Annotated in this window: 83 protein-coding genes, 1 pseudogene and 1 other annotated feature; of the genes and pseudogenes, 15 read left to right on the forward strand and 69 right to left on the reverse strand. The window is 36.9% G+C overall.

Features of this window, described 5'->3' with window-relative positions:
* Nucleotides 1-332: 332 nt before the first annotated feature.
* From ileS to ACIQYS_RS16585, 34 genes and pseudogenes are all read right to left on the reverse strand, one after another.
* Nucleotides 333-3,083 carry an isoleucine--tRNA ligase gene (gene ileS / locus ACIQYS_RS16420; RefSeq protein ID WP_402982229.1) on the reverse strand — a complete coding sequence of 917 codons (2,751 nt, stop codon included), beginning with the start codon at nt 3,081-3,083 and terminating at the stop codon, nt 333-335.
* A gap of 76 nt (nt 3,084-3,159) precedes the next feature.
* Nucleotides 3,160-3,383, reverse strand: a binding site (T-box leader).
* 52 nt (nt 3,384-3,435) lie between these two features.
* Nucleotides 3,436-3,945 carry a DivIVA domain-containing protein gene (locus ACIQYS_RS16425; RefSeq protein WP_402982231.1) on the reverse strand — a complete coding sequence of 170 codons (510 nt, stop codon included), beginning with the start codon at nt 3,943-3,945 and terminating at the stop codon, nt 3,436-3,438.
* Nucleotides 3,946-4,041: 96 nt separating this feature from the next.
* Entirely contained in the window at nt 4,042-4,830 is a 789-nt protein-coding gene (locus ACIQYS_RS16430; protein ID WP_402982234.1) for a YlmH family RNA-binding protein, read from the reverse strand.
* Nucleotides 4,831-4,877: 47 nt separating this feature from the next.
* Nucleotides 4,878-5,141, reverse strand: a complete 264-nt coding sequence (locus ACIQYS_RS16435) for a YggT family protein (protein ID WP_402982236.1) — start codon at nt 5,139-5,141, stop codon at nt 4,878-4,880.
* Nucleotides 5,142-5,160: 19 nt separating this feature from the next.
* On the reverse strand, nt 5,161-5,637 hold the full coding sequence (locus tag ACIQYS_RS16440; RefSeq protein WP_402982238.1) for a cell division protein SepF: 477 nt from the start codon (nt 5,635-5,637) through the stop codon (nt 5,161-5,163).
* Nucleotides 5,634-6,326 carry a YggS family pyridoxal phosphate-dependent enzyme gene (locus ACIQYS_RS16445; RefSeq protein WP_402982241.1) on the reverse strand — a complete coding sequence of 231 codons (693 nt, stop codon included), beginning with the start codon at nt 6,324-6,326 and terminating at the stop codon, nt 5,634-5,636. The genes ACIQYS_RS16440 and ACIQYS_RS16445 overlap by 4 nt, the downstream gene beginning before the upstream one ends.
* Nucleotides 6,327-6,402: 76 nt before the next feature.
* The gene (locus ACIQYS_RS16450; RefSeq protein WP_402982243.1) at nt 6,403-6,642 is read right to left on the reverse strand and encodes a PRC-barrel domain-containing protein; all 240 of its coding nucleotides are present in this window, start codon (nt 6,640-6,642) and stop codon (nt 6,403-6,405) included.
* A 108-nt stretch (nt 6,643-6,750) separates the two neighbouring features.
* Nucleotides 6,751-7,533, reverse strand: coding sequence for an RNA polymerase sporulation sigma factor SigG (sigG, locus tag ACIQYS_RS16455; RefSeq protein WP_402982245.1), 783 nt, complete (start codon nt 7,531-7,533; stop codon nt 6,751-6,753).
* A 91-nt stretch (nt 7,534-7,624) separates the two neighbouring features.
* The gene (gene sigE, locus ACIQYS_RS16460; protein ID WP_402982248.1) at nt 7,625-8,332 is read right to left on the reverse strand and encodes an RNA polymerase sporulation sigma factor SigE; all 708 of its coding nucleotides are present in this window, start codon (nt 8,330-8,332) and stop codon (nt 7,625-7,627) included.
* Complete coding sequence (locus ACIQYS_RS16465; RefSeq protein ID WP_402982250.1) at nt 8,332-9,174, reverse strand: sigma-E processing peptidase SpoIIGA; 843 nt, start codon at nt 9,172-9,174, stop codon at nt 8,332-8,334. Before ACIQYS_RS16465 ends, sigE begins: the two co-directional genes overlap by 1 nt.
* Nucleotides 9,175-9,718: 544 nt before the next feature.
* Nucleotides 9,719-9,979 carry a hypothetical protein gene (locus ACIQYS_RS16470; protein WP_402982252.1) on the reverse strand — a complete coding sequence of 87 codons (261 nt, stop codon included), beginning with the start codon at nt 9,977-9,979 and terminating at the stop codon, nt 9,719-9,721.
* A gap of 323 nt (nt 9,980-10,302) precedes the next feature.
* Complete coding sequence (ftsZ, locus tag ACIQYS_RS16475; RefSeq protein ID WP_402982255.1) at nt 10,303-11,460, reverse strand: cell division protein FtsZ; 1,158 nt, start codon at nt 11,458-11,460, stop codon at nt 10,303-10,305.
* 42 nt (nt 11,461-11,502) lie between these two features.
* Complete coding sequence (gene ftsA, locus ACIQYS_RS16480) at nt 11,503-12,795, reverse strand: cell division protein FtsA (RefSeq protein WP_402982257.1); 1,293 nt, start codon at nt 12,793-12,795, stop codon at nt 11,503-11,505.
* Between the two features lie 111 nt (nt 12,796-12,906).
* The gene (locus tag ACIQYS_RS16485) at nt 12,907-13,257 is read right to left on the reverse strand and encodes a small basic family protein (RefSeq protein WP_402982260.1); all 351 of its coding nucleotides are present in this window, start codon (nt 13,255-13,257) and stop codon (nt 12,907-12,909) included.
* 3 nt (nt 13,258-13,260) lie between these two features.
* The gene (locus tag ACIQYS_RS16490; RefSeq protein ID WP_402982262.1) at nt 13,261-13,980 is read right to left on the reverse strand and encodes a DUF881 domain-containing protein; all 720 of its coding nucleotides are present in this window, start codon (nt 13,978-13,980) and stop codon (nt 13,261-13,263) included.
* A 128-nt stretch (nt 13,981-14,108) separates the two neighbouring features.
* Nucleotides 14,109-14,834, reverse strand: coding sequence for a DUF881 domain-containing protein (locus ACIQYS_RS16495; RefSeq protein ID WP_402982265.1), 726 nt, complete (start codon nt 14,832-14,834; stop codon nt 14,109-14,111).
* Nucleotides 14,809-15,609: a cell division protein FtsQ/DivIB gene (locus tag ACIQYS_RS16500; protein ID WP_402982267.1), complete on the reverse strand. Its 801-nt coding sequence runs from the start codon at nt 15,607-15,609 to the stop codon at nt 14,809-14,811. Before ACIQYS_RS16500 ends, ACIQYS_RS16495 begins: the two co-directional genes overlap by 26 nt.
* Before the next feature lies 1 nt (nt 15,610).
* Nucleotides 15,611-16,672 (reverse strand): annotated as a pseudogene (gene ftsW / locus ACIQYS_RS16505) (putative lipid II flippase FtsW); the annotation flags it as partial.
* A 49-nt stretch (nt 16,673-16,721) separates the two neighbouring features.
* Complete coding sequence (murD, locus tag ACIQYS_RS16510; RefSeq protein ID WP_402982269.1) at nt 16,722-18,077, reverse strand: UDP-N-acetylmuramoyl-L-alanine--D-glutamate ligase; 1,356 nt, start codon at nt 18,075-18,077, stop codon at nt 16,722-16,724.
* 1 nt (nt 18,078) lies between these two features.
* A complete protein-coding gene (gene mraY, locus ACIQYS_RS16515; protein ID WP_402982271.1) occupies nt 18,079-19,050 on the reverse strand; it encodes a phospho-N-acetylmuramoyl-pentapeptide-transferase in 972 nt (323 codons plus the stop codon).
* 68 nt (nt 19,051-19,118) lie between these two features.
* Complete coding sequence (locus tag ACIQYS_RS16520; RefSeq protein ID WP_402982273.1) at nt 19,119-20,984, reverse strand: penicillin-binding transpeptidase domain-containing protein; 1,866 nt, start codon at nt 20,982-20,984, stop codon at nt 19,119-19,121.
* Between the two features lie 112 nt (nt 20,985-21,096).
* Nucleotides 21,097-23,262: a penicillin-binding transpeptidase domain-containing protein gene (locus tag ACIQYS_RS16525; RefSeq protein ID WP_402982276.1), complete on the reverse strand. Its 2,166-nt coding sequence runs from the start codon at nt 23,260-23,262 to the stop codon at nt 21,097-21,099.
* A gap of 35 nt (nt 23,263-23,297) precedes the next feature.
* Nucleotides 23,298-23,666, reverse strand: a complete 369-nt coding sequence (gene ftsL, locus ACIQYS_RS16530; protein ID WP_402982278.1) for a cell division protein FtsL — start codon at nt 23,664-23,666, stop codon at nt 23,298-23,300.
* Nucleotides 23,667-24,617: a 16S rRNA (cytosine(1402)-N(4))-methyltransferase RsmH gene (gene rsmH / locus ACIQYS_RS16535; RefSeq protein ID WP_402982281.1), complete on the reverse strand. Its 951-nt coding sequence runs from the start codon at nt 24,615-24,617 to the stop codon at nt 23,667-23,669.
* A 27-nt stretch (nt 24,618-24,644) separates the two neighbouring features.
* Complete coding sequence (gene mraZ, locus ACIQYS_RS16540) at nt 24,645-25,076, reverse strand: division/cell wall cluster transcriptional repressor MraZ (protein WP_142608601.1); 432 nt, start codon at nt 25,074-25,076, stop codon at nt 24,645-24,647.
* A 315-nt stretch (nt 25,077-25,391) separates the two neighbouring features.
* Nucleotides 25,392-27,008, reverse strand: coding sequence for a bacillithiol biosynthesis cysteine-adding enzyme BshC (gene bshC / locus ACIQYS_RS16545; protein ID WP_402982284.1), 1,617 nt, complete (start codon nt 27,006-27,008; stop codon nt 25,392-25,394).
* 173 nt (nt 27,009-27,181) lie between these two features.
* Nucleotides 27,182-27,571: a DUF3397 domain-containing protein gene (locus ACIQYS_RS16550; RefSeq protein WP_402982286.1), complete on the reverse strand. Its 390-nt coding sequence runs from the start codon at nt 27,569-27,571 to the stop codon at nt 27,182-27,184.
* Nucleotides 27,555-28,445: a ketopantoate reductase family protein gene (locus ACIQYS_RS16555; RefSeq protein WP_402982288.1), complete on the reverse strand. Its 891-nt coding sequence runs from the start codon at nt 28,443-28,445 to the stop codon at nt 27,555-27,557. The genes ACIQYS_RS16550 and ACIQYS_RS16555 overlap by 17 nt, the downstream gene beginning before the upstream one ends.
* A 57-nt stretch (nt 28,446-28,502) precedes the next feature.
* The gene (locus ACIQYS_RS16560) at nt 28,503-30,044 is read right to left on the reverse strand and encodes an acyl-CoA carboxylase subunit beta (RefSeq protein WP_402982291.1); all 1,542 of its coding nucleotides are present in this window, start codon (nt 30,042-30,044) and stop codon (nt 28,503-28,505) included.
* Between the two features lie 34 nt (nt 30,045-30,078).
* Nucleotides 30,079-30,291: an acetyl-CoA carboxylase biotin carboxyl carrier protein subunit gene (locus ACIQYS_RS16565; protein WP_402982293.1), complete on the reverse strand. Its 213-nt coding sequence runs from the start codon at nt 30,289-30,291 to the stop codon at nt 30,079-30,081.
* A gap of 204 nt (nt 30,292-30,495) precedes the next feature.
* Nucleotides 30,496-30,894, reverse strand: a complete 399-nt coding sequence (locus ACIQYS_RS16570; protein WP_402982296.1) for a hypothetical protein — start codon at nt 30,892-30,894, stop codon at nt 30,496-30,498.
* 64 nt (nt 30,895-30,958) lie between these two features.
* A complete protein-coding gene (locus ACIQYS_RS16575; RefSeq protein ID WP_402982298.1) occupies nt 30,959-31,714 on the reverse strand; it encodes an enoyl-CoA hydratase/isomerase family protein in 756 nt (251 codons plus the stop codon).
* A gap of 807 nt (nt 31,715-32,521) precedes the next feature.
* Entirely contained in the window at nt 32,522-32,695 is a 174-nt protein-coding gene (rpmF, locus tag ACIQYS_RS16580) for a 50S ribosomal protein L32 (RefSeq protein WP_093263953.1), read from the reverse strand.
* 24 nt (nt 32,696-32,719) lie between these two features.
* On the reverse strand, nt 32,720-33,259 hold the full coding sequence (locus ACIQYS_RS16585; protein ID WP_402982301.1) for a YceD family protein: 540 nt from the start codon (nt 33,257-33,259) through the stop codon (nt 32,720-32,722).
* 208 nt (nt 33,260-33,467) lie between these two features.
* Between ACIQYS_RS16585 and ACIQYS_RS16590 the strand changes: the two genes are divergently transcribed.
* Nucleotides 33,468-34,682, forward strand: a complete 1,215-nt coding sequence (locus ACIQYS_RS16590; RefSeq protein ID WP_402982303.1) for a nucleotidyltransferase — start codon at nt 33,468-33,470, stop codon at nt 34,680-34,682.
* Nucleotides 34,683-34,686: 4 nt separating this feature from the next.
* Here ACIQYS_RS16590 and ACIQYS_RS16595 read toward each other — a convergent pair whose 3' ends face one another.
* Nucleotides 34,687-35,733 carry a SepM family pheromone-processing serine protease gene (locus ACIQYS_RS16595; RefSeq protein ID WP_402982306.1) on the reverse strand — a complete coding sequence of 349 codons (1,047 nt, stop codon included), beginning with the start codon at nt 35,731-35,733 and terminating at the stop codon, nt 34,687-34,689.
* Between the two features lie 94 nt (nt 35,734-35,827).
* Here ACIQYS_RS16595 and ACIQYS_RS16600 point away from each other — a divergent pair, with 94 nt between their 5' ends.
* Nucleotides 35,828-36,703, forward strand: a complete 876-nt coding sequence (locus ACIQYS_RS16600) for a hypothetical protein (protein ID WP_402982308.1) — start codon at nt 35,828-35,830, stop codon at nt 36,701-36,703.
* 82 nt (nt 36,704-36,785) lie between these two features.
* Here the strand turns inward: ACIQYS_RS16600 and coaD are convergent, their stop codons facing one another.
* Genes coaD through ACIQYS_RS16615 form a run of 3 tightly spaced genes read right to left on the reverse strand, consistent with a single transcriptional unit; the run spans nt 36,786 to nt 39,316 of the window.
* A complete protein-coding gene (coaD, locus tag ACIQYS_RS16605; RefSeq protein ID WP_402982311.1) occupies nt 36,786-37,271 on the reverse strand; it encodes a pantetheine-phosphate adenylyltransferase in 486 nt (161 codons plus the stop codon).
* A 1-nt stretch (nt 37,272) separates the two neighbouring features.
* The gene (gene rsmD, locus ACIQYS_RS16610; protein ID WP_402982313.1) at nt 37,273-37,842 is read right to left on the reverse strand and encodes a 16S rRNA (guanine(966)-N(2))-methyltransferase RsmD; all 570 of its coding nucleotides are present in this window, start codon (nt 37,840-37,842) and stop codon (nt 37,273-37,275) included.
* 55 nt (nt 37,843-37,897) lie between these two features.
* Nucleotides 37,898-39,316 carry a hypothetical protein gene (locus ACIQYS_RS16615; protein WP_402982316.1) on the reverse strand — a complete coding sequence of 473 codons (1,419 nt, stop codon included), beginning with the start codon at nt 39,314-39,316 and terminating at the stop codon, nt 37,898-37,900.
* Between the two features lie 43 nt (nt 39,317-39,359).
* On the opposite strand from ACIQYS_RS16615, the gene ACIQYS_RS16620 reads away from it, so the two are divergent.
* Nucleotides 39,360-39,755, forward strand: coding sequence for a DUF7147 family protein (locus ACIQYS_RS16620; RefSeq protein WP_402982318.1), 396 nt, complete (start codon nt 39,360-39,362; stop codon nt 39,753-39,755).
* Between the two features lie 12 nt (nt 39,756-39,767).
* On the opposite strand, the gene ACIQYS_RS16625 is transcribed toward ACIQYS_RS16620, so the two are convergent.
* Nucleotides 39,768-40,040 carry a YlbG family protein gene (locus ACIQYS_RS16625; RefSeq protein WP_093263995.1) on the reverse strand — a complete coding sequence of 91 codons (273 nt, stop codon included), beginning with the start codon at nt 40,038-40,040 and terminating at the stop codon, nt 39,768-39,770.
* A gap of 439 nt (nt 40,041-40,479) precedes the next feature.
* Here ACIQYS_RS16625 and ACIQYS_RS16630 point away from each other — a divergent pair, with 439 nt between their 5' ends.
* A complete protein-coding gene (locus ACIQYS_RS16630; RefSeq protein WP_402982321.1) occupies nt 40,480-41,382 on the forward strand; it encodes a glycerophosphodiester phosphodiesterase family protein in 903 nt (300 codons plus the stop codon).
* Nucleotides 41,383-41,423: 41 nt separating this feature from the next.
* On the opposite strand, the gene ACIQYS_RS16635 is transcribed toward ACIQYS_RS16630, so the two are convergent.
* A complete protein-coding gene (locus ACIQYS_RS16635; protein WP_402982324.1) occupies nt 41,424-41,873 on the reverse strand; it encodes a YlbF/YmcA family competence regulator in 450 nt (149 codons plus the stop codon).
* 84 nt (nt 41,874-41,957) lie between these two features.
* Here ACIQYS_RS16635 and ACIQYS_RS16640 point away from each other — a divergent pair, with 84 nt between their 5' ends.
* Nucleotides 41,958-42,455 (forward strand): PaaI family thioesterase, encoded by a 498-nt coding sequence (locus ACIQYS_RS16640; RefSeq protein WP_402982326.1) that lies wholly within the window; start codon nt 41,958-41,960, stop codon nt 42,453-42,455.
* On the opposite strand, the gene ACIQYS_RS16645 is transcribed toward ACIQYS_RS16640, so the two are convergent.
* Nucleotides 42,404-43,798, reverse strand: coding sequence for a UDP-N-acetylmuramoyl-L-alanyl-D-glutamate--2,6-diaminopimelate ligase (locus tag ACIQYS_RS16645; RefSeq protein ID WP_402982329.1), 1,395 nt, complete (start codon nt 43,796-43,798; stop codon nt 42,404-42,406). The genes ACIQYS_RS16640 and ACIQYS_RS16645 overlap by 52 nt on opposite strands.
* 174 nt (nt 43,799-43,972) lie before the next feature.
* Between ACIQYS_RS16645 and ACIQYS_RS16650 the strand changes: the two genes are divergently transcribed.
* Nucleotides 43,973-44,704 (forward strand): amino acid kinase family protein, encoded by a 732-nt coding sequence (locus ACIQYS_RS16650; RefSeq protein ID WP_402982331.1) that lies wholly within the window; start codon nt 43,973-43,975, stop codon nt 44,702-44,704.
* Between the two features lie 6 nt (nt 44,705-44,710).
* On the opposite strand, the gene ACIQYS_RS16655 is transcribed toward ACIQYS_RS16650, so the two are convergent.
* Nucleotides 44,711-45,781, reverse strand: a complete 1,071-nt coding sequence (locus ACIQYS_RS16655) for a CAP domain-containing protein (RefSeq protein WP_402982333.1) — start codon at nt 45,779-45,781, stop codon at nt 44,711-44,713.
* Nucleotides 45,782-45,933: 152 nt separating this feature from the next.
* Here ACIQYS_RS16655 and ACIQYS_RS16660 point away from each other — a divergent pair, with 152 nt between their 5' ends.
* Both ACIQYS_RS16660 and ytvI read left to right on the forward strand, forming a co-directional pair.
* On the forward strand, nt 45,934-46,299 hold the full coding sequence (locus tag ACIQYS_RS16660) for a YugN family protein (protein WP_402982335.1): 366 nt from the start codon (nt 45,934-45,936) through the stop codon (nt 46,297-46,299).
* 114 nt (nt 46,300-46,413) lie between these two features.
* Entirely contained in the window at nt 46,414-47,475 is a 1,062-nt protein-coding gene (ytvI, locus tag ACIQYS_RS16665) for a sporulation integral membrane protein YtvI (RefSeq protein ID WP_402982337.1), read from the forward strand.
* A gap of 40 nt (nt 47,476-47,515) precedes the next feature.
* Here ytvI and ACIQYS_RS16670 read toward each other — a convergent pair whose 3' ends face one another.
* The 7 genes from ACIQYS_RS16670 to cyoE all read right to left on the reverse strand — a co-directional run bounded on the left by ACIQYS_RS16670 (nt 47,516) and on the right by cyoE (nt 54,834).
* The gene (locus ACIQYS_RS16670) at nt 47,516-47,977 is read right to left on the reverse strand and encodes a DUF420 domain-containing protein (RefSeq protein WP_402982338.1); all 462 of its coding nucleotides are present in this window, start codon (nt 47,975-47,977) and stop codon (nt 47,516-47,518) included.
* 21 nt (nt 47,978-47,998) lie between these two features.
* A complete protein-coding gene (gene ctaG / locus ACIQYS_RS16675; protein ID WP_402982339.1) occupies nt 47,999-48,922 on the reverse strand; it encodes a cytochrome c oxidase assembly factor CtaG in 924 nt (307 codons plus the stop codon).
* A gap of 941 nt (nt 48,923-49,863) precedes the next feature.
* Entirely contained in the window at nt 49,864-50,199 is a 336-nt protein-coding gene (locus ACIQYS_RS16680) for a cytochrome C oxidase subunit IV family protein (protein WP_402982341.1), read from the reverse strand.
* A 1-nt stretch (nt 50,200) separates the two neighbouring features.
* Complete coding sequence (locus ACIQYS_RS16685) at nt 50,201-50,827, reverse strand: cytochrome (ubi)quinol oxidase subunit III (RefSeq protein WP_402982343.1); 627 nt, start codon at nt 50,825-50,827, stop codon at nt 50,201-50,203.
* Nucleotides 50,828-50,829: 2 nt separating this feature from the next.
* Nucleotides 50,830-52,692 carry a cytochrome c oxidase subunit I gene (locus tag ACIQYS_RS16690; protein ID WP_402982345.1) on the reverse strand — a complete coding sequence of 621 codons (1,863 nt, stop codon included), beginning with the start codon at nt 52,690-52,692 and terminating at the stop codon, nt 50,830-50,832.
* Between the two features lie 33 nt (nt 52,693-52,725).
* Nucleotides 52,726-53,808: a cytochrome c oxidase subunit II gene (coxB, locus tag ACIQYS_RS16695; RefSeq protein ID WP_402982404.1), complete on the reverse strand. Its 1,083-nt coding sequence runs from the start codon at nt 53,806-53,808 to the stop codon at nt 52,726-52,728.
* Between the two features lie 102 nt (nt 53,809-53,910).
* Nucleotides 53,911-54,834, reverse strand: coding sequence for a heme o synthase (cyoE, locus tag ACIQYS_RS16700; RefSeq protein ID WP_402982347.1), 924 nt, complete (start codon nt 54,832-54,834; stop codon nt 53,911-53,913).
* A 326-nt stretch (nt 54,835-55,160) separates the two neighbouring features.
* Here cyoE and ACIQYS_RS16705 point away from each other — a divergent pair, with 326 nt between their 5' ends.
* On the forward strand, nt 55,161-56,072 hold the full coding sequence (locus ACIQYS_RS16705) for a COX15/CtaA family protein (protein ID WP_402982349.1): 912 nt from the start codon (nt 55,161-55,163) through the stop codon (nt 56,070-56,072).
* A gap of 283 nt (nt 56,073-56,355) precedes the next feature.
* Here ACIQYS_RS16705 and pyc read toward each other — a convergent pair whose 3' ends face one another.
* The 3 genes from pyc to ACIQYS_RS16720 all read right to left on the reverse strand — a co-directional run bounded on the left by pyc (nt 56,356) and on the right by ACIQYS_RS16720 (nt 61,325).
* Complete coding sequence (gene pyc, locus ACIQYS_RS16710) at nt 56,356-59,796, reverse strand: pyruvate carboxylase (RefSeq protein ID WP_402982351.1); 3,441 nt, start codon at nt 59,794-59,796, stop codon at nt 56,356-56,358.
* 13 nt (nt 59,797-59,809) lie between these two features.
* Nucleotides 59,810-60,976, reverse strand: coding sequence for an FtsW/RodA/SpoVE family cell cycle protein (locus ACIQYS_RS16715; protein WP_402982353.1), 1,167 nt, complete (start codon nt 60,974-60,976; stop codon nt 59,810-59,812).
* Between the two features lie 67 nt (nt 60,977-61,043).
* Nucleotides 61,044-61,325, reverse strand: coding sequence for an Fpa/YlaN family protein (locus tag ACIQYS_RS16720; RefSeq protein ID WP_402982355.1), 282 nt, complete (start codon nt 61,323-61,325; stop codon nt 61,044-61,046).
* A gap of 177 nt (nt 61,326-61,502) precedes the next feature.
* Between ACIQYS_RS16720 and ACIQYS_RS16725 the strand changes: the two genes are divergently transcribed.
* Together ACIQYS_RS16725 and ACIQYS_RS16730 are read left to right on the forward strand one after the other, a co-directional pair.
* Nucleotides 61,503-62,000 carry a peptidyl-prolyl cis-trans isomerase gene (locus ACIQYS_RS16725; RefSeq protein WP_402982357.1) on the forward strand — a complete coding sequence of 166 codons (498 nt, stop codon included), beginning with the start codon at nt 61,503-61,505 and terminating at the stop codon, nt 61,998-62,000.
* Between the two features lie 11 nt (nt 62,001-62,011).
* A complete protein-coding gene (locus ACIQYS_RS16730) occupies nt 62,012-62,215 on the forward strand; it encodes a YlaI family protein (protein ID WP_402982359.1) in 204 nt (67 codons plus the stop codon).
* Between the two features lie 616 nt (nt 62,216-62,831).
* On the opposite strand, the gene ACIQYS_RS16735 is transcribed toward ACIQYS_RS16730, so the two are convergent.
* Together ACIQYS_RS16735 and typA are read right to left on the reverse strand one after the other, a co-directional pair.
* The gene (locus tag ACIQYS_RS16735) at nt 62,832-63,158 is read right to left on the reverse strand and encodes a YlaH-like family protein (protein WP_402982361.1); all 327 of its coding nucleotides are present in this window, start codon (nt 63,156-63,158) and stop codon (nt 62,832-62,834) included.
* Nucleotides 63,159-63,180: 22 nt separating this feature from the next.
* Nucleotides 63,181-65,028: a translational GTPase TypA gene (typA, locus tag ACIQYS_RS16740; RefSeq protein ID WP_402982363.1), complete on the reverse strand. Its 1,848-nt coding sequence runs from the start codon at nt 65,026-65,028 to the stop codon at nt 63,181-63,183.
* Between the two features lie 104 nt (nt 65,029-65,132).
* Between typA and ACIQYS_RS16745 the strand changes: the two genes are divergently transcribed.
* Nucleotides 65,133-65,318 carry a YlaF family protein gene (locus ACIQYS_RS16745; RefSeq protein ID WP_402982365.1) on the forward strand — a complete coding sequence of 62 codons (186 nt, stop codon included), beginning with the start codon at nt 65,133-65,135 and terminating at the stop codon, nt 65,316-65,318.
* Nucleotides 65,319-65,351: 33 nt separating this feature from the next.
* Here the strand turns inward: ACIQYS_RS16745 and ACIQYS_RS16750 are convergent, their stop codons facing one another.
* The gene (locus ACIQYS_RS16750; RefSeq protein WP_402982367.1) at nt 65,352-66,143 is read right to left on the reverse strand and encodes an inositol monophosphatase family protein; all 792 of its coding nucleotides are present in this window, start codon (nt 66,141-66,143) and stop codon (nt 65,352-65,354) included.
* Nucleotides 66,144-66,258: 115 nt separating this feature from the next.
* Nucleotides 66,259-66,459: a hypothetical protein gene (locus ACIQYS_RS16755; protein WP_402982369.1), complete on the reverse strand. Its 201-nt coding sequence runs from the start codon at nt 66,457-66,459 to the stop codon at nt 66,259-66,261.
* Nucleotides 66,460-66,615: 156 nt separating this feature from the next.
* On the opposite strand from ACIQYS_RS16755, the gene ACIQYS_RS16760 reads away from it, so the two are divergent.
* On the forward strand, nt 66,616-67,245 hold the full coding sequence (locus tag ACIQYS_RS16760; protein WP_402982371.1) for a YktB family protein: 630 nt from the start codon (nt 66,616-66,618) through the stop codon (nt 67,243-67,245).
* A gap of 40 nt (nt 67,246-67,285) precedes the next feature.
* Here ACIQYS_RS16760 and ACIQYS_RS16765 read toward each other — a convergent pair whose 3' ends face one another.
* Both ACIQYS_RS16765 and ACIQYS_RS16770 read right to left on the reverse strand, forming a co-directional pair.
* Complete coding sequence (locus ACIQYS_RS16765; RefSeq protein ID WP_402982373.1) at nt 67,286-67,555, reverse strand: UPF0223 family protein; 270 nt, start codon at nt 67,553-67,555, stop codon at nt 67,286-67,288.
* A 13-nt stretch (nt 67,556-67,568) separates the two neighbouring features.
* Nucleotides 67,569-68,525 (reverse strand): NAD(P)H-dependent flavin oxidoreductase, encoded by a 957-nt coding sequence (locus ACIQYS_RS16770; protein WP_402982375.1) that lies wholly within the window; start codon nt 68,523-68,525, stop codon nt 67,569-67,571.
* A gap of 320 nt (nt 68,526-68,845) precedes the next feature.
* Here ACIQYS_RS16770 and ACIQYS_RS16775 point away from each other — a divergent pair, with 320 nt between their 5' ends.
* Nucleotides 68,846-70,315 carry an aminotransferase class I/II-fold pyridoxal phosphate-dependent enzyme gene (locus ACIQYS_RS16775; RefSeq protein WP_402982377.1) on the forward strand — a complete coding sequence of 490 codons (1,470 nt, stop codon included), beginning with the start codon at nt 68,846-68,848 and terminating at the stop codon, nt 70,313-70,315.
* 565 nt (nt 70,316-70,880) lie between these two features.
* On the opposite strand, the gene ACIQYS_RS16780 is transcribed toward ACIQYS_RS16775, so the two are convergent.
* The 7 genes from ACIQYS_RS16780 to ACIQYS_RS16810 form a co-directional block, all read right to left on the reverse strand.
* Nucleotides 70,881-71,558, reverse strand: a complete 678-nt coding sequence (locus tag ACIQYS_RS16780; protein WP_402982379.1) for an LrgB family protein — start codon at nt 71,556-71,558, stop codon at nt 70,881-70,883.
* A complete protein-coding gene (locus ACIQYS_RS16785) occupies nt 71,555-71,932 on the reverse strand; it encodes a CidA/LrgA family protein (RefSeq protein WP_402982381.1) in 378 nt (125 codons plus the stop codon). Before ACIQYS_RS16785 ends, ACIQYS_RS16780 begins: the two co-directional genes overlap by 4 nt.
* A 5-nt stretch (nt 71,933-71,937) precedes the next feature.
* On the reverse strand, nt 71,938-72,753 hold the full coding sequence (locus ACIQYS_RS16790) for a polysaccharide deacetylase family protein (RefSeq protein ID WP_402982383.1): 816 nt from the start codon (nt 72,751-72,753) through the stop codon (nt 71,938-71,940).
* Nucleotides 72,754-72,940: 187 nt separating this feature from the next.
* On the reverse strand, nt 72,941-73,726 hold the full coding sequence (locus ACIQYS_RS16795) for an SDR family NAD(P)-dependent oxidoreductase (protein WP_402982385.1): 786 nt from the start codon (nt 73,724-73,726) through the stop codon (nt 72,941-72,943).
* A gap of 216 nt (nt 73,727-73,942) precedes the next feature.
* Entirely contained in the window at nt 73,943-74,815 is an 873-nt protein-coding gene (locus ACIQYS_RS16800; RefSeq protein WP_402982388.1) for a hydroxymethylglutaryl-CoA lyase, read from the reverse strand.
* Nucleotides 74,816-74,831: 16 nt separating this feature from the next.
* Entirely contained in the window at nt 74,832-76,010 is a 1,179-nt protein-coding gene (locus ACIQYS_RS16805; protein WP_402982390.1) for an acyl-CoA dehydrogenase family protein, read from the reverse strand.
* Between the two features lie 70 nt (nt 76,011-76,080).
* Entirely contained in the window at nt 76,081-76,863 is a 783-nt protein-coding gene (locus tag ACIQYS_RS16810) for an enoyl-CoA hydratase/isomerase family protein (protein WP_402982392.1), read from the reverse strand.
* 161 nt (nt 76,864-77,024) lie between these two features.
* Between ACIQYS_RS16810 and ACIQYS_RS16815 the strand changes: the two genes are divergently transcribed.
* On the forward strand, nt 77,025-77,921 hold the full coding sequence (locus ACIQYS_RS16815) for a LysR family transcriptional regulator (RefSeq protein WP_402982394.1): 897 nt from the start codon (nt 77,025-77,027) through the stop codon (nt 77,919-77,921).
* 564 nt (nt 77,922-78,485) lie between these two features.
* Here the strand turns inward: ACIQYS_RS16815 and lpdA are convergent.
* The 4 genes from lpdA to pdhA are packed head-to-tail and all read right to left on the reverse strand — an operon-like array spanning nt 78,486 to nt 83,353.
* On the reverse strand, nt 78,486-79,898 hold the full coding sequence (gene lpdA / locus ACIQYS_RS16820) for a dihydrolipoyl dehydrogenase (protein WP_402982396.1): 1,413 nt from the start codon (nt 79,896-79,898) through the stop codon (nt 78,486-78,488).
* A gap of 3 nt (nt 79,899-79,901) precedes the next feature.
* Nucleotides 79,902-81,233, reverse strand: coding sequence for a dihydrolipoamide acetyltransferase family protein (locus tag ACIQYS_RS16825; protein WP_402982398.1), 1,332 nt, complete (start codon nt 81,231-81,233; stop codon nt 79,902-79,904).
* 26 nt (nt 81,234-81,259) lie between these two features.
* Nucleotides 81,260-82,237, reverse strand: a complete 978-nt coding sequence (locus tag ACIQYS_RS16830) for an alpha-ketoacid dehydrogenase subunit beta (RefSeq protein ID WP_402982400.1) — start codon at nt 82,235-82,237, stop codon at nt 81,260-81,262.
* A 3-nt stretch (nt 82,238-82,240) separates the two neighbouring features.
* On the reverse strand, nt 82,241-83,353 hold the full coding sequence (pdhA, locus tag ACIQYS_RS16835) for a pyruvate dehydrogenase (acetyl-transferring) E1 component subunit alpha (protein WP_402982402.1): 1,113 nt from the start codon (nt 83,351-83,353) through the stop codon (nt 82,241-82,243).
* Between the last annotated feature and the right edge of the window lie 578 nt (nt 83,354-83,931).

Consider the following 83,931-nt stretch of genomic DNA (forward strand, 5'->3'; position numbering starts at 1 on the left):
TACAAACATTCCATAAACTGTATAAAACCCTGTTTTTATCGAGTTGATATGGAGTAAGCAAGCAATTTCCATTGATTTTCGCTGCAGGCGGCGACCCCTGCCGGATAAGTGAGCAAAATGAGACTTCACAACGTACGCGTAGCGGCGGTGAAGGCTCATCGCTTACCCGGCGGAAAGCGTCCGTCTGTTGCGAAAATCATAGCGGTCACCTTACGACGTAGTTCCCCTATACTACGCCTAATTGTTTATAGGAAATTATACAAACAATATAAATTTCATTACTTCCTAAAGCATAAAAAATGTGGTCCTACATAAAGGACCACATTTACTAATTACATGTAATTTTCTTCTACAACATCCGCACATCGCGTACATAATGTTGCGTGTTTTTCATTCGTTCCAACCGTTTCTGAAATAGTCCAGCAGCGTTCGCATTTTTCTCCATCTGCCTTTTCTACTAACACAGATGCATGCTCCAGTACAAGACTATTTTCAGCAGCAGCTTCTACTAACTCAAACTGAGATACGATAAACAATTGTGCAAAATCAAGTGCATTTGTTTCAAACAATGATTTATATTCATCTTTCACATATAAAGTTACTTTTGCTTCTAATGATTTACCGATTGTTTTTGCATTACGTGCTTCTTCTAATGCTTTTAACACATCATCACGTAATTCCATAATTTTCGTCCATTTAGTAGCTAAGTCTGTGAAATCTGGATATTGTACCGCATCAGGCATATCCGTCAATTGAATACTAGCTTCTGTTTCATGCTCCAAATAAGCCCAAAGCTCATCTGTCGTATGCGGTAAAATTGGTGTCATTACTTTTAATAATGTAAGTAATGTATCATACATCACTGTTTGCATTGCACGACGATCTGCATGATTCTCTCCGTAAATGTATACAACATCCTTTGCAACATCTAAATAGAATGAGCTTAACTCACCTGCAACGAAATTATTTACAGCGTGGTAAACTGCTGCGAAATCGTAGCGATCATATGCCGCGCGAGCTGTTTTTAATACATCCTGCAAACGCATGAACACGTATTTATCCATTTCGCGTAAGTCTTCATATGCGACACGATCTGTTGAAGGGTTGAAGTCTGCAACGTTTCCATGTAAGAAACGGAACGTGTTACGAATTTTACGGTATACTTCTGATACTTGTTTCAACATATCCATCGAAATACGAACGTCGCCCGTATAATCGACAGATGCAACCCATAGACGTAAAATATCTGCACCATATTGGTTCATTACTTTAGATGGAAGAATTACATTACCAACTGATTTACTCATCTTGCGACCTTCTCCGTCCAACACGAAACCGTGAGACAGCAACCCTTTATATGGTGCGTATCCATTAATCGCAACACTTGTAATAAGAGAAGAGTTAAACCAGCCACGATATTGGTCAGATCCTTCTAAGTAAAGGTCGGCTGGATATTTCATTCCACGCTCTACAAGTACACCTTGGTGAGAAGAACCTGAGTCAAACCAAACGTCCATAATATCGTTTTCTTTCGTAAATTGACCATTTGGGCTACCCGGATGTGTAAAGCCTTCCGGTAATAGCTCTTTCGCTTCTTTTTGGAACCAAATATTAGACCCATGCTCACGGAACAATGTAGAGACATTCGCAATTGTTTCTGGTGTGATAATTGGCTCTCCGTTTTCCGCGTAGAAAATTGGAATCGGCACGCCCCATGCACGTTGGCGAGAAATAACCCAGTCCCCGCGATCACGAATCATATTATAAAGACGAGTTTCACCCCATGCAGGCGTAAATGCTGTTTCACGAACCGCTTGTAATAATTCATCGCGGAATGCATCAATAGAAGCAAACCATTGTGGTGTAGCACGATAAATAACTGGTTTTTTCGTACGCCAGTCATGTGGATAAGAATGCGTAAAGAATGTTAGTTTTTCAAGTCTACCTAGTTCTTTTAATTTTTCTGTTACTACTTTGTTTGCATCATCATAAAATAGTCCTTCAAAACCAGGTGCTTCATCTGTATAACAGCCACGGTTATCTACAGGGCTTAAAATATCCAAATCATATTGTTTTCCAATTAGATAGTCATCTTCCCCATGACCTGGTGCTGTATGAACGCAACCTGTACCAGCATCCGCCGTTACATGCTCCCCGACCATCACAAGGGAATCGCGATCATAAATTGGATGCTTCGCCACAATATATTCTAAATCTGCACCTTTTACTTCTTGTAGTAGTTCGTATGTTTCCCACTCTAAAGTTTCAGCTAATGATGCTAGTAAATCTTTCGCTACAATGTATTTATTGTCCGCTACTTGTACTACAGCATAAGTGAATTCAGGATGAACGGAAATACCTAAGTTAGCTGGAATAGTCCAAGGAGTTGTCGTCCAAATGATGAATTTTGCATCCGCTGGCACAACATCTTTTGCATCTTTTACTTCGAAGCTTACATAGATGGATGGTGATTTTTTATCTTGGTATTCAATCTCTGCTTCTGCTAATGCAGATTCGGAAGATGGTGACCAGTAAACTGGTTTTAAACCTTTATAAATATATCCTTTTTCAGCCATTTTACCGAACACTTCAATTTGACGGGCTTCAAACTCAGGTTTTAATGTAATATAAGGATTTTCCCAATCCCCACGAACGCCTAAACGACGGAATTGAGCACGTTGGTTGTCGATTTGCTCATAGGCATATTTTTCACAAAGTTCACGGAACTCCGCAACTGTCATTTCTTTTCTTTTTACCCCTTTATTAGTTAACGCTTGCTCGATTGGTAGTCCGTGCGTATCCCAACCTGGAACGTAAGGTACATGATAACCCGTCATGGAGCGATGACGAGTTATCATATCTTTTAGTACTTTATTTAATGCATGCCCGATATGAATATCTCCGTTTGCATATGGAGGTCCATCATGTAGGATGAATTCTGGACGATCCTTTGTACGCTCTAACTGTAATTTGTTAATGTCCATTTCATTCCATTTATCTTGCATTTTCGGTTCATTTGCTGGTAAATTTCCGCGCATTGGGAAATCCGTTTTCGGCATTAATAATGTGTCTTTGTATTCCATTTAAATTCCTCCTTATATTTGAAAAGCGGAAGCGCGATTGAAGTTGGGCTAGACAACAAAAAAACTCCTCATCCCCAAAAGGGACGAGAAGTTTAGACTCGCGGTACCACCCTACTTGCGATTTTGTAAAAAATCGCCGCTTAGTATGCCATAACGGGGCATAAACCGAAGACACTTACTTTCTTTTTGGGTGTCCTTGCTCCAAAGTGATAATCTAAAATAATTTCATTGCTTGAGCTCTCACCATCCTCAAGTCGCTTATTCGAAAACAATTTTAGACGTCTTTTTCAACGCATAATTATATGATATGAAATCATTATAGAAAATGTAAGTCCATCAGTCAAGAATTGTATTATTCTTCTGTCGCCGAAATTCGGTCAAGGCTCTCTGTATCCACATCATACTCCATTAAATGATTCCAGTCATCTGTATTGATCAAATCGAGTTGTGCTTCTACTAGCATTTTAAAACGATTACGGAAAACCTTTGACTGTTTTTTCAAGTCCTCAATTTCAATTGCAACTCTTCTTGCTTTGGATAGTGCTTCATTAACAATACGATCCGCGTTTTTTTCTGCTTCTTTTACGATTAACTTCGCTTCTTTTTGAGAGTTTCTTCGTACTTCTTCAGCAGCTTCCTGTGCGACAACGATAGACTTATGTAAAGTCTCTTCAATCGATGTGAAATGCCCAACTTTTTCGCTTGAAGATTTTAATTTGGTTTCCAGATCTTTTTTTTCTTTTATTAAGATTTCAAGATCTTTCATTATTTGATCAAGGAATTCATTTACTTCATCTTCATTATATCCTCGAAATCCTTTACTAAACTCCTTGTTATGAATATCAAGTGGTGTTAGTGGCATTTGTTCCATCTCCTTTGACTAGACTATCATTCTTCTCTCTATTATACATTTACGTTAGGGGGAATACATCTAAAATTCGAAGATTGTTGCATATTTTTATTTTTTTTGCTCTAAACGACCGATTTGAAGTCGTATTTTATCTTTTTTTGTTCTTCCTTCGATCATTAATAACTTCACTCGTCCCAATCCACGAATGGAAAGTAAGTCTAATTCCTGCAATTCCAAAGAAGTCTGGTCTTTCTCTGCCCAGTTTACTTTCACTTTGCCTCCGGAAATAAGCGAAGCAGACTTTTGTCGAGATATATTAAAAACAGCAGAAAGTACTGTATCTAAACGTAAAGAACTTACCGTCAATGTTTCCATTAACCACTCTTCCGACTGCTCAAAATAATTTAGCTTGTCCTCTACTAATTCCATTTGAACCTTCACTTTTCCTATAGAAGTAAAGTTCGCTCGGACATAGTCCAATACTTCTGAAGCAACAACAAATTGAATGGCACCTTCCACAACGCGAATATCCCCAAATTTACTCCGGTCCATGCCTAGTGACATCATCGACCCAAGTACATCTTTATGCTTCAACGTAACAAACTTCGTCGGATATTTCACTTCCACAACAGATATCGAGAAATCCTCAGTCGTAGGAACAAAATAAGAAGGATACAATAAAACTCTCTTTCGTTCCGCTTGATCTAGCGCACCATTTTCTTCCGAGTGGATTCCTTCATATTGCCTACGAATTGAATCGACGATAAATTGTTGTCTTGGGTCTAAGAAATCCGTTAGTTTCGGTGCATATCTGTTTTCTACTTCATGCATCATACTCACGACTTGCTCTATAAATGGCTGCTCTTCTTTCCTAAAATGTTGTAACACATGTTCCATATAAAGTTATCTCCTTATGTATAATAAAAACCCCACAAATGTGAGGTTCAAATAAATGCTAGTAAAAGATATGCTACTCCATTCATTGCAAGCTGTAAAGTGAAAATGGCAACAATCGGTGAGATGTCAATCATACCTAGTGGTGGGATGATTTTTCGGAATATTGATAAATACGGTTCGCAAATTCTTCCTAAAAACACTCCGATAGTTGATTGCTGAATACTTGGTACCCATGACATTAAAATATAGACGATCAATGCATACGTATATATTGTCACTGCTTGACTTAACAAGCTTAAAAATAAAATCATATTTGAAATTGCTCCTCTATTAATCTAAGTCGTTATAATAATAATCCGAAATGGCTCCTGCTACTTCTACGGAATCTGGTGCACAAAGGAAAATATCTGTACCAACTCGTTGAATGTCTCCACCTAAAGCGTATACGGTTCCGCTTAAAAAGTCGATGATTCTGATTCCTTGATCTTTATCAATACGTTGTAAATTTACAATCACTGCTTTTTTACTTTTCAAGTGTTCTGAAATATCTTGAGCTTCCGCATAAACACGTGGTTCTATTAACATTACTTTAGAAGACTTTTGCACATTTTGAATGCTTACTAAATTTGGTACAGCCGTTTCTTTAGGTGTCGTATTAAATTTACGCTCTTTCATAGGAGTCTTAACCGGTTGTTGTCGCATTTGACTTTCTACTGGTTGTTGCTGAGGTCTTGGCTGCTGTGCCGCTGAATTTTCTTCCTCTTCGTCTAAGTAGAAGAAATTTTTCATCCAGTTTTTCATGCTCATTTAATTTCCTCCCTCTCTTTACCTACTAATGCTGTTCCAATTCTAATAAATGTAGCACCTTCCTCAATTGCAATTTCATAGTCTCCGGACATTCCCATGGATAGCTCAGTACATGGAGCATGGATTAACTTTTTAGCTGCAATTTTTTCTTGTAGTTCTTTTAACTGACGAAAGACATTACGGATAACGGAATAATCGTCTGTATTAGGAGCCATTGTCATCAAGCCAACGACACGTATACGGGAGTAATTTTCTAACTCACTTATAAAAGTCTCTACTTCTCCGATTGAAAGACCATGTTTTGACTCTTCTTCCGATACATTTACTTGTACAAAACAATCTTTTGTGGAAGTTGCTCTTTTCTCAATTTCATCTGCTAAACTAATACGGTCGAGTGAATGCAAATAATCCACAACATTAATGACTGCCTTTACTTTTCTCGTTTGTAGCGATCCTATGTAATGCCATTTGACATTGTCTGAAATGGCATCTAATTTGTTCTTAAGTCCATCTGGTCTATTTTCTCCTAGATGTATCATGCCAGTGTCGATTACTTCTTTCGTACGATCCACGGAAACTTCTTTTGTCACCGCAATAATCGTAACATCCTCCATTTCTCTTTCGGACCGGCTACAAGCTTCTTGAATATGTTCTTTTATTTGTTGTAAATTTTGCTGTACGTTTGTCATATGAAAACCAACTTTTCATCATTTGTTTTTGTTTATTGTATCAATGAAAGACTGATTTATCAATGATGAAACTTGCCTATTCTATGTTTTTCGAAACAATTATTACATCTTTTCCAATTATAGCTATATTTTGAACAGCTATTTTTTGGGTTTCCCTTTTTTTGTTAAAGAAAGTCGGATAAGCTCCATTTGTTTCAACGATAAAAGAAATAATATGCCCGCTTTCTTTATCAACTTCCGCATCAACTATAAATCCTAATAATTGGCCACTACTCGCTTCAATTACTTCCTTTTGCTGTGCATCAGAAAATTTCATAGTTTACCTCCTTCTTAACACATTGTATGAGCGAAATCGTAAAAAAACGCTTCTTCTATGCAGAAAAAGCGTTTCGTTTATTTTTCGTCTTAATATTTGAACAAATAATTATTTAGGATTCAAATGACTTTGAATCGTTGATAGGGCACTTTTTTCTAAGCGGGAAATTTGTGCCTGTGATAATCCTAAATCCTTTGCGATTTCTGTTTGTGTTGCCCCATAATAAATTCTTTTAGTTAATATTTTCTTTTGTCTAGCATCGAGATTTTGGAAACTTTCTTTTACTGTAAAATATGTTACCCATTGCTCTTCGGATACATCATTATCACATAACTGATCCATCATATAAATGGCGTCTCCTCCATCACTAAAAATAGGTTCTTGGAGTGAAACCGGATCTTGAATAGCATCTAAGGAAAGTAATATATCTTCCACTGAGATATCGAGTATTTTCGATAAATCATCTAGTGTTGGTTCTTGTAAATGCTCATTTATATATTGTTCTTTTGCTTTCATCGCTTTATAGGCAATATCTCTTAACGACCTAGAAACACGTACAGAGTGATGATCGCGTAAATGTCTTTTAATTTCTCCAATAATCATCGGGACAGCATACGTGGAAAAACGAACGTTATGCTTTAAGTCAAAGTTCTCTATGGACTTAATCAGTCCAATACATCCAACCTGGAACAGGTCATCTGCTTGTTCCCCGCGGTATGCAAATCGTTGAACAAGACTTAAAACTAGCCTTAAATTACACATAACTAGTTCTTCTTTAACTGACTCTTCACCTGCTTGTAACCTGATAAACAATTCTTTCATTTCTTCATGCTTAAGTAAAGGAAGCTTAGATGTATCAATGCCGCATAATTCTACTTTTGTTCTCGTCATAGATCTTCCTCCGGACTTTTTAATTGGTTCTTAATCAGTTTGTCCGGTGGAGTAAAGATTATTCCGAGGGAGAGTCATCCAATTTCACCCATCATGCAATTGGTTCATTTAACAGCTCTTTTAAGTCTAAAATTATTTTCTTTTCTAAACGAGATATATATGACTGCGAGATGCCTAAATGATCCGCGACTTCTTTTTGCGTCATTTCTTCTTTTCCATTCAAACCAAAGCGACATTGCATTATATATTTTTCGCGATTTCCAAGTAAATTAATCGCTTCAAACACGTGTTGTCGCTCTAGTTTTTTTTCTACATCTTCAATGATTAGATCTTCACTCGTTCCTAATATATCAGATAAAAGCAATTCATTTCCGTCTGAGTCAGAATTTAATGGTTCATCAAAAGAAACTTCTGATTTCATGCGATTCGTTTTTCTTAGATGCATTAATATTTCGTTTTCAATACATCTTGATGCATATGTAGCAAGCTTAATCCCTTTATCGAGATTAAATGTTTCTACCGCTTTAATAAGTCCAATTGAACCGATACTGATGAGATCTTCAATATTCGTATTTGTTTGATCAAACCTTCTTGCAATATACACAACAAGTCTTAAATTCCGTTCGATTAATATATCTCTTGCACGCTCGTTTCCATCCATAAAAGCTAAAAGCATTTCACGTTCTTCTTCTCTTGTTAGCGGTTTTGGTAATGATTCATTACCACCGATGTAATGTACTCCGCTTCTTTTAAAAGATAATATCCAATAATATATTCGGCGCAAAAATCTCAACAGCATTATCTAACACTCCTTTTCTTTAAATGGAAATAAGAAGAACTATGCAAAATTCCATCTGCTCCATGTGGAAATTTATCTTTCACTCTTGTCATGACAATATATCCTTTAGGTAATGGCAAATCATTTACTATCCATTCTTCATACTTTATCCCAATTACCCAAGTCTTCTCTTTTTGTATCGTAGATATTGGTATTAATCGTAATTTTGTAGCATATTCTTTGGAGAGTTTGTCCAGTCCTTTATCTTTATCAAACTCCCAGTCACTAATCGCATGAAACAATTTTTTTGGTAACACATCCTGTAACACTTCAGCCGCAACGAAATGTACTGGATCATTGGAAAGTGGTTCTTTACATACATTCCCTGAATCAATAAAAAGAGTTAACTCCTTTGTTTCCCCAAACAAGGTTATATGAGAGGCATATAATAACTCTCTTTCTGCATTCGAAATGTTTAGATGTAGCACATGTTTAGTTAAGAAGTATAGTCCGCCGATTGCGATTAGTGCAAAATTTACTATCATAAATCCATTATTACTATTGCTATACATCGGTGCTATTGCGGTTAGTAATCCGCCAGCAAAAATGCTTGCAAGTAATGTCAATGTAATCGCTTTAACGATTTGTGTACGTTTGTTCCAAAAAGCAATGCCAATCATCACAAAAAAAGATAAAAATACCGTACTTATATGATGAGAGAAAATGACTGTAATCACTCCAGCAGTAAAAGCTGAAAGGAACAAATATCTTTTTTGGTTTTCTATCCAACCAATTTTATTTGCAAATGCTAACACGGTATAGTTGAAAAAAGTATTAGTTGCAATCATGACTTCCGCGTACATGATTCTCCCTCCTTTTTTACTAAATGGTACCATGTCACTTTTAAAAACTTTGTCAAAAGAACGGTGGAAAAGCACCTTTTTTAACGACAAAAAAACATAATAAAAAAACTGCATGTCTATAAGATAGTTCACAGTATAGGAATAATGGGTCAAGGAATTAACCGCTAGGATTTCCGCTACAGGGCTTGCTAACTGAGTAGTGCCGTTGCTCTAAATCTAATCTCATATCCAATAACTGGTTAAGAACAACAACCAGACACCGGGAGCAATCATTTCTTAAAAGAACGAGTTAATTTGGAAAGAGATGACGATAAATATGCGACATCATCCAAATAAATGGCTGGATGAAATGTACTTGGAGGGAGGATTGTCCAATTATTTTAGGGGATTGTCCAACTTTGGGGAGAGATTGTCCAACTTTAGGGAGGGATCGTCCAACTTCTAAACGATTGTCCAACTTTCATGCTTGATTGTCCAACTATTTGAGGGGATTGTCCAGGTTTAGTAAGAGTTCGTCCAAGTTTAGGGAGGGATCGTCCAAGTTCTAAACGATTGTCCAACTTCGGGGAGAGATTGTCCAAGTTCTAAACGATTGTCCAACTTTCATGCTAGATTGTCCATCTATTTGAGGGGATTGTCCAGGTTTAGTAAGAGTTCGTCCAACTTTAGGGAGGGATCGTCCAAGTTCTAACTCTTGGCCAACTTTCATGCTAGATTGTCCATCTATTTGAGCTGATTGTCCAGGTTTAGTAAGAGTTCGTCCAACTTTGGGGAGGGATCGTCCAAGTTCTAAACGATTGTCCAACTTTCATGCTAGATTGTCCATCTATTTGAGGGGATTGTCCAGGTTTAGTAAGAGATTGTCCAACTTTGGGGAGGGTTCGTCCAAGTTCTAAACGATTGTCCAACTTTCATGCTAGATTGTCCATCTATTTGAGCTGATTGTCCAGGTTTAGTAAGAGATTGTCCAACTTTGGGTAGAGTTCGTCCATGTTATTATTCTAGTGCAGCGGAAATCATAACGGACACTTAATATACGAAGCCCCATATTAATAATTTCCCATACAAAAAACTATCTCCAAATCGATTTTGATCGAATTTGAAGATAGCTTTATCAGTCATTTTATATTATCGACGTTGACGATTTCTTAAGAACGTTGGGATGTCTAGTGCATCTTCTTGTGGATGGTTAGACACTTGACGTTCCCGTTCATGTTGTACTGGTTGTTGTATTTCTTCTTTACGTTGTTCACGGATTGGAGTAGATGGAGCAGCTTGTTGTGTTCTACTTCCTCCAAAACCAGTAGATCTTGGCTGTTTTTGCATTAGAAGTTCTTCATTGAAGCCCGTTGCAATTACCGTCACAACAATTTCATCTTTCAAATTATCATTAATAACCGAACCGAAGATCATGTTCACTTCTTCATCCGAAGCCGAAGCAACGATATCAGCAGCTTCTTGTACTTCGAACAAACTTAAGTTAGAACCACCAGTAATATTCATCAGCACTCCAGTTGCACCATCAATAGATGTTTCAAGTAATGGGCTGGAAATTGCTTTTTTCGCTGCTTCTGCTGCACGATTTTCACCTGAGGATATACCAATCCCCATAAGTGCTGCCCCTTTATCGGACATAATCGTTTTGACATCAGCAAAGTCCAAGTTGATAAGTCCTGGTACCGCGATTAAATCAGAAATACCTTGAACCCCTTGACGTAATACATTATCTGCTTCTCTAAAAGCTTCTAGCATCGGTGTATTTTTGTCTACGATTTCCAATAAGCGATCATTTGGGATGACAATTAGCGTATCAACCGATTCTTTCATCATACCGATACCGCCTACAGCTTGCGTAGAGCGTTTACGACCTTCAAACGTAAATGGTCGTGTTACAACACCAACCGTTAGTGCGCCTAGATCACGTGCAATTTGAGCGATTACAGGGGCAGCACCAGTACCAGTACCTCCACCCATTCCAGCTGTAACGAACACCATGTCTGCGCCTTTTAATGCTTCTTCAATAAGTTCTTTACTTTCTTCTGCTGCCTTTTTACCGACTTCTGGATTTGCACCTGCTCCTAATCCACGAGTTAATTTACCACCAATTTGTAGTTTTACTTCGGCTTCTGACATTTTTAAAGCTTGGGCATCTGTATTAACAGCGATAAAGTCTACTCCTTGAACTCCATGTTCAATCATTCGATTAACCGCATTATTACCGCCGCCACCTACTCCAATAACTTTAATAACGGCTAATTGATCTTCGTTTGTTTCAAATTCTAACATGCTATTGCCTCCTATATTCTCTCAGCTATGATAAAGGTTTTGTTATTCAAAAAATTTGTCGAAAAACTTCTTCGCTTTTGACATTGCGCTTTCTTTGTTTTCATTTGTCGAATTTTGAACAGTTTGTTTTTGTTTTTTAGGACTTGAAACTGCTTCACTACTAGCCATTTGTGCTAATGCTTGGCTATTACCAATTTTACCATAGAAAAGATCTTCTTTATAGGCATATCTTATAAGACCAACAGCAGTCGTATATTGAGGTTCGCGCACCCCAATATAATCTGGTGTGTACAATCTCACTCTTGTTTGTAGAATATGTCTCGCTAATTGACCTATTCCTTCCAATTTAGAAACGCCCCCGGTAATGACTACACCACCAGGCAGATCTTGGAGACCCATTTTATAAAACTCTTCTAATACCAATTCAAATAATTCTTCTAGACGAACGCCAATGATTTCTGCAATATACCGCTGAGAATATTGTTCTTTCATATCTGCCCCAATTACTGGAACTTCAAAAAGTTCATCATCTGAAGCATCATCGTAAAAGGCATGTCCATATTTCAACTTAATCATTTCTGCTTGTTCCGTCGGCGTTTTTAATACAATCGATAAATCTTTTGTAAGATGATCTCCACCAACCGGAATAACAGTTGTATTGATTAAATGCCCTTCATTGAAAATAGCTATGGTAGTAGAACCACCACCAATATCAATATAGGCAGTACCATGGTTTTTTTCATCTTCTGATAAAGCAAAATGACCACCTGCTAATGGTTGCAAATATATCTCTCTAATTTGCAGACCAGCTCTTTCTACACACCGCAACACATTATGTAAAATTGTTTTCGATGTAGTCATCATAATTCCATCCAGCTCGAGACGAGTGCCAATCATTCCGCGTGGATCTTTTATTTCTTCAAGATGATCCACAATGAATTGCTTTGGTGCAATATTGATCAATTCTCTCTCTGGTGGGATAGACATTACTTGAGCAGATTCAATGACACGTTCCAGATCACCATCAGTAATTTCTCTATCTTCTCTATTTACAGCTACTACGCCTTTAACACTTTGGATATTTGCCAAATTTGCTGGAATTCCTAGAACGATTTCATGGATAGACATCCCGATCATTCTTTCCGCTTCGCTTATTGCTTTTTTAATAGACTGAACAGTTGCGTCTATATCAACAATGGTGCCCTTTCGAATACCATTTGATTTTACATTACCTACACCTATTACGTGCAGCGAGTCGTCATTCATTTCTCCGATTAATACTTTAATAGAAGACGACCCGATATCTAGTGATACATACAATTCTGATTGATTCAACCCGTGGCACCTCCTATTTACTCTTTAACTATTATTCTAGTGGAAAAACCTTATAAAGTCTAAAACTTTATAATACAGCAGTTAAATATTCTAATTTTTCATACATATTATTCATGCATTTTTTCTTTCTGACCATTTTGTCAATAATATACGGCGTATCACTGCTATATTTTGGAACAACCGAACGCCGAATGCAAAAATAGCAGCCAAATATAAATCTACCCCAAGATGAACCCCTAAAAAAGCAAGCGCTGCTGCTAGCCCAATATTGAAGAAAAATCCAGTTACAAAAACCTTGTCATCATACACACGTTGTAATTGTGCTCTAATTCCCCCAAAAAGCGTATCGAGAGCCGCTAGTACAGCAATAGACAAATAGCTTTCATATATTTCCGGAATTTGGATATCTGTTAAAAGACCAAGGGAAATCCCGAGTATTAAACCTAATAATGGCAACCACATACGTTACTCTCCTCCTGGGATCTCTTGTAAGAATTGTTTGTTTACTGATTGGTCATAACCGGAAATAGTAAGATTGTTTACAGGGTCACCGATTTCTAACATTAGATTATCGATGTAAAAATCGTCACCGATGGCGGACGCCTCTAATTGATTATACATTTTTTTGGCATCTTCAAACGATGATGTACCTATCTTTATCGTAAAAGGAGCATTTCGTATTGCAAAATTATTGACCGTTGTTTTCCCATTAACATCTCTTATTGCCGACGAATAAATAATACGTTTTCCGTCTATGTCTACAACTTTTGCTTTAAACCGATTAATTTCGTTGACCAATCGAATAAGTAAGTCGGGTGAAATTCCTTCGATAGTTTGTCCTACAGCGATACTTTCTAATGATGGTTTTACAGTAATAGTGAGCCCGGGACCATTAAACACTTCAATTCCGATATCTTTTTTCAATTGGTTCACTGTATCATTTAATGCGATTGCTGGACTTTCGTTCTTCATATTTTCGTATTTACCAATCGTTTGCTCTAGCATACGTACTTCCGATAATAACTCTGAATGTAATTCCGTTTCTCTAGCAAGTTCCTGGCGAATGGCCCAAATGTCTCTCGTGTCTCTCGTTTCTGGATTTTTAACGGTATTATATTGAACAGCTAACATAAAACCAACTATTAACAAAATGATCGTAAACCGAATATAGACGGCTTTTTTCATTATTCGGCCTCCTTTATTGCTCAGGAAATTATAAAATTTACGGCATATGGACAACATTCTACAAGTAATTCTTCGTCCAGGCTCCTGCGCAAGCCCGTTGCAGTTACGCTTGCGCTTTTGTTAGTTCGTTAGCCTTTTTCATCCCGTAGTGCGGGCATCGTTATATTCCCTTTTTCTTCAACCATCACGACAATATTATCGCTTGTTAGCTGGTCTATAACGCCACCTCCTAGTTGGACTGAAGCTAACAGGACAGCGGGATCTCCTACTGCTTCGATTGTAAACGGTGCCGGGAATGTCTTTCCATCTATCGTTATTACAGGGCCTGTACAACGGATAAACGAATTCGCTCGAAGCCTCTGTCCATTAATAGAAATCGCTTCTGCTCCCGAAATTTTTAACTCGTTCACCACTTTAAAAACATGGCTCTCATGTACAATATAATCATTCGGGTTTTCTTTGGATGGGTTATATGCGCCATCTTCCAATGAAACGACTATTCCCTTTCCTTGTGACGGAATATCACCCATTAATAATCTTAACTTTTCGGCTTCTTTGACTAATTCTTCTACACTTTCTTCACTATTTGCAAATGATTGTTCCAAGTTACGAATCGCTTGCTGTTTTCTATTTATTTCTTCTGTTAGTTCCTTATTTCTTTCTTTTTGATCGATTAAATCTTCTCTATATTTGGTCTGTTCCAAAAAACTTTCGCTAGTTATATTTCTTTCAGATTCATTTTCTACAGCTATACTGTAAGAATAGGCAAGTATAAAGCCTAAAACTAAACTTACTAAGGATATTAATATTCGACCTCGAGAAGGAATTTTAAGGAGTTTGTTGCTCTTTTTCAAGCTCCATCACCTCCTCTTTTATTTCTTCGTTCGATGAATCTACATATGGTTGGAAGAATGAGCCAACCTCTAAGTCGATAATGCCTTTTACGTTTGGATCTAGCTGCGATACAATGGATGGATAATAATTCATCTTTTGGGCAAACGACGGGATAATGGCTTTTATTTCATTACCATCATTCATAAATACTTGAATCGAATAGGCATCATTTTCTGTTGGCGTATAGATGATTTGCGAAATCGTTAACAGTACTTCTGGCTGTAAGTTTGCTAATTCTTTTATTAATCTTAGACGAACTTTTTGTTCTTTAAATCCTGAAAAAATTGGACCTTCCAGTGGTAAGACTTGTCCGTCTGTCTCAATCACTTTGCCATTTTCTAATATAATTTGGAGTATTCCATCTTTTTCCTCATAGCCAATTTGTTTGTATTCCTCCACCTGAATATGTACTCCCGTTAACCAGTCGCGATTTACGTGAGCAGATTTTACCCACTCATTTTGTTCTAACGTTTTTTCAATGTTCTTTTCTTTAAAGCCCCACATTGAATCGCCCAAGTTTAATGTACTTTGCTCCATGTACTTCTCTTTTGGAACGAGTGACGCACCTTTCAGCTCAATTGTCTGTACTTGACTATAGGACGATTGGAAATAAAGAACGATTAAAAGAGTGGTGACAAAGAGAAAAAGTAGAATGGAAAACTTTTTGTTTGTTCTACGTCTTCTACGTTCTTTTAAAGTAGGTATGCGATCTTCAATATCAATGATTTTTTCCATTCTACCGCCTCCCTTCGTTTATAGATGTATTTGCTAAGTTGAATATAATCCCAATAATAATCCAAGTCATGACAAGTGAGGACCCGCCGTAACTTATAAATGGTAAAGTGACACCCGTTACAGGAAGTAACCCTGTCACAACCCCCATATTTAAAAAAGTTTGGACAGTTAACAACGAAGTAAATGCTATAATCATTAACTGTGCTTCTCTCGTTTTGGCTTTGGCTGCCATCCTAAAACTTGTCGTAAAAAAAGTCAGAAAAGCGATGATGACGATTAACCCACCTATAAAACCTGTCTCTTCTAACAAAATAGAAAAGATAAAATCGTTTTGAGGTTCGGGTAAGTATAAAAACTTTTGCCTACTATTACCATATCCAAAGCCAAACAAACCGGCTGGCCCAATAGCTAGTAACGATTGTATCGCCTGGAAACCCGAACCTAACGGATCCTTCCATGGGTCTAGAAAAGCTTGAATTCGAACAAGTCTATATGGCGCTGAAACGATCAATGCTATAAAGCCAATAATTCCAATTGCCCCAATTCCTAAAAAAAACTTGATAGACAATCCTGCAGCGAACAATAAAAAGAACACCGCTACTACTAACACAAATGCAGACCCAAAATCCGGTTGAAGCATGATTAAACTAATTGGCAATAAAAGCAAAATAGCACTTTGAAAATAAACTGTTTTTTTCGACTTCTTTTCATTAGCCAAAGCACTTGCTAATACTCCTAAAACAGATATTTTAGCAAGTTCTGCCGGTTGGAAGTTCATAAAACCTAGAGGAATCCAACTTTGTGAACCATTACGTACTACACCTATCCCAGGGATTAATACCCCTATTAATAATACGATAGAAATTAAATATAAGATTTGCCAAAATGTAGGAAGGCGGATAATGCTTTTATTTCGGATAAAAAAAGCTACCGCAATACCTACAATTAGATAAGTTGCTTGCTTAACAGCGAATGGCATTTGCCCTTTATAATGTACTTCACTCCAGTAAGAACCAGCGGAATGTACAAACAAAATGCCAATAATCGATAAAAATAGGACGGAGGAAACGAATAGTACTTTACTTTTGTCTTCCGATTATTTCATCCTTTCGTTACTCTTTTAGAGCGATAACTTTTTTGATAAACTCATCACCACGCAACTCGAAGCTCGCATATTGATCCCAACTTGCACAAGCAGGTGACAATAGTACAACATCTCCTGCATCAGATACTTTTACCCCTTCTTCAATAGCTTCTACTAAATTATTTACTCGAATAACTGTTGGTATAGATTGTTCCTCGCCAAACTTTTGCAAACGTTCTGCGGTTTCCCCGTAATGAACTAACGCTTTTACATGATGTAAATAAGGGATCAATTCATCAAAGGAATGGCCACGATCAACCCCACCAGCGAGCAAAATGACTGGTTCTGAAAAACCTTCTAATGCACTTTTAGTTGCAAGGGCATTTGTCGCTTTTGAATCATTATAAAACTTTCTATTTTTCCACTCTCGAATAAATTGTGTTCGATGTTTTACACCGTGAAAGGTAGAAAGAACAGTCGTAATATCCTCTATTGAACAATTCATTAAAAGTGCTGCGGCAGTTGCTGCTAACACATTTTCTAAGTTATGTTTCCCCCGGAGTGCGATGGAAGATCGTTCAAATACCTTCTCGCCATTCCAATAGACAAACTGATCGTCCGCACTTATACCATCATTCGTCTTTTTGTTCACATAAAACGGTACTTTAATCGCCTTACTTTTTTCTGCATAATCCATTACAAGCTGTTGTTCTCCGTTATATATAAACCAATCGGAGCTATCTTGGTTTTTCGTTATATTAAATTTAGCATCCGTATACTCTTGGAAATCGGCGTGATAATCTAAATGTGCTTCGTACAAATTCATCAAGATGGCGATTTTCGGTTTCAATTGTTCAGTCCCCATGAGTTGGAACGATGAGAGCTCCGTGACAATCGTATTGTCGACCGTAGCTTCTTTCGCCACACTACTAGCTACCGTTCCAATATTCCCAGCGATCAATGGGTGTTTATGTCCTTGTTTAAGTATTTCAAAAATGAGAGTAGTCGTTGTTGTTTTTCCATTCGACCCTGTAATACCAATCATTGGTGCATCGCTTATGCGATAAGCGAGCTCCACTTCAGTCCAAACTGGGATGCCTCTTTTTTTCGCCTCTGCGATAACAGGATTCGTGTAGGGAATACCAGGGTTCTTTACAATAAGACTGAATCCCTCATCTAAAAGATCCTCTGGATGGCTTCCGCATATGACCGTTAGCCCTTTAGAAAGCAAGTACTGGGCATTCTCATTTTGATCGAAAGGTTTTGCATCATTGACAGTGACGAAAGCACCTAAATCATGCAATATTTCAGCCGCAGCCGTACCACTTTTCGCCAGGCCTAATACGAGTATTTTTTTATGATGAACAATTGGTAACTGTTTCACTTTACAAAACCTCCATCAATACAACAAACATAGCGGCAACAAAACCAACTGCCCAAAATACAGTAACAATTTTACGTTCACTCCAACCGGAAAGTTCAAAATGATGGTGTATCGGACTCATTTTAAAAATACGTTTTCCAGTCGTTTTAAAACTAATGACTTGTAAAATAACGGACAATGTCTCTACTACAAAAATAATCCCAACGATGACAAGCATTAATTCTTGCTTCACTAAAATAGATACCATTGCAAGCGATCCACCTAATGCAAGCGATCCCGTATCACCCATAAATACTTTTGCTGGATTTTTATTGAATAAAAGAAATCCTAACAGTGCTCCAGCTACACTAAAAGCGAAAATAGCTATATCTGTTTGTTCAAATGTAAGTGCAAGCACTGCAAATGTTACAAAAGCGACTGACGCTGTTCCAGATACTAAACCGTCTAACCCGTCGGATAAATTTACTGCATTAGAAAATCCGACTAACCAGAAAATGAGGAATGCCACATAAAATTGACCGAAAGAGATATCGACATTCGTAAATGGAATAGCAAGTGTTGTATCAAAAGGACCTAGCTTCAATAAGAAGTAGGCAATAATGGATATAATAATTTGACCGATCAATTTCTGAATCGATGTCAATCCAAGATTTCGTTTTAGTACGACTTTAATAAAGTCATCTAAAAATCCAATAGCCCCGAATCCAACTAATATGATGAGCAAAACGATCGATTGTGTCGTTAACTTATCGAAGTAAAACGAAAGACCTATCGTGGAGACGATGATGGAAGTGATAAAAATAAGTCCTCCCATCGTCGGTGTTCCTGCTTTTTTTTGATGTGATTCAGGTCCTTCTTCTCTAATACTTTGACCAAACTTCATCTTCCTTAAATAAGGAATAACGATTGGTGCGAGAATGACCGATAAAAGAAAACTTACAAAAAGTGTTATAATCGTTGCAGATAATGTCATGAAAAAAATCTCCTTAATTGCCATCAACTATAGCTGAATGTTCCATAGTTTTTTATTTTTTAATATGGTTATTTCGTATATACATGTATGGTTCCATCAATAGGTATTAGACTGTCTTCTTTTGGTAACTGGGTAAGTATTTCATCTCCATCACCATGCCAAACTATTGAAAATGGATACATATAGGATGTTACTTCCTTTTTCTTTACTCCTACTAAATTTGGAACACGCACTTGTTCCGCGTCTCCCCATCTGTACTCTTTTTCTAATTGTTTACCGCCACCGGTAATTTCCAATGAGTCTTCGATGATTTGCCCAACAATCGGTGCTGCAATAGTAGACCCAAATACCGTAGAATTTTTGGGATTATCAATTGCAACATATACAATAATTTCCGGATTATCCGCTGGGGCAAAACCGATAAAAGATACAATATATTCACCTTCCATATATCTACCGTCTTTTACCTTTTGGGCAGTTCCTGTTTTTCCACCAATTCGCAAACCATCTCTATATGCATACCTTCCCGAGCCTAACGCTACAACATGTTCTAGCGCATCACGGACTTTTGCAGAAGTTTCCTCACTGATTACTTGGTTTTTCATCTCTGGTTGAGCACTCGATAAAATATCATTTGTTTCCCCGTCTAACACATTTTTAACTATATAAGGTTTATATAAATAACCACCGTTTACTGCTGCAGCAACCGCCTGTACTTGTTGAATTGGTGTTACTGAAATACCTTGACCGAATGACGTGGTTGCATGTTCAACAGGACCATATCGATCTTTACTAAATAGAATACCCGTTGATTCTCCAGCCATGCCTGATCCTGTCGATTGTCCAAATCCAAATTTCCGAATATACTCTTGAAGTTTATCTGGTCCTACTCTTCTTCCTAGCTCGACAAACCCTGGGTTACAGGAATCTTGGACGACTTCTAGAAAAGTTTCATCTCCATGCCCTTGTCTTTTCCAGCAACGGAGTCTAGCACCTTCTACCATTACATAACCAGGATCATAAAAATGATCATTTTCTAAATCCACTACATTCTCTTCTAGTGCAGCGCTCAGTGTAATTATTTTAAATGTGGAGCCAGGTTCAAATGTCATCCAAACTGGTAAATTACGATTATAGATAGTAGAATCCACATCTTGATAATTAGCAGGGTCAAAGTTTGGCGCGGAGGCGAGGGCAAGTATTTCTCCTGTATTAGGATTCATTGCTATACCAATCGCTTGCGTCGCATCATACTGCTTCATCGCTTGAGAAAGTTCTCTTTCTACAACTTGTTGAACTTTCATATCAATGGTCAGTTGCACATGATTTCCTTTCGCTCCACTTTTCCAACCATCATCTACATGCGGTAAAGGAATCCCTTTTGCATCCGTATACATTCGAATGGCTGAATCATTTCCTTTTAATACAGTATCATATTGATATTCAATACCTGCGAGTCCTTGTTTATCATAACCAGTAAATCCTAGCAATCTAGAAAGCATCTCCCCATGCGGATAGTCTCGTATGTAGTCAACGCCTGAATATAAACCTTTAATATTCTTATCTTGTATTTCCATCGCTAGTTCAGTAGAAATGTTTTTGCCAGCTGGGGCAATTTTTATGATATTCTCTCTTTTATTTATTTGTTCAAATAGCTTTTCTTTATCCATCTCAATGAGTGGGGCGATCTGATCTGCTACTTGTTCCGGATTATCATTTTGAGACGGCATGTAATATAATGTTGGGGCAAGCTTATTTCCAACAATTACTTCTCCATTTCTGTCCAGAATATTGCCACGGAGATATGAATAAGGGAGTTCCCGATCCCAGCTTTGTTTCGCTTTAGTCGTCAATTCATCAAACTGAAAAAACTGGAGCTGTATTAGTTTAGATCCAACTAACACAAATAGAATAATCGTAATCAGCCAAATCATTCGTAGACGGATCATTTGATTTATTTTAGAAATGCCATTTTCTCCTTTTACTCGTTTTAGATAACCTATGAGAAAATGGCAATAACTATTCTATACCTCTTCTATAACTCTATTAATCCTGTGGTAGTTCTTCCACTAATTCCTCTTCTTTAGGATCAACATTGGATGTTTCTTCGGGGGTCGCTAATTTGACAACAATAGGTGTTTCACTAGTTACAACTGAACCTGCTGTCAAACTTTGCTCTGTGACAAATCCCTCCCCAATAATTTCGATTGGAAGATTCGCTAATGATTTATATAACATTAAATTGCGTTTGGACCAACCTGAAAAATTTGGTAATTGGATTTCACCTTGTCCTTTTATGAACACCATGCCACTAGAAATAATAGAAGTACCAACAGTTGGGTACTGCTCCATTACATTTTCTGACTGCCCAATTATAACAGTTTTCAAGCCTTGTGACTCTAGCATACTTTGGCTCTCAATAATATTTTTACCTATTACGTTTGGCATTTCAATTGGAGTAGCAAGTTCTAGATTTTCAGGTTGAACATTTAAGTATTTCAAACTTTTTTCAGTTACTGCATTAAATATTTCCGCAACTGGTTGTGAACCAGCTTCCGTTAACTTTAAATGCGGTTTATGAACAGTTACATATACGATGAGTTGGGGGTCTTCTACAGGTGCCATTCCTAAGAAGGAATACAAGAATACTTCCCGCCCCCAGTAATATCCTCCCCCTGGTTTTGCAATCTGTGCTGTTCCAGTCTTCCCAGCTGTAGTATATTCATCTAACTTAAAACGCTTGGCGGTACCATGCTCAGATGTAACCGTACTAGCTAAAATTTCCTTCACTTGATCGGCTGTTTTTGCTGAAATAGGTGATTTCTTTTCGGTTGGCTTATGATTGCTTATTACTTCACCGGTATTAGGATCAACAATTTTATCAATGACATATGGTTGCATCATCTTGCCGTTATTTGTTATTGCAGTCATCCCTTGGACCATTTGAATAGGTGTTACAGTTGTACCTTGCCCGTATGTGGTCGTTACTCTATTCATAGGATAAGTGTCAAGAATTGTACCCGTAGCTTCATTCGGAAGATCGATGCCTGTTTTTTCTCCAAAACCGAAACGATGAATATAGTCGATGAATGTTTCATCTCCCATTCTATTAAGTAAATATGCCATGGATACGTTAGACGATCGTTGAAAACCTTCTAAATACGTAATCGTGCCCCACCCATATACATTATGATCTCGAATGGTATCACCAAATAATGTGTAAGATCCAGATTTATAATAGTCATTTGGATCCCATACGCCTTCTTCGATTGCTGCAGCTAATGTAAAGATTTTCATCGTGGAGCCAGGTTCTATCGTTTGCTCTGTTGCCTCATTTAACCAATTCGTAGACAATCCTTCTCGGGTATTTGGTTCGAACGTTGGCCTTTGGGACATCGCAAGAATTTCTCCTGTTTTAGCATTCGCTACTATGGCAGTCATTTTCTCTGGATTATATTTTTCTTCCGCTTGGTTAAGTGCATCTTCTAAGAAGTTTTGAATCGTTTTATCTATGGTCAAATATATATCTTGACCATTCTGTGGTTCCGTTACCATTTTTTCAGCATTTGGAAGTAAAAATCCTTTTGTATCACTCTTAAATTCTACTTTCCCTGGGGTTCCAGTTAACTCTTTGTCATATATATATTCTAGCCCCATTTTCCCTGCCGTTTTTACTTCACCATCTTCGTTTTCTTCTTTTAATGCAAATCCTATTAAATGCGATGCAAATTGCCCGTTAGGATAGAGTCTTTTCAAATCTTGTACGAAAATAATTCCAGGTAGATTATGTGCTTTTATTTCATTCATTTCTTTATGACTAATATCTCTACCTGCTTTTCCAAACTCGACTTGATATCTTTCTTTTTCTATATTTTTGTTCAATAAATCGACTATTTCCTCTTCCGTCATATCAATATATTCCGATAATACTTGCGCCGTTTCTTTCGTATCTATGACATGTCGAGGTACTTTACTATTCTCCGTGGCTTTCGGACTAATAACGGCAATCATCTTATAACTTAATGTGTCTTGAACAAGAATTTCCCCGTTCCGATCGATAATCTTCCCTCTACTCGCCTGTAAAACTTGCTCTCTATTATACTTGGAATCTGCTTTTGCTGTTAACACTTGACCTTCTACAACCCCGGTAACTTGAATGAAAACAAATCTACCTAACAATACAAAAAAGAGCCCTCCATAAAGTAAAAACATTAGAAAGGCTCCCCATTGAAAACGAAATTTCTTATTCATTGTCCTGGTACTACCTTCACGTTTTGCTCATTCAGTTTCAAACCGAGCTCTTCCGCCTTTTTCCAAATGCGATCATAGGTAGATAATTCACTTACTTGTATGGACAAATCTGTATTTTCTTTTGAAGTAGTATCGATTTGTTTTTCGATTAGAGAAATGTCCGTAGTTGTAGAACGAACTGCGGTTTGCGTTTGGATAATCATAACAGAGAGTACCGTTACTACAGAAAGCAGACAAATGAGTAATATTTTCTCGCCCTTTGATAAAAACTTTTTATGTTTTTTAACCGGATTCTGTATTTGTGGTTGTACTGGGAAAGAAGGACGACTTATGTATGTTTCTGATTGATGTTTACGTAAGGCCATTTAAACACTCCCTTTTTCAATTAGTTTTTCCACAATTCGTAGCTTAGCGGATCGAGATCGGTTATTCACTTCAAGTTCTTCAGCTGATGGCAATATCGGTTTTCTTGTTACTAGTTTTAACATAGGCTCCATCCCGGCTGGAATTACTGGCAAGTTTGGAGGTAAATCAGGTAACGACGATGCTTCTTTAAAAATTGTTTTTGCTAGTCTATCTTCGAGCGAATGGAATGTAATTACACTTATTCTCCCACCAACGTTTATAAGTTGGATAGCATCTTCGAGGGAATCCTCTGCTGCTCCAAGTTCATCATTTACAGCTATCCGAATTGCTTGAAATATTCGTTTCGCCGGATGCCCACCTGTTCTTCTTGCCGCAGCTGGAATTCCTGCTTTGATCAATTCCACCAATTGAAAAGTAGTCTCAATTGGAGCTGTTTCCCTGGATTGTTCGATTTTACGAGCAATTTGTTTGGAGAACTTCTCTTCCCCGTATCGGAAAAATATTTTGACCAATTTTTCATATGCCCACTCATTGACAACATGATAAGCAGTTAACTCGCTTGTTTGATCCATACGCATATCGAGTGGAGCATCATAGTTATAGCTGAAACCACGTTCTGGCGTATCGAGTTGTGGAGAAGAAACCCCAAGGTCATATAATATGCCATCTACTTTTTCAATCCCAATGCTCGCAAGTTCTTTCTTCAAATGACGAAAATTCGCATGTACAAAAGTTACTTGTTCTAAGTAAGGTGCAAGCTTTACTTTTGCATTTTCAATTGCTGTCATATCTTGATCGAAACAGATTAACTTGCCTTGCTCATTTAGTTGTTTCACTAAGTATTCACTATGACCTGCACCACCTAATGTACAGTCCACGTAAATACCATCTGGACGAACGGCAAGTCCATCTACCGTTTCTTTTAATAATACTGTTGTGTGATGAAACAAGCCTTTCCCTCCTTAAATTTTTATTCCTCAAATATCGAAGCCAATCATATTTTCTGCAATATCATTGAAGGAATCCTCTGATTCTTCAAAGTAATTTTCCCATGCATCCTTCGCCCAAATTTCCAGGCGATTCGATACACCTAACACGATACATTCCTTGTCCATCTTTGCATAACTACGAAGATTACTTGGAATATTAATACGTCCTGTTTTATCAATTTCAACTTCTGTAGCACCTGAAAAGAAAAACCGAGTAAATGCTCGTGCATCTTTTTTCGTTACAGGGAGTTCTTTCAATTTTTCCTCGAGTTTTCGCCATTCATCCATAGGATAACCAAATAAACAATTATCAAGACCACGTGTTAAAACAAAACAGTCTTCTAAGTGTTCACGAAATTTGGAAGGTATTATTAACCGTCCTTTCGCATCAACGTTATGTTGATATTCGCCCATGAACATGCTACTCACCCCACTTTATGTCATTAACATACCACATCCCCCCACTTTCCTCCACCCATTTTTTAAAAAATAAGCATTTAATTTTTCAAAATGCGTAAATAGTACTTGTTGAGACAAAAACAGTGCCTAAAAGCTATATTTTTCATCATACAAAAACCCCCACATAAACTGTGGGGGCTTTTGGGGCCAACAGGATGTTGGTCACTCAGGCGTTGAGGCCCACAGGATGTGGGTCATGCAATCGTTGCCGCAGGACGCGGCGAACTTAGATTGCCTTCCTTTTGACGCGGTAATCTTAGCCAGAGTTCCTCTGTTTTATATATACACTGTATGATGCTTCCCATTAAACTCATAAGGAACTTCTAAAAGCTCTTTTATAAAATCTAATCCTATCTCATTTAATAATTGAAGTGGGGAATAGGTTCTCTCTTGTAATCCTCCATTTGGGATTAGTTCCATAATAATTCGATCATATCGATGAATAGTAGCATCTAACTTACCAACAAGGGTATCATCTATTGCATGTTCGATAAATGTTAATTGCCTTTCATGATAACGTAAATTCTTCTCCACTAACGGACTCAATTTAAGATTATCCTCTATTAAAAGTTCTTCTAACTGAGCATACTTCGCTGCAAGCTCCTGTTTCATCGTTTCAATCAATTGAGGAATTTGTTCATTTCGATGATCGTTAATGTATTGAATTTTCGCCTCTTCTACTACTCCATCCCATACATCTTGTATCAGGAACGAAAATTTTTCGAGTAATGTTTGTGTTTTTGTATTAACCACCGTCACACTTAATCTCGGCATAATAACTGGCATTTTCATTTGAAATAGTTCAAATGCTGATTTTAATGTTCCCCAATAAGCAATTTCACCTGGCCCTCCGATAAAGCTCAACACAGGAAATACCATCTCTTGCATAATTGGTCTCGTTACAACGTTATTACTTAAGTTCTCCGGATGATTGACTGCAATATGCATCAACTCATCTTTTGTAAAGGAAAGACCTTTTGCTTCGTTGATGAACATCCCATCTTGTCTTTCTAATAAAAATCGTTCTCCGGATTCCACATAAAATAAATGGGCAGCGGATTCCTTTGTTTGAATCGGCGTTCCGAAACCGGCTTTTTCAAATTCTTTTTCTTTTTCAAACACGATTCCCGATAGTTCTGAAGCGTTCTCCACAAAAAGTTGGAAATATTCACTTTCTAACTTTCTAAACGGTTCGTAAGCAGCATCTATTAAAAGTAAACCTTCTTCTTGAAAGAAATCATTCATAAGGGCTGCAAAGAATTCCGTGTACGTTAAATGATTTTCTAAGTGATTCATTACTTTAGCAAAAAGCACTCTAGTGTGTAACGTTTCCGGTAAATTTTGAAAAATTTCAGCCAAGTAATGTTCCATTATTGATTGATCAAATGTAGTTTCGGAAGCTATTTTCTTTATTTTCGATTTTTCAGGGTATACAAACTTTTGAAGTTTTCTACTTCTTTCTATGTAAACATGGTTAATCTCGTCAATATCATGATCTTCTCCAGCAATCCAAAAAACAGGAATAACAGGAACTCCCAGTTTCTCTCTTTGCTGCTTTGCTAACGTAATAACCGATATCGCCTTATGGATAGAATACATTGGTCCCGTTAATATACCTGACTGTTGACCTCCAATTACGACGACGCCATTGTCCTTTAACTCTTCTAAATGTTGGTTACTTTTTTCTGAAAGCCCAAACTTACGCATATAATCTGTTAAGACGTTTACAAGTTGAGCTCTTTTATGTTTGCTAAAATCAGTTTCTTGAAGTCTTTTATTAAGTGCCTTTTGATTCCATTCATAATGAAAAAAAGAAGATAAACTAGATGTATCATTCAAATATTTCTTATAAAAAAGGTTCGCGAATGGTTGTGTGTGTTGCTCTAATCGCACGATTTTTCCACCTCTAATTATCAATTTCACCTTAGCGTTTTGTGTATTGCTCCACAAAAAATGAATCTTATGCGTCGGTTGTTATCCTAATCCAACAGAGTTCCTTACGTGTTACTGAATTAAGACAAATTCTTGTATGAGTATATCATTACAGGAGAAAGCATGGAAAATTATTAGCTTATATAACCTAATACATATCGGATAACTCCGAATATCCAGAGAAACGCATAAAATAGACAAAGTAACATAAATAACATTCTCCAAATTTTTCGAAGTAGTGGCCGAACTTCCATTTCACTTTTTGTACGCCAATCAAAAAACGTCATGATTGTTCCGAATATTAACGAGCAAATGATTAACAGGAAGCCAATATTCTTCACGAAAACAACTGAGTAAACATGAGAAACCGAAAAAAATAATAGAAATGTCGTTACATCCGCCGCAATACCGATGGATCTTTTTCGTTTATGTAAAAAGTACTTAGCGACGAAAAACGTCATGATAAATAGTACGACTGGAAATAATATTAAAAACGAAATAATCGTATTAAAGATGTCGTTCACCTACTTCATTCTTTTCATGCAGTAATAAATAAAATGCGTGCAATATCGGTAATTTTTTATTTCTTTTTCTAGCTTCTTCTATTATCGCTCCAACAATTGTATCGAGTTCCATTAAGCGACCGTTCTCATAATCTTTTAACATGGAAGAGTGATTATATTGTGTATTCATACAGAGGGTAACTACTTCTTCCCATGAAAAGCGGTCTTTCCACTCTTCAAATGCTTCCATCATTTCATCATATATATTTTTAGTAATAGTTTTATAAGCTAAGTTTTTTACGAGCTCGCCATTTGGAACACGTGCAATAGTCGTTAAAGGATTGATCAAACTATTTAACATTGCTTTTTTAAACAATACATCTTCTATTTGAGAAGAGATTTCTAACGGAAAATGCGCATTAGGAGGAAGTAATAATTCCTCTATCCTTTCCCATTCCCCTTTCAAAATACCAATAGTCGTAACTCCTATTCCTAAATGCTGGACTGTATGTGCATCTTTTTTCATTGCCCCATGTAAAACGGAACCTATCATAATAGTGTCGTGTTTTAATGTAGTAGCAAAAGTGAGATGGAGTAACCCATTTTGTAAAAATAAAAGAGGAATATTTTTTGGTAATGCGTCTAATTCATCTTTTATCGATTGTAAATGATGGTATTTCACCGCAATAATAATTAAATCCATTTCGTTTAGCTCGCCCATCTTAAAGACAAGATTACTAGGGATCAACTGCTTAACTGTATTACTTTTTTCTATGTATAACTTATTTGGCGTATTTGAATCTCGAACTAAAAATGTAATGGAATGTTTTGCTTCTGCTAAATAAGCTCCAAATAACATTCCAATAGATCCAGCACCTATAATTCCTATGTTCATATAAATCACCTCGGCTTATAAAAAGGTCTACCGAAATGGTAGACCTTTTTTAACATATTATACAGGAAGCACTGGGTGTTTTCGAGGTGCCGGCGCAATTTCTTTATCTTCGTAATAACGAAGACGATCTGATAGCTCTCGACGTAAATCACTTGGGGCAACAATTTCATCTATAATCATCTCAGAAGCTAGCTTATAAATATCAATTTCCTCTTTATATTCTGCATGCTTTTCTTGCACAAACTTTAGTCGTTCTTTTGGATCTTCAATTGCTTCAATTTTATTGGAGTAAACAGCATTTACAGCAGCTTCTGGTCCCATTACTGCAATTTGCGCCATAGGAAGGGCAATACATACGTCCGGTTCAAATGCAGGTCCAGCCATCGCATAAAGCCCTGCACCGTAAGCTTTTCGAACAATAACAGAGATCTTCGGCACTGTTGCAGAACTCATCGCTGCGATTAGCTTAGCACCATGTCTAATGATTCCAGCTCGCTCAACCTTCGTTCCAATCATAAATCCTGGTACATCCGCTAAAAATACTAATGGAATCGAAAAAGCATCACAAAGCGATATGAATTTAGCAGCCTTATCTGCTGAATCTACAAAAAGCACCCCACCTTTTGCTTTTGGTTGGTTCGCTATTATCCCTACAACTTGACCTTCAATACGGGCAAACCCTGTAATTAGTTCTGGCGCAAACAGTTTTTTTACATCAAAGAATGAGCCTTCATCAATTATTGCATCAATTGCTTCATACATATCAAAAGGCGCATTTTGATTTTCTGGAATAATCGCTTCTAACGTTCTTCCTTCTTTAATCGCTTTTGCTTCTACTTTTCTCGGCTTCTTCGTATAGTTAGCTGGGAAGAAGCTTAAATAACGTTTTGCTTCCGAAATTGCTTCTTCTTCGGAAGTGACGAGTACATCCCCAACCCCACTAACTGTACAGTGCATCCGTGCACCGCCCATCTCTTCCAAAGTCACTTTTTCACCAATTACTTTTTCCGCCATACGAGGTGAACCTAAATACATAGATGCATTTCCTTCCACCATAAAGACAACATCACAAAACGCTGGAATATATGCACCACCAGCTGCAGATGGACCAAATAACAAGCAAATTTGTGGGATGAATCCCGAAAGTCTCACTTGGTTGTGAAATATTCTACCTGCACCTCGACGGTTCGGAAACATATCAAGTTGATCAGTAATTCGAGCACCAGCGGAATCTACTAAATATAATAATGGTACTCTATTTTTTTCTGCTATTTCTTGTATACGGATAATTTTTTCCACAGTGCGAGATCCCCATGAACCCGCTTTTACAGTTGAATCATTCGCCATGACGCAAACTGTTTGTCCATTTACTTTACCAGTAGCTGTTACAACACCATCCGCAGGCAAATCACCTGCTTCAACATTTGCGAATCGACCATCTTCTGTATATTCACCGTTATCGAAAAGTAATTTTAGGCGATCCCGTACAAATAATTTATTTTGTTGTTTCATTTTTTCGTGATATTTCTCGTTACCACCTGCATAAATAGATGTTAATTTTTCTTCTAGACGTTCATTATACCCTTTTACTTCTCCCACTTTGTTACCCCCTTATTAGAAAAGCGCTAGCGCCTTATTCGAACGTAATTAGGACGTCACCTTCGTTAACGAAATCGCCTTCTTTTGCATGGATAGCCACTACTTTACCGGCTGCTTCTGCTTCAATAGGAATTTCCATTTTCATTGACTCAAGTACTAGTACTACTTGTCCAGCGGAAACTTCCTCTCCAACTGCTACGTTTACTGTAAATACGGTTCCCGCCATTGTTGATGCTAAATTTTTCATCTTGATAATTCCTCCCTTTGATGTTTCAACCATTCCCTTTAATAGGACGTTGCTAATATTCCACTTATCGAAACTTTCTGTCTGTGAGAATTCATCGAAAAGTGGGATATTTGTTTTCACACTTTCTATTTTAGCAGAAGAAAATACTTTTTGTGCGTTCTTTATTTTTTCTCACATAAAAAAAGCCTCTAATGGAAGAGACTTCTACTGTCGCTCTAAATGGGTGATTCCTTGTTTGGCCCAATTTAATAATTGCTCGTAATCTTTTTTTAACAAATTATAGGCACTTGAAATTTCATCATATGATTGTTTCATCTCATCATAGCTTTCCATCGCTAATTGTAAATGATTTTGTAAAGTGGAAGAGTCAGCCACTTCTCTCACTACATGCTCTTTCGACGGAATTTCATTCTTAAAAATTTGAGGGCGCAGGTTTTTATTCCATCTGAATGCACAAGCTTGTTTGGAGCGACCTAACAAAATGCTTGCTTCTTCAAAACCAGAAATTTGCGTAAGACCTTGTTCTATTTTCTTTAAAACTATTTCTTTTAAAAGATTGTCTTCTTCCACACTCCAACTATCTTTTCTAATTTTAACATTCATGTTTATCACCCTTTGCTTTTTTACTAATATATGCAAAGTGGGTACAAATAGACTCTAAAAATGGTTATCTTTTTAAAAAAGCATCAACTGCTTTGTGGTGCTCGTCTTGTTCCCAAAGAATCGAACAAGTTGATACTTCTTCCATAATACGCTCATATAATTGGGTATTTTCCCATTTTTGAATAGCCTGTCTTTTGTAAGCTTTTAAAACAGAAGCATGTGGGACAATCATTTTCTCAGTAAACTTATGTAAAGCACTATATTTATCTCCTTCGTAAACTTCCGTTGCCCAGCCAATAGAAAGAAGATAGTCAGAAGTATATGGTACAGCTTCTGTTAGCATTTGTAGCGCGTGGTCATGCCTCATTCCTCTTTCAAATAAGTACGAACCTCCACCCCAACCAGAAGTAATTCCTAATTTCCCCTGAATAAAGCCACACTTCGATTCTTTCTTCACTAAACGAAAATCGCATAATGTAGCGATTTCACACCCGCCTCCTACAGCAGTTCCGTTTAATAAAGCTATTGTCGGAATATCTAATGTTGCTACTTCATATAAAACTTGTGCAGTTTCACTTAACATTGCATATGCTTCTTTTTCTGTTTTTAACATATGGAATACAGAGAGATCTCCACCTGAGCAAAATGTTTTTTCCCCCGCTCCTGTTATAACAGCTAGTTTAATGGAATTATCTGTTTTCACTTTTTGTACTAATTGTTTAAATCCTTCTACTACTTCCCCGTTAATCGCATTATGGATTGCAGGTCTGTTGATTTCAAAGATAATGATGTCGTCTCTTTTTTCGATTGTAAATGCCATATCCATTCCCCTTTGCAATTTTATATATCAAGGGTACCATACCTATCGATTAACAAGAAGCGTCATTTCGGAAAGAAAATTGCATGAACCCTCATAGTGTAACTTATCTATCGGAGCTACCCGCAAAGGATAATTTGTGCAAAATAGAGATAACGTGCATTATAAGAATTCTGCGTCTTAGAGAGTCACCGCAAGTGCAGTTGATTTCCGCTCCAGGCGGACGCTTTCCGCGGGCACGGCTTCAGCCGCTTCCCTCGCTTCCCTCGCTTCGCTCAGTCCAGGGTCTTCAGCTCGTGCTGTTCCCGCAGGAGTCGCCGCCTTGCGCTACAATCAACAAAAATACGCTGACTAATTGGCATCAACATATGATGAATCACTAACAATGCAATTTTACATTGCAATAATTGTCGTTTCCTATTAGTAATTTCTTTAATATGGGAATTGGTTCTCTCTAGCTAATTTAGTTGGTTTCAACATAGAAATGGTCGCTTTCAATGATCAATTGACTGCCCTTTCCCTTAAATTGGATTTTCACTTCTTTTCTAATAAACCTTTTGTTTTAAAGCGAGAGATTAAATAGACAGCAAGCTTCATTGATTTTTGCGGAAAGCGTCTGCCCTGTAGCGAAAATCATTTCGGACACTTTATTCAGCTTTCTAAGTCGCATTATCACTAAATAGTGCTATACCTTTTATTGTTTAGAGATAGTTATCCACATTACCTGTATGTCATAATTTATTAAAAACAAAAAAAGACTACCGAAGAGCCATGGTCTCTTTGGTAGTCTTTTATGGAACAAATACTGAATTATTTGCTCACTACTTCTTTCCCTTTGTATTGACCGCATGATTTACAAATACGGTGAGCCAATTTCATTTCACCACAATTTGAACAAGCAACCATACCAGGTACGGATAATTTAAAATGTGTACGACGTTTTCTTTTTACAGTTTTAGAAGTTCTTCTAGCTGGTACTGCCATTGGTGGCACCTCCTTACAGATCTATTATTCGTCTGTTTGATCAAAATACTTAGCTAAATCAGCTAGTCTTGGATCCAATTTTGGTTGTTCATCTTCTTGCATATCGTTCAGATCATCATCCGTTGTATAACTCCAACCATTTCCACCTTCATGTCTAAATTGGTCTGCACCTTCTTTATACACTTGCAATGGAATTTCTAAAAGAATTAACTCTTCTAGAACAGGGTCTACATTAATAACATCTCCTTCTACCACATGATAATTATCATGAGCCTGCGCAGAAGCAGTTGCCGTCTCAGACCAGTTGAAAATTTCGTCAGATTGAATCTCAAATGGATATTCTACATCTTCCCATGTGCGAGCACATGGTAATATAAGAGTCCCTGAAAGCTGAAAATGACAATTCATTTGCGCTGCACCAAACGTGCAATGCCCTTTTACATGAACGGGTGAAATGTTTCGAACGTCCGGGTTTCGTTCCTTCACATTTTCCAGGGTAACGAACTCATCTAACGGCATCCCGTTTTCACGATATTTTGCTAGTTGACTAATTGCCCATTTCATACGATTATCACCTCAAGACAACAAAGTTGATTATATAATGACTGCATTTAGATGTCAAGATAATTTCTTGTCACTACTTTATATTAACATTATAATTTAATTATGAAAAGCGAAAGCGCCTATTTACAGAATACAGTCTAAATACTCATTTGACCTCGAGGGGGAAGGCGCTGTAGTCTGGATCTTATGGAAAGGATTTGATTGGTATATGAAAGCTTCGGGAATTGTGGTGGAATATAATCCATTTCATAACGGACATTTACATCATTTACAACAGTCACGACTAACTACAGATAGTGAAGTTATAATAGCCGTTATGTCTGGTAACTTCCTGCAACGCGGGGAACCAGCGCTTGTTGATAAATGGACACGAACGAAAATGGCATTATCTGCTGGTGTTGACTTAGTAATCGAGCTACCTTACGCTTTTGCTACTGCTCAAGCGAGTGATTTCGCAAAGGGAGCGATTTTTTTATTAGATGCATTAAAATGTACATCATTTTGTTTTGGCAGCGAGGAAGGCTCTTTAGAAGCGTTTCAACATACGTATGATTTATTATCGGTAAATAAAGTAGCTTATAATACAGCTATTTCCACACTCATGAAAAAAGGGATCAGTTACCCGAAAGCTTTAAACGAAGCTTATAACATTGTTTCAAAAGATGTGACTGTGCCATTAGTAGATCTGTCCAAGCCAAATAATATTTTAGGCTATCACTATATAGAGGCGGCCAAAACTTTACATGCGCACATCCAACCGGAAACAATTCAACGTGTAATTGCAAATTATCATGACGAGGCCAAAACTTCGGAAACTATTGCGAGTGCAACGGGAATTCGAAAAGTATTGTTTGACGAGGATGATCTAACTAAAGTGCAGTCTTTTTTGCCAACTACAAGTTTAGATGCATTAAACGAATGGCAACATAGAGCCGACTCTTTTGCTAACTGGGAACTGTTTTATCCATTGCTTCGATTCATTATTTTACGCCATACGAAAGAATCGCTAGCTCAGTTTGCAGAAGTGACAGAAGGTATGGAAAATGCTATATGGAATGCAGCGACAACTAATGTAACATTCCAGCCTTTTATGGAAAAAATTAAATCGAAACGATTTACATGGACTAGAATTCAGCGAATGTTGACGCATATTTTTACTGAATTTACTTGGAAACAGTTGCATGATACCGAGTTACCAACTTATATTCGCCCATTAGGGATGAACGAAAAAGGGCAAGCTTATTTACAAATGATAAAAAAAGACTTGCAGCTTCCACTAGTAAGTAGAGTGGCCGCAAGTAAAGAAAATAGATTACTTCAGCTAGATATTAAAGCAGCGAACTTATATTATCTAGGTTTACAAAGTTCGTTTGGACAGCAAATGGTAGGAAGTGACTTCCGTATCGCACCAATTAGAATGTGATATTTTATTTTGGCTCTAATTTTTCTAAATATGCTAAAGCATCATCAATCGTCTTAACAGGTACAATTTTCATTTTTGTGCCTATTTTTTTTGCCGATTTTAATGCTTCTTCATAATTGGATGTAAGATGTGGGTTTTTCTCTAATATCGCAGGATCAATCTCATCATTAGGAGCGAACATGATATCCATTCCTTTTCGATCTGCAGCAATTACTTTTAAGTCAATACCACCGATACGTCCAACGGTTCCATCTGGCAACATCTCCCCAGTTCCGGCAATATCGTATCCTTTTGTAATATCTTCAGGCAGCAATTGATTTAATATTTGAAGTGTAAACATAAGTCCCGCAGAAGGACCTCCAATATCTTCAGTGTTCATATAAACTACAGGGATAGTTTCAACTATTTTATCCTGTTTATAAGAAATCCCAATCCCAGGTTTATCAAGAATGCCAGGAACTGTTTTAAGAGTGACCTCTTTCATTAGTTTCTTGCCTACTCGTTCAACTAATAATTGAATAGTGTCTCCTTCTTGTTTGTCCGCTAAATATGTTTGGATAGATTGCTCTGTTAAATCTTTCAAATTATCCATTTCTAAAATTTTATCACCAGGTTCTAAAATATTATCTGCAGCACTACCATCCACTACATGAAAAATAAATATTCCGTTATTTATTATTGTATAAGGCTTATTCGCTCGATTGTATGCAACCGTTATAGCATTAAATTGAGAATCAGACATAAGCTTTAATTGACGAACATTATATTCTTTTTCATTTTCATCTTTTTGTCTAATTTGATTGGCCTTGTATATTTTTTGGTTATCCACTAGTTTAGCGTAAGCGTATGTGAGTGGTGTTGCTTTTGCAAGGGCAATGGTGAGTAGGCTCATTGTTCCGATGTCATCCTCATCCCCACCTTCAACTTTGACAAACGGAGTAAGTTCATAAGCACCTCCTGGTTTGGAAATATATGATTCCATCGGATAGAAGCCAAGTGCCAAAATAATCGCAAATACGAAAAGAAGGATTACGGACTTTCTCTTCTTCATAAGTTCTCCCTCTCTTTCTTAACTATATATGAGTATTAGTTTATCACTTCCATTTTTCCCTGACAAAACAATTGAAAATAAAGGATGAAATTACATGCACATAATTATTACGATCGGAAGCTGGGCATTAATTATTTTATTGTTTTTGCAACCAGATACGGCTCACAGAGGTGCCGTAGAAGGGATGCGTATCTTTACGACGTCATTACTTCCTTATTTGTTGCCCTATTTAGTTATTACGCAAATGTTTATACGGTCGCAAAACACATTTTTACATACAACGAATAAGTTTAAGTTATACATGAATGTTTACATATTAAGTGCAATTGGAGGGTTTCCGAGTGGAGCTGCTGTTATTTCTTCCTTAAAGGAAATGGGTACTTTAAATGAACGAAACGCTAGTTGGTTATTAGGGATTTGTCATGCTCCTAGCCCAATGTTCGTTATTGGATTTGTCGGAATAGAAATTTTCCGCGCAGAATTTGCGGGCTTAAAATTGTTAATCATCATACATCTGATCAATTTACTCTTCCTTTTAGTATTCATCTTTTTTTCTAACCCTATTCAACAAAATGATTACAAAAAGACAATTGCCGTCTCTCCGTTTCAAGAAAGCATAAAAGAAACCTCTCAAATATTATTGCTAATCGGTACAACTGTTATTTTTTTCACAACGGTGAGCATTATTGTTTTTGAATCTGTGAAGGAAGTAATACCCTCTATTTCGCCGTTATTATTAGTATTTGTCGCATCTTTTTTTGAAATGACTGGTGGGATTAGTTTAGCAGGTGAAATACTTACTGGGAAAGAGATCCTCCCTTTTATCGTAGCAATCATCATTGCTTTTACCGGCGTAAGTATTCATATGCAGATCATTGTGCTTGCACAAAAAGCCAGCATCCCTATTAGACGCTATATCTTATTTCGATTCTTACACATGCTCATCATCCCTCTATTTTTTATTATCTAAACAACCAACATGACAGCATTATTACTGGTACCAGGACCATTAATAATGCTGTCATGAAAAAAACCTTGCCGCTTTGGCAAGGTTACGATTTTTTGAATTTTTGTCGAAGAGCAGCTTCTACTTGTGGAGGAACTAATTCTTCAATTTTCCCTCCATACTTTGCTACTTCTTTGACGATGCTAGAACTTAAAAAAGAATATTGGTTTTTTGTCATAATGAAAAATGTTTCAATTTCATCGTTTAATACGCGGTTCATCGATGTAATTTGCATTTCATATTCGAAATCAGAAACTGCTCGTAGCCCTCGAATAATTGCACTCGCATGGACACTTTCCGCATAATCCATCAATAATCCAGAATAAGTCTCTACTTTCACATTGGAAAGATGGCTAGTCGCTTCTTTAATAAGTTCCATTCTTTCTTCTACGGAAAATAGCGGGTTTTTGGATGAGTTGTTTAATACGACAACATTTACTTGTCCAAAAACAGCCGCTCCTCGATTAATAATATCTAAATGTCCATTCGTAATAGGATCAAAACTTCCTGGTACAACTGCAATTTTAACCAATCTAATCCCCCTCTTCTTCTAAACGTCTACGATAAATTGAAATAACAGTACCACCGTATGTTTCGCGTCTAGCTAGAGTAAAAGTACCTAAATCAGTTGCTAAGTCTACCGCTTTATCATGTTCACACACAATAATTCCCGTATCGCTCATACAACCAACTTCTACGATCTTTTCAGCTAAATCATAAAATGCAATCTTGTTATACGGTGGATCTACAAATAGTAACTCAATTTTTAGTTCTCTTTTTTCAAATGCTTTAACTGCCCGAGAAGCATCAATTTTGTATATTTCACTCGAATCTTCTAAACGACATTTCTTTAAATTTTCATTTATAGTTTGAATGGCTTTCTGATCTTTTTCGATAAATATACATAAATCGATCCCTCGACTTAATGATTCAATACCTAAGTTTCCACTTCCCGCGAATAAATCTACGGCGATCCCTCCATCAAAATAAGGTCCTATCATGTTAAAAATAGACTCTTTTACTTTATCCGTTGTAGGCCGTGTATTCGTTCCGGGTACCGCTTTTAACGGCAACCCTTTTTTCGATCCTGATATGACTCTCATGTTATGACTCCTAATGATTAAATTCGCCTCGTCGCAAAATATTTGCTGAATGAAGTTAAAATGATGTGGACTCCGTTATATTTATCCGGTCTTCTTGTTTTTCTAAATTCAGTAAAAACAATCGAATCATCCACGCTTCTTCGATATAAAATTCAGACCCAATCCGTTCAAACGGTTCTGACATTGCGTCATATCTTTTCTCATTCAAGACGTAAAATGGTTCTTGAATTGGAAAACGAAATGCCCTTGAATCATTTTGCACATATAAACCTTTATCTGTATTATTTAATGAGTAACCTAGTGTAGTTAGCAATGGTTCGGCGGCATATAAAATTTTCCCGTCTTTTATGAATAATTTCACCTCTTGTTGTTCTAGCCCATTTACAGACACTGTACGCGGATCTTCAAAAAGCAATGGAAATTTTTCCGATTCAGCTTTGTTATTCAATTGAAAAAAAGAAGTTTTAAAATCGATTATTTCTGACAACGACTTATCTAATTCTTCAGCACTTAATCGATGATTTTTAGTCAATGTCGTTTTCCATTCTGAAAGCTGACTTGCTGTAAAATAATTTTTAAGTGTTTCATACATCCAGATTGATTTTTCTGTTCCAATTGGAATGTCCATCAAAAAACTACTAACGACTTCAGCAAGTAATGGACTATTTTCGTTTAATCCATAATGTAATTGAACATTTTTCACAATTAATTCACGTTCAATCGATTCAATATCTTTACCCGCCATAAACGCTATACGTGATGACTTAATATTATTTTTATTTTCAGCGAAAAGCAAGGTCATATGCTTACTATTAGGAATATTTAACTGTTCTAATCGTGCACGCACTTCTTCAGAGAGATCTTCATTTGAATGAACAGTAAAATAATCATTTTCAAATTTCACTGGAATTATTTCTTGCTGCCAATACAAATCTGCGATATTTCCACTCCCATAAGAAAGGGTATAATCAATCAAATTTAACGAGGTGTTACCAATTACCGGTAAACCACTAACCCACATCCCTCCTCTTTTCAACTCATCCGTTACATGAAGCGTTGTATAAGAGACTCCACCTTTTTCGATTTTCGCTAAAAATCCGGAAAATAATTTACCGTCTGTTAACCCATCTACTAATGGAATTTCATACGAGACGCTCTGTTTTGACGACTCCCCATCTTGAAACACTGTTAAATCATCCGATAATCGACTACAGCTATCACTAGTACTCAAGTCACAGCTTCTATTTTCACTCGAAATGGGCCATGTAATAGTCATTTGTTCTTTTGGCAAATGACTAAAATGTTGCTTCACAATAACTCTGTCACTTTTAAAATTCATTTGAACTTCTTGTTCGTAATAAAAAGATTGTTCCTCTTCTTCCAAACTAGAGGAGTAGACTTGATATTGAAATAAAAGCAACACGCTATTTACCACAACAAGCAACATAGTTAAAAAACTTATAACAAATTTCATAGAATTTTCCTCCAACAAAGTGGTAAGATGGACTGGAAAGGAAGTGCTACCATTGATTCAACGTTTTATAGAACTAGGTGAAGGTTATGGAGATGTTTTTGAGCTTTGTGAACTCGCTCGTTTAAATAAAAACCGCATACATCATGCATTCATATTCACGTCTAAAAAAGAAGATAAAGAGTACTTTTCCATTGCAGTTGCTCTAAAACCAATTAATAACGCTAATTTTTTCCCAATTTATATATGTCGAGAAGGAATTCCAAAAACGGAACTGATTCCTAAAAGGCTTGTAGCATTTAAAGAGACGCTAGAAAAGCTGCAAATAGAACCGATCCAAATCGACATGAAACATTCTTCTACTTTTGTAGATACGAATTTATATTATCAATATATAATTGGCGTTTTACGGTTGAATCATTTAATACCGCCATTACAATAGACTAATTTAATACTACAGTCCAATTTTATAATCGTATTCTTTCGCTTTATCCGGTTTACTATTTTCAAATTCTGTTTTTAAAAATGGACGGTACGATTCTAATATTTCTTTTACAAAAGGAAGTTTGTTCATCTTTTGTTTGGCAGTTTCAATTTGATCTTGATCACAATATAACACGACATATTTCAACTTTTTAGATATATAGTGAACATGGCCATATTTTCTTAATGATTTTGCTTGTTTTAAATGATGCACATAGACAATTAATCCTTGTCTTTCTGTCATACTTTTTCCCCTCATTTCTTCCTCTCAAGGATAACATATCCGGGAAAATGATAGCAACAACAACTAGCTGACAGTTGTACGTTCAAAAGATATAATTATTAGAAAAGCGGAAGCGCCTAAGTCTAGAGGAATACAGTCTAAGTTCGCGACATCGTGGTGCTCCTGCGCAAAGCTCGTCGCAAAATAAAAAAAACATTTCGCAACGACTGTATGACCTGCTTCGTGCAGGCCTCCGACAGGCAAATGTGAATGGGGAAGGTCTGCAAAGTACGCCACATCCTGTGGCAAAGCAGACATGACCCACATCGTGCGGGCCCAGGAGGCAGCTCCTCAGCCACCACGAGCGCTTTTGTTTGCGACGAGCTGTGCGCAGGAGCAAGGCGCTGAAGCTGGATCGATAAAAAGAAGCCAATGGTTAAAAAGGAGGATAAATCGATTAATGGGTAAAAAAACAAATGTTGCGTTCGCTATAGCCGCCGCTGCAGGAGCAGCTTGGGCTAGTACAAAAGCTATTTCTAAACCACAAAGTCGTACTCCAAAAGAAGCACTTGAATACGAGCAACCAATTATCCTTGCACATCGCGGTGGAGCGCTACTTGCTCCAGAATGTTCGCTTGCCGCTTTTGAAAATGCAGCAAAATTAGGAGTACATGGTTTTGAAATAGATATTCGATTAACGAAAGATGAAGAGATTATTGTTTTTCACGATGAGCACTTAGACAGAGTGACAAATTTAAGTGGTAAAGTTGCAGATTATACATTTGCACAATTGAAAGAAGCAGACCTTGGTTATCATTTTGTTGACTTAGAAGGTTCTCATTCCTATAGAAGTCGCGGTGAACAGATTATCACTTTAGGTGAGCTTCTCGATACATATCCACAAATGCTTATTAATATGGATATTAAAGATGCTCCCCAAACTTATGAAGGTAGTTTAATGCCTTCCAAGCTTTGGAGACTATTAGAAGAAAAACAAGCTTGCAGACGCGTTGTAGTTACTAGTTTTTACGATGAACAAATAGATCGTTTTAATTTGTATGCACAAAATACGGTTGCTTTAGGCGCTGGCGAAAAAGAAGTAAAAAAAGCATATACAGCATATACCAGCCAATTTAAACATTTATATCATCCCAAAGTAGATGTGTTCCAAATTCCGGTGAGATCCAATGTGTTTCCACTTGATAGTGCTGGTTTTATTAAGTTTATTACTTCATTGAATATTCCTGTTCATTATTGGACTATTGATGATCCAGTAGTGATGAAGAAGTTGATTCAAAACGGAGCAAAAGGAATCATAACCGATCGACCCGACCTAGCAATCGAAGCATTAAAATTAGACTAAAAAGGATGTGTGCAATTAAATGCACACATCCTTCGTATTTCTTATGCAGAACAAGAACAAGCCCCGCCAGAACCGCAGCCGCTCCCACAACTAGAGCCGCTAGATGCAAAAAACGGGTTGCTCACAGGAACTTTCACACCTTCTGAAACGGATTTACCGATTAGCAAGCTCACTTCATCTAAAAGATCTTGCAATTCATTTTCCGCAACCCTTAATGTTGCGATTTCATCTACCATATCCAATTTTCGTTTAGTTACACGAATATCTTTCATAACTTTCGAATAATCAGGATGATATTTTCCGAATCGTTGAACCTCTTCATATTGGTCTTTAAGTTTCGTAAAATGATTAATTTCAAGAACTAGATTCGAATTTGTATATACAGCACGATGTGCATCTAAATAATGATAAAATTGTTCAGAGGAAAGAACCATAGTACATAGCATATCTGATTGGTCCATTATAGTGGCCCATTCATTGGTCATTATCATTTAAAAACCTCCAATCTGTGTATATCATAACAGAAATGGAGAAACAAATGCTAAATTATTAACTTACTGTTAGGAGAAAAAATAATGAATGAATTACAATCTTTACTTCATCAAGTAACAGAAAATGCATCAGAAGCAGAGAGAACCCTTCTAAAAGAATTTCTAATAGGAATCCAAATGAAACAACAACATACTTCTACTACTTATTTAAATGCGGTTCTACAAATGGACATCCAATTTGATCATGATACATGTATCGTCACATTTCCCATTACTCCGCTTTCCTACAATACATTTGATAAACCACACGGGGGAATTATAGCAACACTAATGGATAATGCGATGGGGTACCTTGTAAACAGAGATTTAAAGCCAGAAGGAAAAGGTGCTGTAACTACGAATATGAACATTCATTATGTGAAAGCAGCAACCGAAAAATCATTGATCGCTAAAGCGTCTTACTTACATAAGGGTCGCCAAACATTAGTGTTAGAATGTACAGTCACTCAACCAGACGGCAAAAGGATTGCTCACGCTACCGGATCATTTTTTGTTATTAATCCATCTAATTCTTCTAAATAATTACGTACAACTTGATGATCAGAAAAAGGGACTACAAGACCATCGGCAATTTGTTCTTGCTCATGTCCCTTTCCTGCGATTAATATGACATCTCCTTTTTTGGCAGAGCGCAATGCTAGGACTATCGCTTTTTTACGGTCAGGTTCAATTATTACTTTCTGAAGTTCAACCCCACTTACAATTTCAGCAATAATGTCTTCTGGACGTTCATTTCTTGGATTATCGGAAGTTATAATTGCTTTTGTCGCATATTTTGTCGCAACTTCCCCCATTCCTTTTCTTTTTTGTTTGTCTCGATTGCCTCCGCATCCGAAAACTACATATATGTCCTTTTTTGCATAAGATGAAATAGTAGATAAACAAGCCTCCAATGCGTCAGGAGTATGTGCATAGTCAATTAGCACTTCTACTCCTTTACTATTTTGAATCTGCTCTAACCTTCCTTTAGGCAGCGTAAGAGCTTTTATTTCTTCAACAGGAATATTTAGTGCCGTTAAACTCGCTATTGCTGCTGCTATATTCATTCCATTATAATAACCACTATTTTTCATACTCAATTGCACTTCTTTATCTCTAACGAAAAATTTATAATGGACAATTTCGGTTGAGTAGTCGACTGTTTGATAAATAACATCATTCGTATATTGTTCTCCGAAACGAATAACCGGTAGTTCTGTCTTTTCTGCAATGGATTTACACCACTCATCGTCATCATTAACGACTAATTGTTTGGAAAGCGTAGCAAGTAGCTCTTTTGACTTCTTATAAGGCACCATTCCACCGTGGAATTCTAGGTGATCCTTACCTATATTCAAAAATACTCCTAAATCAATAGGATACACACCCAATCGATTGTCCAATAATCCTTGAGAAGAGGCTTCTAATACAATGTATTCCACTTTATGTTCGTAACAGTATTTTACTACTTGTAGAAAATCATAGAATGGCAATGTTGTATTACTTCTAAATGAATAATCTAATTTTTGGCCATTTATAAAAACACCTAGTGTACCAATGACACAAACAGTTTTTTGTTGTTGCATTAATAATTGTCCTATAAATGATGCAACCGTGGTTTTCCCATTTGTTCCAGTGATCCCAATTGTTTTTATTTGCTTCCCATACATTTCATACGTCATTCGGGAAATTTTCTCTTTTAACAGATGCATATCAGTCGGTAATATAACCTGTGGTACGCTACAGTCATGGATGAAATATTCGGTGAGTATTGCTTGTGCACCGTTTTGTATCGCTTCTTCTATAAATACTCGATTACCTGTTTCAGAAACGAATACATCTCCTTCTTTTATTTGCTTTGAGTGATCAATAAATCTGTTTATCATAAAATCCTTCAAGTCACCTTTAATCTTAAAGTCTAAACAATCCAATAGCTCTTTTAAAGAAAAAATAGTAACACACTCCCTACACCATTCTTGTGAGTTTGCATAAAGTAAATTGAATTCCTTGTATCGTATGAACGGAGTGTTTAAAATGTCACGAGTAGAGTGGTTGAAAATATGATTGTGCAAAAATTTGGTGGAATTGCAATGCAGGATTATCAGCACAGAAAATTGGTAATAGCAAGGATTAAAAAAGCAATTAGTATACATCAACAAGTATTGGTAGTTGTATCAGCAATGGGAAGAAGCGGTCAACACTATGCAACGGATACATTATTAGATTTAATACCAAGCTCTGTTAGTAGTGTTGAAACAGATTTACTTTCGGCCTGTGGTGAACTCATATCTGCATCTGTACTTTGTGCAGAGTTAAAAAAAGCAGGGGTTTTGGCAACTCTTTTATATGGGAGAAGTGCGGGAATTATTACAAATGATTCATACGGAGATGCTCAAATAGAGAAAGTAGATACAACATCAATAACAGCCGCCTTCCAACATGTCCATTGTATAGTAGTACCAGGGTTCCAAGGTATTTCAGAAGAAACGCAAACTTTCACGACTCTAGGTAGAGGTGGAAGTGATTTAACTGCAGTCGTTTATGGGCATTATTTAAATGCAGATGTCGTGGAATTTTATAAAAATGTTCCAGGTGTTATGACTTCTGATCCTTTTAGAAATAAAAACGTTGAATTGATTTCTTCCATGACTTATGAAGAACTACAACATAAAATAAATGGACCAGTAGAAGTCATTCAAACAAGAGCAGCAAGATTTGCCGCTCTCCATCATGTTCCTTTGCATATTCGCTCTCTATATGAAGATAAAGAAGGTACATTTGTTTTTCACTAATCATTGTCACTTTTCTTTAGACGTAGGTTGCTCGATTAAGTTTTGCGTGTAGTAGTTACCATACACTCCTACCCCTGCGTGTGTGTACCATTCACCAAGTAAAGTGGCACGATGATCTTTCGAGTTTAACCAACCAATAACAGCTTCACCTGCATCAAAGTAAAAAGCGGCTGTATTTCCGGCTGCACGTGTAAATTGAATGGATGACTCTTTTAACTGGTCACTAAATTTAGGAATTTCAAATGTCTCATTTATAACAATGTTTTTTTTCGCCATTTCCTCACTATGATTCCTTGCAATTAGTTGTAAAGCATAATCAGACTCCAGCACTTGTAAACCATGTCTGTAACGAATAACGTTTGTTATTTCTACAACTTGTCTTTCATTCGCCCTATCGATCGCTGCTTGCAAGGAAGAAGCTGGAGTTTCCACATCGATCATCGTTCCGTTGTATAAAATATCATATGGTTTTAATTTTAATAACGTTTTTGCATCAGTATATCGAACTGCCTCTAACTGTTGATCATCCATATCAATATATAAAATTGCAAATAGATCATCGAATTGCACTAGAATCCGGGTGTTTATATCTGCCTCTGTCAACGAAAAAGTATACGTATTCGAATCAATAGACATGGTGATTTCTGATTGCACGAGTGTAAATCGATAAATATCTGTTAGCGTTTGTCCTATTTTATAGGGAGTGACATCTATATCGTTTCCGATGGCAAACGCTTGTGTTACGATACCGTCTGATATCCCAAACAATTGATAGGTAGAAAAAGAATCATTGTATACCCACCAATCATAATCAAATCCAGACGGTTCAATTCTATGCGGTTTACCAAACATATCAATGAGCGTTTGTGATGGCTCCCCTATTAAAGTAGATATTCCTTCCCTCGGTCTATCGAAAATGTTAGTAGGTTCTGAAACTTCTACTAATTGTTGTGGTATTAATTGACCAGAGTTATTAGACCCCATTATAAGCTCATTTTCCTGAACAGGATTATCAAAATATATAAATACTACCAGTACAATAGTAACGATCATTAATATCCGAAATAGATTTTTCATCTTATTTTTCTCCTTAACGATTACTTCGTTTTCACTAGTATATCAAGCATACATGGAAAGACACAATGTTGCCATTGCAACATTTTCAAATTTGAATTAATATTAATGAGAACATATTCTTTGGTAATTCGAACGTGAAGGAGGACAATTCAATGTATTTCGAAAACACAGGTATAGAAAATACTGTCATTGATCTAAATTTATTAGATGATCTTATGAAAAAAAACGGATTAATTCGAGCAGGTCAATGGGATTATGAACGTGTAACTTATGACAAAAAATATGAAATAAAAGAAGGTACATTCTATCTTCGAGTATTCGGTTTTACAAAAGACGGAGATGTTGGTGCTCATGAAGCAAACATCACCTTATTAAAACCTGTAGTCGGCAAACATTATTATCCGCATGGTGTAGAATATGGAGAGAATGAAGTTTTTCCAAATCACTTACTTAAATCATGTGAACAAGTATTAGCCGCTCTAAAAAAAGACTTAAGCGCATTTGAAATACAAGCATAATAAGAGTTGTAAAAAAAACGCTAGAGAATAATTTCTCTAGCGTTTTTTATTTGTTCAAATTTTGCTATGTTGTCTATACTAGTTGGGAAGCTGAAGAAAGGAGTTTAGCCTATCGTGTTAAAACGTTTTAAAAAAGAATATGTGAAGTATATTATTGCAGGTATCTTCCTTTTATTAATTGCTATCTTTATAATTCCAGTATCTCTCCCAATCATTTTAGCTTTAGTTACTGCAATCATCATCGAACCTCTTGTCAAGTTCACCCAAAGAACATTTAAATGGAATCGAAAAATAGCGGTTACGACTAATTTCTTATTCTTTATCATTATTATTTCAGCCATTCTATATTTAGTTATAACGAAACTAATAAGTCAACTCATTTATACTTCCAAAGTAGCTCCTTTTCATTTAAATAACTTAACTGGAGTATGGATCAACATACAAAATAACTTGTTTAAATATACGGCAGGTCTGCCAAAAGAGGTAGTAGAGTCTATACAAGATAAATTCGATTCTACCTTGATGAGCATGAAAGATGCTTTACTCGATTTGCTAAGCTACTCGAATATAACCGCACTACTCACTAATATCCCAAATTTTTTAATCAGTTTTATCGTATTTATGATAGCTCTCTTCTTATTTATGCTTGATCTAAATAGGCTACGTATTAAATTCTTTCATTATTTATCCGATGATACTGCAGAGAAAGTTCGTGTGATGAGTACTAGTGTTAAAAAAGTAACTATTGGCTTTATGAAAGCTCAAATTTTAGCAAGCCTCATTATTTTAGGGGGTTCATTCCTCGGGTTATTATTTATACTTACGCCAAAATATGCAATTATTATTGCATTTGTTATATGGATTATCGATATTATCCCAATTCTAGATTCGATCATTATTTTTGCACCATGGGCCATTTATGAATATATTACAGGGGATATCGTGTTAGGTACTAAACTTATGATTTTAGCTATTATTCTCTTAGTAATACGGAGAGCCGTCGAGACTAAACTAATGGGTACCCAAATGGGGATATCTCCCTTGGCAATATTGATCGCCATGTTCATCGGTGCTAAACTATTCGGTTTTCTAGGGTTTTTAATAGGACCGCTCGTCGTCATTCTTTTTATAACTGCAAAAGAATCTGGAATGATAAAACTAAACTTTAAACTATAATAAAAACCAACACATTTGAGTGTGTTGGTTTTTGTTATACTTATCCACCGATTATCGCTTTAATGACAGAAGTTGTATCTCCACCATGATAAAATACATATAATAATAGATACACCGCTACTCCTGTGATTGCAACGAAAAACCAAATGATACTTGTAATCGGACCAATTTTACGATGCTTTGTAATATTATTCTTGAATCCTAATACTATCGTCACGATTCCAAATACAGCACCAGTAGTTGCTAATACGATATGGAAGACTAAAAATATTGTATAGTAAATTTTAATATTATCCGGTCCACCAAATGCAGTATTTCCAATAAAAATCGTTCGAGAAGCATATATAATGAAAAATATTAAAGCAGAAATGGCTGCAGCAATCATTGTTTTCTTATGTGCCTCTATTTTTCGTTGCTTTATTAATACCCATCCAATAGCAACTAATATTGCACTTAATACGATGAAAAAGGTACTAATCGTCGGTAATACAGGTAAACTCATCATCATTTCTCCTTGAATACATTAAAATTTGTTATTGTACGTTGCTTGTAACTTTAAATCATCCAACGCTTTCTGTGTGATTTCATCAGCTGTTTCTTGTTCATTTTTAAACCATTTAAAAAATATCGACGCCAATACTACAGCGTATATAAGTTCTTGGATAATCTTCATCAATATCCCACCAAGTTGCTGATCTGCTTCCGGTGACATATTGGAGAATAGTTCAGGGCCTGATAGTGAGAGACCAGATAATGTACTCGATGGTACACATAGTTCCATTGCTTTAAGCCATGCATCACCGTCTGTGTATGTTACATAATTTGCTGTTCCTGAGAAAATGATCAGCGCACAAGCAGGTGTTATTAATACTGCACTTCCTATAATAAAACCAATTTTCTTTAAACCGTGTAGCCCTTTCTCTCCTTTAATAATATCTACAATTGTCCACCACATAAAGATTGCGGAAATAAATAAAATAAATGTATATGTACCATGCAATACTTCATTCATTTTAATATAGTCTAGTATTAAGGGAATATGGTACAGAGAAAATAAACCAGAAAATACAATTAATGATAACAATGGTTTTGTTAAGATAGGAAAGATTTTACGAACGACAGGTAATTCAATGACAACTTTCCATACCCACCATGGAATCCCTTTCATTAATAACGGTGGTATTAGCAATAGTAATATTGCCATTTGTGTCATATGGAAAGAGAACATGATGTGAGCCATCAAATCAACTGGCGATCCTTTAACGATATATATTAGGACAATACTCGTCAAAAAATAGGCAATTTCTTTTTTTGTTAAAGGCTCCGATATTTTAAAATCTTTTCGCCATTTCACTGTTATTAAAAAATATAAAATTGTTATAAACACTAATAATCCGATTAATACAGGGCTCCAATTGGCTTGAAAACCAAATATACTTAAAGGCATATACCTCTCTCCTTTATTTTTACTACTAATTCCATTATAGAGCCCAACTTCAATAACTTCAATGAACGAACTATGACAAATGAACAAAAGCACAATATAGGAATAATGCGTCTTAGCAAGTTGAAAAAAATGTCCGCCATGATTTTCGCTACAGGGCGGACGCTTTCCGTGGGGTGAGCGATGAACCTTCACCGACGCTACGCGTGCGCTGTGAAGTTTCATCTGCCTCACTTCATCCCACTGGAGTCGCCGCCCTTCCGCTAAAATCAAAGGAACTTGCTGACTAATTAGTTTCTTGCTTAATAAACCAAAAGTTTTACTTGAATCGAAGAGGAAAATCTTATTAGTAAGTATCTTTGAAAATTATCCAGTAAGTGGATAGGAGCAACAAACTGGTCATTGAAAGCAACTAGTTCTATAAGAGAAGCAACCAATTTAGGTATGGAAGCAATTATTTCCCATATGAAAGAGTTTACTTAATAGGAGACAACCATTAATATTACGAAAATATATATTATTTGTTAATTCATAACATAGTGAAGCTCATGTTCACTGTTTAATAACCAATTTTTTCATATAGTGATAGCTGCCACTTTTGCCTTCGTGCAGCGGTTCTAATATTTCTTTTCGTTTTGTTTGTTAAACGCTAATTAGCTAGCATATTTCGTTGATTGCAGCGGAAGGCGGCGACTCCTGCCGGATGAGTGAGCAAATGAGACATCACAACGTACGCGCAAGCGGCGGTGATGCCTCATCGCTCACCCGGCGGAAAGCGTCCGACTGCAGCGAAAATCGCAGCGTTCACCTGATAAAGCTATTTAAGACGCATTATTCCTAAAAAGTAAAATGCCTTATATTGTTTGAAAAAGTTATCCATTTTTATTAGATACAAAAAAAAGCCGAGACTAAGATTTTTCTTAGTCTCGACTTGTTTGATTGAATTATCCCCACCAGATGATCGTTAAAAACGTAAGGACGAAGATAAATGCTAGGAATGCTCCAAAAAATAAGAAGAACATCGCAACATTATGATTTTTTTCACTCATATGCATGAAGTAAAAAAGTTGTAATATTACTTGAACTACCGCAAGCAATAAAATTACAGGTGCTATTAAGTATTTAGAGAAACCAGCAGCAACAGTTGTAAACGCAATTAGTGTAAAGAAAATCATAATTGCAAAAGTTGTTATTTGGCCACGCATATCTTGCTTTCTCTTCTGCTTAATATAATTAAATTCAGCGTCTGATTTAACATAAACTTGAGCGTCGTGAGACATATTAACCAACAACTCCCATCAAGTATACTACTGTAAAGATAAATACCCACACAACGTCGATGAAATGCCAGTATAGAGAAGCAGTATAGTATTTTGGTGCATTATATAAACTAAATCCACGTTTCGCATTACGAATAATCAATAATGTGATCCATCCTAAACCTGCTACTACGTGAAGACCATGTGTTCCAACTAACGTAAAGAAAGCGGACGAAAACGCACTTTGACTATAATTAAATCCTAAATGTACGTAGTGGTTAAACTCGTAAATTTCCAAACATAAGAATGCAAAACCAAGAGCAACTGTAATTCCTAACCAAATTTGCATTCCTTTAAAGTTATGGTTTTTCATATGATACATTGCATAAACACTTGTTAATGAAGAAGTAAGAAGTATCATCGTCATAACAAATACAAGTGGTAATTCGAACAATGTTTGAGTAGAAAACTCCATACCACTTGGTCCTTTATTTTTAAGTGCTAAATAAGTAGCAAATAAACTCGCAAATAGTACAGTTTCTCCACCAAGAAACAGCCAGAAACCTAAAAACTTATTTTTACCTTCTGCTGTTACTTGTTCTGGGTGATCTGGCCAAGTTTGTGGGGTGTACTTTTTATTTAAGTCCATTTTTATTTACCCCCTTTTTCATTCATCAAATCTTCTTTATGAATATGGAAACCATGATCATCTTTCAATGAACGAACAGCCATTGAACCAAAAGTAATAGCAAGACCAAGAACTAATACCGGAACTGACCACTCTTTTTCACCATGGTAAAGTGCTCCGAAACCAGCGATAAATAATCCAATTGTCATCACTAAAGGAATTATTGAGTTGTTTGGCATATGGATATCAGAAAGTGGTTCTGCATATGTCATCCCTTCTTTATTTCCTTCTTGTTTTTCGATCCAGAATGTGTCAAGTCCACGAACAAGTGGAGTTTGTCTAAAGTTATAGAATGGCACCGGTTGTGGAATAGCCCATTCTAACGTACGTCCATCTTCCCAAGGGTCATTTCCAACTGGTACGTTTTTAACAACAGTAGTAATAATGTTAACGACAAGTATAATAACACCAATTGCCATGAAAGCTGCACCGACAGAACTGATTAAGTTGAATAAATCCCATCCTTGATCTGCTCTGAACGTGAATACACGACGTGGCATACCCATTAGCCCTAAGAAATGTTGGATAAAGAATGTTAAATGGAAGCCAATAAAGAAGAACCAGAACGTCCATTTACCTAATCTTTCACTTAACATTTGGTTAAACATTAACGGCCAATATAAATGTACAGCTGCTAGTATTGCAAGCACTACCCCACCTACGATTACATAGTGGAAATGGGCCACGATAAAGTATGAATCATGTAATTGGTAGTCTAGTGGTGCAGCAGCCTGCATTACACCAGTTACACCGCCAGCTACGAACGAAGGAATGAACCCTAAAGCATACAACATCGGAGTTGTAACTTTAATACTTCCTCCCCAAATTGTAAGCAACCAGTTAAAGATTTTCATACCGGTAGGAACAGCGATAGCCATTGTAGCAACTGCGAAAATAGCGTTTGCTGTAGGTCCTAAACCAACTGTAAACATATGGTGAGCCCAAACCATGAATCCTAAGAAACCGATTAATACAGTCGCAAATACCATAGATGAGTAACCAAATAGACGTTTACGAGCAAAAATAGCAAAAATCTCAGAGAAAATACCGAAAGCAGGTAATATTAGAATATATACTTCAGGATGTCCGAAAATCCAGAATAAATGCTCCCAAATAATTGTATTACCACCCATTGTATGATCAAAGAAGTTTCCTCCGAACATACGGTCAAGAATTAAAAAGAAGATGCCGACTGTAAGTGGTGGGAAAGCAAATAATATTAATGCACTTGCAACAAACGTAGTCCAAGTCATTAATGGCATACGCATATATGTCATTCCTGGTGCACGCATATTAATAATCGTTACAAGGAAGTTAATACCAGCAATATAAGTACCAGCACCCGCTATTTGAAGTCCTATTGCATAAAAGTCAATACCATGACCAGGTGATGCTAACGATAACGAAGCATAAGAAGTCCACCCTGCGTCAGGTGCTCCCCCCATAAACCAAGAAAGGTTAAGGAAAATACCACCAAATAAGAATAACCAAAAACCAAGTGAATTTAAAAATGGAAACGCAACGTCACGTGCACCAATTTGTAGTGGCATAACAGCGTTCATAAATGCAAATAATAAAGGCATGGCTGCAAGGAAAATCATAGTTGTTCCGTGCATTGTAATAATTTCATTAAACAGACCTGCACTAACAAAGTCGTTATCTGGCTTCGCTAATTGAATACGAATTAGCATTGCCTCAATACCACCGATTACGAAAAATAATCCACCAGCAATGAGGTACATGATAGCGATTTTTTTATGGTCGACTGTTGTTAAATAGTCCCATAGAGTTGCGCCAAAGCCCTTTTTTTGTGCGATAGAACTCACAACTTTAACCTCCCTCATAATTATCTATCGAAATTATTTTTCAATAGATAGTCCCATTAAATATTCTGCAAGAGCATCTAATTGCTCTTCGCTAAATTTTTCGCCATTGTTAAGTTTTTCCGGCTGAGGCATTAAGTTACCTGGTTTATAGCTTTGTGGATCATTAATCCAATTTTTTAGATTTTCTTTTGTATGATCCATAAATCCTGCTACACGATTACGGTCTCCAAATGCTGCTAAGTTAGGACCAACACCACCAGTAGATCCAGCAGCAGAAGTTGCATGACATGCGATACAGCTTGTATTAAAAATTTCTTCCCCTTGAGTAGCAAGTTGACCATCAGCAACAGCTTCAGTTGTTTTCGCTGATTCTACCCAAGCATTAAAGTCGTCACGATTTAATGTTTTTACTTTGAAATCCATTAAAGCATGTGATGGGCCACAAAGCTCCGCACATTTCCCGTAAAATACGCCATCTTTTAATCCAGCAGATTCATTATCGAATTCTAAATAGAATTGGTTGACGTTTTCTACGTTTGTATCCATTTTACCACCAGCTGCTGGGATCCAGAATGAGTGTTTAACATCAGCTGCCTTTAAGTTAAAGTAAACTTTTTCCCCTGTAGGAACTACAAGTTCTTGTGCAGTGACAACTCCTAAATCAGGATATTCAAACTCCCACCAATATAGTTTTGCAGTTACATTAACTGTAACAGCTGTCTTGTTTCCTTCTGCATCCACATGATCCATTGCTGATACATCAGCGTGTTTGTACGTATAGATAACCGTTGGAATAGCAAGTACGATTAAAAGAAGAATTGGAATAACTGTCCAAACAACTTCCAGTGTATGACTTCCTTCTACTTGTTCAGGAATTACGTTTTCTCCAACTTTTTTACGTCGGAATTTCACTAATGCTAGTACATAAATAATTACTACTACGATAATAACTAGCGTCATAATTGCTGAAGAAAGTAGTAATAAATTAAATTGATCTCTTCCGACTTGTCCGGCAGGTGTAAGCGTTGATAAATATTCCTCGCCACATCCTGATAAGAAAATCGTTAGAGCTGCTAGTAGTGAGAAAAGTTGCCATTTTTTAAGCCCTTTCATCATAGCTAAATCAAACCCCTCTTTCATAGTTGTATTCATGTTCATTTGGACGGTCGTTCTGTTTTATATGAATTCTTGTTGACTTAAAAGAAAGAATTCCAATAGTTAAATAAAGATGGAAAATATAATCATGGATACGAATAGGATTGTCATATAGTTTAATGAATAGACAAACATACGAGTGGCCCATTTAATATCGTCTTTCACTCGAAATCCTTTAATAGATAGCAATAACCAACCAATATTAAGCAATGTCGCTAAAATAACGAAAGCAATTCCGAGATCCATCAATAAAAAGGGTAATGGGAACAAAAGTAATATCCATAAAAGCATAGATACCTTTGTACGTTTGAAACCCTTTACAACAGGTAACATCGGAATGTTAGCTGCCCGATATTCTTCGGTTCGCTTCATTGCAAGCGCATAAAAATGCGGTGGTTGCCAAGCAAACATTATTAGGAATAATGCAATTGCCCCAAAGCTTAACCCTGGTTCTACTGCCGCCCATCCGATTACTGGAGGTATAGCACCTGAAATACTACCTACTACCGTATTACTAACATGTTTTCTTTTTGACCACATAGAGTATAAAACAACGTAACTAATGATACCCGCCAGTCCCCAAACTCCCGCAGAAGTTGAAGCCATGAATAACAAGATTTCACCTACAATTAAAAATGAGAAGGAAGTTATCAGCACGGCTGATGGTGTGAATCTTCCAGTAACAGTAGGTCTACTTTTCTTACTTTTCATGACAGGGTCAATATCACGATCGATATAGTTATTCATCGCTGCAGATCCCGCAATTATAAGTGCTGCACCAAAAAGCGTATAAAATAACAAATCTAACTCATGTAGAAAGTTTCGGTTAGTAATTTGAAAAGCTAGCCATAATCCAGTAAATGTCGTTACTAAATTGGAATTTACAATTCCTATTTTAATAAGTGATAGAAAATCTTTCAAAAATGAACTAGATACTGGTTCTGTTTCAGCTTCGGTAGTAGCGGTTAATGAATGACCATTTGACATGCTGCCCCTCCTTTCAAAGTTGTAAGCATATTCCGCTACCTTTTACTATATCGAAAATTCTTTATAATTTCTATAGTTAATAAAGATTTTCGAATAATAAGTTCTAAAAAAATGTAAATTCAGATAGAACATATCCATAGTAAATCATTTTTTGTCGTTATTTGTGAAGGTTCAGGCACGAATTTATGAACAATTTGTGAAATGCTTTTTTCGTCTCCATGTGTTCGACGTATATACATTGTAATTTTTCTCATGTTTCGATATCATCTACTAGTAGCAGATATCGTCTCTTAATGACGAACAAGATACATAAAGTAGGTGGCAAATTGCACATTCATAAATATTTAAAAGGCCTAGCTATTGCTTCTACAGTTGGCATGCTACTCATCCTGTTAGGAGGAGCACTTGTTACGAAAACAGACAGTGGCATGGGCTGTGGAAGACATTGGCCTGGTTGTAATGGACAACTTATTCCAGATGAAATAACGCCAGAAGTATTAATTGAATTTTCACATCGTTTAGTTACTGGAGCTGTCGGTATTTTTATCGTTGCTTTAGCCATTTGGGCTTGGCGTTCTTTGGGACATGTTCGTGAAACAAAATTCTTATCTTTTATGGCTATCTTTTTCTTAGTATTGCAGGCTCTCATTGGTGCCGCACAAGTAAAATGGGGACAAGGGGATTTTATCCTCGCACTTCATTTTGGTATTTCTCTTATTTCCTTTGCGGCCGTGTTGTTATTAACATTACTAGTTTTTGAAATCGACCGAAAATTTGACACGGATAAAATTAGGATAGGTAAAACGCTAAGGTTTCATACAATTGGTATTACTCTTTATTCGTATGTAGTAATTTATACAGGTGCACTTGTACGACATACGGAGTCCAGCTTAGTGTGCAGGGATTGGCCATTGTGTCGAAATAACGAATTCTCTCTACCAACGAACTTATATGAGTGGGTCCAAATGGGACACCGTGTAGCAGCAGGATTGATTTTTATTTGGATACTAATCGCCGCTATTCATGTGATTAGAAACTATAAATCTCAACGCACAATTTTCTGGTGTTGGATCATTGCACTTATATTAGTAACATGTCAAGTATTTTCCGGGATGTTCGTTATTCTAACTAAGTTAAACTTGTATATTGCGCTATTGCATTCATTGTTTATCTCATTACTGTTTGGCTTATTATGTTATATGATTCTATTGTTATCGAGAAGTAGAGCGAAAAACTAATTTATTATATACTATGTTCCCTAATCTACATAAGAATAAACAAATAATAGGACGCTTCTTGTTTCAAATTGAACTAGAGGTGTCCTATTTAGTTTGGAATATTGGAATAATGTGCACTAAAAAGCTCGATTAAGTGACCGCTATGATTTCCGCCCTGCAGTGGAAATCATAGCGGAAACCGATTGTTGCGCATTTTTCCTAAAGAGCCTCTTAATAGAATGTCTGCAAAGTTTCATGAATAAGAAAAGGCTGTTTGACAACTAAATGTCAAACAGCCTTTTTACTATTCTTTATCCATCGCGATTAACAAATCACCAGTGGCTATTGCTTCTCCTGCTACCACATAAATTTCTTTAATGACACCATTATATGGGGCTTGTACGGTCGTTTCCATTTTCATTGCTTCTGTAATAAGTAAATGCTGACCTCTATTTACTTTACTCCCTACATCTATGGCAACTTTCAATACAGTTCCCGGCATAGTTGCCCCAATATGATTTTCGTTCGTTACGTCCGCTTTTTGTTTCGCTAAATGACTCACTTCGATATTCATATCTTGAATAATTACTTCGCGTGGCTGTCCATTTAATTCGAAATAGATTACACGGTTACCATCTTGCGTCGGTTCACCGATCGAAACCAATTTAATGATTAACGTTTTCCCAACTTCTATCTCTACTTCGACTTCTTCACCAAGTCGTAACCCGTATAAGAATGTAGGTGTATCTAAAACAGATACATCCCCAAAATTCTTTTCTGTTGCACTATATTCTTCAAATACTTTTGGATATAAAGTATACGCCAAAACCTCTTGACTTGTCACAGGACGCCCTAGTTGATTATACAACAACTCTCTTACTGCTTTAAAATCAACCGGTTCGAGTAATTCTCCAGGACGAACTGTAATAGCTTGACGGTCTTTTAAAATTACTTTTTGAAGTTCTTCTGGGAACCCACCATATGGCTGGCCAATATATCCTTCGAAAAACTCTATTACAGAGTCTGGGAAGTCAATTGTTTTTCCTCTTGTAATTACTGATACTTCATCCAAATTGTTTTGTACCATGAACAACGCCATATCCCCTACTACTTTAGAAGAAGGTGTTACTTTTACAACATCGCCGAATAGTAGGTTCACACGAGAATACATTTCTTTTACTTCTTCCCATCTTTCTCCGAGTCCTACCCCTTTTGCTTGTTGTTGAAGATTACTATACTGACCACCCGGCATTTCATGGACATAGATTTCTGTATGTGGGCTCATCATACCACTTTCAAAATCTTGGTAATATTTACGCACATCTTCCCAGTAATAAGATATCTTTTCAAAAGCATCGACATCCCCAATGACTTCTCGCTTAGATCCTGACATCGCATAGCTTAAACTACTTGCGCTTGGTTGTGATGTTAGGCCAGCCATAGAACCTAATGCTGTATCAACTATATCTACTCCAGCATCTATTGCTCTTGCATACATATAAATACCGTTTCCGCTCGTATCATGGGAATGTAGGTGGATTGGCAAATCGACTGTGCTTTTTAGCTCGCTTATCAAACGATATGCAGCTTCTGGTTTTAGTAAACCAGCCATATCCTTAATCGCTAAAATATGTGCTCCTGCAGCTTCTAACTCTTTTGCCATATCTTTATAGTACTGAACCGTATATTTGGCTCTAGTATCATCTAAAATGTCTCCAGTATAGCAAATAGCTGCTTCTGCGATTTTTCCAGATTGTCTCGTTGCATCAATAGCAACTTCCATTCCTTTTATCCAGTTTAAGCTATCGAATATTCTAAATACATCTATTCCTGCTTCCGCCGATTTTTGTATAAATTCACGAATCACATTATCGGGATAGTTTTTATATCCAACAGCATTTGCTCCTCGGAAAAGCATTTGGAACAATACATTTGGAATCATTTCGCGCATTTTAAGTAATCGATCCCATGGACTTTCTTTTAAGAATCGATATGCAACGTCAAAAGTTGCCCCTCCCCACATTTCAAAGGAGAATAGATCATGCAATCCATGAGCTGATTCTTTTGCTATTCCAAACATATCATGCGAGCGCACACGAGTCGCAAGTAAAGATTGGTGAGCATCTCGGAATGTTGTGTCTGTTAAAAGTACGCCTTGTTGCTCTTTCACCCATTTGATAACCCCTTCAACACCTTGGGAATCTAGTATTTGTTTTGTTCCAGTCGGTGGTGCTTGTGAAATATCAAATTTCGGTTTTTGGGGTAACCCAAATACCGGTTTCGCTTTTTGTTGTACACCAGGGAATCCATTTACCGTGACATTTCCAATATAATTTAATAATTTTGTACCGCGGTCTTTTCGATTCGGAAACAAGAACAATTCAGGAGTTGAATCTATAAAACTTGTATTAAACTTTCCAGAAATAAAACTTGGGTGTTTCACAACTTTTTCCAGGAAAGGAATATTAGTTTTAATACCACGAATTCTAAACTCCTGCAAGTTTCTGTTCATTTTGGCTGCCGCTTCTTTAAAAGACATCCCCCAAGTAGAAACTTTCACTAATAATGAATCATAGTAAGGTGTGATAACAGCCCCTTGGAATCCGTTACCTGCATCTAAACGAACACCAAATCCCCCGCCCGAACGATACACCATTAACTTCCCTGTATCTGGCATGAAATTATTTAATGGATCTTCTGTTGTTACACGTGATTGTATAGCAAACCCAAAAAGAGGAATATTCTCTTGGCTCGGTATCCCCATATCCTCACTCGTTAGCGCTAAACCATCTGCGATCTTAATCTGAGCATGTACAATGTCTACACCCGTGATCATTTCTGTAATCGTATGCTCTACTTGAATGCGCGGGTTTACTTCGATAAAGAAGAATTCATTTTCCGTTACTAAAAACTCTACAGTTCCTGCATTTATGTACGAAACATTTTGCATTAATTGAACAGCAGCCTGGCATATTTTGTTGCGTAATTCAGGAATTAACGAATTAGAAGGTGCAATTTCTACTACTTTTTGATGTCTTCTTTGTATCGAGCAATCACGTTCGTACAGATGAATTAAATTACCGTGTTTGTCACCTAATATTTGCACTTCAATATGCTTCGGTTGAAAAATAAATCGTTCCACGTATACTTCATCAGAACCAAAAGCCGCCTTTGCTTCCGATTTAGCACGCTCGTATGCACTCTCCAAGTCATCTTTCGTTTGAACGACACGCATCCCTCGGCCACCACCGCCTAGAGAAGCTTTAATCATAAGCGGGTAACCATGGATCTCTCCAAATGCCTGTACTTCTTCCAGACTTTCTACAGGTCCATCACTCCCAGGAATAACTGGAATACCCGCTTTTACTGCTTGCTCGCGAGCCTTTACTTTATCTCCAAACATATCCAAATGCTTAGAAGTTGGTCCTATAAATATTATTCCTTCTTCTTCACAGCGCTTCGCGAATTCCAAATTTTCAGACAAAAAACCGTAACCGGGATGAATGGCATCCGCATTACTCTCTTTGGCGATGCGGATAATATCCTCGATGTCTAAGTATGCATCGATTGGTTTCTTGCCTTCTCCAACCAAATAAGATTCATCCGATTTAAAACGGTGAAAAGAACCGCTATCTTCTCTCGAATAAATCGCTACGGTACGCAAATTTAGTTCCGTACACGCTCGGAAGATTCGAATAGCGATTTCCCCTCTATTTGCAACGACGATTTTTTTAATATTCTCCATCCATTGACACCCCTTATTCTTTTGTTTTTTCATATTTAACAAACATAGATACATTCATTAATATTCCAATTGCAGCGGATAAAATAATAATAGAAGTACCTCCGTAACTTATAAAAGGGAGCGGAACCCCAGTAAGTGGAATAATCCCCACCATTCCACCTAAGTTAACGAATGTTTGAAACCCGATAATACTCGCAATACCTGCTGCAATCATACGAGCTTGTGGATCTCGAGTAGATAAGGCAATAGTTATTCCTTTCAATACGATAAAAAATAATCCACATAAGACGATTAATACCCCAATAAGTCCAAGCTCTTCCGCTATAATAGCCATTATAAAATCTGTATGTGGTTCGGGCAAATATCCAAACTTCTGATTGGAATTTCCTAAACCTAATCCCTTTAAACCGCCTGACCCTATAGCAATATATCCATTTACAATTTGATAACCATACTCCTGTTCATAGTCAAAGGGATTGATGAAAGCTTCTAACCGCCCCCGACGACGTTCCGTTATCAAAGTATCTTTCAGTACGTAAATTGCAAATAGTCCCATTGTTATAACTATACCAATTAATCCTACAAATTTGGAAAAAGATTTTAATTTTATTCCACTAGCTGCAATAACTGAAATCGCTACAAAGCTAATAATCATCGTATTCCCGACGTCTGTTTCCATCATGATGAGTACAAAAACAAAAAATAGCACTATTAATGGAGGGCCTACCGATTCATTTAATCTATTCAATGTACCATTTTCATATTTTTTCGTAAATATCCCAGCAAAATATAAAACAATTATTACTTTTGCAATTTCAGAAGGTTGAATATTACCAAAACCTAGATGAATCCAACTTTGAGATCCACTAGCTCCTCCAGTCCCTATAAAATGCACGAGTATTAATAATGCAAACATAATAAAAAGCATCAGTTGCATCATAAAGCGTCTTTTGTAATGTTTATAAGGAAAAAAAGCGGTTAAAAAAAATACCGGTATTGCTAGTGCTAAGTTTATCTTTTGTTTGTCAAAAAAATAATCAGGCTCCCAACCATAGTTAATTACTGCCCACCCCATACTAGCACTATAAATCATCACTAACCCAAAGAAACATAAAGCTAAGTAAACAAAAAATAGCGGGTAATCAAAGTTTTTAAAAAATCGTTTCAAATATGGAATCATGTCAAAACCTCTTTTTCTTCCGTTAGAAAAAAAAACTCAAACAGGAAACTTCGTTTGAGTTTTATTATTATTTTTCTGTATGGATATCATGTAAAATGGATAACTCTTGTTCTAGTGAGGCAATAATTTCTTTCCCTTCACTTTTCTCTAAAAGTCCAAGTTTAACCGCAAAATCTATTTCGCGCGATAGTCCAAACATTTGAGTATCCAAAACCTCTTCGTAAAGTGGACATTGAGGCATCGTTAAATTGTCCATTTGCACTTTAATTAACTGCGCAATTTTTTCCGCATCTCTTTTTAAAAGCTCTAACGCTTTTTCTTGATACGAAAGTTGTATTTTAGTATCCATGAGGACGCCCCCATTATTCTGATTTCTACTTATATATCTCCCTAAAGTGTATCTTTTGATGAGAAAAAATGCAAGTGTTCTCTCATCTTACTTGAGAAAAAAGTGAAATATTCTTTAGATATTTTCATTTTAGCGATATACTTAGTTAGATTAGAGAGATTAGAGGAGGCAATTTCTTTGGAATTTATTATCCCTATTAAAGGTGCAGTTACATTTAACATTACGCTTGATCCTACTGTTTGGATTTTTGATGATCGAAAAATTGATTTAGATGATTTTTTTTCTGGAGAATATGAATATAAAGATGAGTTAGAAGAATATACAAAAGTGACGTCCGCTCATTGGTCACGAGAAATTATAGAAGGTTCTACAGTTCCTCCTACTTTACAATCAGAAAAAAAATATGAGCGTACAAAAGTATTAACGAGCACATATGGTGTAGACCTTAAGCCATTTATCTTAAACGCAGAACCTCTACCAGAAGCTTCATCGTTAATAATAGAAACAACAGATAGTGAACACACTTTCCCATTAAGTGAATTAGATTCTTTCTTACTAAAATTTAGTAATAAAGGAAAGCCACTTCGTGAAGATGGTCCTGTGCACGTTATTAAAAAAGATGGTTCTAATATAAATGATCCAATAAAATTTGTTACAGCATTCCGAATCGAATAGGAGTTGACTTTATGAAAGTTCAATGTGTTATGTGCGAACGAATAGACGTTCTCTCAGATGATTTGCCATTAGCAAAAAAGTTAAGAAATCGGCTTATCCACACATATATGTGTCCGGTTTGTCATGACCGTATCGAAGAAAAAACAAATGCTCGTTTAGCAACAGGAAAATTCATTTTCTACAAAACATCTAAACTTATTGAAAATGAATTTTAACATCCAGAAGAGAAGAATAAACAAATAATAGGACACATCTTGTTTCAAATCGAACAAGATGTGTCCTATTTTTAATGCTTTACTTCGAAATATAGGGTAATGGGTCTTAAAAGTTTTATTTGGTGACGGCTATGATTTCCGCTAATTAAAAGTCACATTAAATAGGGCATTATATTTATCAACGTCCAACTAGCAGTGACTTAGTAAAAATTTATTTTTCCTTAATATGGAATATTCACTAGACCTGTTTTGTCGTGTTCAGGGTCCTGTTTGTCACTTTCGAGATGTGTTTTGTCATGTTCGGAAGGTAGTTTGTCGTGTTCACAGCATGTCATGTCTCATTCAACCATTTATTGGTATTTTTTCAATAAATACTACATAAGATTGAATTTAAAACTGTGAAACTGATTAGCTAGCAATTTTCGCGGATTGGAGCGGAAGGGCGGCGACTTCGACGGGATCATGTGAGACAGATGAGAATTCACAACGTACGCGAAGCGGCGGTGAAGGCTCATCACTCACCCCGCGGAAAGCTTCCGCCCTGCAGCGTAAATCCGAGCGGTAAATTCTTTACAACGCATTATCCCTATTATGTAAAAACAAAGCCCAACTACTGTTAAGTAGTTGAGCTTTGTTTTTTTTCGAGTCGTAAACGAATCTTATAAATGATTAAGATGAGCGCTGCTACGATTAATCCTTCGACTACAGGAAGGAAAAACGCTAAAAATGTTAACATCAGGCATCCTAAAAATAAAAATACGTAAATGACTACATTTTGTGCAAAACGCAATTTTTTAGCAAATCCTAGCTTGTACACAAGCACCGATAACAAAAAAATTGTGATAAATAATACATAACCCGCTATGTCGTAAGATGGTATTGCCTCATAAATAAACTTCGATATACTAGACATTCTACCAAATACGAATTGCTGTTCTTCCAAGGTTATTCACCCTTTTCTGATTCTATTCAAGTTCTGCATTTTTTAACTTTTTCGTCACACGTTCACGTTCACTTTTCTCCAGAATCTGTTTACGCAGACGAATTGACACAGGTGTTACTTCTAAATACTCATCATCACCTAGAAACTCAATTGCTTCTTCAAGCGTTAAAATACGAGGCTTTTTAATAACGTTTGTTTGGTCTTTGTTAGCAGAACGAATATTTGTTTTTTGTTTCATTTTTGTAATATTTACTGTGATGTCATTATCACGAGTATTTTCACCGACTACCATACCCTCGTAAATTTCAGTACCAGGCTCAACGAATAGTGTACCACGGTCTTCTATTTGCATCATACCATAAGTTGTCGCTTTACCAGTTTCCATCGAAACAAGTACGCCTTGGTGACGTCCACCAACACGACCTGAAACTACTGGTTGATAGCTATCAAATGTATGGTTAATGATACCAAAGCCTTTTGTAAGAGACATGAACTCTGTTGAATATCCAATTAATCCACGAGCAGGAACCATAAAGATTAAACGAACTTGGCCATTACCATTGTTGACCATGTCTACCATTTCACCTTTACGTAATCCCATTGATTCAATAATTGAACCTACACTATCTTCTGGTACATCAATTTGTACACGTTCGATTGGCTCACATTTTTTCCCATCAATTTCACGGATAATTACTTTTGGTTTGGATACTTGAAGTTCAAAGCCTTCACGACGCATATTTTCGATTAAAATCGACAAATGGAGTTCCCCACGACCTGAAACGATCCATGCATCTGGAGATTCTGTATCATCTACACGTAATGATACATCCGTTTGTAGTTGAGAACGTAGACGCTCTTCTACTTTACGTGAAGTAACCCATTTTCCTTCTCGACCAGCAAAAGGTGAGTTATTTACTAAGAATGTCATTTGTAATGTTGGTTCATCGATACGTAATGGAACTAACGCTTCCGGATGGTCTGTAGGACAAACTGTTTCCCCTACATTAATTTCTTCCATACCCGATACAGCGATTAAATCTCCAGCTTTAGCAGATTGAACTTCTACACGTTTTAATCCGAAGAAACCGAATAATTTCGTTACACGATAATTTTTAATAGATCCATCTAGTTTCATTAAAGAGATTTGTTGACCTACCTCAATCGTACCACGGAATACGCGTCCAATACCGATACGACCTACATAGTCATTGTAATCAAGTAATGCTACTTGGAATTGTAACGGTTCGTCTGAATTATCAACTGGTGCTGGAATAGCTTCGATAATTTTTTCGAATAGGCATTGCATATTTTCTTCTTGTGTTGCAGGGTCTGGATCTAAAGAAGCAGTACCGTTTACACCGGAAGCATAAACAACTGGAAAGTCTAATTGATCTGCATCCGCATCTAATTCGATAAATAATTCTAACACTTCATCTACTACTTCTAGTGGACGAGCGGAATCTTTGTCTACTTTATTTACTACAACGATTGGTGTTAACTTTTGTTCTAATGCTTTTTTCAATACAAAACGCGTTTGTGGCATACATCCTTCATATGCATCAACAACTAGTACAACTCCATCTACCATTTTTAGAATACGTTCTACTTCACCACCGAAGTCGGCATGTCCAGGTGTATCTAATATATTAATGCGTGTCCCATGATAGTCTACTGCTGTATTTTTAGCTAAAATCGTAATTCCACGTTCACGTTCGATGTCACCAGAGTCCATCGCTCTTTCATCTACATGCTCATTTGAACGGAATGTGCCCGATTGTTTTAATAATTGGTCGACTAATGTCGTTTTTCCATGGTCAACGTGTGCTATAATTGCAATGTTTCGTAAATCTTGACGTAAATTTGTCATATTTCCACTCCATATTCTTTTTTCGAGTCCATAACTGTGTTATTATATCACAAGTGGAACTAAAGTAATAATATTTTTTTTATCATTATTTGGGGGTAATTGTATTGGGCAATATTAAATGGATCTTTGTTCTATATTCTTTAGGCGCAATTTTATCGATGGCACTAATTGGAATCGCTGTTGCACTTCGAAATATTCCACTCGTTTTCCTGTTTCTTGTTTTACTTTTTGTCGTAATGGGTTTTGGTTTCAAAACAAAGAAAAAAATGCGGGACCAAGGACTTTTGTAAATCATGATCGGCAAGGCTTTTGTTGCCGATCTTTTACTTTAGTTTAATATATTTCCCCACAATTTCACGATGTAAACTTGGTTTCGAGACGATAAACGTATTTTGTCCCAATAAATTGATGGGCTCGTTTGCAAGCGTAGATACAATAGCTCCGACCTCTTTTGCAATTACTATTCCTCCGGCAATATCCCAAGGCGATAAACGCATAGATACATAAGCATCCAGTCTGCCCATTACGACGTACATTATTTCAATTGCAGCAGATCCATACGATCTCGTTCCTCGGACTTTATTTAAAAGTTCGATCATTCCTTCATGTTCAATGTATTTATTCGGTACAACCCAACTCGCATTAATACTAATAATAGATTGTTCCACATTTGCATGCTCTACTTTTGGAATGCGCTGATCATTGAAAAACGCACCTTCTCCTAAAGCACCAGATAGTAAATCATCTGCCATCACGTCATATATATACCCAAGTAAACCTTCACCATCCTTAAAAATACCTAACGAGATTGCAAAGTTCTTTTTTTGATGAATAAAATTCATCGTTCCATCAATCGGATCAAGAATCCAAACATAACCACTTAGATCCTGTAAATCATCCCCAAATCCTTCCTCTCCCATAATGCGATGGTCTGGAAAGTGCTGTTTTATATGTTGTATGAAAAATTGTTCCGTTTCTTTATCAATGTTGGTCACTAAGTCATTTGCTTCCGATTTTGTCTCAATGATTAGCTCCGTTGTAAAAGAAGCTCTAATTCTTCCTGCCGCTTCTTTTATTAATGATTTTGCGATTTTGTCGAGTTTATGTATATTCATTTCAACATCCCTTTCTTTGTAAAGTTTCCCCTAATCCGCTTTTCTATAGTATAAAGAAAAAAACACCGGCTGTCTTTCGATTAGCAGGTGTTTTTATGGATTCCCAAAAAGTAAATCATAAATCAAGTGCATCTAGCTCTTCCAAAAGGCGGTGAATTTCAGTCAATTGCATTTTTGCTTCCATTATTTCTTTTTCATTTTGGTTACTCAAAGCATCATATAAAGTAGCAAGTTGGTAATCCAGTTCCAATTTTAGCGTTTGAATTTTTTCTTTTTCCATATCATTTTTACGAATAACGTGCACTACCTGTCTCATAACTAACACCCCTTCTTTTTATTAATGTGTAATATTCAGAAGATTTTTAATATTTTATGTTGTAAATGAAATATTGTCAACTGAAGAAATACTACTTACATGATTTTTACCCATATTTCCTATAAAATAAACATGGAAAACGAAAGGAGTTTACAAATGGTTAAAACTTTTTGGGAAGCCAAAGACTTTGATGTATTCCAAGTCGATGGTTTAGAAAATAGAATGAATGCTCTTATAGAAAACGTTCGTCCCAAATTCGAAATGCTCGGAAAGCAATATAGTCACTATTTTTCAAGCACTTTAGGGGACGAGTTCTTTCCTCATGTAGCAAAACATGCTAGACGCTCCGTCAATCCCCCGAACGATAGTTGGGTTGCATTTGCACCATATAAAAGAGGGTATAAAGCATTACCTCATTTTCAGATTGGGCTTTGGGGGAGTCATTTATTTATTATTGTTGCAGTCATTTACGAAGTCACTGATAAAGTAGCTATAGCGGAACGTTTGTTAAAGAAGAAAAGCTTATTCAATAAATTACCGGATGATTTCATTGCTGCAGGAGATCATATGAAACCAGATTCGATTCCTCTGAAAAAAGCCAAAAAAGGGGAATTGAAGGAATTGTTAACGCGACTACATAACGTGAAAAAAGCAGAATTTCTAATAGGTCGTCATATATCTAGAGAAAACGCTGTTCAATTTACAGAAGACGAATTCTTAAATTTCGCTGAAGAAACATTCAATCACCTATTACCTATTTATAAAGTGATGATCAATAAGAAGTAGAAATATCCTCCTATAACTTTGAAGCTATAGGAGGATATTTTCATCTTTTAATAAGGATGTTATCTTCATTTTCTTTCATTTTCTTTACAATTGGGTAACTAGCGTAACCGCTTTCTTTTTCAAATTCCCGGAAATATGTTTTTTCTTCTGCAATCGAAGGAACGATTTCTTTAAAACGTCTGTATTTTATTAATAATTCTTCTCGTTTAATGCCTTTTTCATATGCTTTTTCAATTGCTTCAAAAAATTGTACGACATCCACTATTTCTTCTGTAGACCAATCTAAAGAGAACGGATAGGTGTATTCCATAATTATCCTCCTACTATTGCCATTTTTGCCTTACCTCTATTGCTTCTTTTACCATTCGTCGTATTAGTTCCTCTGTCCTCGGCACATCGTGTATCAGTCCAATTGACTGTCCTGCCCAACCAAACCCTTTATCTTCCTTGCCTTCATAGATAAATTGCTTATTTGCTTCGCCGCTAATGTACTCTTTTAATGCATCATATGTTGGAGTTTCAGATTCAATACGTAAAATTTCTTGTGTCCATTCATTTTTAATCGCTCTTGCTGGTGCACCAATAGATCGTTTAATAACTGTTGTATCTGTTTCTTGACTTGTGATTAATGCTTGTTTGTATGCTTCTGCAGCATGCACACATTCTTTTGTTGCGATGAATCGTGTTCCCATTTCAATGCCTTCTGCACCAAGCGCATGTGCAGCCATCCAACCTCTTCCATCGGCGATTCCACCAGAAGCAATAACTGGTATCGATATAGCATCTACTACTTGTGGGATTAATACAATTGTTCCAATATCATCTCTACCTAGATGCCCTCCGCCTTCTTGGCCAACAACCATGACTGCATCTGCTCCGAGCTGTTCTGCTTTTTGTGCTTGCCGTTTTGCTGCAACGAGCACTAATTTTTTTATAGCAGTATTTGCAAGTTTTTCTAAAATAGGAGCTGGGTTCCCGCCAGTCATCGAAATAGCCGGGACCTCTTCGTCTATTGCCACTTGAAGCATATGCTCATAAGGTCTTCCTGTTTGCCCGATGGCGAAGTTAACCCCAAATGGTTTATCTGTTAACTGCCTTACCTTCCGAATTTCCCCTCTCAATTCTTCCGGCGTTTTTAAGCTCATTGCCGTTACTTGACCAAGACCTCCCGCATTTGAAACCGCCGCACAAAGATCGGAATAAGCCAAGTAAGCAAGTCCCCCTTGAATGATTGGATATTTTACACCTAGTAGTTCTGTTACTCTAGTTTGAAAATTCATTCTCATCCCTCCTACCTTCAAGTGTAAAAGAAATGGCAAAATGTTTCAATTCAAATATTTTTTATAGTCATGAAACGGGGAAAGTGCTATAATTCATTTGTTTTAAGAAAAGCGCAAGCGCCTATGTTAATGGAATACAGTCTAAGTTCGCGACATCATGTCGCAACAACTGTATGACCCGCTTCGTGCGGGCCTTCGACAGGCAAATGGGGAAAAGCGAGGAGGCAGTTCTCAAGCCACCACAGCTTTTTCACATTTGACCCCGAGGGGTAAGGCGCTGGAGCTGGACAAAAATATTCTTGCTAGAGGTGGTATGAGCGTTGTCACAATTAGAAACTCCTTTATTCGATGCCTTACTAAAGCATCGAAATCGTCATCCTATCCAGTTTCATATTCCAGGGCATAAAAAAGGGAAAGGGATGGACCCTGCATTTCGAGAGTTCGTTGGAGATAATGTACTTTCTATAGATCTAATTAATATTGCCCCTTTAGATGATTTACATTCTCCTAAAGGTGCCATAAAAAAAGCACAACGCTTAGCAGCAGAAGCATTTGGAGCAGATGAAACATTTTTCTCTGTGCAAGGTACAAGCGGTGCTATTATGACTATGATTCTTACAATTTGTGGTCCTGGAGACAAAATACTAGTTCCACGAAATGTTCATAAATCGATTATGTCTGCAATCGTTTTCGCAGGTGCTATTCCCGTTTTTATCCATCCAGAAGTGGATAAAGAACTTGGTATTTCACACGGGATTTCTGTGGAATCCGTTGAAAAAGCATTGGATGCACATCCCGATGCAAAGGGGTTACTTGTTATTAACCCTACTTATTTTGGTTTGGCTGCCGATCTTAAAAGAATTGTGGATATCGCGCATGAAAGAGGAATTCCTGTAGTAGTAGATGAAGCACATGGCGTGCATATACATTTTCATAAATCACTCCCTATTTCCGCTATGGAAGCAGGTGCAGATATGGCTGCTACTTCTGTTCATAAATTAGGAGGATCAATGACACAAAGTTCTATTTTAAATGTGCGTGAAGGACTCGTTTCTACTAAACGCGTCCAATCGATATTGTCTATGCTTACGACTACATCTACATCCTATCCTCTTCTCGCGTCATTAGACACTGCTAGAAGACAATTAGCTATACATGGTGAAGATTTAATCGGAGAAGCTATTAGAGTTGCAAAAGATGCACGTGAACGCATTAATGCGATCCCGCATATTCACTGTGTTGGAGAAGAAATTTTACAAACCTCCGCAACATTTGATATGGATCCAACGAAACTATTGATAAGTGTGAAAAATTTAGGAATTACTGGTTATGAAGCGGAGATTTGGCTGAGAGAAAAAGCGAATATCGAAGTGGAGCTTTCCGATCTGTATAATATTCTATGCTTGATCACAATTGGAGATACAGAAAAAGAAACCAATTTACTTATAAATGCGCTTTCTCGTATGGTGGAAGCATATGAATCAGAGGCAGTAATAATAGAACCATCTGTCACATTACCAGATATTCCTGGACTCGCTATGTCGCCACGAGATGCATTTTACGCAGCAACAGAGCAGGTACCATTAAAAGAAGCAAGCGGCCGTATTTCTGCTGAATTCGTGATGGTGTATCCACCTGGTATTCCTATTTTTATTCCCGGGGAAATAATTACACAAGGGAATATCGATTATATTGTGATGAATATGGAAGCTGGTCTCCCTGTGCAAGGGCCAGAAGATGATACGTTAGAAATGATCCATGTGATAAAAGAACACCAAGCTATTATTTAACAACAAAGGAGAGATCAGCTGTTGATCTCTCCTTTGTTGTAGCCTAAGAAATAATAAAATTAATGTTATGTAGATACATTTCTTCAAACATAATAAGGTATGCCAATTTTTATTATAAGCGTAGTATAGGAATACCGCGCAACAATCATTTGAATAGTGGCCGCAAGCCTTCGTGCTATGGCAAAAAGCATTCGCCAGATTGGTTTTGTCGCGTTCAGCTGGCGTTATGTCGCTTTCGAGATGGGTTATGTCGTGTTCGCAGCATGTTATGTCTCGTTCAACCATTTATTGGGATTCTTATCCAGAAAATATTACATACGATTGAACTTAGAGCAGTGAGCCTAATTATCTGGCAAATTTCATGGATTGAAGCGGAAGGCGGCGACTCCTGCCGGATGAGTGAGACAGATGAGCCATCACAACGTACGCGTAAGCGGCGGTGATGGCTCATCGCTCACCCGGCGGAAAGCGTCCACCTGCAGCGAAAATCCTGGCGGTCACTTAATATAGATCTCTAGTGTGCAGTATTCCTATAACGCGCACCTATCCTCGATAAGGATATTTTTTAGTGAAAAAATAAAGCAAAAATAGGGCATATAAAAGCACCTATAATTGCACTCAATGTCATCGATACAGAACCCATAGACAACGCTTGCTCTCCGTATTCCGTAAGCTTGGACACTCCAAACCCATGCGAAGCACTTCCCATAGATATTCCCCTGCTAACCGACTTCTCAATTCGACATATTTTAAAAATAAATGGTCCAAGCAGTGCACCAGTTAAACCAGCAATAATGACAAAAACAGCGGTTAGAGAAGGAAAACCTCCAATAGCCCCGCTAATTTGCATTGCTACAGGAGTCGTAATCGACTTTGGCAATAAAGATAAAATATAATCATTACTTAACTTTAGTAATTTAGAAAAAACTATTATACTTACTAATCCCGAGAGCATAGCAACGACAACACTACTTAAAATAGAAAACAAGTTTTGTTTAATAATATTTCGTTGTGTATACAACGGATAAGCCATACTAACGACAGCTGGTCCGAGCATTGCGTCTATCCATTTTGCTCCAGTCATATATGTATCATATGAGAGAGAGAAAGATTTTAATAAAATAATAATTAAAATAGTTGCTGTCAGCACTGGAAATAGGAGAGGTGTTGAAAACCTTGCGTTTACTATCGTCATAAGAACAAAAATTAAAATAGTCCCGATAATCATACTAATTGCAATCATAGTACCTCTTCCTCTCCTGATTTCCTACCTTCCAAATACTGACAAACCCTTCCAGTTATTATAATCGTAAGTACCGTACTTACGATTACCGAGGAAATAAGAAATACACCATTAATAGACAATAACTCTGGATAATTCATTACTCCTACCGTTGAAGGAACAAAGAATAAAGCAAGTATGCCTAATAAAAAACCAGCACCATCTTTTATCAAATGAACAGGTATTATCTTCAAGTGTAAACAACCTAGAAGTAACAATAACCCAACGATACTTCCAGGGAACTTAATATGTAGTATTTGTACGATAAAAGAACCTAATAAAGAAAATAAGTACAATATTAAAATTTGAAGAACAATGCGAATATATTTTTTCATTTTAATCATTCAATTCCTTTAATTGTATGGGGATCGATTAAATCATATCCTTTGGTACGTAAACCTTCTACAATTCCAGTTAAAGCTTCCGCTGTCCATTTTCGATCATGCATCAATAAATTTGCACCATCTGTTAAATATTCTGTATTAACCATGATATCCGTAAGACTTTCAGCATTCATATAGTCTTTTTCCCAATCATACCCATATGTCCAGTTCATCAAAAGCATTCCTTCACGTTGAACAAGTGATTTACTAAAGTCCGTATTTATTCCGTAGGGTGCACGGAAAAATTTCGGTTTTTCACCAATCACTGCTTCTACTGTTTCATTTACTTTCAAAATTTCTTCTTGTTGTTGGTCCTCAGAACTGTCTTTTAAATTTGCATGAGTTTGCGTATGATTTCCAATGGCAAAGCCCATGTCGTAGATTTCTTTCAATTTCGCTTTTCCTTCATCTGTTTCTATGAAGTGACCATTCACGAAAAAGATTGCTGGTGCATTTAATGCTTTCAAAGTTTTCGCCATTTCCACAGCATATTTATCTGGGGCGTCATCGATTGTAAGTAGTACTGCTTTAGGATTTGCATCTCCAAATGGTTGCAATGTCCAGTTTGCTGGATTTAATTCATATAATGGTTCTTTTGTTTCTTCGACAGGTTCTTCCACTACTACTTCTTGAGTTACCTCTACTTTCTCATCACTAGTAACTTCCGTTGTTTCTTCACTTTCTTTTTGTGCAGCCGGTTTTTCTTCTGAAACTCCACATGCAGAAAGTACAAGTATAATTGCTGTAAATAGTATCCATGTTGTTTTTTTCAAGTTAATCACACTTCCCTTTCAATAATTATCTTATCATGAACAAAAGAAAGCCGTGTAGATTATTTCCACACGGTTTCTTTTGTCAAGAATCAAATATGCCTCGGCGTTTGATTACGCTGCTCTTCGTTCAGATGCGAAGTTATTGGTCCTGCGCAAGCTAATAGCACTGAAACAATTGCTAAATAAGTTAAAGTGTACCGCCAGATCCACCATCAATATTAACCGCTGTACCTGTTACATAAGATGCTGCATCTGAGACTAAAAATGTAATAACATTTGCCGCTTCCGTTGTTTCACCTATTCTTCCCAGTGGAATGGAGGGACCTACCGTATTTTTAGAGTATTCTTCCCAAGAAAGTTCGGGAGCCTCTTTTAACCAACGCTTTTCTATTTGATCACTGCGAATTAATCCGATACATACTGTATTTACTCGAATATTATCTTTCCCTAAATCATTGCTCATTGCCTTTGTTAAAGCCATTCCAGCAGCTCGACTCACAGTTGTTGGTAATGACGAGGCAGGTGGCGTTTTCGCTAATACCGCAGTCACGTTTACAATCGCTCCTCCTCCCACTTTACGCATATAAGGAATTGCAGCTTTCGAAGTATGTATCGCACCAAATAGCTTTAAATCTAAGTCTGTTTGCCATAATTCTGTATCAACTGACTCGAATGGATTGGCGGATGATGAACCTGCATTATTTACTAAAATATCTAATTTACCATAATGCTCGATTGTTTGTTGAATAATTTCAATACATTCCTGCTCATTTGTAATATCAGCAGAGACTGTTAATACTTCTTTCCCTGTTTCGTTTTTTATAAACAGCGCAGCCTCTTCCAATTGTTCTTTTCCTCGAGCACAAATCGTTACAGATGCCCCTTCTTTTACTAACTGCAAGGCTGTATACAAACCAATTCCTTTACTTGATCCGGTAATTACTGCTACTTTACCTTTTAACCCTAACTCCATTTTAATTCCCCCTTAAAAACTCTTTAAACTTTATTATAGAATTAAAGATCATATATAACAACGAATGACGAATTATTTTGATAATTTCACACAAAAGTTCACTAGTCATAGTCAAAAAGGGTTAACATCCAAAAGATCACTTTATGTGCGCCTTTTGGGTTAGCCCTTTCTTTTCTTTATACACTTACTCTCACAATCATGTTAGAGTTTAAATCCCTATAACGCTGGTAGTAGACGGCTAGAAAGAGACTTTGCAAAAGGAACAATTTTATTAATATGCTCTAACTCTATACCTGTTTCTACTCCCATTTCCGAGAGCATCAATGCCACTTCTTCAGTAGCCAAATTCCCGGTTGCCCCTGGTGAAAATGGACAACCACCTAGCCCTCCAATCGAACTATCAAACTTATTAATCCCAGCCTCCATTGCTGCTAACGTATTAGCTAGTGCCATTTTACGTGTGTCGTGGAAGTGTCCCACAAAAACGGTATCGGGATATATGTCCTTAAGCCTCGAGAATCGATCGTAAACAATCTTAGGATTTGCGTATCCATTTGTATCGCCAATGTCGATTTCATCTGCCCCAAGTTCGACAAAACGTTGACAAACATAATTTAATTCTTCAAAAGAGACCTTTCCTTGGTATGGACAAGCAAACGACATGGAAACGTAAGCTCTTGTGAAAATACCACGTTCTTTTGCCAGGTTAAACATTTTTTCCGTTTCTAAAAGTGACTCATCTGTTGTCTTATTTATATTTTTTTGGTTGAAAGTTGAACTTGCCCCAATGAATACAGCAATTTGAGGAACATTCGCTTGAATAGCTCGTTCGAGTGCCTTTAAATTTGGAGTTAAAGCTATATAATTTATGCCTAATTCATTACAATACTGACTAATCTCATCTGCATCAGCCATTTGTGGTACCCACTTAGGACTTACAAATGCAGCAGTTTCCATACGTGAAAACCCTGCATCCACAAGTTGACGAATCAGTTCCTTTTTGGATTCTGTAGAAATTGGTTTTGACTCATTTTGTAACCCATCTCGTGGACCAACTTCAATTAATTCAACTTTTTTAGGAATATTCATAGTGCACCCTCCGATTTTAATAGGATCTTGGCAAGTCTAGAATATGCTGCGCTACATAAGATAATATTAAGTTTGTTGAAATTGGTGCTACCTGATACAATCTAGTTTCTCTAAATTTCCTTTCTACATCATATTCCTCCGCAAAGCCAAAACCTCCATGCGTTTGAAGGCAAGCATTTGCTGCTTCCCATGAAGCGTCAGCAGAAAGTAATTTAGCCATATTGGCTTCTTTCCCGCATGCTTTTCCTTCATCATACAATCTAGCTGCTTGGAATCTCATTAAGTCTGCAGCTTCTAAATGGACGTAGGACTGGGCAATCGGAAACTGTATGCCTTGATTCTGACCGATCGGCCTATTAAATACTACCCGATCTTTTGCATACTTTGTCGCACGATCAACAAACCAATAGCCATCCCCTATACATTCAGCTGCAATTAGAATACGTTCAACATTCATACCGTCTAAAATATAAGAAAAACCTTTTCCCTCCACACCGATTAAATTTTCCACAGGAACTTCTAAATCTTCAATGAAAAGCTCTGTAGTCGCATGATTCATCATCGTACGAATAGGTTTAATGGTAATGCCATTTCCAACAGCTTCATTCAAATCCACTAATAACACCGATAAACCTTCCGTCCGTTTTTTCACTTGATCAATTGGCGTTGTTCGTACAAGAAGAAGCATAAGGTCCGAGTATTCTGCTCGTGAGATAAATACTTTCTGTCCATTTACGATATATTTATCCCCTTTACGCACGGCTATCGTTTTTAATTGTGTTGTATCTGAACCTGTATTTGGTTCCGTAACACCGAAAGCTTGTAATCTTAAGGTGCCATCAGCTATTTTCGGTAAGTATTTTTGCTTTTGTTCTTCAGATCCATGACGTAATAAAGTTCCCATCGTATACATTTGTGCATGACATGCCCCAGCATTCGCTCCAGAACGATTTATTTCTTCCATAATAATCGATGCATCTGTTACAGATAACCCAGACCCACCATATTCTTCTGGGATGAGCGCAGCTAGAAAACCAGCTTCTGATAAAGCGTTTACAAATTCTTCTGGATATGCATTCGTTTCATCTAACTTTCTCCAGTATTCATCCGGATAATCGTTGCAAATAGTTCTTACGCTTTGACGTAGCTCTTCTTGAAATTCAGGAGTGCTAATGTGTAATTCAGTAGTTTTCAATTATATTTCCTCCATTTTTTTAATTTTGATTTTGCTTGAAAAAGTTTATTTCCACTTTTATCAACTTGAATCATTTGCCCACAAATTGAGGTGTGCGTTTTTCTACGAATGCTAAAACGCCTTCCAAGCGATCTTCCGTATTTACACAGTGATTGTAAAACACAAGTTCTTCTTCCCTTGCTTGCTCATCTTCCATTCCAAATAAAGAATCCACAGCTTTCTTGCAATTTTGAACAGCGATTGGCGCATTCTTTGCCAACATTTCCGCAAGCTCATATGCCACTTCCAATAATTTTTCAGAAGTCGTAAATCGATTGAACAAGCCAGCTTTATCTGCTTCTTCTGCGGAAACCATACGACCGGTGCATACCCACTCTTTCGCAATATGGACACCTACCCTTTTTGGAAGAAGTCGTGTCCCACCACCACCTGGCATTATTCCACGTGTTACTTCGGGCAGACCGAATGTAGCCGTGTTAGCAGCAACGATAAAATCACAGTTCAGAACGATTTCAAATCCTCCAGCAAGCGCAAATCCATCAACAGCAGCAATTACGGGTTGTGGTAGATCAGCAATTGCATAGAACATTTCCTCAAAAAGTTTATGTTGCGCTTTCCATTCTTCTTCTGTCATCCCATTTCGTTCTTTTAAATCGGCACCTGAACAAAACGCTTTTGAATTGGTAGATGATAACACTACTACTCTCGCATCAGACTTAGAAATCGATTGAAGGGCTTCTAAAACTTCTGTTGCCATTTGAGTATTAAAGGCGTTGCGAGCTTCAGGGCGATTTAATTCAATAACAGCAATTTGTTTATTTGTTCCTACCTTACTAATTTTTAAAAAGTTCATTTTTTCACTTCCTTTATGTTATTAAAAAACAATAAATGCGTATTTTCTGTATTTTATACCGAATGTTTCGAATATTCATCCGATAATTAAATTGACGCTAGTACAAATACAGTGTAAAACTATACTAGACTATACAATTCCAATAACTTGGAGGTACAAATGTGGATATAACGCAATTGCATTACTTTATTGTTGCTGCAGAGCAAGAACATATGACAAGAGCTTCAGAAATCTTAGACTTATCACAATCTGCTTTGAGCCGTTCCATTACATCTTTAGAAAAAGAGTTAGGCGTACCATTATTTGATCGAAAAAACAGAAAAATAATGTTAAATAGATATGGAAAAGTATTTTTAAAGGATGCCAAAAAAATCGTGAGCCAAGTAGAAATTTCAAAATCAAACCTGTCTCAACTGATACATCCTGATTTTGGAGATATATCTATTTCATTTGTCCATAGCCTAGGATTAAACTATATTCCGTCATTACTAAAAGAATTTCAACTTTCCAATCCAGGTCATACGATTACATTAAGTGAGGATAAAGCCCCATTAATCGTTAAAGATTTATTAACGAATGAAACGGATTTAGGGTTTGCCACACAGTATCAATCCTTTTCCGATTTAGACTATAATCCCATTTTCAAAGAAAAAATCGTGTTGATTGCCTCTAGCCAACACCGGTTCTCAAAAATGAAACATATTAAATTGGAAGACATTGAGAATGAGAGCTTCATTCACTACAATGCTGATACTGAATTGAGGAAATTAATCGACTCTCTATTCTTAAAATACAATATTGATATTCATGTTGCCTATGATGGATTAGAAATTAACAGTATTATCGGTTTAGTTACATCCAATATGGGTATCGCACTTGTACCCGAGTCTGTCATTCAAAATATTAGTGGCATAAAAATTATTCCCGTTTTAGATTTTGATATTGATCGAACGATTTTTTTAATACATAAAAAAGAAGGCTATATTTCAAAGGCCGTCCTCTACTTTAAAGATTTCATTTTTTCATATCACGAAAAAATGAATCGAAAAAACGAATGATCAATTACGCCCCGGCGTAATTGATTTTAGTAAATCATACCTTTTGCTTAACTAAAAATTCCTCCCTCCACTAACCTAACCAATCACCTGAAATAGTTTTTAGTTCTTGTTGCTAATTATAGAGATGATGTTCCCCAAAAGACAAAGCAAATAACACATCATATCAATGTAAAATATGCATAAATTCTCTTTTTTCCGAATAGAAAAATAAAACTTCCTTTCATTCGTGTCTTACTTCAAGTAAACCTTTTACGTTAAGGATTGATTGCTTACTGGACCGTTTATTGCTCTAAGGTATTTTCCCATTGAAAAACTATATATAAGAATAATGCGTCAAGGAATTAACCGCTGTGATTTCCGCTACAGAGCGGAAATCCTAGCATTCACTTAATAGATCCTTATTAAGATTTCGAAGCATTATTCCTAAAATGTACAATTCATCTTCTTCTATAATCATAGATTTAGTCGCTTTCAATCCCTCATTTACTACTGACCATCTTCTAGAAAATCCATTCAAAAAAGCCTCTCTAAGTATAAAACTTAGAGAGACTCTATATATCTATCTTATTTAGAAAGAATATGAATTGGATGACCCATTACTACTTCCGCAGCTTCCATTGCAATTTCCCCTAAAGTTGGGTGAGCATGAATAGTCATTGCAATATCTTCTACAGTCATACCTGCTTCAATCGCTAAACCAAGTTCAGCGATCATATCAGAAGCTCCTTGCCCAATAATTTGTGCTCCAAGAAGTAAACCATCCTCTTTACGAGAAACAAGTTTCACGAAACCATCTGTAGCGTTTAGTGCAAGTGCACGACCATTTGCTCCGAATGGGAACTTCCCAGCAGCAATATCATACCCTTGTTCTTTTGCCTGAGCTTCGTTTAATCCAACTGTAGCCATTTCTGGGTCTGTAAAGCATACTGCTGGAATTGCTAAGTAATCGACAACTGAAGTTTGACCTGCGATTGCTTCAGCAGCAACTTTTCCTTCGTATGAAGCTTTATGTGCAAGTTGTGGACCTGCGACGATGTCACCAATAGCAAAGATATTCTCAATGCTTGTACGGCATTGCTTGTCTACTTCTAATAATCCACGTTCTGCAAATTTAATACCTAGTTCTTCTAATCCGATTTCATCCGTATTTGGACGACGACCGACAGTTACTAATACGTAGTCAGCTTCCACTTTTTTCTCTTCTCCAGAGGCTTCATATGTAACTACTACGCCAGTATCAGATTCTTCGACACCTTTAGCAGATGCTTTAACTGAAATTTCGACGCCTTTTTTCTTTAAGCCTTTTTTAACAATAGTTGTCATTTGCTTCTCGAATCCAGCTAAAATATCCTCGCCGCCTTCGATAATCGTTACTTTTGAACCTAAATTAGCAAAAGCTGAACCTAGTTCTGTTCCGATATATCCTCCACCGATTACTACTAAGTTTTCTGGAATTTCAGGTAAACTTAGTGCACCAGTTGAGCTTAGTACACGTTTTGTAAATTTAAATGTTGGAATTTCTACTGGACGGGATCCAGTTGCAATAATCGCATGTTTGAATTTATACGTTTGAGCAGAATTTTCATCCATTACACGAACAGTATTTGCATCAACAAAATATGCTTCACCCATCACTACGTCGATATTGTTCCCTTTTAATAGACCAGAAACACCGCTAGTTAATTTTTTTACAACTCCATCTTTGAAAGCTTGAGCTTTTGAAAAATCAATTTTCACATCAGTTGCGGTAATTCCCATGTCATCTGCATGTTGAGCTTGCTCAAAACGGTGACCAACAGAAATTAAAGCTTTAGAAGGAATACATCCTACGTTTAGACAAACTCCACCGATATGTTCTTTTTCTACAACTACCACTTTTTGTCCTGTTTGTGCAGCACGAATTGCAGCTACATATCCTCCGGGACCTGAACCAATTACTAAAGTATCTGTTTCGATTGGGAAATCTCCAACTACCATTTTTTACGCCTCCATTAATAATAGTTCTGGACTGCTAAGCAAACGTTTTATATGGTTCAACGCATGTTGTGCAGTCGCACCATCGATCATTCTATGATCAAAGCTCAATGATAATGCTAACACAGGAGCGGCTATAATTTCACTATTTTTTATTATCGGTTTTTCTGAAATTCGACCAATTCCGAGAATTGCAACTTCCGGATGGTTAATAACTGGCGTAAACCATTGACCTCCGGCAGAACCGATATTCGTAATCGAGCAAGATGCACCTTTCATTTCCGCAGCAGCTAATTTACCGTCACGAGCTTTTGTAGCAAGTGCATTAATTTCATCTGAAATAGCAAATACCGATTTGCGGTCAGCATTTTTAATAACAGGCACTACTAGCCCTTTATCCGTATCAGCTGCAATACCGATGTTGAAATAATGTTTTTGAATAACTTCAGTTGTTTCATCATCGTAAGATGTATTTAACTGAGGGAATTCTCTTAACGTACTTACAAGTGCTTTTACTACATACGGTAAGTAAGTTAACTTAATATTTTTCTCTGCAGCAATCTCTTTGAATTTTTTGCGATGAGCAACAAGTTCTGTTACATCTACTTCATCCATTAATGTTACATGCGGAGCAGTGTGTTTTGAGTGCACCATTGCTTTTGCGATTGCTTTACGCATTGGTGAAAGTTTTTCGCGCGTTTCAGGGAATTCTCCTTCTAGCACTACAGGAGCAGCAACTTTTTCATCTGCTTTCGACTCTTTTGTGATCGTTTCTGAAGATTGTTCTGAAGCAGTAGCTTCTGCTTCTACAGGTTTTTGATCTCCAGCTAAGAATGCCTCAATATCTTCTTTTAAAATACGACCATTTTTTCCTGAACCTGTTACATTTGCAATATTTACTTCTTTATCACGAGCAAATTTACGAACTGAAGGCATTGCAATTACACGAGATTCACCTTTTGGTTGTTCAGTAGATGCTTCTTTTTTATCAGGAGCTTCCACTGTTTCTTTTTCAATATTTTGACCAGCTTCAGCGGTAGCTTGTACTTGTGCTTCCGTAGCTTCGCTGTCCTGCCCTTTAAACTGAAGATCCTCATATCCAGGAGCATCAATTTTAATAAGTACATCCCCAACAACTGCAACTGTTCCTTCGCTAACTAATACTTCCGTTACTTTCCCTTTTACAGGAGAAGGAATTTCTACAACTGCTTTATCATTTTGTACTTCACATAAAATATCGTCTTCTTGTACTTCATCGCCAGCTTTTACAAACCATTTAACGATTTCGCCTTCGTGTATACCTTCACCAATATCTGGTAATCGAAATTCAAATGCCACAGTATTCACCCTTTCTATTTTGTAGTTTAAAATGTTAAAACTTTTTTAGCTGTTTCTACTATATCCTTAACACCAGGTAACCAAACCGTTTCTGCTTGGGAGAATGGATAAACAGTATCAGGAGCCGCAACACGTAAAACTGGAGCTTCTAAACTTAAAATAGCTCTTTCCGTAATTTCGGCAACTACATTTGCAGCAATACCTGCTTGTTTTTGCGCTTCTTGAACAACGATTGCACGATTTGTTTTTTCAACAGACGCAATAATTGTTTCAATATCAAGTGGTTGAATTGTACGTAAGTCAATAACTTCTACTGAATGTCCTTCTTTTTCTAACTCTTCAGCAGCTTTCAAACTTTCATGCACCATTGCACCATATGAAATAATAGTTAAATCTGAACCTTCACGTTTTACGTCCGCTTTTCCTAGTGGAATTGTATATTCTTCTTCTGGAACTTCTCCGCGGAATGAGCGGTACAATTTCATGTGTTCTAGGAAAATAACAGGATCGTTATCACGAATCGCAGAGATTAATAATCCTTTTGCATCGTATGGGGTAGAAGGAATCACTACTTTCACACCAGGTGTAGATGTCATTAGTAGCTCTAAGCTATCCGCATGCATTTCTGGCGTATGAACTCCCCCACCAAATGGAGAACGGATTGTAACAGGCGCATTATATGCTCCTCCCGTACGGAAACGCATACGAGCAAGTTGTCCACTAATAGAATCCATTACTTCAAATACGAAACCAAAAAATTGAATTTCAGGAACTGGACGGAATCCTTGAAGTGCTAAACCTACTGCAAGACCACCAATACCAGATTCAGCTAAAGGTGTGTCAAATACACGGTCTTCCCCGAATTCTTTTTGTAATCCTTCTGTCGCACGGAATACTCCTCCGTTAACGCCAACGTCCTCACCGAAGACTAGAACGTTTTCATCATTTTTAAGCTCGGTACGGAGTGCGTCCGTAATTGCTTGAATCATCGTTAATTGTGCCATCGGTTACTTCGACTCCTTCTCAGTATAGTAAGCTAATTGCTCATCTAAATTATATGGATTTTCTTCATACATAATATTGATCAAGTCTGTTACTTTTTGTTTTGGAGCAGCATCCGCTTTTTTAATTGCTTCTTTAATTTCTTCTTTTGCTTTTTCAATTATTTCTTCTTCTTTTGCTTCGTTCCAAATACCTTTTGCTTCTAGGTACGTACGGAAACGAACTAGTGGGTCTTTCTTTTCCCAAACAGAATCTGTATCGGAAGTACGGTAACGAGTAGGGTCATCTCCAGCCATCGTATGTGGACCAAAACGGTAACATACTGTCTCGATTAAGCTTGGACCCTCTCCATTAAGCGCACGTTCTCTTGCATCTTTTGTTGCAACGTAAACAGCTAATGGATCCATTCCATCTACTTGGATACTTGGAATTCCTGCTGCAATCCCTTTTTGAGCAATTGTTTTTGCAGAAGTTTGCAATTCACGTGGTGTAGAAATAGCATATTGGTTATTTTGTACGATGAATACAGCCGGTGAACGGAATGCACCTGCAAAGTTAATACCTTCATAGAAATCACCTTGAGATGAACCACCATCTCCTGTGTACGTAATTGCAATCGCTTTCTTTCCGCGTTTTTGCATTCCAAGTGCTACACCAGCTGCTTGGATGAATTGTGCACCAATGATAATTTGTGGTGGGAATACATTTACGCCTTCTGGAATTTGGTTCCCCATGAAATGTCCACGAGAGAATAAGAATGCTTGCCATAACGGAAGACCATGCCATACGATTTGAGGTACATCACGGTAACCCGGTAAGATAAAGTCTTCTTTTTCTAGTGCGAATTGAGATGCAAGTTGAGAAGCTTCTTGTCCAGCAGTAGGTGCATAGAATCCTAGACGACCTTGGCGGTTTAGTGAAATGGATCGTTGGTCTAAAATTCTTGTAAACACCATTCGACTCATTAATTCAACTAATTCCTCATCTGATAAGTTAGGGTTTGCTTCTTCGTTTACAATTTTCCCTTCCTCGTTTAAAATCTGGAACATTTCAAACTTTTCTTCAATTTCTTGAAGCGTTTTCTTTGGGTCTAACTGCGGTGACTTGTTTGCAGCCATAATAGCAACTCTCCTTCTCTTCTGTATTAAGATTTCTTATTATATAAAGTAATACAACCGTCTTTCCTTTTCAGTATACTCAAGAATAAATCCGTGGTCAATCATCCAAAATCATCGTTTACCTTTTAATAGAATATTGAAACTTCCTCAATCTGTACTAGTACTAAATTATGTCTGTATTATATCAGTTTCATATTTTCGTAGAAATATTTCAGCTAGGATTATCTAGTTTCCCTAGTATGAATCCAATAAATGGTTTAGAGCAACAGACTGGTAATTGAAAAAAATAATTCTCAAAGTAAAGGGTTTACTTCAGGTGAAACAACGATGAATAATCCGCTTTACCCTATTTCTTCCTTAATAAAACAAAGCCGATACTTTTTTCACGCTACTCGGCTAACGTCAGTATAGAAGTAGTTGTTACGCATAATAGGGATAAAGCGTCTTAAATCGCTTTATCAGGTGACCGCTGCGATTTTCGCTGCAGTCGGACGCTTTCCGCCGGGTAAGCGATGAGCCTTCACCGCCGCTACGCGTACGTTGTGAAGTCTCATTTTGCTCACTTATCCGGCAGGAGT

The sequence above is a fragment of the Psychrobacillus sp. NPDC096426 genome (assembly GCF_044762745.1).
In the GTDB taxonomy this organism is placed as follows: domain Bacteria; phylum Bacillota; class Bacilli; order Bacillales_A; family Planococcaceae; genus Psychrobacillus.

Coding starts and splice junctions, on each gene's coding strand:
- ACIQYS_RS16490 (WP_402982262.1), bottom strand. CDS start 13,980: ATGAAAAAAGCCGTCTATATTCGGTTTACGATCATTTTGTTAATAGTT.
- ACIQYS_RS16670 (WP_402982338.1), bottom strand. CDS start 47,977: ATGAGTTTACCTGTATTACCGACGATTAGTACCTTTTTCATCGTATTA.
- ACIQYS_RS16760 (WP_402982371.1), top strand. CDS start 66,616: ATGGTTAAAACTTTTTGGGAAGCCAAAGACTTTGATGTATTCCAAGTC.
- pyc (WP_402982351.1), bottom strand. CDS start 59,796: ATGGAGAATATTAAAAAAATCGTCGTTGCAAATAGAGGGGAAATCGCT.
- ACIQYS_RS16565 (WP_402982293.1), bottom strand. CDS start 30,291: ATGAAAAATTTAGCATCAACAATGGCGGGAACCGTATTTACAGTAAAC.
- ACIQYS_RS16595 (WP_402982306.1), bottom strand. CDS start 35,733: ATGAAGAAGAGAAAGTCCGTAATCCTTCTTTTCGTATTTGCGATTATT.
- ACIQYS_RS16600 (WP_402982308.1), top strand. CDS start 35,828: ATGCACATAATTATTACGATCGGAAGCTGGGCATTAATTATTTTATTG.
- ACIQYS_RS16575 (WP_402982298.1), bottom strand. CDS start 31,714: ATGGCATTTACAATCGAAAAAAGAGACGACATCATTATCTTTGAAATC.
- ACIQYS_RS16485 (WP_402982260.1), bottom strand. CDS start 13,257: ATGTGGTTGCCATTATTAGGTTTAATACTCGGGATTTCCCTTGGTCTT.
- ACIQYS_RS16810 (WP_402982392.1), bottom strand. CDS start 76,863: ATGAACTTTTTAAAAATTAGTAAGGTAGGAACAAATAAACAAATTGCT.
- ACIQYS_RS16520 (WP_402982273.1), bottom strand. CDS start 20,984: ATGATTTGGCTGATTACGATTATTCTATTTGTGTTAGTTGGATCTAAA.
- ACIQYS_RS16650 (WP_402982331.1), top strand. CDS start 43,973: ATGATTGTGCAAAAATTTGGTGGAATTGCAATGCAGGATTATCAGCAC.
- lpdA (WP_402982396.1), bottom strand. CDS start 79,898: ATGGTAGTTGGAGATTTCCCAATCGAAACAGATACTTTAGTAATTGGT.
- ACIQYS_RS16525 (WP_402982276.1), bottom strand. CDS start 23,262: ATGTTTTTACTTTATGGAGGGCTCTTTTTTGTATTGTTAGGTAGATTT.
- ACIQYS_RS16785 (WP_402982381.1), bottom strand. CDS start 71,932: ATGAAAAAATATATTCGCATTGTTCTTCAAATTTTAATATTGTACTTA.
- ileS (WP_402982229.1), bottom strand. CDS start 3,083: ATGGAATACAAAGACACATTATTAATGCCGAAAACGGATTTCCCAATG.
- ACIQYS_RS16755 (WP_402982369.1), bottom strand. CDS start 66,459: ATGAGACAGGTAGTGCACGTTATTCGTAAAAATGATATGGAAAAAGAA.
- ACIQYS_RS16640 (WP_402982326.1), top strand. CDS start 41,958: ATGAATGAATTACAATCTTTACTTCATCAAGTAACAGAAAATGCATCA.
- ACIQYS_RS16660 (WP_402982335.1), top strand. CDS start 45,934: ATGTATTTCGAAAACACAGGTATAGAAAATACTGTCATTGATCTAAAT.
- ACIQYS_RS16445 (WP_402982241.1), bottom strand. CDS start 6,326: ATGACAAACGTACAGCAAAATTTACAACAAATAAAAGAACATATTCAA.
- ACIQYS_RS16830 (WP_402982400.1), bottom strand. CDS start 82,237: ATGGCACAATTAACGATGATTCAAGCAATTACGGACGCACTCCGTACC.
- ftsZ (WP_402982255.1), bottom strand. CDS start 11,460: ATGTTAGAATTTGAAACAAACGAAGATCAATTAGCCGTTATTAAAGTT.
- ACIQYS_RS16590 (WP_402982303.1), top strand. CDS start 33,468: ATGAAAGCTTCGGGAATTGTGGTGGAATATAATCCATTTCATAACGGA.
- ACIQYS_RS16555 (WP_402982288.1), bottom strand. CDS start 28,445: ATGAACATAGGAATTATAGGTGCTGGATCTATTGGAATGTTATTTGGA.
- ctaG (WP_402982339.1), bottom strand. CDS start 48,922: ATGCCTTTAAGTATATTTGGTTTTCAAGCCAATTGGAGCCCTGTATTA.
- coxB (WP_402982404.1), bottom strand. CDS start 53,808: ATGATGAAAGGGCTTAAAAAATGGCAACTTTTCTCACTACTAGCAGCT.
- ACIQYS_RS16500 (WP_402982267.1), bottom strand. CDS start 15,609: ATGGAAAAAATCATTGATATTGAAGATCGCATACCTACTTTAAAAGAA.
- ACIQYS_RS16750 (WP_402982367.1), bottom strand. CDS start 66,143: ATGAATATACATAAACTCGACAAAATCGCAAAATCATTAATAAAAGAA.
- ACIQYS_RS16715 (WP_402982353.1), bottom strand. CDS start 60,976: ATGATTCCATATTTGAAACGATTTTTTAAAAACTTTGATTACCCGCTA.
- ACIQYS_RS16440 (WP_402982238.1), bottom strand. CDS start 5,637: ATGAGCATGAAAAACTGGATGAAAAATTTCTTCTACTTAGACGAAGAG.
- ACIQYS_RS16585 (WP_402982301.1), bottom strand. CDS start 33,259: ATGAAATGGGCAATTAGTCAACTAGCAAAATATCGTGAAAACGGGATG.
- ACIQYS_RS16720 (WP_402982355.1), bottom strand. CDS start 61,325: ATGGATACTAAAATACAACTTTCGTATCAAGAAAAAGCGTTAGAGCTT.
- ACIQYS_RS16780 (WP_402982379.1), bottom strand. CDS start 71,558: ATGATTGCAATTAGTATGATTATCGGGACTATTTTAATTTTTGTTCTT.
- ACIQYS_RS16655 (WP_402982333.1), bottom strand. CDS start 45,781: ATGAAAAATCTATTTCGGATATTAATGATCGTTACTATTGTACTGGTA.
- mraZ (WP_142608601.1), bottom strand. CDS start 25,076: ATGTTCATGGGCGAATATCAACATAACGTTGATGCGAAAGGACGGTTA.
- typA (WP_402982363.1), bottom strand. CDS start 65,028: ATGACAAATTTACGTCAAGATTTACGAAACATTGCAATTATAGCACAC.
- cyoE (WP_402982347.1), bottom strand. CDS start 54,834: ATGTCAAATGGTCATTCATTAACCGCTACTACCGAAGCTGAAACAGAA.
- ACIQYS_RS16765 (WP_402982373.1), bottom strand. CDS start 67,555: ATGGAATACACCTATCCGTTCTCTTTAGATTGGTCTACAGAAGAAATA.
- ACIQYS_RS16615 (WP_402982316.1), bottom strand. CDS start 39,316: ATGAAATTTGTTATAAGTTTTTTAACTATGTTGCTTGTTGTGGTAAAT.
- ACIQYS_RS16625 (WP_093263995.1), bottom strand. CDS start 40,040: ATGACAGAAAGACAAGGATTAATTGTCTATGTGCATCATTTAAAACAA.
- ACIQYS_RS16450 (WP_402982243.1), bottom strand. CDS start 6,642: ATGAAATTTTCTGATGCACAGCAAAAGGAAGTAATTGAAGCGAGTAGT.
- rsmD (WP_402982313.1), bottom strand. CDS start 37,842: ATGAGAGTCATATCAGGATCGAAAAAAGGGTTGCCGTTAAAAGCGGTA.
- ACIQYS_RS16770 (WP_402982375.1), bottom strand. CDS start 68,525: ATGAATTTTCAAACTAGAGTAACAGAACTACTAGGTGTAAAATATCCA.
- pdhA (WP_402982402.1), bottom strand. CDS start 83,353: ATGGCTGCAAACAAGTCACCGCAGTTAGACCCAAAGAAAACGCTTCAA.
- ACIQYS_RS16680 (WP_402982341.1), bottom strand. CDS start 50,199: ATGTCTCACGACGCTCAAGTTTATGTTAAATCAGACGCTGAATTTAAT.
- sigG (WP_402982245.1), bottom strand. CDS start 7,533: ATGACGAGAACAAAAGTAGAATTATGCGGCATTGATACATCTAAGCTT.
- ACIQYS_RS16425 (WP_402982231.1), bottom strand. CDS start 3,945: ATGCCACTAACACCACTTGATATTCATAACAAGGAGTTTAGTAAAGGA.
- ACIQYS_RS16465 (WP_402982250.1), bottom strand. CDS start 9,174: ATGTACGCGGAAGTCATGATTGCAACTAATACTTTTTTCAACTATACC.
- ACIQYS_RS16795 (WP_402982385.1), bottom strand. CDS start 73,726: ATGGAGTTAGGGTTAAAAGGTAAAGTAGCAGTAATTACCGGATCAAGT.
- rpmF (WP_093263953.1), bottom strand. CDS start 32,695: ATGGCAGTACCAGCTAGAAGAACTTCTAAAACTGTAAAAAGAAAACGT.
- ftsL (WP_402982278.1), bottom strand. CDS start 23,666: ATGGCCTTACGTAAACATCAATCAGAAACATACATAAGTCGTCCTTCT.
- ACIQYS_RS16435 (WP_402982236.1), bottom strand. CDS start 5,141: ATGATTTTATTTTTAAGCTTGTTAAGTCAAGCAGTGACAATATATACG.
- mraY (WP_402982271.1), bottom strand. CDS start 19,050: ATGACATTATCTGCAACGATTATAACACTTTTTGTAAGTTTTCTTTTA.
- ACIQYS_RS16685 (WP_402982343.1), bottom strand. CDS start 50,827: ATGGACTTAAATAAAAAGTACACCCCACAAACTTGGCCAGATCACCCA.
- ACIQYS_RS16800 (WP_402982388.1), bottom strand. CDS start 74,815: ATGAATATTCCTAAAAAAGTTGAATTAATTGAAGTTGGTCCACGAGAT.
- ACIQYS_RS16430 (WP_402982234.1), bottom strand. CDS start 4,830: ATGGAACATGTGTTACAACATTTTAGGAAAGAAGAGCAGCCATTTATA.
- ACIQYS_RS16635 (WP_402982324.1), bottom strand. CDS start 41,873: ATGATAATGACCAATGAATGGGCCACTATAATGGACCAATCAGATATG.
- ACIQYS_RS16630 (WP_402982321.1), top strand. CDS start 40,480: ATGGGTAAAAAAACAAATGTTGCGTTCGCTATAGCCGCCGCTGCAGGA.
- sigE (WP_402982248.1), bottom strand. CDS start 8,332: ATGCTGTTGAGATTTTTGCGCCGAATATATTATTGGATATTATCTTTT.
- ACIQYS_RS16570 (WP_402982296.1), bottom strand. CDS start 30,894: ATGAATGTTAAAATTAGAAAAGATAGTTGGAGTGTGGAAGAAGACAAT.
- ACIQYS_RS16645 (WP_402982329.1), bottom strand. CDS start 43,798: ATGATAAACAGATTTATTGATCACTCAAAGCAAATAAAAGAAGGAGAT.
- ACIQYS_RS16730 (WP_402982359.1), top strand. CDS start 62,012: ATGAAAGTTCAATGTGTTATGTGCGAACGAATAGACGTTCTCTCAGAT.